Below are 111,859 nucleotides of genomic sequence, written 5' to 3'. Positions count from 1 at the left end.
GGAGTTCGTCGGTGCGGGCGTCGTAGGCGAAGTCCATCGGTCAGTGCTCCTTGAGGGTGCTCAGGCCGTACCGGGCGAGGATCGGGGCCATCTCGCCGGCCCGCTCGAAGCCCGCGCCGAGGGTGCGGCCCTGCTGGTAGCGGTAGTGGATGCCCTCGGCGACGACGGCGAGCTTGAAGGAGGCGAAGGCGACGTACCAGTCCAGGTCGGCGGCCTGGCGGCCGGTCAACTCTGCGTAGTACGCGACTAGTTCGTCCGGCTTCGGGAAGCCGGGGGCGGTCGCGGCGGAGGGGATGATGCCGCCGCCGACGCCGGCGACCTCGGTGTACATCACCAGCAGGCCGACATCGGTGAGCGGGTCGCCGAGGGTGGACATCTCCCAGTCCAGCACGGCGGTGATCGCGTCGCCGTCGCCGACCAGCACGTTGTCCAGCCGGTAGTCGCCGTGCACCAGGGCGGGCGCCGGGGAGATCGGCCGCCGCTCGGCGAGCAGGGCGTGCAACCGCTCCACGTCGGGCAGTTCGCGGCTGCGGGAGTTCGCCAACTGGGTGGACCAGCGCCTCAGTTGGCGCTCCAGGTAGCCGTCGGGGCGGCCGAAGTCCACGAGGCCGACGTCGGCCGGGTCGATCCGGTGCAGGGCGGCGAGGGTGTCGACCAGCCGTCGGCCGAGGGCGTGGACCCGCTGCTCGCCGAGGGCGGCGAACGGGGCGAGGGCCCGGTGCGCGAGGCCGGGGACGAACTCCATCAGGTACCAGGGGGCGCCGAGCACCTCCGTGCCGGGATCGAGCAGCAGGGTGCGCGGGACGGGCACGTCGGTGTCGCGCAGGGCGGTCATGACGCGGTACTCGCGGCCCATGTCGTGCGCGGTGGCCAGGACGTGTCCGAGCGGCGGGCGGCGCAGCACCCAGCGGCCGGTGCCGTCGGTGAGGACGTAGGTGAGGTTGGAGCGGCCGCCCTCGATGAGGTCGACCCGCAGCGGGCCCTGGACGAGCCCGGGCAGCTCGCGGTCCAGGTGGGCGCGGAGGCGGGCCAGGTCCAGCCCGGGCGGCTCGGCGGGGGTCTCGGGCATCGGGCGGCTCCTCGGGACGGGGCGTCATTGACTAAGCGCTTGCTTAGCATTCAGCCGGACGCCACTCGCTGTCAATGCCGCCCCGCACGCCACGAGCCCTGGAAAGCGCCCTGGGGCCTCTGGGACCACGAGCGCCACGAACACATCCGCGTGCCCGGCTCCTCGGACCGGATCAGGCGCTTCTACACCGTCGCGGCCGCCGAGGCATTCCAGCGGCACCTGGCCTCCGCCGTCCCGTAACCCGGCGCCCCGCGCCGCAGCCGCTCCGCCCGACCGCCACAATGGCGCCATGAGGTTGATCCACTCCCTGGCCGGCGCCCTGCTGCTCCTGCTCATCGTCGGCAGCATCCTGCGCACGCTGGTCGTCCCGCGCGGGCTGTACTCGGCGCTGGTGCAGCGCCTCTGGCGGGTGCTGCGGACCGTGCTCCGGCTCTACGCGACACCGTTCCGCGGCTACTACGCGCAGGACCGGGCCCTGACCTGGCTGGCACCGCTGATCCTGCTCGGCATGCTCGGGGTGTGGCTCAGCGGCATGCTGCTCGCCTACACCCTGCTGCTGCACGGCACGTCCGAGCTCAGCTGGTCGGTGGCCATCCGGGAGGCCGGATCCAGCCTCTTCACCCTCGGCTACGCCAGCGGCGAGCGCCTGCAACTCTCGGCGATCGACTTCATGGCCGCCGCCAGCGGGCCGCTGGTGATCGCCCTCCAGATCGCCTACCTGCCCACCCTCTACGCCGCCTACCAGCGGCGGGAGACCGAGGTGACGCTCCTCCAGTCCCGGGCCGGCGAGCCCGCCTGGGGCCCGGAGCTGCTGGCCCGGCAGTCCCTCGTCGACACCGAGACCGCGCTCCCCCAGCTCTACCGGGACTGGGAACGGCTGGCCGCCGACATCGGCGAGAGCCACTCCAACTACCCGGTGCTGCTGTCCTTCCGCTCCCCGCAGCCGAACCGCAGCTGGGTGGTCGGCCTGATCGCGGTGCTCGACGCGGCCGCCCTCCACCTGGCGCTCTGCCCGCGCTCGGCCCCGCCCGAGGCCCGCCTGGTGCTGCGCGCGGGCTTCACCGCGCTGCGCGACATCGGCCGCTCCGTGCGGATCGACTTCGACCCGGACCCGGACCCGGACGTCCCGATCCGCCTGACCTACACCGAGTACATCGGCGCCGTCGCCATGATCACGTCCGCCGGTTTCCCCCGCGAGCGCCCGGTCGACGAGGCCTGGCAGCACTTCCACGGCTGGCGCGTCAACTACGAGGCGCTGGCCTACGAACTCGCCCGCCGCGGCGACGCCGTCCCCGCCCTGTGGACCGGGCCGCGCGACTTCCACGCCCCCGTCATCCCTCCGGCCCGCCCCACCGACCGCCGCCCGGGCCCGACCAACCCCACCCTGCCGTCGGTCTGACCTCCGTCGACGGGCGTCAGACCGCGACCGGTGCGCCCGTGGCCAGGGAGTGGTCGGCGCCGGCCAGGATTTCGACCACGCGCAGGCCGAACTCCGCGTCGCAGGGGTGCGGTTGGCCGGTGGCGGCCGAGGCCTGGAGGGCGTCCAGGGCGCGGTGCAGGGCGGCGGCCGGGCCCTCGCCGCGCTCGGGCAGGTGGGCGATGCCGTGCTCGCCGCGCAGTTCCAGGTCGGCGCCACCGGCGCCGACCGGCGCGGTCAGGCTCAGCGCCAGGGTGCTGGAGGCGCCGTCGGCGTGCCGCAGCACCAGGTGGACGGTGTCCAGCGGGCCGGCCACCGCCGTGACCTGCGTCGCGTCGCCGAGCACCGGCAGCAGCACCGACAGCGCGTGCGGGCCGACGTCCCACAGCGCGCCCTTCTCCTCGCGCCACGGCGAGGCCGCGTACGGGCTGGTGCTGCCGGGGGCGAACACCGAGCCGAGCCAGTCCGAGCGGCCGGTGAACCAGCCGCCCAGCGCCGCCTGCTGCTCGATCCACGGGATCTGCTCCCCGCCGAAGCGGACGGTGAAGAAGACCACGGAGGCGACCCCGTGGGCCCGGACGGCCTCGGCCACGGCCTGCGCGTCCGGCACGGTCAGCGCGACCGGCTTGTCCAGCAGCAGGTGGCAGCCCGCCTCGGCGGCCCGAACCGCGAGGCCCGCCTGCACGGTCGGCGGCAGCGCGATCGAGACCGCGTCCACCTCGGCGAGCAACTGGTCGAGGTCCGCGTAGCCGGGGACGCCGTACGCCCCGCCGAGGGCCGTGGCCGCCTCGGGCCGGCGGGCCCAGACGCCGGTGAACTCCAGCCCGGGGTGCTCGGCGAGGACGGGTGCGTGCACCCGCTCCGCCCAGGGGCCGGCGCCCAGCAGTCCGATCCGCACGATGTCTCCGTTCCTCCGTGGTACTTGAAAAGGTTCAGCCCTGTACGCGGGCCAGCGTGAAGCCGTCATAGCCCTTGCTGCCGACCGTCTGCACCGACGTGGCGGTGACCCTCGGCTCGGCGGCGATCAGATCGTGCAGGGCCCGGGTGCCGACCACGGCCGGGTCGGTGCTGTCCGCGTCGGCGACGGCGCCGCTGCGCACCACGTTGTCGACGATGATCAGCGAGCCCGGCCTGGTCAGCTGGAGCGCCCGCCGGAAGTACTCGGGGTTGCTGGGCTTGTCCGCGTCGATGAAGACCAGGTCGAAGGGCTCCACGCCCTGCTCCACCAGCGCGGCCAGCGAGTCGGCGGCCCGGCCGAGCCGCACCTCGGCGACCTTCTCCAGCCCTGCGCGCGCGATGTTTCCCCGGGCGACCTCGGCGTGCTTCGGGTCGATCTCCAGGGTGATCAGGGTGCCGTCCGCGGGCAGCGCCCGGGCGAGCCAGATCGCGCTGTACCCGCCGAGCGTGCCGACCTCCAGGATCCGCCGCGCGCCCTGGGTCAGCGCCAGCAGGTGCAGCAGCTTGCCCTGGTTGGGGGCGACGGCGATCTTCGGCAGCCCGGCCGCGTCGGCGGCGGCGGCCGCGGCGTCCAGCGCCGGGTCGTGCCCCACCAGCTGCTCGGAGAAGTACGCGTCCACGGCATCCCACGTCGACTGGGTCATCGGGCCCTCCAGTTGTGCATGATCGGCAGGTACCCGCCGATGCTACTCCGGGGGCCCGACAGCCCCGCCGTGCTCAGTGCAGACGCCTCGTCACTCCGCTTACTCCGCTCACTCCGCGACGGGCGCCTTGGCGGCGGTCGCCGCGGCGGCCGCCTCCTCCGCCTCGATCTTGGCGTGGGTCTTGGCGGCCCGGCGCTTCATGAACCAGGCCGAGGCGCCGCCGATCAGCACCGCCGCGGCCAGGCCCGCCCAGGAGAACCGGGACAGCCAGGGCTCGATGCTCTTGCCGACCTTGTAGACCAGCAGTGTCGTGCCGCCGGCCCAGACGATGCCGCCCAGCACGTTGGCGATCAGGAACTTCCAGTACGGCATCTTCAGCGCGCCGGCGAGCGGCCCGGCGAAGATGCGCAGCAGGGCGATGAAGCGGCCGAAGAAGACCGCCCACATCCCCCACTTCTGGAAGGAGCGCTCGGCGGTCGCCAGGTGGGACGGCCCGAAGTGCTTGGGGAACTTCCGTCCGAGCTTCTCGAACAGCGGCTTGCCGCCCTTGCGGCCGATCGAGTAGCCGATCGAGTCGCCGATGATCGCCCCGAGGATCGCGACCACCGCGATCCACTCCGGGCTCACCACACCCTTGACCGCCATCAGGGTGGCCGTGACCAGCGCGATCTCGCCGGGCAGTGGGATGCCCAGCGACTCCAGCCCGATGATCAGGCCGACCAGGGCGTACACCGCGGTCGGTGGGACGCTCTCGATCCAGGCGTCGATGTGCAAGGCCAGTACCTCCGTGGCAGGTCGGAGCCGGCGCGGCCCTCAGCGGTGCCGCACGCCGGTTCCGGCAGTTGTCCGATGGCGGCAACGCGGCCGCTTCCCCATAAGGGCAGCCTAACGTGCCGGGCGGCCTGTCCCCCCGGCCGATCACCCGTGGTTACGACGTGCGGTGGTGCCCCATGGTTCCCGCGTGACCAGCCGTTCTTCAAGATCCGGCAAAGCGAAGTGCGACCACGGACGGCCGCGCGTTCACCCGGCGCACGAGCGGCAGCAGGGCGCGGAGCAGGCCCCGCCCGCCCTCCGGGTACACCTCGCGCACGTCGGTCACCGCCGGGTGCGCGGTGGCCAGCTTGCCGCGCTCGTCCGCGTCCATGCCGAACGGCATCGGCGGGGCCTGGTAGTGCCGGGTCCGCAGCTTGCCCTGGACGGTCCGGGCGCTGAACCAGCGCGGCACCGCGTCCAGCACCATCGACCCGCCGGGGAACCGCTCGGCGCAGGCCGCGATCAGTGCCCGCACCTCCTCCGGCCGCAGGTACATCAGCAGGCCCTCGGCGCAGATCATCACCCCGTGGGCCGGATCCACCTCGTCCATCCAGCCCGGGTCGGTGACCGGGCAGGCGAGGATCCGGCGCCGCTCGTCCGGCGGCAGCAGCCGCTCCCGCAGCGCGGCCGTCTCCGGCAGGTCCACCGACAGCCAGTCCGCCCGGCCGTTGTCGACCCGCCACGCCTGGGTCTCCAGGCCGTCCCCGAGGCCGACCACGGTGCCGCGCGGGCAGCGGGTCAGGAAGTCCGCCACCTCACGGTCGAAGCAGGCCGCCCGCAGCGCCTGCAACTGGCTGACCAGCGCGCCCTCCCCGAAGCGCTCCGCGAACGGGAAGTCGATCCGATCGACCAGCTCGACCGCCTTCGGGTCCTCCAGCACCGTGTCCGGCCGACGTGCCTCCACCGCGCGGTGCCACAGCGTCCACAACGCCGTCTCCGGCACCTCCGCCAACTCCGGCCGCTCCCCGCCGTTCATCGCTCACTCCTTCGGATGTGCTCCGCGCTGGACCTGCTCCGCGCCGGACGTGTTCCGCGCTCGGCGTGCTCCACGCTCCGGCCCGAACCCGCCGATTCTGACACCCCGGACGCGGGGACGCTCGGGCCGCCGCGCCGCTCAGCCGATGCTGAACGCGCCGTCCGGCGGGGGCGGGGAGTCGGTGGCGTCGGCGTCCGTGACCGGGGCGGTGCGGCCGACCAGGGCGGCCAGGTCGGCGCCGTCGGTGAGGCGGGCCGGGAAGATGTCGCCGGCCAGCAGCCGGGTGAGCTCGGCGGCCGGGAGCGGCGCCGTCGAACCGGCGAGCAGGATGTTGCCGTACCGGCGGCCGCGCAGCACCGGGGCCTCGGCGACCAGGCAGGTGTACGGGAACACCGCGCCGACCGTCGCGGCCTGGGCCCGGGCGAAGGCCAGCGGCGGGCCGTCGGCCAGGTTGGCGGCGTAGCAGCCGCCGGGGCGCAGGGCGGCGGCGGCCAGCCGCAGGAACTCCACCGAGGTGAGGTGGGCGGGGGTGCGCGAGCCGTGGAAGACGTCCGCGATGACCAGGTCCCGGCTGCCGGGCGGGGTCTCGGCGAGGGCGGCGCGGGCGTCGCCGACGGTCGCGGTGATGTCCGCGCCGGGCCCCTGCCAGGGCAGGTGCTCGGCGACCAGGTCGAGCAGCGGCCCGTCCACCTCGACCACCCGCTGGCGCGAGCCGGGGCGGGTGGCGGCGAGGTAGCGGGGCAGGGTGAGCGCGCCGCCGCCGAGGTGCAGCACGTCCAGCGGCTGCCCGGCGGGGGCGAGGGCGTCGGCGAGGTGGCCGAGCCGCCGGGTGTACTCGAACTCCAGGTGGGTCGGGTCGGCGAGGTCGACGTAGGACTGCGGGGTGCCGTCCAGGGTGAGCAGCCAGCCGCCGTCCCGGTCGAGGTCCGGCATGAGCTTGGCGAAGCCGAGGTCGGTGTGGCGCCCGACCGGCACCGGCTCGTCTGTCACCGGCTCGTCCGTCACCGGCTCGTCCGTCACGCGCTCTCCCCCACGGCCTGGGCGTCCACCGGCCGGACGTCCGCCAGTCGGACGTCGAGGTAGGCGGCGAGCCAGCGGTCCAGTTCGGCGAAGGCCTCGGTGCGGGCGGCCTCGCCCGAGAGCACCAGGTCGTGCATGCCGCCCTCGATCCGGACGATGGTGACGTGCCGGCCCAGTCGCGGGCCCTGGCCGGCGATGTCGTCGGCGCGCAGCACGGCGTCCGCGTGGTGCAGGGCGTTGTGCCACTTGGTGGTCGCGATCGACTTGGTCGACGCCATCAGCAGCACCGGCACGTCGATCCCGAGCCCGTGCCGCAGCTGCCGGTGGCCCTGGTGGATGGCGGCCAGCCAGCCCGCGTACAGCGGGAAGCCCTCGGCGGGCTTGAGGGCGAGGTCGAAGTCCCACTCACCCCGGTGGTCCTTGTGCAGGCTGTGCGTGTAGTGCGGGTTGAGCGTCGACGGCAGCACGCGGGTGGGCGCCAGTCGGCCGATCGCGGTGACGGCCGGGCCGCCGACGGTCCGCACGGCGGGCGCGGCCGGCATCGACAGGAACGGGCTGTTCAGGAACAGCCCCTCCACCAGGCCGCGCCCCGAGCGCCGCCCCGCCCACAGCGCGCCGATCAGCCCGCCGGTGGAGTGCCCGTTCAGCAGCAGCCTCCGGTGCCCATCCACCTCGCGGATGATCCGCACCGCCTCGTCGATCTCCTCGTCGTACTCGGCGAGGTCGCGCACGAAGTTCGGCGACTGGTGCGGGCGCAGGGAGCGGCCGTACTTGCGCAGGTCCAGGGCGTAGAAGGAGAACCCGAGCGCGGCGAAGTGGTCGGCGAGGTTGGTCTGGAAGAAGTAGTCGTTGTACCCGTGGATGTACAGCACGGCCCGCTCCGCCCCCGGCACCAGACGGCGCACCAGCGTCGCGCAGACCTCCCCCTCGGCGTCCGGCCGCAGCGTCAGCTCGGCCGTCTCGTAGGGGGCACCCAGGATGTCTTCCCGAAACTCCATCTGCGCCGCACCCGTCCTCATCCTCGACCTGCCGTCCGTCGCAGGTGCTCTTGATCCAGGACCCCGACAATACCGGCCGGTAGCCCGGGGCTGCCTGTCGGGCGGCGCTCTGCGGGGCACCGGTGTGACCCGGCCGTCCGCGCCTCCTGATCGCTCCCCGTGCGCCTGCTGTGCGCCGGTGGTCATGTGGAACGCTACCCGGACAGATCCAACTCCGGTTGTCACGCAGGCGAGTTGAGGAGAACACATGCCGCAGGCCGGCCACACCGATCCGTCGCTGTACCGTTCGGCCGCCGAGGCGATCGCCGCGCCACCGGAGACGCTGGCGTACGTCGCCGGGTTCGACCGGGCCGGGGAGCGGCCGGACGCACTGCTCACCGTGGACACCGATCCGGCCTCGGCGAGCTACGGGAAGGTCCTCAACTTCGCCGAACTTCCGACACTGGGCGACGAGTTGCACCACTTCGGCTGGAACGCCTGCTCCAGCGCACTGGCGCACGCCTGCCACGAGAACCCCGAGCGGCGCTACCTCCTCCTCCCGGGCCTGCGCTCCTCGCGGCTGCACGTGATGGACACCCGGCCCGACCCCGTCCGGCCGCGCCTCGTCAAGACCGTCGAGGCGGCGGAACTCGCCGCCAAGGCCGGCTACTCGCGCCCGCACACCCTGCACTGCGGACCGGACGGGGTGTTCCTGTCCTGCCTGGGCAGCGGGGACGGGAACGACGGGCCCGGCGGGGTGGCGCTGCTGGACCACACCACCTTCGAGGTGCTGCGCGCCTGGGAGACGGAGCGCGGGCCGCAGCACTTCGCGTACGACGTCTGGTGGCACCTGGGGACGAACGTGGGGGTGACCAGCGAGTGGGGCACGCCCTGGATGGTGGAGGGCGGGGTCGTCCCGGAGCTGCTGCTGGGCCGCAAGTACGGGCACGCGCTGCACTTCTGGGAGCTGGACTCGGGGCGGCACCTGCAACGGGTCGACCTCGGCGACCAGTACCAGATGGTGCTGGAGCTGCGCCCGGCGCACGATCCGCAGGCGGAGTGGGGCTTCGCCGGGGTGGTGACCAACGTCGAGGACCTGTCCGCCTCGGTCTGGCTCTGGTACCGGGAGGGCCCGGCGTTCACTGCGCGCAAGGTGATCGAGATCCCCGCCGAGCCCGCCAAGACGGAGGACCTGCCGCCCGCGCTGCAACCGTTCGGCGCGGTGCCGCCGCTGATCACGGACATCAACCTGTCGGTGGACGACCGCTGGCTGTACGTGTCCGCGTGGGGCACCGGCGAGCTGTTCCAGTACGACGTGTCGGATCCGTTCCACCCCAGACTCGCCGACTCGGTGCGGCTGGGCGGGGTCGTCGCCCGCACCCCGCACCCGGCCGCGCCGGGACGCCCACTGAGCGGCGCCCCGCAGATGGTCGAGATCAGCCGGGACGGGCGCCGACTCTACCTCACCAACTCCCTCTACGGCGCCTGGGACGACCAGTTCTACCCGGACGGCATCGAGCCGTGGATCGTCAAGCTGGACGCCGACACCGAGGCGGGCGGGTTGAGCGTCGACGAGCGCTTCTTCCCGCACGGCGCCGACTTCCGGGGCCTACGGGTGCACCAGACCCACCTCGCGGGCGGCGACGCCTCCTCGGACTCCTACTGCTACCGGTAGGACGTCCAGCGGCCCGTACGGCCTACCGGTAGGACGTACCACTACCGGTAGGCCGTACGGCTAGCGGGCGAGCGCCTGGTCGTAGCGGACCTGGGCCAGGGGCAGCCCGGCGGCGAGCAGTTCGGAGCGGACGGAGGCGACCATGCCGGCCGGGCCGCTGACGCAGGCGAGGTGCTCGCGCCAGTCCCCGGCGCCCGCGACGGCGTCGGCGAGCCGGCCTGCGGTGACCGGGGTGAGCGCCAGCCAGGGCTTGTGCAGGCCGAGTTCGGAGAGCGCGGACCAGTCGTAGAGGTCGCCGCGGTCCCGGGCGCCGACGAACAGGTGGACGCGGCGGCCGCGCGGGCGCCGGGCGGCCTGCTGCTCGACGATGGCCTTCATCGGGGCCAGGCCGGTGCCGCCGGCGACCAGCAGCAGGTCGCGGGTGTCGTCCTCGGGCAGCAGGCCGCCGCGCGGCGGGCCGAGGCGCAGCCGGTCGCCGACGGCGGTGCGTTCGACGAGGGCCGCGCTGACCCCGTCCGGCCCGGTGCGCCGGACGTGGAACTCCAACTCGTTGTCGGTGCGCGGCGCGCAGCCCATCGAGTACTGCCGCCAGGTGTGCGGGAGCGTCGGGTGCTCGACCGTGCCGTACTGTCCGGCCCGGTACGGGTAGGGCTCGCCGGTGCGCACGCGCAGGACGGCGAGGTCGGGGCGGCGGCGCTCGTGGCCGGTCACCACGGCGTGCCAGTACGGGGGTTCGGTGAGCGCGGAGTCGGCGCCGGCCGTCATCGCCGCGACGGCGAAGCGCAGCATCCGGACCCAGGCCGCTTCCATCTCCTCGGTCCACCGGGCGGCCGCCCGGTGCCGGATCGCCGCGCACAGGGCCTCCTCGAAGGCCTCGTAGTGGACCGGCCGGACGCCCAGTTTGCGGTGGTCGCGCCCGAGTTGGCGCAGGGTCGAGGCCAGTTCGGCCGGGTGGTGGAGGTGGTCCACCAGGTGGCGGAGGATCCGCTCCAGGTGGGCCTGCTGGAACTCCATCGAGGCGGGGAAGAGCGGACGCAGGTAGGGGCGGCGGCGGAACATCACCGCGTAGAGGTGATCGATCAGTTCGGAGAGCGGTTCGAGCAGGCCGAGGTCGCGCCGGATCAGCCGTTGGTCGGCGGCGCCGTCGTAGCCACCTGGCCCGCCGGTGCCACCGGTGCCGCCGTACGCGCCGGCGCCGACGCCGGCCGGATCGGGCCCGAACGGCGAGGTCGGGGTGAGGAGTTGGCGGCGTAGCCGCATCGCGTGGTGGCGGGCGATCAGCCGGTCGTACTCGGCGGTGGTGCCGCTGGTGGTGGTGTCCATGACCCGTCCAGTCAATCGCCGCCCGGTTACCGGCGAGAAGGGCCGATGGCCCCGATCGGACCCGGGACCATCGACCCCTTGACGGGAAGACCCGGCGGGAGGGCCCGGCGGGGAGGCCTCGCGGGAGGGCCCGACGGGGAGGCCCGACGGGAAGGCCGGGCAGGGAGGCCCCGCGTCGCTACCGGGCGGGATCGGCCGGGGTCGCCTCGGCGGGCTCGGGGTGGAACTCGGTGGCCGCCCAACTGGCCAGCAGGCGCAGGGATTCGGCGGAGCTGGAGCCGGGCTCGGCGTGGTAGGTGACGAGCACCTGGTCGACGTCCCCGGCCGGGCGCAGCGTCTCGTACTGGAGGTTGAGCCGGCCGACCACCGGGTGGTGCAGCCGCTTGGTGCCGTGGCCCTTGTCCTGGATGCTGTGGGTGGCCCAGAGGCGGCGGAAGTCGGCGCTCTTGAGGGAGAGTTCGCCGATCAGCGAGGCGAGCCTGGGGTCGTCCGGATCCCGTCCGGCGTCCAGCCGCAGCATGCCGACGACGTCGGTGGCCTTGCCGTCCCAGTCCTCGTAGAGCTCGCGGGAGGCCGGTTCGAGGAAGAGCTGCCAGGCCATGTTGCGCTGCTCGGGCGGCATCGCGGCGAAGTCGCCGAGCAGGGCGGTGCCGAGCCGGTTCCAGCCGATGATGTCCAGGCGCCTGCCGAGGACGTACGCGGGCACGCAGTCCATCGCGTCCAGGAGCTGCTGGAGCGCGGGCCGGACCCGCTGCGGGCGGGCGGCGGCCCGGCCGGGGCGACGGCGGGCGGGCCTGGTGAGCCGGCCGAGGTGCTCGCGCTCGGCGGGGCTGAGCCGCAGCACGCGGGCGATGGCGTCCAGGACGGCGGCGGAGACGCTCTCGCCGTGGCCCTGTTCGAGCCGGGTGTAGTAGGCGGTGCTGACTCCGGCGAGCAGGGCCAGCTCCTCGCGGCGCAGGCCGGGCACCCGCCGCCGGGTGGTGCTGTCCGGCAGGCCCACGTCCTCGGGCCGCAGCCGGGCGCGGCGGGATCGGAGGAACTCGCTGAGTTCGGTGCGCTGGTCCATGTCTGCAGTATGCGGGGGATCCGGGCGGCGGGGGCGGGGGGAAGGGTGATACCGCCGTGCGTACGTTCCGTGGTCGTACGTCCGGGGTCCCTAGGCGTGGCGTACGTACGAAAGGCTCTGGTCTGGCTGGTCGCGCCGCACCGACGCAGGCTGGAAGCATGACGAACTCGACGAACGCAACGACGACGAGCACCACCGAGGGCACCACCCGCACGGTCGCCGCCTACGCCGCGGCGCGGCCCGACTCCCCGCTGGAGAAGACCACCGTCACCCGCAGGGCGGTGGGCGAGCACGACATCGTGATCGACATCAAGTTCTGCGGCATCTGCCACTCCGACATCCACCAGGTCGGCGAGGACTGGGGCACCGGCATCTTCCCGATGGTCCCGGGCCACGAGATCGCGGGCGTGGTCACCGAGGTCGGCCCGGGCGTCACCCGCTGGCAGGCCGGCGACCGGGTCGGAGTCGGCTGCATCGTCGACTCCTGCCGGGAGTGCGACAACTGCCGGGCCGGCCTCCAGCAGTACTGCACCGGCCAGGGCGGCACCGTCTTCACCTACAACAGCGTCGGCCACGACGGCCTGCCGACCTACGGCGGCTACTCCTCGAAGCTGGTCGTCGACGAGGCGTACGCGCTGCGCATCCCCGACAACCTGCCGCTGGACGCCGCCGCGCCGCTGCTGTGCGCCGGCATCACGCTGTACTCGCCGCTCGCGCACTGGGGCGCCGGGCCGGGCAGGAAGGTCGCGATCGTGGGCCTCGGCGGGCTCGGCCACATGGGCGTGAAGCTCGCCCACGCCATGGGCGCGGAGGTCACCGTGCTCAGCCAGTCGCTGCGCAAGCGCGAGGACGGGCTGAAGCTCGGCGCCGACCACTACCGGGCCACCTCCGACCCGGCCACCTTCACCGAGCTCGCGGGCACCTTCGACCTGATCGTCAACACGGTCTCCGCCGACCTCGACCTGAGCGCCTACCTCGGCCTGCTGCGCACCGACGGCACCATGGTGCAGGTCGGCGCGCCGGAGAAGCCGGTCACGGTGAACGCGCACGCGCTGCTCTCCGGCCGCCGTTCGCTGGCCGGTTCGATGATCGGCGGGCTGCCGGCCACCCAGGAGATGCTGGACTTCTGCGGCGAGCACGGCATCACCGCGGAGATCGAGCTGATCCGCGCCGAGCAGGTCAACGAGGCCTACCAGCGGGTGCTGGCCGGCGACGTCCGGTTCCGCTTCGTGATCGACGCCGCGACGATCTGACCGTCACGGCCCGACCCCGCACTCCCCCGTGCCCCGACGCCCCGCCCCCTGGTGCTCTCCCATCACCAGGGGGCGGGCGCCGTCGGGGCGCCTCGGGCTAGACCCCGGCCGGGTCGGCCCCGGCCCCGGCCGTGCCCGCTCGGGACGACCGGCGTTCCTGGCGCCGGTCCTCCCGCCGCTGCCGCCCCCGGCGCAGCGGCTGATCGGGCAGCCAGCCGAAGGTGAGGCAGGCGCCCACCAGTCCGAGCAGCATCCCGATCACGAAGCCGCCCAGGTTGGAGGTGAGCCAGCTCGCCAGCGCGGCGAGCACGGCGAGGACGGAGTAGAACAGCCGCTGGGCCGGGTTGAACAGGATCAGCAGGCCGCACAGCACCATCACCGCCGGCACCAGGTAGCCCGCCAGCCCCTGCATCCCGATGTGCAGGACGACGGGCAGCGGGGCACGCAGGGTGAACAGGATCTCGGCGCCGCCGAACAGCACCAGCAGCCCGCCCCAGAACGGCCGCTGGCCCCGCCAGTCGCGTTTGACCGGTCGGGTGGTGGCGGGAGCGGGGGCGGGAGCCGTCCCCACGGCCCCCTCCGCGACGCCCTCGCCGGAACCGGCCGGCTCCGGTACGGACTCCGTCATGGTCAGCAGCCCTGGGAGCTGAAGCTCAGCCGCAGGTTGGGCAGTTTGAACCCGACGGCGGTGCTCGCGTAGTTGTGCTGCTTGAGGTGCGTCAGCACGACGGTGTCGGCCTGCTGCCCGAAGACGCCCGGGTTGCCCTTGCCCGCGTTGCCGGCCTTGGTGTAGGTGCTGGCGTCGCCGCCGATCTCGATGTTGGTGAACTCCGCGTCACCGGACAGCATGTCGGAGTCGGTGGTGAGGTCGGTGGCGGAGACGGGGGTGCCGGCGTCGCCGGCGTGGATCACCAGGTTGACGCCACCGAGGTCCACGCTCTGGCACAGGTTGGTGATCTCGGCCTTCTTGATCGCCGAGACCGCGACCAGCACCTGACCGCCGGTGGAGCCCTGGTTGGGGCTGTCGGGGATCATCGAGTCCAGGCTGCCGAACTGGGCGAAGCCCTTGCCGTCGAGCTTGTCCGCGGTGATCGTGAACGGCATGCCGCTGATGGAGAACTGGGCGGCGAGTACGCCCTGGGCGGTGAGGGCCATCAGGACGGCGCCCGCCGCGACGGCCGGAACGGCCATCCAGGCGCTGCGCTTGAGCCGTACCCGCCCTCTCCTGGTGCCGGTCGGCGTCTCCGGGGTCTCGGCCGCGGCGGCGGCGTCCTCGGACATGGCCATGTGTGCTCCCTGTTGGGTGGGTGGGATGTGCAGGCACTGGCACGGTGCCCTGGCGCGGACAGCGTTCCACGGCCCGACCGGGCCGCCCGCCCCTCGGCAGCGGGGCGGGCACGGTCAGGCCGCGCTTTGAGTAACTGGGAAGCTACTGCCCGGTAGTGGCCGGGTCAATACGGGTGCACGAAGGATCTTCACCGATCGGCAACCCGAGCCGGACGGCCGCCTGCGCCGGGCCGAGGAAGGGCGCGAGACAGAACATGCTCAACACCGGCAGGAGTTCCGGAAGTTGAACCGTCCGACCGGAGTCGATCCGCCGGTAGAGCGCGCTGTAGACCCCGCCCACCACGGCATCCACCAGCTCCACAACCCGCACACCGCCCAGCGGTTGGGGCACCTCGGCGAAGAACGCCCGGAACCGGGTGAGGAGTTGGTCCCGCTCGCGGCGGCCGGCCGGTCCGACCGCCTCGATCTCGATCACCGCCATGGTCGCGAAGGCCGGTGTCCCCGCCAACAGATGGAGCATCGCGCCGAGCGCCTGCCGGATCCCGGCGCACCAGTCGGACTCCGCCGCGAAGGCCGCCGCCATCCGTCGGAGAACCACCCCGGTGCCGTGCCGGTGCGCGGCCAGGAAGGCGTCCTCCTTGCCGCTGAACAGCTCGTAGAAGACCGGCCTGGTCACCCCGGCCGCGCGGCAGATGTCGCTGACCGTGGCGTGCTGGTAGCCGCGCGCGGCCACCGTCTGGACCAGCCCGTCGAGCAGCCGCTCGCGCTGGGTCGCGGCCACCACGCCCGGGGGCAGCCGGCTCGGGCCGCGCTTGATGGACCGGGCTGGGTCACGACCGGCCCGCGCGCCCGGCAGCAGGATCACGTCGGCACTTCGGAGGTGTTTCCGTTCCATCACCAACTCCTGTTACCTGTATTGACATTGACGCAACATCGGGTTTACAACACTGACAGGTTTCCAACCGGTGGGCGACCCTGTCACCACCGGACGACCTCCAGGGGCTCCGGCGGCCCCGGGCGAGCAGCCCGGGCCACGGGACCACGAGCGGACGCAGGCCCGCGGCGGTGGCAGCCGCCGACGTGCACTCCTGCACTCGCAGCGCACGTCCGCACCTTCACACCGCTGTGCCGTACGAGCGGGCCCGTGGCGCCGGGCCCGCCGCACCACGGCCCCGCGAAGCCCCCGGCACGCCATGCCCACGCACCTCCCCCGCCGTGCACGCCACCACACCCGCACCGCGGGCCACCCCCACCCGTCTCCGCACGGAGAGAGGTCACCCTCATGCGCTTTCGCCGCACGCTCGGTACCGCGGCCCTCGCCGCCCTCGCCTTCACCTGCGCCGCCGTCGCACCCGCCCAGGCCGACGGCTCCGCGGTGCTGACCACCGGCAGCAGCAGCGGCCCGGACGTCGCCGTCGGCGACGTCCTCACCGCCAGTCTGGTCTCGGGCACCACCGCCACCTTCTACAGCAGCGCCAGCGGAACGAGCGGCATCAGCTGTGCCAACTCGGCCTTCTCCGCCACCGTGACGGCCAACCCGGCCGCCCCCGGCAGCGCGGTCGAGCAGCTCAACACCCAGACCTTCGGCTCCTGCTCCTCCAACGTCCTCGGCGTCACCGGCGTCAAGAGCATCACCGTCAACAACCTGCCGTTCACCAACACCGTCGGCGACGGCCCCGGCAACCCGGTCGCCCTCACCCCCGGCGCGGCCGGCGCGATGAAGACCACGGTCGTGCTCAGCACCATCCTCGGCAGCGTCAACTGCGTCTACCAGACCACCACCGGCATCTCCGGCACCACCTCGAACACCGGCAACACCATCGGCTTCACCTCCCAGCCGTTCAACCTGGTCTCCGGCTCGGGCCTGTGCTTCTCGACCGGCTACTTCAGCGCCACCTACGGCCCGGTCACCGACACCTCGGTGGCGGGCAGCCCGCTCATCTTCGTCAACTGACGACCCGAGGGGCCTTCGTCGACTGACGTCCGGTCAGACGTCGTCAACTGACGGCCGACCGGCGGGAACAGACGAGCGGCGTACGGCGACCGCGGTCGCCGTACGCCGCTCCGGCGCGCCCGCACGCCCGCCAGGTGATCCAGAAGCACGCCCCGCCGCCGGCCCGGCTCAGCCCTCGCCACCCGCCGAATCCCCCGAGACGGCGAAGTGACCGGCCGGTAGGGTGCTGCCGCACGGACACGGCCGACAGGAACGGGGCGGGCAGATGAGCGGCAGCGGCGACGGCACGGGGTTCTTCGCATCGGTGGCGGACACCGCCGACCAGCTGGCCGCCACCGGCTACCTGGCCTCCACCGCCGTGGCCACCACCGTCTTCCTCGCCGACCGGCTCGGCAAGCCGCTGCTGGTCGAGGGCCCGGCCGGGGTCGGCAAGACCGAACTCGCCAAGGCGGTGGCCGCGATCGGCCGGGCCCGGCTGGTCCGGCTCCAGTGCTACGAGGGCATCGACGAGGCCCGCGCGCTCTACGAGTGGAACCACGCCAAGCAACTGCTGCGGATCACCGCCGGCCGCGACGAGGGCTGGGACCAGGCCCGCACCGACATCTTCGGCGAGGAGTTCCTGCTCACCCGCCCGCTGCTCACCGCCATCCGCGGCGACGAGCCCACCGTGCTGCTGATCGACGAGATGGACAAGGCCGACGTCGAGGTGGAGGCGCTGCTGCTGGAGGTGCTCAGCGACTTCCAGGTCACCGTGCCCGAACTCGGCACCATCGCCGCGAGCCGCCGCCCCTTCGTGCTGCTCACCTCCAACGCCACCCGTGAACTGTCCGAGGCACTGCGTCGACGCTGCCTCTTCCTCCACCTCGACTACCCGGACGCCGAGTTGGAGCGGCAGATCGTCCGGCGCAAGGTGCCCGGCCTGGACGACACGCTGGCCGCCTCGCTGGTCCGGGTGGTCGGCGCGCTGCGCGCGATGGACCTGCGCAAGGCGCCGTCCGTCGCCGAGACCATCGACTGGGCCCGCACCCTGCTGGCCCTCGGCGCGGACACCCTCGACGAGGCGGTCGTCCAGGACACCCTCGGGGTGATCCTCAAGCACCAGGACGACATCCGGAAGGCCGCGCAGAAGCTCACCCCCGCATGACCACCGCCCCGCCCCCGGCCGACACCGCCGCCCGGCTCACCGGCCTGGTCCGCGCGCTGCGCGGGCACGGCCTGCGGATCGGCCCCGCCGAGACGGTCGACGCGGCCGCCGTCCTCGACGTCCTCGGATTCGCCGACCGCGAGCAGATGCGGGCCGGCCTGGCCGCCGCGCTGCTGCGCTCGGACACCCAACGGGCCCTCTTCGACGCCACGTTCGACCTGTTCTTCCCGCTCGGCGTCGGCACCCCCGAGGCCGTCCGCGCCGACCCGCCCGCACTCCCGGACGACCCCCGGCCACCGCGCCCCGGCCGCCCCGACCCGCTGCGCGACGACCTGCGCGAGCGCCTCGCCGCCGCCCTGGCCGCCGACGACCGGGCCGCCCAGGCCCGGCTGGCCGGCGAGGTGGTGGAGGCCTTCGGCCGGTACGGCGCCGGTGCCACGCCGGCCTCGGACGGCTGGTCGGCCCACCAGGCGCTCGGCCGGCTCGCCCCCGAGACCCTGCTCGCCCGGATCCTCGCCGCCCTGCGCGAGCGGGCCGCCGCCCCGGACCTGTCCGACCGCGTCCTCGCCGACGAGATCCGCCGCCGCATCCAGGACTTCCGCGCCCTGGTCGCCACCGAGGCCCGCCGCCGGGTCGCCGAACTGCGCGGCGCCGAGCGGATCGCCGAACGCGCCGTCGCACCCACCGCCGACCGGATCGACTTCCTCGCCGCCGGCCGCGACCAGCTCGCCGAACTGCGCCGCACCGTCCACCCGTTGGCCCGCAAGCTGGCCACCCGGCTGGCCGCCCGGCGCCGCCGCGCCGCACGCGGACGGATCGACCTGCGCCGCACCCTGCGTCGCTCGCTGTCCACCGGCGGGGTGCCGCTGCGCCCTGCCTACCGGCTGCGCCGCCCGGCCCGGCCGGAACTCGTGCTGCTGTGCGACGTCTCCGGCTCGGTGGCCGGATTCGCCGACTTCACCATGCTGCTGGTGCGGGCGATGAGCGAACAGTTCAGCAAGGTGCGGGTGTTCGCCTTCGTGAGAGCCTGTTTTCATTCATCCGGGCGGCATCTGCCCAGGTCAGGAATCGAACAGGGATGATCTCAGGTGCCGTCGGCGACCCGGAGCGGGGTGGGGAGGAGGAACAACCGGCCTGTGGTGGCGGACTGGAAGTCGAGGACGCTGGTGAACGGGCCGGTGATCAGCGGCAGAGTGCGGTGCGCGCGGACCGTACGGCTCCACTCGCGGGTGGTGGCGATATCGCCGTCGAACCAAGTCAGGCGGCCACCGGGCCGGCGGATGGTCAGCCAGGGGGGCGGTCCGGGTACTGGTTGAAGTCTGTGATCGTGTGACCTGGGCCCTGGGCCCTGGGCCCTGGACATCGAAGCTCGGCGAGGACGCGAAGTCGGCAGCAGCCGGCCCCAGCGGCGGCCCATCGACGGAGGGCTGGCGCTGGGGCCGATGGCCTGAGCACCCTAACCCGATTGCTCACCGGTCCAGGGGAGGCCAAGGCAGAACATGCCAGGGCGGGGCCGGGTCAGCTGTTGCCACCGCTGTTGCCACCGCCGTTGTTGCCACCGCCATTGTTGCCACCGCCATTGTTGCCACCGCCACCACCAGTGGGGGGAGGCGAGAGCAGGCTGAGCAGGTTGCCCAGAACGCTGGGGGCGTAGACGTACGTGTTGCCGCAGTTGTTGGAGAATCCTGCGTCGTCGCCGACGACGCAGGCGATTCCGGAGTTTCCGCCGTGCCCGTGATCGCCGCCTGAGCTGGCGACAGCCCAACCCGCGTTCGTGAGCACGAGACCGGTGACAGCGGCCGCGACGACCGCCATTTTCTTGATCACAATTTCTCCTCAGTGTGAGACTTTGTGTCATAGTCCCGGGGAATACGCTTGCTATCGCTCAGTGCGGACGCCTCTTTGCGCGTTTTGCGATGATTTCACTCCTTAAGCCCAAAAAATCAACTGGCCTTGACCATCAGGAAAGTGAGGCGACGAATCACATCACCCGCCGGGTGTTTGCTTCAGCGCGGCGAATCCTCTGACAGGCCGCCCGGGACCGTGGGAGAGTGAGGCGCCGGCCGGTGACTCGGGTTCTTCCCGGCCGCGTTCCCGACGGGGAACTTGAGAATGATCAGTGCCCGATCGGGGCGCGGGGATTGGGCTGGCCGGCCCTGCGGGACTGTCTTTGCGTGATGCGCCTGGTCATGAGGGTGATCGCGGCCCAAGTGATCAACGACTCGGAGTGCTGGATCAGCCGTTCGTAGTCCCTGGCGTGCTGGCGGGCGTGCATGATCCAGGCGATCGACCGCTCCACCACCCAACGGCGCTTGATCACGACGAAGCCCTTCACGCCCTTCGGCCGGCCGACGGTCTTGAGGGTCAGGTTCAGGTACTTCTTCGCCCAGCCGCCCAGCTTCGGGCCCGCGTAGCCGGAGTCGGCCCAGACGATCGTGATCTCCGGATGCATCAGCCGCAGCCGGAACAGCACTTCCTTCGCCGCGTCGCGGTCGGTCATGTCGGCCGGGGTGACCATGACGAACAGCGGCAGGCCGTGGGTGTCCACGACCAGGTGGCGCTTGCGGCCGTTATCTTGAGCCAGCACTTCCGTGTTCTTCATGTGTGTGAAGTCGCTGAGTACCTGTTTCTGAGGGTGTGCGAAGCGTTCGGCTGGGCCGGGAATCGAACGGGTGGTGTCTCGGGCGTGGGTCCGCGCGCTCGCGCTGCTGACCGGGGAGGCTGGGCCGGGTGAGCGTCGAGAGCGAGTTCCCGGTGAGCGCCGAGCAGGTCTATGCGGCCCTGGTCGCGCTGGGGGACGAGCCCGTACTCGATCCTGAACTGTGGCCGCAGGGTCCGGAGGAGGGAAACCGCCGGCGGCTGCTCGGCGTGCTGCTGGCCAGGGTCGAACTGGAGGTCACCGCCGCGACGAGGCTGGGGGTCGACCAGGACCAGGCCGAGGTGCTGCTCGGGTGGATGGACCAGACCGGCCCCGGCTCTGCGGTGTCGACCAACGCGCTGATCAACCGGTTGCAGCGCACTGGCGTGCAGCTCATGGGCCTTGACCAGGACGAGACGCCCCCGGGCCGGATGGCGTCGGCGATGGCGATCGCCGTCGCGGTGGACGCGCTCGGCGCCCACCTCCACTTCGAGGCCGGCGACGTGGACAGGGTCCGCCGGGGTCTCGGCCGGACGGAGGCGGCCCTCATCGAGATCCTGCGGAGCATCCACGACCTGCGGGCGGAGATCGGCGACGCGGAAGAGGAACCCGACTGAACCGAGACGGTCAGGTGCCGGCCGCGGGCCGGACCGGCGTGGTGAGGAGCAGAAGGCGGCCGGCCGCGGCGACGGGCCGGAAATCGAAGACGCTGGTGAACGGGCCGGAGATCAGCAGCAGCGCGCCGTGGACGTGGACGCGGTTTCGCCACTCCCGGGTGGCGGCGATCTCGCCGTCGAACCAGGTCAGGCCGCACGGGCGACGAACGGTCAGCCGGTAGCCGTCCAGGACGGTGGACCAGGCGCACTGCTGACCGGTGGTGAGGGCGGGGACGTCGTCGTGCGGGGCCCAGCCGTCTTCGGCGAGCAGGGGACGACCGGGGGCTGCGGGGACCACCAGGGCCGGACGGCGGTCGGGCATCAGCTCGGGCCAGGGCCGGCCTAAGCCGGTGCTGCTGATGATCTCCATGCGTGGCCCTTCCCCCAAGTCCGCCCGTTCACCCTGCTCGTCGGATGGATCACATCATCGGGCAGGAAGCGGCCCCGGTGTCGGCGAACCGGCTGACCGGCGCCGGGAGGTCGTGGGAGAGTAGGGGTCGGCCGGTTCTTCCGGCGGCTCCGGGTGGCGATCGGTTGGCCGACTCCGAGAACGATCAATCCCGCTGGGCCTCGCGGGACGCCGGCTGGCCCGAGCGCCTGGACTGCCGCTTGGTGATGCGCCTGGTCATCAGGGTGATCGCGGCCCAGGTGATCAGCGACTCGGAGTGCTGGACGAGGCGTTCGTAGTCGCGGGCGTGCCGGCGGGCGTGCATCACCCAGGCGTGCGAGCGTTCGACCACCCAACGGCGCGGCAGGACCACGAACCCCTTCGCGTCCTTGGGCCGGCTCACCGTCTTGATGGTGAGGTTCAGGTACTTCTTCGCCCAGCCGACCAGCTGCCCGGCGTAGGCGGAGTCGGCCCAGACGATCGTGATCTCCGGGTGCATCAGCCGCAGCCGGAACAGCACCTCCTTCGCGGCGTCGCGGTCGGTCATGTCGGCGGGGGTGACCATCACGAACAGCGGCAGGCCCTTCGTGTCCACCACCAGGTGCCGCTTCCTGCCGTTGATCTAATGGGCGGCAGGTGGCACGACTGGAGCCCGCTCGTCGCCGGCCGCCGGCGTCAGCACAACGTCCTCCGTTGATCCGGGCCCGTGAGCCCTCAAAGAAGACTGACGTGTGCTGACGCTCGCCGCTGACGACGAGCACCATCCCCTTGATGACCGATGATGATCATGGTTCAAGCCTCCTGCGGGGACCACCTCTTACGTGATCGGGAGCCACCAGCTCCGTTCGAGACTGAGGGCCCCGCAGGTCGCTGGGGTCATGAACGGCTAATCGGATGTCGGGCCAATGAGCCCTTCCATTAGAGAGACGCATGCCCTGCACGGCTTTGATCAGCTAAAACGCAGGAAGCAGATGAGAGAACTGGAGCAAGAGAGAGTGTTCTGCGGCATCGACTGGGCCAGCGGCCACCACGACATAGCCATCGTGGACGAATCGGGCGCGCTGAAGGCCCGGGCCCGCATCGACGACAGCGTCGAAGGCATGACCGAGCTTCTCCAGGTGCTCGCCGAACACGGCGACACGGCGGAGAACCCGATCCCGGTGGCCATCGAGACCTCGCACGGCCTCCTGGTCGCCGCGCTGCGGGCGACAGGCCGCCCCGTGTACGCGATCAACCCCATGGCCGCGGCACGCTACCGCGAGCGCCGGACCGTCGCGCGCAAGAAGTCGGACCACCTGGACGCCTTGGTGTTGGCGAACATTCTCCGCACCGACGCCGACGCCCACCGGCAGCTGCCCGCGGACAGCGAGCTCGTCCAGGCCGTCGCCGTGCTCGCCCGTGCCCAGCAGAACGCGGTCTGGGACCGCACCCAGGCCGGCAACAAGCTGACGTCGCACCTGCGCGAGTACTTCCCCGGCTTCTTGGCGGCCGTGGGCCACCGACGCGAAGGGATCTTCCACCCGATCGCCCGCGTCCTCCTCGCCGCGGCACCGACCCCGGCGAAGGCATCCAAGCTCACCCGCGCCCAGCTGCGGGCCCTGCTGAAGAAGGCTGGCCGCAAGAACACGATCGACGCCGAGGCCGAGCGTCTCCACGCCGCACTCCGATCGCCGCAGATGCGCCAACTCCCTTTGGTTGAACAGGCTATGGGCCGGCAGGCCCTCGCGCTCCTGCGTCAATTGGATGCCGCCTGCACCAGCGCCGAGGACCTTGCCGAAGCCGCCACCGAGGCCTTCGAGGAGCACCCCGACGCGGAGATCATCACCAGCTTCCCCGGCCTCGGTCCCCTCAGCGGCGCCCGCGTCCTGGCCGAGATCGGCGACGACCGCTCCCGCTTCGCCGACGCCAGGGGCATGAAGGCCTACGCGGGTGCGGCCCCGATCACCAGGGCCTCCGGCAGGAGCACGGTGGTCATGGCCCGCAGGGTCAAGAACCAGCGGCTGGCCGGGGTCGGCTACATGTGGGCCTTCTCGGCGATGGCCCACTCAACCGGCGCCAGGGCCCACTACGACCGCCGCCGCGAAGCCGGCGACCGGCACACCGCCGCCCAACGCAACCTCTTCAGCCGCATGATCGGCTGCCTCCACCATTGCCTCACCCGGCGCACGCACTTCAGCGAGGACATCGCCTTCCCCACGCCACGAGAAGTCCACCTGTCCCTGGCGGCTTGACGATTTTCCGCATCGGATGTCTTCTTCGCCGCGTCGTAGCCCCGGCTGTCCTTGCCGACCGTCTCGGCGGCCTTCACCGACTGCGAGTCGATGATCGTGGCGACCGCGCCCGGCGCCCGGCCCATGTCCCGGCGGACCCGGGCGCGGAGCTGGTCACGGATCTGGCCGATTACCCCGGCCGCCGCCCAGCGCGCCATGAAGCCGAAAACCGTGCGCCAGGGCGGGAAGTCCTTCGGCAGCGCGCGCCACTTGCAGCCCGTGTCCACGACGTACCGAATCGCGTCCACGATCTCCCGACGCGGGTGCTTCTCCGGCCGCCCGCCGGCCTTCGTCTCGCAGGCCGGAACCGGCAGAAGCGCCTCGATCAGCGCCCACTCGTCGTCGAAGGTGTCCGACGGGTAGCAGCGACGCCGGGCCAACCTCGTTCCCTCCCCTCAAGACGAAGGCCCTGGTCCGGCATCGCTGTAGTCCGCGATCATTTCGAGCGTGGACTCCACCGAGCTGATCTGGGTGTTCAGGTGCTTCACCCACCGGCCCTTGGGCTGGAGGGCGAAGTGCGGGGCGACAACACCGGTGATGAACCGGCGGAACTCGGTGAGCTTCTCGCGGATCACCGCGGCCTCGTATGCCTGCAACTCGACCGGGTCGGAGCAGAACCGGTAGCCGTCCGCCCTCGTCCAGATCAGCGGCGGCCAGCCCCGTTCGGCGATGGTGTCGCGCAGGCAGGCCAGCCCCGCCCGGGCCTGACCCGCGCTGAGCGAGGAGGCCCGGCCGAGCTGGTCGAAGGTCAGCCCGGCGGGACGGGCCTCGAAGAGGACCTTGCGAACGGTGTCGGCGTGCCGCTCGGCCGCCGCCGACCTACGCCGGGAGGCGCGGGGCATCGCCTACTCACCCTGGAGCAGGCGGGCCAGCTCGCCGTCCATGTCGACCTTCCCGGTGTCGACCGCCGTCTCAATCCAGTCCAGCGTCGCCCTCACGCGCGCGCAGTTCTCCCGGATCACCGACTGCTCGTCGTCGCCGAGCTGCCGGTCGCGCAGGCCCGGGACGACCCGCCCGGCCGCGGCGACGAACGCGTGGCAGGCCGTCACCAGGTCCAGGAACTCCACCGACCGGTCGATCTTGCGGATCACCGGCGCGATCGGGCTGTTCTCCTCGAAGTGCTCGCGGGCCTGCCGCCCCCGCTCGACCTGGGCGTGGTTGACCTGGTGGCGGGCGGTGTCGTCGGCCATCGCCCGGGCCGCGACGTCCGGGCGCCGCAGCAGCCCGGTGGTCACCTCCGCCGCGACGTGGTCCTCGCGGGTCAGCTCCTCGACCACCCTCACCTTCTCCGCCGGGGCGACCCGGGCGACCACCGCCGGCCGGTGCAGGAACTTGGGGGCGACCGCCGCGGCGACCTCGTCGTCGCGGGTCAGCTCCTCCACCACCCGGACCTTGTCCTCCGGCTTGACCTGCGCGACCACGCCCGGACGCCGCAGCAGGTCGCCGGTCACCACCGCGGCGACCTCCTCGTCCTGGGCGAGGGTGTGGATCGCGCTGACCTTCTCCTGCGGGGTCACCGGAACATCGACCTGCCGGCCAACCCTGCGCTTGGCGTCGTCCGCCGTCCACCTTCCCCGGGGCTGCGGTGGGTTGAGGATCGCCTCGAACCGCTCCCGCTCGTCCGCGATCCCCGCCAGGACCTCGTGGACCGTGAAGGAGACGCCGGCCTGCCGGCGGTCCTTGGGCCACCGCGAAGAGGTCCACCTCGCCCGCCTGACCTGCGAGTAGGTCAGGCCGACGTCGTCGGCCACCCGGGCCAGCGACTTCTTGACGGAGAACATCTCGTCGCTGTGCTCCTGGCCGCCGACCTCGCGCATCGGCTCGATCTCCAGCGCGTAGTCGCCGATCGTGAACTGCGCGCGGGTGGTCGTCTCGACCAGCTTCCGCAGCTCGGCGACGATCTCCTGGTATCGGTCGGCGCTGACGCAGCCGACCTTCTCCGCTATCTCCTGAGCCATGTGGAATCTCACCACCAACTCGCGGACCAGGCACGGCAGTTGGCCGTGACGGGACCGGTCCGCTTCCGTGCAGCAGAGTCCGGCCCGGAATGTGGTGATCACAACAACTAGCCTGCGGATGAACGAAGTTGAGCGAATCGTGACCGTTTCGGCGTTCGCTCAACGGTCACTGTGACCGTTCGCCGAACGGTTCGTTCCGAGACCGCCAGGCCCTCATCACGCACCGCCGCGAGCAGTACCGGGCGTTCGAACGCCGATCCACCCCGGCCACCCACCACGCGTCGCACTCCGGGCACTCCACCCGGCCGGCCCCGCTCAGCTCGGCCGCCACCCGTTTCCGCAGCCGCTGGTCCACCCGCCACTGCCTGGCACGACACGCCGTCGAGCAGAAACGCGTACCGGGCCGCGACTCCGGCCTCAGCCGTACGTCGCAGCCTCGCACCACCGCTCACCAACCGGCCCGCTGTCCTCGGACACCAGCCCAGGCTAGGGCTCCAGGCTACCCGGATCGGGGGTTCAGACACAGGTACTGAACCGCACCGCCGAGGTCACCGCCCTGCTGGCGCGCGGCGACGCCGACCCGGCCCGGCTCGCCGCCCGGATCCTCACCGAGGCCAAGGTGATGGGCCACCACGGCAACAGCGACTACGGCTCCGCCCTGGGCGAGTTCGCCGAACGGCACCTGGACGCGGTCGGCCCGCGCACCAGCGTGCTGATCCTCGGCGACGCCCGCAACAACCACCGCGACCCGAACCTGGACGCGCTGCACCGGATCGCCGGCCGGGCCCGACGGGTCCACTGGCTCAACCCCGAGCAGCCCGCCCTCTGGCGGACCGGCGACTCCGCCACAGCCGCCTACGCGGGCGTCGTGGAGATGCACTCCTGCCGCAACGCCCGCCGCCTCGGCGAACTGATCGCCCGCCTGCTGCCGGTGTAGGGAGCTTCCGAGTCCGCCGCCGTGGCGGCCTAAGCCTGGGCCTGGGCCTGGGCCCGAGCTTCCTCGGCCGCCACCTGGGCGGCCCTGGCTGCCAGCGGGTTGATGTCGGCCCGGCGCGCCCACTGCATGGCCGTCAGCCGCTGGACCACCACGATCGCCGCGACGGCCGCGACCAGGCGCAGCGCCGAGCCGGCGGTCTCCACCCGGATGGTCTCGCGCAGGTCCTCCAGGCTGTCGAGCACCGTCAGGTTCACGTGCTTCATCATCGAGCTGGCGATCCGGTTGACGACCAGCGCGCCGATCCAGGTGGACCACCACAGGACCAGGACCTTCTCCGACACCGCGCGGCGCCGTCCCTCCGCGTCCAGCGGAGCGCTCGCCCGCCAGCAGTCCACCATCAGCTGCCAGGGGAACCAGAGCAGGACGAACGGGGTGACCCAGGCCCCGATGGTCCAGCCGCGTCCGCGCCGGTGCCCGTGCGGCAGCAGCAGGTCGGCGTTCTGGCGGATGCGGTAGAACCAGATGATGAACACCACGGCGGTGACCAGCGCCAACGGAAGGAAGACCCCGTTCAGCCCTTTCACCAGGGAGTCCACGGCATCGAAGTCGTCGAGGTCAGCCGACCCGTCCGCCAACTGGCCCAACAGGGCATCGGACCAGAGGCCGGCCACGACCGCCCCCGCCGCCAGCATCGCGTTCACCCCCAGCAGGACGTAGACCGCGATGGCAAGGCTGTTCGCCGGTCGGAGCGCCGCCGCCCAGCCCGGCGCCGCCTCCGCGCAGCCGAAGCAGCGTCGGCTCTCGGTCCCCGCGGGACGCGCCCCACACGCCACACACACCATCAGATCGTCAACTCCTGGAATCGCCGCGTGCTCGGACTCGCACGCCGGTGCCGCCAACGCCCCGACCGGGGCGGGCGCGCCGACTCTAGGGGATCACCGACGTCCGCTGCCAGCGAGATTTCGCAGCTCAGCGGCGGTATTGCCAGATAAACGACAGATCGCGCGGGAATCGAGCCCCGGGGAGCCGACTCCGGCTCACCGCCCCGACCCGGCGCACCCGTCCCGCTCGATCCGGGTGTGCGGTCGACGGACCTCGGGCGCAGGACTGGTGAAGGGGTGCGAGCGTCCCGGGGAGGTCGAACGCGGCGTCAGGCCGAGGGTACGGGCAGCAGCCGGTAGGCGTCCCCGTGCGTGAGCACGCGACCGGCGGTGGGCGGCGCGAAGTGGGTGCCGAGCAGGAGGGTGTCCGTGTCGGCGAGGGAGCCGAGGAGCTTGCGGCGCGAGGCCTCGGACTGCCGCGGGTCGATGTCGACGCAGGCGCCGATGGCGGGGTGGGCGAGCTGGACCGGGTGGTGGACGCAGTCACCGGTGATCAGCGCCGTCTCGCCCCGGCTGGTCAGTTCGACTGCGACGTGGCCGGGGGTGTGGCCGGGGGTGGGGATCAGGCGCAGGCCCGGGGCGATCTCGACGCCCTCGGCCGGGACGTCGACGAGGTCCAGCATCCCGGCCCGCTCGACCGGGATCACGGAGTCGAGGAACATCTGCCTCCGCGCCTCCTCCAGGTCGTACCCGGCCCAGAACTCCCGCTCGGCGCGGGAGGTGACGTAGCGGGCGTGGGGGAAGGTGGGGACCCACTCGCCGTTCACCTCCCGGGTGTTCCAGCCGACGTGGTCGGCGTGCAGGTGGGTGAGGATCACCAGGTCGACGGAGTCCGGAGCGAAGCCGGCGGCGGTGAGGCGCTCCAGGTAGTCGGTCCGCAGGTGGTGCCAGGCCGGGTTGGCCCGCTCCTTGCCGTTGCCTATGCCGGTGTCGACGAGGACGCGCAGCCCGCCCACGGCGAACGCGAAGCTGTGGCTGTCCAGGTGCAGGACACCCTCGTGGTCGGCGAAGTGGGGGTGCAGCCAGTCGTGGCCGGTCACCACCTCGGGGGTGGCCTCGGGCAGCAGCCACGGCCCGGTCGCGGGCGGCAGGAGGGTCTCGTCGATGCGGTGGACGGTGACGCCTCCCACCGTCCAGGCGGGGATGGGGGCGGGGGCTTCGGACGTGGCGCCGGACATGGGGCTCCTCCCGTAAACGCAATCGGTTTGCGTTAAGCCATCGTAGGACCTACAGTCTGACTAACGCAAACAGTTAGCTTTTGGTGCGGGTGCCATCTCGCTCCAGCCCCGATCAGGAGAGAACGCCCATGTCCTCCGCCGAACCGCCCACCACCGAACACCCCTCCGCCGAACCTCCCGCCGAACCGCCCACCGGTCCGTCCGCCACCGAACGGCCCGCCACCGACCTCACGCCACCCGAGGCCGCCCGCTGGGCCGCCCGGGCCGGGCTCCCCCTGCCCGCCGACCGCCACGACCCGGTCGCGGCTACCGCCAACCAGCTGCTCTCCGTCGTCGCGGTCCTGCGGGAGCTGGACTTCGGGGACACCCCGCCCGCGAGCGCCTACCGCGCGGAAAGCGCCCACTACACGGACGAGGAGACGCACGATGCAGCCGTATGAGCTCTCCCTCGCCGCCGCCGCGGAGGAGATCCGGGCCCGGCGACTGTCCCCCGTCGAACTGGTGGACTCGGTCCTCGACCGCATCGAGCTGGTCGAACCGCACCTCGGCGCCTACGTCGCGGTCACCGCGGAGCGGGCGCGCCGGGCGGCCCGCGAGGCCGAGCAGGAAGCGGCGCGCGGCCTGCACCGGGGGCCGCTGCACGGCGTGCCGATGGGGCTCAAGGACCTGATCGACGTCGCCGGGCTGGCCACCACGGCCAGCTCCCGGGTCCGCGCCGACCACCGCGCGCAGGCCGACAGCACGGTCGCCGCCCGCCTGGCCGCGGCCGGCGCGATCCTGGTCGGCAAGACGCACACCCACGAGTTCGCCTACGGCCTGACCACCCCGCAGACCGGCAACGCCTGGGACCGCGGCCGGGTCGCCGGCGGCTCCAGCGGCGGATCCGCCGTCGCCGTCGCCGCGGGCGCCGCGACCTTCGCGCTGGGCACCGACACCGGCGGCTCGATCCGGGTGCCCGCCGCGCTCAACGGGGTCGTCGGCCTCAAGCCGACCTACGGCCTCGTCCCCCGCCACGGCGTCGCGTCCCTGTCCTGGTCGCTGGACCACGTCGGCCCGATCGCCCGGACCGTCGAGGACACGGCCCTCGTCCTGGACGCCCTCGCCGGGCACGACCCGCGCGACCCCGCCTCGCTGGCCACCCCCGCCGTCGGCCATCGGCCGGGCGCGGACACGGACCTGACGGGGCTGCGCGTCGGCGTGCCGCGCAGCTACTACTTCGACCGCGTCGACGTGGAGGTGGAGGCCGCCGTCCGGCGCGCCATCGAGCACCTGGAGGCACTCGGCGCACGGCTCGTCGACGTCGACATCCCGATGACCCGCTACCTCCAGGCGACTCTGTGGGGGCTGGTGGCGCCGGAGGCCACCGCCTATCACGAGCGCTCCCTGCGGGCGGTGCCCGAGCTGTACCAGGCGGACGTCCGCGCCCTCCTGGAGGCCGGCGAGCTGATGACCGCCGGGGACTACCTGCGCGCCCAGCGCTCCCGGACGCTCATGCGGCAGGAGTGGGCCCGGATGCTGGAGGAGGTCGACGTGATCGCCGCCCCGACCGTCCCGGTCACCGCGGTACGGACCGACCAGGAGGCCGTCACCTGGCCCGACGGCACGGTCGAGAGCGTCCCCGACGCCTATGTGCGCCTGTCCGCCCCCGCGAACATCACCGGGGTGCCCGCCCTGTCCGTCCCGGTCGGCCGGGACGCGGCGGGCCTGCCGATCGGCATGCAGTTGCTCGGCCGGCCGCTCGGAGAGCGCACGCTGCTGCGGGTCGGCCACGCCTTCGAGCGGACGCAGCCCGCCCGGGCGCTCGCGCCGGCGGTCTGAGAACAGCAGGCGGGCCGGGCCGGACGGCGCCGGCCCGCCGTCCGGCTCCGAGGCGGGCCCCCGGCACCCCGGCACCCCGGCACCCCGGCACCCCGTAAACGCAAGGATTATGCTTTAAGGTGTTTATCGTGAGTCGCAAACAGATGGTGCGCCCCGGCGGGCGCAGCGCCCGGGTCCAGGCATCGGTGCACACCGCTGTGCGTGAACTCCTCGCCGAGGTGGGCCGCGACGCGCTGACGGTGCCGCTGGTCGCGCAGCGCGCGGGCGTCACCCCGTCGACGGTCTACCGCCGCTGGGGTGATCTCCAGGAGCTGCTGTCCGACGTCGCGGTGGAGCGCCTGCGGCCCGACACGGCGCCGGAGGACCTGGGCGACCTGCGGTCCGACCTGACGGCCTGGGCCGAACAGTTCCTCGACGAGATGGCCTCCCCCTCGGGCCGCGCCTACATCCGCGACGCCCTGCTCGGCGACCCGGACGGCGGCAACGCCGGCCAGTGCTCGGACTACGCGGCCGAACAGGTCGGCGCCGTGCTGAGCCGGGCGGGCGGCCGCGGGGAGGACACGCCCGGCGTCGAGGCGGTCATGGACGGCGTCGTCGCCCCCCTGATGTACCGCATCCTCTTCCGCCCGGCCGGCCTCGACCCCGCGTACGCGCGCCGGCTCGTGGCCGAACTCCTCGACCCGTACGGGGCCGGTCCTTCGGGCGGATGATCGTTCACCGGGCGAGGACGGGCAGCTCACGTTATCGACGGGCAGCTCAAGTTATAAGCTTCTGCGGGACGTTCACGAGCCCGGCCGCTGGCCGGGACCTCGCCTGGGAGGAAGCGTCGTGGGGAAGAAGATCCCGGTGCGGACCGGATGCCAGAACTGCTCGCGGTGCACCGGCTCGATCGGCGGCAACGCGGCCCGCAAGACGGTGCGGGGCACCGGGGTGGCGCTCGGCGCGGTGGTCACCGTCGGCCTGAGCCTCCTCTTCATCCGGAGGTGCCGCGCCTGCGACCACCCCATGGGCAGCCACCACCACCACTGATCGCGCCGCCGGACCTCCGCAACCCGGCTCCGACCCGGCATCCGGGCCGGAGCCGGGCGGGCGTCAGGCGTCCAGGTGCTTGAGGAAGTCGAGCAGCGCCTCGTTGACCTCCGCCGGGCGCTCCTGCTGCGTCCAGTGCCCGGTGTCCGGCAGCCGGACGTGGCGGTGCAGCTTGGGCACCCGGCTCAGCAGGTGGGCCAGCACCTCCGGTGGGACGAGCGCGTTCACCATGTCCTGTTCGCCGGCCACGTACAGCGCCGGCACGTCGATCGTCACGCCGTCGAAGGCGGCCATCAGTTCGGCGTTGCGGTCGATGTTCCGGTACCAGTTGAGCCCGCCCGTGAAGGCGTGCTCGCCGTGCAGGGCGTAGTCGGCCGCGAGGGCGTCGATGTCCGCCTCGGTGAGCCAGGCCGGCAGCTGCGCCGGCTCCGGGATGGTGTCCAGCAGGACCTTGCCCTCGGGGACGACCCATGGCTGCGGCTTCCCCCCACCGCGCGGGCCACCGCCCAGGATGCGGCGGAAGCTGGACTTCACGTCGGCCGCCAGTTCGGCGTCGGCGCGGCCCGGCTCCTGGAAGTAGTTCTGGTAGAAGCCCTCGCCGAAGTTCTCCCGGGACTCCCGCAGCGGCCGCGGCCCGCTGGGCAGCGGCGGCACGCTCAGCCCGGCGACCCCGCGCACCAGGTCCGGCCGCAGCGCGGCGGTGGCCCAGGCGACCGGCGCGCCCCAGTCGTGCCCGACCACGACGGCCCGCTCCTCGCCGAGCGCGCGGATCAGCGCCGTGACGTCGCCGACCAGGTGCAGCAGGGAGTACGCGTCCACCCGCTCGGGCTGCTCGCTGCGGGCGTAGCCGCGCTGGTCGGGGGCGACGACCCGGTAGCCGGCCGCGGCGAGCGGGGCGAACTGGTGGCGCCAGGAGTACCAGCTCTCCGGGAAGCCGTGCAGCAGCAGGACCAGCGGGCCCTCGCCCTGTTCCGCGACGTGCAGACGGACACCGTTCACCTCGACGTGGCTGTGCTTGATCGCGTCGTTCAAGTCCCGCTCCCGGTCCGGTGGAAGGGCCGGGGCATCCGTTTCGCCCCGGCCCTTCCCGGCGCAACACCGCCGGGGCGCGGGGCATTCCCGCCGCCCCGGGGAGAACGGCCGAGGCCGCCCCGGAACTCCGGGACGGCCTCGGCGTGGTGATGGAAAGTCAGTTCACCGTGTAGCTGTAGGGGATCGCCGCGAGCACCGAACCGGTGGTGCCCAGGGTGTTGTTGGCGGTCGCCACCGAGCTGGGGGCGGACACCAGGTACAGCACACCGTGGACGGTGCTGCCCTTCGCACCGGTCGGGGTCACGGTGACCTGGAGCGAGCCGCTGGCGCCCGGCTGGACGGTCACCGGGTTGGCGGCCGGGGCCGAGGCGTTGACCGCCAGGGCGTACGGGTCACCGGTGCTGGAGGTCAGCGCCGGGTCGAACGCCTGGGTGTGCGCGGTCGCGGTGATGGTGGCGGTGCCGGCCGGGGCACCGGCGGTGCCGAACGGGCCAACCTGCTGCAGGAAGGTGCCCCACACACCGGGGAGGACCGGCTGCGACGCGCTGCCGTTGTCGGTCACGACCGAGATGGTCGAACCGTCCTGGGCCTTCTTCAGGTCGCCGAAGAGGTCCGGCGAGCCGGTGGTGCCGGACAGCTCCAGGTGGGCCGGCGTCGAGGAGGCCGCCACCGCCTTCAGCTGGTCGGTGCCCGGCGGGACGAGGAAGGACGGCACCGCGGAGGTGAGGCTCAGCGGCAGGGTGACCGTCGCGGAGGCGCCCTGCGGCACCAGCGGGATGTCGGTGCGGCGGTCCAGGCGGCCGTCGGCCGAGATCTTCTGGGTGGCGACGGTGTTGTTGGTGTAGTTCACCTGGACGGTGACCGGCTTGCCGGCCGCCAGCTTGGCGTGCGGGTCGTTCGGCAGGCCGGCGGCGGTGGCGACGTTCTGGTTGAACGCGACGGTGCCGGCGAAGTCCTGGGCGAGCTCCTGGCCGCTGACCGGGCCGAGCACGTTCAGGACGAACCGCCAGCGGCCGGCGGCCGGGTTGACGGTGGTGGCCGAGACGCCGGCGGTGGTGCCGGTCAGGTTGCCCTGCGCGTCGAGCAGGCCGTTGCCCTCGATGTCGATCGGGGTGCCGTTCGGGCTGATCAGCGCGCCCTGCATGAGCAGCTTCGGATCCTTGGCGACGGTGACGCCGACCCGCAGGTCCTTCTGGCCCTTCGGGACGTCGAAGGCGTACGCGAAGCTCTGCGTCGGCGAGGCGTTGCGGCCGTTGCCACCGGTGATGGTGCCGGTGAAGGTGCCCTTGCCCTGGTTGACCGGGACGAGGCTGCGCAGCACGACCGGAACGCTGGTGGCGGTGCCGTTGGAGCTGGCGACGGTGATCGCCTGGCTGGAGTCGCCGCTGGTGCCCGGGGTGGTGAGCTGAACCTTGAGGGTCTTGGTCTCACCCGGCTTCAGGTCCGCGACGCTCGGGCTGACGGCGCCGGCCGGCACCGCGCGCTGGGTGGCGGTGCCCAGCTGGACCGGACCGTTGTAGCCGGCCTTGCCCGCCGGGGTGTACAGGACGGCGGTCCACTCGCCGGCCACCGGGTGCGGGACGTCCACCAGGCCGAAGTCGGCCGGGGTGGCGCCGCCCTGCGGACGGGTGTTGGTCTCGAAGCGGCCCGACGGGTCGAGCAGCGTCATGCGGACCACGGAGCCGTTGGTGACCGGGCTGGCCGCACCCTGCCAGGCGATCGACGCCGCGAGGCGGTCGGCGCCGGCCGGGACGGTGAACTTGACCTGCTTCTGCACCCAGGTGGCGCCGTTGGTGGCGTACTTGAAGGTGTCGGTGGAGGCCGTGTCCAGCTGGACGGTCTGCTGGTTGCTCGACTGCGGCACGAAGGTGCGGGTCGCGCCGCTGACCGTCTGCGGGGCGGAGCTGGTGTTGGTGACGGTCACGTCGGCGGTGTGGGTCGAGCCGGGGTTGCCGGCGATGTCGACCTGACCGGTGGTGACGACGACGGTCTTGCTGTCCGACGCGCCGGAGCCGGCGTGGTAGCCGCGGGCGGCCTCGACGGCGGCGCGGACGTTCAGCAGGCCGGCGCCCTGCTCCTCGGCCGGGACGCCGAGGTCCTGGGCGGTGCCGGTGATGAACTTCTTCACCAGCGCCGGGGCGGGCGACTGGCCGTTGTGGGTGTCGCGGTAGGCCTGGATGACCAGGGCCGCGGCGCCGGTGACGAACGGCGCGGCCTGGCTGGTGCCGCCGAACGACTGGATCGGCGAACCCTGGCCGCTGTAGCCGGTGCAGTCGGTGTACTTGCTGGTGTCGGGCGAGCAGAGCGCCCAGTCCGACTCGCCCGGCGCGACCAGGTCGACCGTGCGGCCGGCCTGGGTGAAGCCGCCCGAGGAGAGCGCGGAGATGCGGTTGTTGCTCCAGGTCTTGTTGGAGAACTGGGCGGCCGCGTAGCCGGTCTGCTGGTAGTTCTGGTTGTCCGTCGAGGCGCCGACCGCGATCACGTTCGGGTCGGTGGCCGGGGTGCCGATGGTGCCGCTGATGCCCGCGTCGCCGGTGGAGACGGAGACGGTGACACCGGCCTTGACGGCCTGGTCGTTGAAGAGCGAGATGGTGTCGTGCGCGCCGCTGTCCGGGGTGACGTTGCCGCCGAAGGACTCGTTCAGCACGTCGACCTTGGCGACCGAGACCGCGTAGTCGATGGACTGCAGGATCGACGAGTTCGACATGATCTCGCCGCCGGCCCGCAGGGCGACCAGCGAGGCGTCCGGGGCGAGGCCGCGGATGCGGATGTTGCAGCCGGCCGGCAGACCGCGGGAGGCGTTCACGAACTTCGAGACGTCGTAGACCTGGCGGCCCTGGGCGATGACCGCCGAGGCGTCGCCGAAGGCCTCCGCGCCACCGGTCGGCGCGTCCACGCCGTCGCCCGCGAAGTCCTGGTAGTCGACGACCGCGTGCGAGCCGTCGGCCCGGATGAAGTCCGGGTTGTTCGGGTCGAGGCCGTCCGCGATGTAGGCGACCTTGACGCCCTTGCCGGTGGCCAGGTCGGCCGCGCCGGGCTTGCCGTCGGCGCCGACGGCGTGCGTCGAGTAGAGGCCCTCCGGCTCCAGCAGCGGCTGGGACGGGTCGGACGGGCAGATCGTGTTGGTCGCGTTCTGCTCGGCGCCCTGGCCGTTGCTGCCCGAAACGGCCTGCGGGGCGGCGGCCTTGGCCGACTTGGCACCGGACTTGGTGTCCGCGGCGTCCTTCGCGGCCGCGGCCTTGCCGGCGGCCGGCGGCGTGACGGTGACCTGCTCGTCCGCGACGACCGAGGCGACGGCCGGGTCGGCCAGCAGCGCGGCACGCAGCGCGGGGCTCACCGTGGCCGAGAACGCGTTCCCGACCACGAAGCTCTTGATGTTGGTGCCGCCGTTGGCCTTGACCTTGTCCAGCAGCGGCGCCTGGGCGTTCGCGGCCTTCTGCTTACGGGCGCCGAGGTGGCCGTTGTCGGCCGGGGCGTCCGCTATCTGGTCCTTGAGAATCACGATCACCGGCACCGGGGTCCCGTCCGCGGACGCCACGGGGGCGTTCTGCGGGTCCGGGAGCGGAGCTGCGTTGGCGCTGGACCCGAAGGTCAGGACCATGGACGCGGCGGTGACCGTGACGGCAGCTGCTAGCTGGGATTTCCGCCAGCCGATCAATGGACATCCTTTCGTCTGATGAGACGTCAGGTTGCGCGGCCCAGCGTACGCGGATCCAGGTCGGACGCGTGGTTGCTCCGGACCGCGCGTCCCGACAGCGGTCGCATTCCAGCGCATCCGACACGACCACGACAAGGGGGGAAATCCCCATTAGAAAGTAAAAAAGACCATCAGAAAGTAAAATTCACGGCAGAAATCGGGCCATGTCCGCCCCTTTTCGCTGACCAGACCCGGTCGGAACTGTCCGATCCCGGTCGGAAAAAATCGGTGGCGAACTCTGGACAGTGGCGGACCACCGCCACCTGGGACACACCGTCAGCACCGCCACACACCCTTCCCCCCGGACCCACTCTGAAACCGGACATGACAGAACGGGCGCGCGGTCACACCGACGCCCGGTGGCCGGAACCCCCCGACCGGCGAGCGATCAGCACCCGATCAGCCGGCGGCCAATCGCTCCTGGGCGTCCGACAGATCCTCGGCGGTGGGCGCGTCGTCCTGGGTCAGCCGGTGGCGCCAGTACCCGGTGAAGTCGATCGACCGCTTCGGCACGCCGCGCTCCGCCACCAGGTGGCGGCGCAGCGCCCGCACCGCGCCCGCCTCCCCCGCGAGCCAGGCGAACGGCGCGCCGGCCGGCAGCGCGGCGGCCCGCACGGCCCCGGCCAGCACGACCCCGGGGGCCGCCCCGCCCCGGACCGACCAGTGCACGGCCAGCTCGGCACGGCTCTCCAGCGGCTGCCGCTCGGCCTCGTCCGCGACCTCGACGAACGCGAGGGCCCGCACCCCGGCGGGCAGCGCCTCGACCAGCGTCGCGATCGCCGGCAGCGCCGTCTCGTCCCCCGCCAGCAGCACCCAGTCGGCAGCGGCGGCGGCCTCGGCGAGCGGGACCGGCGGGGCGTACAGCGCCGAGGGGCCGACCATCCCGAGCCGCTGCCCCGGCTCCGCGCGCTCCGCCCAGGCGGCGGCCGGACCGGTGTCGCCGTGCAGCACGAAGTCGATCTCGACCAGGCGGGTGCCGGGCCGCCGGCGCCGGAGGGTGAAGCTGCGCAGCAGCGGGCGCCCCGCCTCGGGGATCGCCAGGTACGCCTGGTACCAGCTCATCGGGTCGTCGCTCTGCGCGGGCAGCTCGGGCACCGCCTGGCCGGGGCGGGGGAAGCACAGCTTCACCTGCTGGTCGGGCGCCGTGCCCACGGAGTCCGCCAGGGCCTCGGCCTCGAAGGTGACCCGGGCGGTGCGCGGCGTGATCCGGCGGACCTCGACGACCTCGGCGAAGGTGACGGGCAGTGTCATCGCAAAACCCCTTCGGTTGATAACCTTACGACATAAAGAGTTGTCGCGGCCGAGGATACTTTACGCCATAAGGAGTTGCTGCATGGTCGTCTACGCCGGACAGGGCGACGCCCACCGGTCCCTGTCCCTGCTCTGGGGCGCACCACCGCAACCGCGCACCGGGCGCAGCGGCCCCAAACCGGGCCTCAGCGTCGACGCGATCGTCTCCGCCGGCATCGCGGTCGCCGACGCGGACGGCATGGCCGCGCTCTCGATGCGCGCCGTCGGCGAACGGCTCGGCCGCACCGCCATGGCCCTCTACACCTACGTCCCGGGCAAGGCCGAACTCCTCGACCTGATGCACGACCGGGCACTCGGCGAACTGCGGCCGTCCGTCGCGGACTTGGACGGCTGGCGCCCCGCCGTCACCGCCTGGGCCGAGGAACTGTACGCCTGCTACCTGCGCCACCCCTGGATCCTCCAGGTATCGCAGGCCCGCCCGGTGCTCGGACCGGCCGAACTCGCCGCCATGGAAAGCCTGTTGCGTGCCCTGCGACCGGCCGCCCTCGCACCCCCGCGGCTGCACGGCGTCGTCGCGGCGCTCTGGCAGTTCGTCCGCGGCACGGCCGCCGTGGCCGCCGAATCGCGCGGCGCCGCCGCCGCGACCGGCATCGCCGACGAGGACTGGTGGACCGCCCGGTCCGCCCGACTCGCCGAACTGGCACCGGACTTCACCGAGCGCTTCCCTCTGCTGTCCGCCCTCCAGGGCGCCGCCGACGGCACGCCGCAGGACCGCGACCGGGCGGCCTTCCGCACCGGGCTCGCCGTCCTGCTCGACGGCGTGGCGGCCTCGGGGGCGGGGGCTGATCAGAGTGCCGGTCGGGGCGCGGATCAGGGCTCGGGTTGAGCCGCTGATCAGCCTCGGCGGGCAGCCGGGATCGCCAGCAGGATGCCGAGCACCAGCAGGGTGGCGTACCCGGCGGTCTCATGGCCGTCCGGGACCAGGAAACGGACGAAGCCGAACAGCCGGAAGCCCCCCAGCCAGTCCGCCGCCAGGCCGGACCCGCCGCCGAGGATCAGCACGAAACCGAGATAGCCGAGCAGCGTCTTCATGCCCCGAGCCTAGGCAGCTCCCGGCGCCCGGGAATCCGACTTTCGGCGCGACCCGGGGATGACCAAAGTCGTCCCGGCGCCTTCCGCCGGCCGTCCCGGAGCCGTCGGTCGCCGCCCGCCCGCCGCCCGGCCGTCCCGGTGCCGTACCGCCCGGGGTCCGGACCGCCGTACCCGCCCGGGATCCGGACGGAGCAGCAGGCGCGGCGGCCCGGCGGCGCCCCGGGTACGTTCGCCGTGTGCAGCAGATGCCACAGCATGTCAGCAGAGTGGCGGCGGCCGCCGCGGTGTCCGCCCTGATGCTCGCCGCCGGCGCCCCGACCGCCCCCGGGCAGGACGCCGCCGGTGCGATCGGCGGCGAACGGCTCGGCCGGTCCGCCGTCCAGGTCGCTCCGCTGGCCGGGGCGCCCGCGCTGCCGCCCACGTTGACCGGGCGGTCCTGGCTGGTCGCCGACGCCGGCACCGGCGAGGTCCTCGCGGCCCACAACGCCCACCTCCAGCTCCCCCCGGCCAGCACCCTGAAGATGCTCTTCGCGGACACCGTGCTGCCCAAGTTCGACCGCACGACGGAGCACAAGGTCACCACGGCCGAACTGGCCAACGTCGGCGCCGGCAGCAGCCTCGTCGGCGTCAAGGAGGACCTGCCGTACCGCGTCGAGGACCTCTGGCGGGGCGTCTTCCTCAGCTCCGGCAACGACGCCGTCCACGTCCTCGCGCACATGAACGGCGGCCTCCAGCAGACCGTCGCCGAGATGCAGTCCCGTGCCCAGGCCCTGCAAGCGCGCGACACCAAGGTGGTCTCCCCCGACGGCTACGACATGGACGGCCAGGTCTCCTCCGCCTACGACCTCACCCTGTTCGCCCGCGCCGGGCTGCGCAACGCCGACTTCCGCTCCTACTGCTCCACCCGCACCGCGCACTTCCCCGGCGGACTCGACAAGCTCACCGGGCAGCGCACCAGCTTCGACATCGCCAACACCGACCGGCTGCTCGGCAAGTACCAGGGCCTGATCGGCGTCAAGAACGGCTACACCACCAACGCGGGCGCCACCTTCACCGGCGCCGCCCAGCGCGGCGGCCGCACGCTGCTGGTGACGGTGATGCACCCGGACACCCAGACCCGGGTCTACGACGAGGCGGCCGAGCTGCTCGACTGGGGCTTCGCGGCGGCCGACAAGGTCCAGCCGGTCGGGCAACTGGTGGAGGACACCGCCGCCGCCCGCCCGGCCACCATCACCGGCCGGGCCGGCGCTGCCTCCTCCGCCGCCCCCGCCGCCATCGCCGGTCAGGCGCACCCGCAGGCCGTCCGGGGCAACGACCCCGGCCTCGCCCCGGCCGCCTGGACGGCCATCGCACTCGGCGCCGTCCTCGCCCTGTGGGCCGCCGGGCGCACCGCCGCCCGCCGCCGCGCCGCACTCGCCGCCGACCCGGCCGCGCTCCCCGACCCGGGCGCCACCGCCCTCGGCGGGCACGGCCACCGCGGGCTGGCCCGCCGGGCCCGGGCCCTGGTCAGGCACGCCCTAGACTTCCGGCCATGACCACGCCCGACCCCGTTTCCTCCGACCGGCTCGCCCGGATCGTCAGCCTCTCCTCCGGGAGCTACCTGCTCGTCACCACCTACAAGAAGGACGGCACCACCGTGCCGACCCCGGTGTGGGTGGTGCGCGACGGCGAGGCGCTCGGCGTCTGGACCGTCGCCGACTCCTGGAAGGTCAAGCGGATCCGCAACCGCGCGGACGTCCTGGTGGGCCCCTGCGACGTCAAGGGCCGGCCGACCGGCGAGCAGTACCCCGCCACCGCCGAGATCCTCAACCCCGAACGCACCGCCGCCTACCGCACCCTGCTGCGCCAGAAGTACGGCCTGCTCGGTGTGCTCACCCTGCTCGGCAGCCGCCTGCGCCGCGGCGAGCGCGGCACCGTCGGCATCCGGATCACCCTCACCTGACGCGCCACCCGGCTGGCGGGGCCCCCGGTCACTCGCCGGGCCGGCCCGGGGAAAGGCGTGACGAGGAAGGGCGTGGGAGAGGCCATGGAGGACAGGGACGCGGACGGGGCCCGGGGCGGGCTGCCGCTGCTGGTGGTGGACGCGGCCAACGTGGTCGGGTCGGTGCCCGACGGGTGGTGGCGGGATCGACGGGGCGCCGCCGAGCGGCTGCGGGACGCGCTGGTCGCCGTCGCCGGGCAGGGCCTGCCGGAGCGGCCCGGGCCGCTGGAGGTGGTGCTGGTCGTGGAGGGCGCGGCCCGAGGTGTGGACGGACTGCCCGAGGTACGGGTGGTCGCGGCGGCCGGCAGCGGTGACGACCGGATCGTCGAGCTGGTCCGGGCGGCCAGAGCCGAACAGCCGGACCGGGACTGCCTGGTCGTCACCGCCGACCGCGAACTGCGGGCCCGGGTCGGCGCGCTGGGCGCGGCGGTCACCGGGCCGCGCAGCGTGCGGCGTTAGGGCCGGTCCCGTTCAGTCCCGTTCAGTCCCGTTCAGTCCTGTCGCGCGCGGCAGGACCGAACGGGACCCGTTCCGGGACGCGCGGCGGGGTCAGTCCGCCTGGGTGGCGTACATGCCCCAGTGGATCGCCTGGTCGGAGGCGGTCACCGTGAACAGGAGGTCCCGGCCGGGCCGGGCGGGGATCTCCACCGAGCCGATGCCGGTCGCGCCGACCGGGCACTGGACCGTGAAGTCGGCCGGCGCCAGGCCGGCGACGTGGACCTGGACCGAGCCGCCGCCCTGGCAGCCCACCGTCACGGTGAAGGGCTGCGAGGGGTTGACGGAGGCCGTCACCGCGCCGCCGTCGCCGATCCAGTCCGGGATCCAGATCAGGCCCGTCTCCCCCGGGTGCGGCAGGATCTCCCCCGTCCCCATACCGCTCTGGACCGCAGCCGGGCCCGGCTGCGCCGAGGCCGTCCCGGCGACCGCCAGTACCGCCGCAAGGGCGGCCGCGCTGGCGGCCAGCATCCGCTTCCCCGTACGTGTCATCGCTACTCCCCGCTGCGTTGACCATCCGTCCGGCCGCACGAGCGCGCGCGGCCGGGCCGGGTGCCGACCCTCGGCACACGAAGGGATCTTATGACGATCAGATTTCGCCGAGGGCGGATTCGCCCGAACCCCGGCCCTCGAACCACGCCCCCGCGCGGCGGGCTGAAGCGACCCCGGGGCTGAACGCGTATGGGCGCCTCCCGGAACCCGACCACGGGCACCGGCATCTAGTTGACGGGTAGTAGCCGGGGCCCAGCGCATCGGGAGGCGCCGTCCCGGACGCTACCTGGTCACACCGGGTGCGTCATCCGAATTAATCCGGGCCCGAGGCCCGCCGTACGGGTCTCGCCGGGCCCGCGACGCCAGGGCGCTCCCACCGGTCCCCACCGGTTCGGACCGTACGGGAACCAACCGTGCCCGTCGTCCGACTGCTGGGGGGTGAGTGCGAAGTCGCCGGGTGTCCGGCCCTTGAGTGTGCTGGCGGGGTTCGCCCTGCTGCTGGTGGTGGTGTTCGTGGTGGCGTACGCGGTGGGACGGCAGGCGGGCCCGGTGTCCCCGGGGCTGACGCCCGGGGGCGGCGCGTCGCCCGGGGCACCCGGGATGGGCGGGCACGACATGGGCGGGATGCGATGAGCCCGGTCGCGGGGGCCGACGCCGGGGCCCTGGTGAGCACCGATCTGGCGGTCGGCGGGATGACCTGCGCGGCCTGCGTGGGCCGGGTGGAGAAGCGGCTGGCCCGGATCGACGGAGTGACGGCCGGGGTGAACCTGGCGACCGGTCGGGCCCGGGTGCTGCACCCGGCCGGGGTGCCGGTCGCAGAGCTGGTGGCGGCCGTCGAACGAGCGGGATACACCGCCGAGTTGGCGCCCGCCGGGGCGGGCGTCGGGCTGCCGGACGAGGAGCCGGCGGAGCGCTGGCGGCTGCTGGTGACGACGCTGCTGGCCGTCCCGGTGGTGGTGCTGTCGATGGTGCCGTCACTACAGTTCCCCGCCTGGCAGTGGGTCTGCTTCGCGCTGGCCGTCCCGGTGGTGACCTGGGGGTCGGTCGGGTTCCACCGCCGGGCCTGGCAGGGGCTGCGGCACGCGGCGGCCACCATGGACACCCTGGTCAGCCTGGGGGTGGTGGCGTCCTTCGGCTGGTCCGCGTACGCGCTGGTGTTCGGCGGCGCCGGGGAGGTCGGCATGCGGATGCCGTTCTCGCTGACCGCGGACGGCAGCGGCACGGCGCACGTCTACCTGGAGGCGGCGGTCGGGGTGCCGCTGTTCGTGCTGGCCGGGCGGCTGCTGGAGGGCCGGGTGCGGCGGCGCAGCGGTTCCGCGCTGCGGGCGCTGGCCGAACTGGGCGCGAAGCAGGTGTGCGTCCGGGACGGCGGGACCGGCGAGGAGCGCCTGGTACCGATCGAACTGCTGCTGCCCGGGCAGGAGTTCGTGGTGCGGCCGGGTGAACGGGTGGCCACCGACGGGGTGGTGGTCGAAGGCGGTTCGGCGCTCGACCTGAGCCTGCTGACCGGGGAGAGCGTGCCGGTGGAGGTCGGCCCCGGGGACGCGGTGGCCGGCGCGACCGTCAACGTCGGCGGCGCGCTGGTGGTTCGGGCGACGGCCGTCGGCGCCGACACCCAACTCGCTCGGATCACCGCGCTGGTGGCGGACGCCCAGGCCGGCAAGGCCCGGGCGCAGCGCCTCGCCGACGCGGTGGCCGGGGTGTTCGTGCCGTGCGTGCTGGCGGGCGCGGTGTGCGTGCTGGGCTTCTGGCTCGGCGCGGGCGCGGCCCCGCAGGCGGCGGTGACGGCGGCGGTCGCCGTGCTGGTGGTCGCCTGCCCGTGCGCCCTGGGCCTGGCCACCCCGACGGCGCTGCTGGCGGCGACCGGGCGGGGCGCGGAACTGGGCGTGCTGGTGCGCGGCCCGGAGGTACTGGAGAGCCTGCGCCGGGTCGACACCGTGGTGCTGGACAAGACCGGGACGCTGACCACCGGACGGATGGAACTGGCGGCGGTGACGGTCGCCCAGGACTTCGACTCGGGGCTCGGCGAAGGTCTCGGCGAAGGTCTCGACGAGGGTGCGGTGCTGCGGCTGGCCGGCGCGGTGGAACACCGCTCGGAGCACCCGATCGGGCGGGCCGTGGCGGCGGCCGCGCGGGAGCGCTGCGGTCCGCTCCCCGCGGTGGACGGCTTCGCGGCCGCCACCGGGGTCGGGGTGTCCGGGGTGGTCGAGGGCCGGAGCATACGGGTGGTCCGCCCGGACGGCACGGCGCAGCCGCTGCCCGCCGACCTCGCGGACGCGGTCACCGCCGCCTCGGACACCGGCCGCACGGCCGTGGTGGTCGAACTGGACGGGCGGGCCGCGGCCGTGCTCGCCGTCGGCGACACGCTGCGCTCGGGCAGCTGGCGGGCGCTCCACCGGCTGCGCGGGATGGGACTGGAGACCGTCCTGCTGACCGGCGACGGCCCGGGCGCGGCCCGGGCGGTGGCGCGCGAGCTGGGCATCGAACGGGTGCACGCCGCGGCCTCGCCGGAGGGCAAGGCCGCGGTGGTGGCCGAGCTGCGGGGCGCCGGGCGGACGGTCGCGGTGGTCGGCGACGGCGTCAACGACGCGGTGGCACTGGCCTCGGCGGACCTCGGGGTGGCGCTGGCCTCGGGCAGCGACGCCGCGATCGGCGCGGCCGGACTCACCCTGGTGCGCGGCGACATCGAGGCGGTGGTGGACGCCGTCCGGTTGGCCCGGCGCACCCTCGGCACGATCCGGGCCAATCTGCTGTGGGCCTTCGGCTACAACGTGGTGCTGATCCCGCTGGCGGCCGTCGGCCTGCTCAACCCGATGCTGGCGGCGGTGGCGATGTCGCTCAGCTCGCTGCTGGTGGTCGGCAACAGCCTGCGGCTGCGCACCTGGCAGCCCGGGCGCGGCGCCTCGGCGGCCCGGAAGGGGGCGCGGCGATGAGCACGGCGATGAGCGCGATCGGACGGCTGCGGGTGGTCGGCCCGCCGGTGGGCGCGGCGGCGCTGACGCTGGTGCTGCTGACCGGGTGGACGGCGGTCGGCGGGGCCGGGCGGCCCCGGCCGGTGGAGGCCGGCCCGGGCTGGCTGCTACTGCCGACGGCGGGCGCGGCCCCGGCCACGGCGGCGTTCTTCACGATCCGCAACCCGGGCGACGTACCGGACGAACTGACCTCCGCCAGCTGGGAGTTCGGCGGCAGGATCACGATCAAGCGGCACCTCCACCAGGGCGCCGCAGGCCGCTGGGAGCCGGTGGCCGCCCTCCCGATCCCGGGCCGCGGCGAGCTGGCGATGGCCCCGGAGGACGCCGACCTGATGATCGCCGACCCCCCACCCCTACGGGCCGGCCAGTGGGTGGACTTCACCCTCGGCTTCCGCCACAGCCCGGACCTTCATCTCAGGGCCCAAGTCCTCCCCCCGGGCACCCGCCCCCGCCCGACCGAACCCCCGGCGAACTGACACTCCCCGGCCGGATCACGCCCCGCCCCCCGTCGAGGCGTGATCCGGCCCGGCCGATGGCCTGTCGGGCGGAGGCAGAGAACACGAGATTGCGGTTCGAACAGGATCAGGCCCCTTTCCCGGCTCCCAGTCCTGGACCGGAACGGACCGGATTCATTTGCCGGCCTCCGGCCCGTACCACTGGAGGGCCTGTCCGGTGACGCTCGCGATGCACTCGAAGTCGCGGTCCCGGTGCAGAAGGGTCAGGCCTTGCAGTTCCGCTGTGGCCGCGACGACCAGGTCCACGGCTCCGGCGCTGCGGTGCTGACCTCGTTTGGTCAGCATGCCCTGGACGTACCAGGCGCGGTCGTAGGCGCGGTCATCGACCGGCACCCAGCCGAACAGCAGCCGCATGTCCTCGATCCCCTGAGCGCGGTCGGCCGCTGTCCGCGCGCTGTAGAAGAACTCAAGTTCGGTGATGGGGCAGCTTGCGACCAAGCCCGCCGCTGCGGCTTGGTCCCAGCCGTACTGCTCGGCGTCGCCGCGCATGAAGCGCGCGAGCGCGCTGGTGTCGATCAGGAATTGCGCCGCGTTCACCGACGGTAGTTCCTCTTGTCCTCGAAGATCTCCAGGTCGAAGGCCCCCGCATCCGCCGCGGCACGCAGCCGTGTGAGGGCGAGCGCTCGCCGCCTGTTCTCCAGCACCTCACGCAGAGCGGTGTTGACCGTCTCCCTCTTGGTGCTGGTGCCGAGAGCCTGAGCCACGTCGGCGAGCAGCTCGTCGTCCAGGTCGATCACGGTCCGGCTCATGTGATGCACCTCCTGATATCAACTCGCATCTGAAGTATATCTCGACATGTTCCAGGCGGAAGGGATGCGTGGACGGCGATGCCCAGCACTGCCGGAACGCCTGCGACGCCGCGCACGTTGGCGCCCCCCTGGGTTCCTCGGACGGGATACGCCGATGGCCCGGACCGCTGTGCGGTCCGGGCCATCGGCCGGCGGAGGAGGTGAGATTCGAACTCGTGAGGGGTTGCCTTGGCCCGCGTTCCGAGCGTGCGCCTCCGGGCCGTCGGTCAGGGGTGGGGGATGACGGCGACCGGGGACTGGGCGTGGTGCAGGGCGGCGTGGGCGACGCGGCCGAGGCGGGGGCCGAAGTCGAGGGAGCGGTGGCGGCGGCCGACGACCAGGAGGGCGGCACCGGCGGAGGCTTCGACCAGGCCGCGGGCGGAGCCGAGCCGGACGTCCTCGATCACCACGGTGTCCGGGTGCCGCTCGCGCTGGCCGGCCAGGGCGAGGGTGAGCAGCTTGGCCTCCAGCGCCTCCAGTTGGGCGATCTCGGTGGGCGGCACGGCCCCGCCGGCGTAGCCGAAGACCGGCGGGAGGTCCCAGCCGTGCACGGCCCGCAGCCGGGCGCCGCGCAGGGCGGCCTCCTGGAAGGCGAAGGCGAGCACCTCCTCCTCCGGGGCGTGCGCGTCGACGCCGACCAGCACCTCGGGCCCGTCATCGCCGGCCCCGTCGGGCGCGCCCGGCTCGCGCACCACGACCACCGGCACCGTGCTGCGGGCGGCCGCGGCCATGCCGACCGAGCCGAGCAGCAGCCCGGTGAAGCCGCCGAGGCCGCGCGAGCCGAGCACCAGGAGGGCGGCGTCCGCGGCAGCGGCGACCAGGCCGTCCACCGGCGCGTCCAGGACGGCGTCGGTGTGCACCACCAGGTCGGGGTGGCGCTCGCGGATCGCGTCGGCGGCCGAGGCCAGCACCCGCTGTGCGGCGGCCGGCAGGTCGTCGGGCTCGGCGAAGGTGGCCACACCGTCGGTCAGCCACGGCCAGGCGTGCACCAGACGCAGCGGGGCGCCCCGGAGCACCGCCTCGTCGGCGGCCCAGAGGGCGGCGGTGGTGCTCTCCGGCGAGCCGTCGACCCCGGCCAGGACGGATGGCGTCATGAGGGTTCCTCCACTGTGTCGGCGCTTGGTGGGGCGGCGCGGGGACGGTGTGCGCACTGACGGCCCGTCCGCTCCTCCCCCACCCTGGCGGTCCGCCAGGGCCTCGCGACAGAGGCCGCAGGCCCCTCGGTGACGGGACGAAAGGCCCGCCCGTGGGAGCGTACGGCGCACCCCGGCGTGCGGGGTGCCGACACCCGGGCACTACCGTGAATCCGGCAATCGCCCTGATCGGGCGGCACCTGGCGCCCTCCGGCGGCGGGTGGAGGACGGGCCGGGGCGAGTACGAGGAGGACAGCGGTGGGCGGAGCGGACGGCAGCGCGGCGGTCGGCGGCGCGCGGATGCCCCGGCTGCGCCTGGACGAGCTGCTGGAGGAGCTCCAGTGGCGGATCGACGCGGCGCGCGGCACCCAGAACCGGGTGCACAGCCTGCTGGAGGCGGTGCTCGCGGTCGGCCGGGAGCTGGACCTCGCCCAGGCTCTGCACCGGATCGTCGAGGCCGCCGCCGACCTGGTGGACGCCCGCTACGCCGCGCTCGGAGTGATCGGCCCGGACGGGCACTCGCTGTCGCAGTTCCTGACGGTGGGACTGTCCGAGGAGGAGATCGCCGAGATCGGCCCGCCGCCGTCCGGCCGGGGCATCCTCGGGGAGTTGATCCGCGACCCGCAGCCGCTGCGCTGCCCGGTGCTGTCCGAGCACCCCGCCTCGGCGGGCTTCCCGCCGAACCATCCGCCGATGCACACCTTCCTCGGGGTGCCGGTGCGGGTGCACGGCGAGGTGTTCGGGAACCTGTACCTCACCGACAAGCGCGGCGGGCTGGACTTCGACACCGACGACGAGGCGGTGATCTCCACCCTGGCGGTCGCGGCCGGGGTGGCGATCGACAACGCCCGGCTGTACGAGGAGGCGCAGCTGCGCCAGCGCTGGCTGCGGGCCAGCGCGGAGATCAGCCGCAGCCTGCTGTCGGGCGCGCCCCGGCTGGAGGTGGTGGAGCTGATCGCCCGCCGGGCCGGGGAGATCGCCGGCGCCGAGCTGGCCGACGTCTCGGTGGCGCTGGACGGTCCGCAGGAGCGGGCGGAGGAGCTGACGGTGGAGGTCGCGCTGGGCGGGGCGCCCGCTGCGCGGCTGGGGGTGACGGTGCCGGTGGACGGCACGCTGTCGGGCGCCGCGTACGCCTCCGGTTCACCGGTGACCAGCGACGACCTGGCCTGCGACGCCCGCTACCCGGCGGGCCCGGCGGGGCGCTTCGACGGGCTGGGCCCGGCGGTCGCGGTGCCGCTGGGCACCGGGGCGGGGTACGGGCGGGGCGTGCTGCTGCTGGCCCGCGCCGCCGGACGGCCGGCCTTCGGGCCGGACGAGACCGGGCCGCTGCTGGGCTTCGCGGACCAGGCGGCGCTAGCCCTGGAGCTGGCCGAGCGGCGGCGCGACGCCGAGCAGCTGACGCTGCTGGAGGACCGTGACCGGATCGCCCGGGACCTGCACGACCTGGCGATCCAGCGGCTGTTCGCGACCGGGATGACGTTGCAGAGTGCGGGCCGGCTGATCGACAGCCCGGCCGCCGCCGACCGGGTCGCCCGCGCGGTGGCGGACCTGGACGAGACCATCAAGATCATCCGGTCGACGATCTTCGGGCTGCGCGCCCACAGCGAGCCCGACCGGGGCCTGCGCGCCCGCGCCACCCGCGTCGCCGCCGAGGCGCAGGGGACGCTCGGCTTCGCGCCCCGGCTGAGCATGGAGGGCCTGCTGGACACCGACGTGCCGCAGGAACTGGCCGACCACGTGGTGGCCGTCCTCGGCGAGGCGCTCAGCAACGCCGCCCGGCACGCGCGGGCGGGCCGGGTGGAGGTGACGCTGCGGGCGCTCGCCGGGCGGGTGTCCCTGGTGGTGGCCGACGACGGGGTGGGCGTTCCCGAGGGCGGCCGGCGCAGCGGGCTGCGCAACCTCGCCGAGCGGGCCGAGCGGGTGGGCGGCGCCTTCACGGTCGGGCTCGCCGAGGGCGGCGGCACCCGGCTCTCCTGGGAGGCCCCGCTCAGCTCCTGACGTGCCGTCACCGGGCCTTCGCCCACGCCGCTCCGCCCCCTTGCGCACGCCGTCCCTACTCGAACGACCGAACGTCCTCGGGCGGGTTCACACGTCAAGCACGCCCCCTTCGAAGAACGCTCTCAACATCCATTGTCGCCACGCATGTTCGACGGTAGAGTCGCCGTTCGCCGAGCACGGATGAGCATTCGACGGCATCATTTGGGGCGGCCATGTCAATTAATCAGGACACCCTCCAGGTCGTTCCCGACCTGATCCACGCGTTCACGGAAATGGCACGCCGCAATCCCCGGCACCCCGCGATCGTCCAGCGGGGACGCACCCTCGACTACGGCCGGCTCGCAGAGCTGGCGAACACCCTGGCCAGGCGCCTGGGACCGGACCCCGGCACGGTCTCCGTGCCGGCCGTCCACACGGCCGAAACGGTGGTCGCACTTCTCGGCGTGCTGACCGCCGGGGGCGTGTACTGCCCGATCGATCCGGCATTCCCGGCGGCCCGTCGACACGCCATGGCGACGGCCGCGAACTGCCGCACGGCGATACTCGGCGACGCCGTCGCGGAGCACCAACTCGACGCTCGATTAGTAGAGTTACCCGCCCTCTCGGAATTCCCCGGAGAACCGCCCGGAACCCTTCCGGCGGACCGTGCCGCAAGCGGCCCGGAACATCCGGCCTACATTCTCTTCACGTCGGGTTCGACCGGGCAGCCGAAACCCGTCGCCACTCCCCGCCGGGCCGTCGCGGCCACGGCCCACGCACTGCGCGACCTCTTCCACCTCACCCCCCAGGACCGGGTGCTCCAGTTCGCCTCGCTCAACTGGGACACCTGCTTCGAGGAGATCCTCCCGGCACTCACCGCGGGCGCCACCCTCGTCCTCGACCCCGACGCGCACTGCGGGTCGTTCCCGCGCTTCCTGCGGATGGTCGAGCGCGAGCGGATCACCGTCCTGGACCTGCCGACCGCCTTCTGGCACGAACTCGTCCACCACCTGGTCGACGACCGGGCCGAACTGCCGCCCCGCGTCAAACTCCTGGTGATCGGCGGGGAGGCCGTCCAACCGGCCCGGCTGGACGACTGGGCCCGGCTGGACACCGGGCGGATCCGGCTGCTGAACACCTACGGCTGCACCGAGACCACCCAGATCACCCACGCCGTCGACCTGTCCGGACCGCTCGCCCGCGAACCGGCCCGGCCCGGCGCCGACCGCGCACCGGCCGCCCGCGCACCGATCGGCCACGCCCTGCCGCACGTCATCGAACGCCTCGGCGAGCAGGGCGAGTTGCTGATCGGCGGGCCCGGCCTCGCGCTCGGCTACCCCGGCCTGCCCGAGGCGACGGCGGCCCGGTTCACCACCGTCGACGGCGAGCGGTACTTCCGCACCGGCGACCGGGTGAGCCGCGGCCCGGACGGCCTGCTCACCCACCAGGGCCGCCTGGACGGCGAATTGAAGGTGCGCGGCGTCCGGGTGGACCCGGCGGAGGTCGAGGCGCACCTCACCGGCCACCCCGAGGTGAGCGCCGCCGCCGTCACCGGCGCCGCCCTGGCCGGCCGCACCGCGCTGCTCGCGTACGTCGTGGCGCGGCGGCACACCTCCCCGCCGGACCTGGCCGGCGAGTTGCTGTCCTACCTGCGGGCCCGGGTGCCCGGCCACCTCGTACCCGGGCGGATCACCGTCGTCCCCCGGCTCGTGCACACCCCCAGCGGCAAGGTCGACCGGGCCGGCTGCCACCTGCGCTACGGCGCCCACGACAGGTCGAAGGAGACCTCCGTTGAGCACTGACCTCACCACCCCCGCCACCCCGCAGGACCTGGTGGCCGTCTTCCGGCGCGTGCTGGAACGCGACGACGTGGCGCCCGACTCCGACTTCTTCGACCTCGGCGGCGACTCGCTGATCGCCACCCGGGTGCTGAGCGCCGTCGCGCGCGGCTACGCCGTCGAGCTCACCTTCGACGAGTTCCTGCTCGGGCCCACTCCCACCGCGCTCGCGCGCAGAATCACGGCCGCGAGATGAACGACCACCCGTTCAACGGCCAGCAGTTCAACGCGCATCAGCCAGGAGGAACCGCCGTCGTGGTCGGCGCCGGACTGGCCGGGCTCACCGCCGCCACCGGGCTGGCGGCCCACGGTTTCGACGTGACCGTCCTGGAGGCCCGGGACCGGGTCGGCGGGCGCACCCACGGCATCGAGGCCGCCCCCGGTGTCCTGGTCGACGCCGGAGCCGCCTACCTGGGCGACCGGCACACCGAACTACTCGCCATGATGGACGAGTTGGTGCTCAAGACCACCCCCACCACGATGTCCGGTGCCAGCCGGTTCGCGCTCGGCAGCGGCAACGACAACCACAACGGCAGCAGCGCCGACGCCACGACCCGCGACGGCCGGTTCCCGCCGCTCGACGGCGTCGCGCTCGGCGACCTGTTCGACCGGCTGTCCGAACTCACCGCCGCCGTACGGCCGGAGGCGCCCTGGCTCACCCCGGACGCCGAACGCCTGGACGCCCTGACCGCCGCCGAGTGGGCCGAGCAGCACCTCACCCACCCCGACGCCCGGCTGTTCTTCCCGTTGTTCCTGGGTGAGATGACGGCCGCCGACCCGGCCGACATCTCCGTCCTCCACCTCGCCTTCTACCTGCGCTCCGGCGGCGGCCTGCGCTACCTCAACGCCTTCGCCGGCGGCGCCCAGCAGGACCGGATCTCCGGCGGCGCCCACCAGGTGTGCGAGCGGCTGGCCGAGCGCCTGGGCCGCCGGGTACGGCTGGGCGAGCCGGTCCGGGCCGTCCACCAGGACGCCGACGCCGTCACCGTGCACACCGACCGCGGCGAACACCGCGCGGACGTCGCCGTCATGGCGCTGCCGCCGCTGCTCGCCGACGCGATCGACTACCGGCCCGGCCTGCCGGTGCGCCGGGCCGGCGAGCGCACCGCGCGCGGCTGCGCGGTCAAGGTCCACCTGGTCTACCCGGCGCCGCTGTGGCGCGACCACGGCCTGTCCGGCTGGTCGGTCAACGCCCGGGGGCCACTGCTCTCCACCGTGGACGACTCCCCCGCCGAGGCCGGCATCGGCGTCCTGACCGGCTTCGTCACCGGCGCCGAGGCGCACCGCTTCGCCGCCCTCACTCCGCGGCAGCAACGCGCCGCGGCCGTCGGGCAGGCCGCACAGCTCTTCCCGATGCTCCCCGAGCCGACCGCCTGCCACGTCACCGACTGGCTCAACGACCCGTACAGCCAGGGCTGTTACGCCGCCCTGCTGGGGCCCGGCGACTGGCCGCGGCTCGGCCCGGCGCTGACCGCGCCGCACCACCGGGTGCACTGGGCCGGCACCGAGACCAGCACCGCGTACTTCGGGCTGATGGAGGGCGCGATCCGCTCCGGCCACCGGGTCGTCGCCGACATCCTCGCCCGCACCTGAGACCCGCGCCGGACGTCCGGGTCCGACGCCCGCACCTGAGACCCGCGCCCGACGTCCGGGTCCGACGCCCACTCCGGACGCCCGCGCCCCGAACCCACGCCTGACGCCCCACCCCCGTCCTTCCCCGGCCCTTCCCCCTCCCCGGCGCCGATTCCACGAGAACCCGCGCCCGGCCCCCCTTCGGGAGACCCCCATGAGCGACCGCAGTTCCATCGCGCCCCTCGCCGCCAGACAGCGGCTGATGACCGAACCCGCCCTGGGCGCGGGCAACTTCCTCGACCACGCCCTCGCGGCCAACCCGCACCGCGCCGTCCCGTCCGTCTTCACCCACCGCACCGACCACCGCGGCGAGGTGGTGCTGCGCGGCCACAGCCTGCTCGATCTGGCCGCGCTGCGCGACCGCTACGCCGCCTGGTACCACGCCAACGGGGTGCGCCCCGGCGAGCCGGTGGGCGTCGTGGTCGGCGAGGGGCTGGAACCGCTACTGCACTTCCTCGCGCTGACCTCGCTGGGCGCCGTCCCCGCGCTGGTCAACGACGCGATGCGGCACGACGTGCTGGTCCGCTACCTGGACCACGTCGGCGTGGTCGGCGTGGTCGCCGACGACCCCACCCGGCTGGCCGCCGCCTACCGCGAGGACCCGGGCCGCCGCCCGCGCTTCCTCGCCCTGGCCGCCGAGGTGCAGGCCTTCGACGCCGACACCGTCGAGCTGCCCGCCGGCCACCCGTACCGGCACGCCCCGGACGACGTGGTGGCGCTGATCCACTCCTCCGGCACCACCGGCACCCCCAAGTCCACGATGCTGGCGCACCGCCAGTTCTGGGACGGCAAGCAGCCGCGGATGGAGCGCTTCCCCGCCGAGCCGTACGACCGGCTGATGTCGCTGATGCCGCACACCCACGCCGGCGGGCTCAGCTACTTCCTCACCGCGACGCTGCTCGGCCTGCCCACCGTGGTGATGTCCGACTGGCGGCGCGCCGTCGTCGAGCCGGTGATGGAGGCCTTCCAGCCGACCATGGTCGCCTCCTTCCCCCGGACCTTCGTCGAGCTGGCCACCGGCGAACTCCCGGTCCGCGGCGCGGCCCGGGTGCACTCCTGGTTCAACACCGGTGACAGCGCGCACCACGGGCACATCCGCCGCCTGGTGACGCTCGGCGAGCGGCCGGCCGGGCTGATCCGCCCCTGGCTGCTGCCGCAGGACCGGGCCGACCAACCCGCTCTTCCCGGTTCGCAGTTCGTCGACGGCCTGGGCTCCTCCGAGATGGGCATGGCGCTCTTCGGCCAGGTGACCACCCCGGAGAGCGCCCGCGACGACCGCTGCGTCGGCAGGCCGCTGGAGGTGGTCCTGAAGGCCGCCGTGCTCGACCAGGACGGCACCGAACTCCCGGACGGCACGGTCGGGTTGCTCGGCGTGGTCAGCCCCTCCCGGACCCCGGGCTACTGGCACGACCGGCGGCTGACCGAGAGCTTCGAGCTGGCCGGCTACTGGCTCACCGGCGACGTCGCCCGCCGCTCGCCGGACGGCCGGTTCTACCACCTCGACCGCACGGTGGACGTCATCGACACCGCCGACGGCCCGGTCTACAGCCTGCCGATCGAGGAGGTGCTGCTCGCCGACTGCGCCGACCTGGTGCAGGACTGCTCGGTGGTCGGCGTGCCCGGGGCGCCCGGTGAGGGACAACGCCCGGTCGCCGTCGTCCGGTTGCAGGCAGGGGCCGGAGGGGCCGCCGGGGCCGGCGCCGAGGAGGTACAGGACGCGGCGAACAAGGCGCTGGCCGCGGCCGGGCTGGCCGCACTCGCCGCCGTCCGGATCGCCCGCACACCTCAGGACTTCCCGCTCGGACCGACCGGCAAGGTGCTCAAGCGCGAGCTGCGCACCCGCTTCGCGGGCCTCTTCACCGACGTCCGAGCCGACCCCCAGGCAAGCCCTCGAACAGACCCCCTGGTCGACCCCTCCACCGCCCCCTCCACCGGCCAGTAGCCGGCCGTGGACCACCCCGTGATCCGCCAGCCGTACACGTACGCGCGGACGGCGCTGGTCGAGCCGGACTGGCGGCGGCTGCCGGGCTGGCGCCGCGTCACCGAGGCGCAGTGGCGCGACGCCCAGTGGCAGCGGGCCCACTCGGTGAAGACCGCCCGGCAGCTGCGGGCCGTCGTCGGCGACCGGCTCGCCGACCACTTCTACCGCGAACTCGCCGCCGACCAGGCCGGGTTCGCCACCATGCCGATGCTGCTGCCGCCGCAGCTGCTGAACACCATGGCCCCGGACGCCCCGGCCGACCCGCAGGCCTTCACCGAGGCGTTCCTGGCCGACCCGGTGCGCCGCTACATGCTGCCGGTGCGCACCGACCGGCACCCGCACTGGCCCAGCCATCCCCGGGCCGAGCGGGATTCGCTGCACGAGGCGGACATGTGGGCCGTCGAGGGACTGACGCACCGTTACCCCACCAAGGTGCTGGCCGAGTTGACCGCCACCTGCCCGCAGTACTGCGGCCAGTGCACCCGGATGGACCTGGTCGGCACCTCGACGCCCCAGGTGGCCAAGACCCGGCTGCTGCTGCGCCCCGCCGACCGGCAGGAGCAGATGCTCGACTACCTCAAGCGCACCCCCGCCGTGCGCGACGTGGTGCTGTCCGGCGGCGACCTCGCCAACGTCCCCTGGCCCCGGCTGGAGTCCTTCCTGCTGAGGCTGCTGGACCTCGGCACCGTCCGGGACATCCGGCTGGCCAGCAAGGCCGTGGTCGGCCTGCCCCAGCACTGGCTGCAACCGCAGTTGCTGGACGGCCTGGCCCGGGTCGCCGAACTGGCCGCCCGCCGCGCGGTCAACCTGGCCGTGCACACCCACGCCAACCACGTGCGCTCGATCACCCCGCTGGTCGCCGAGGCGGCCCGGGCCCTGCTGGACGCGGGCGTGCGGGACGTCCGCAACCAGGGCGTGCTGATGCGGGGCGTCAACGACACCGCCGAGGACCTGCTCGACCTCTGCTTCGCCCTCCAGGGCGAGGCGAACATCCTGCCGTACTACTTCTACCTCTGCGACGTGATCCCGGGCGCCGAGCACTGGCGGACGCCGCTGCACCAGGCGCAGCGCCTCCAGGAGGCGATCATGGGCTACCTGCCCGGCTACGCGACCCCGCGCCTGGTCTGCGACGTCCCGCACGTCGGCAAGCGCTGGGTGCACCAGGCGGTGGCCTACGACCGCGAGCTCGGCATCTCGTACTGGACCAAGAACTACCGCACCGGCCTGGAGATCGGCGGCGGCCAGGACGCCCCGCTCGACCGGCGCCACCCCTACTACGACCCGGTGGACACCCTCCCGGAGACCGGCCGCCGCTGGTGGTCCGAGCCGTCCACCGCACGAGGAGCGCGATGAGCACCCCCGGCCCGAGCCCCGCCCCGAGCCCCGCCCCTCCCCGGGACGGCGAACTGCGCCGCCTGTGCTGGATCTTCCCCGACCGCGAGTCCTCCCGGATGGCCGCGATGTGGCACGGCTTCTTCTGGGACCTCTACGCCGAGAGCGCCGCCGACCTCGGCCTGCGCTGGACCAGGCACGCGCCGGAGGCCGTCACGGTGGACGCCACCGGGCCCGGCCGCCCCCGGGTCTACGTGGACGACGAGCCGGTCACCCCCGAGGACACCCTGTTCATCACCGCGCTCTACTCGCTGCCGTACCAGTCGATGGACGTCTTCAACCAGTACGCGCTGTACGCGGTGCTCGAACAGGCCGGGTTCTACCTGCCGTTCCCGCCGCAGGTCTCGCTGATCGGCAACGACAAGCTGGCCACCCTGCTGTTCCTGGGCGGCTCCCCGGTGCCGACCATCCCGACGGTGCGGATCGGCACCGGCCGGGACATCAGCAAGCACGGCTACGAGGTGGGCCTGCGGAACATGACCTACCCCGCGATCGTCAAACCCGCCGGCTGGTGCGGCGGCGGCGGGATCAACCTGGCCCGCGGCCCCGAGGACGTCCGGGGCCTGGCCAGCCTCGCCCAGGGCGGCGACACCACGCTGGTGGTCCAGCCCTACCTGGGCGACGGCACGATCGACTACCGGGTGTACGTCGTCGACGGCGAGCCGTACGCGGTGATGAAGCGGACCCCGGAGCCCGGCTCCCCGGTCGCCAACGCCAGCCGGGGCGGAGCCATGGAGTTCCCGCCGGTGCCGCCCGAACTCGCCGCCGCCACGGCCTGGTTCGCCGAGCGGCTGCCGATCCCGTTCTTCTGCGTCGACTTCCTGTACGACGGCGAGCGGTACTGGTTCTCCGAACTGGAACCGGACGGCGTGATCGCCCCCGACCTCACCGACCCGGACCGCACCCTCCAACGGGACGTCACCCGCGCCCGCTTCGCCGCCTACCGCGACGGCCACGCCAGGTGGCTCGCGGACGGCGCCCGCCCGCTCACCCTCGACCCCGCCCGAAGCCCCGCCCCCACACCCACACCCACACCCACACCCACCTCCAACCGCGACCTCGACCTCGCCCCCCGGACGGACTCCCGATGACCGCCTCCTTCTCCCTGCCCCCCGAGGCCGCCGAGCCCCGCCTGCACGTGGCCCGGCGCACCCTGGAGCGGCTGCGCAGCGTCCCCGACCTGGCCCCGCGCTACGCCAGCCACGTCAACGTCCACACCCTCGACCGGCTCGCCACGCTCCCGCCCCTGGCGAAGGACGACCTCAACACCGCCCTCGCGCACCTGGAGCCCGCCGCCGACCAGGCCGCCACCTGGCTGTTCCAGAGCGGCGGCAGCACCGGCGCCCCCCAGGTCGGCTACGCCCCCACCGGCTTCTACATGGCCGGCGTGCACGCCCACTGGCAGCCGCTCGACCGGACGGACGTCTTCGTCAACGCCTGGGGTGCCGGCCGGATGTGGGGCGCGCACTTCCTCGCCGCCGCGCTCGCCGACCTCTCCGGCTGCCGGATCATCGCGCTCGGCTCGGTCGCCGCCGAGGAGTACGGCGACTGGCTGGCCTTCCTGGCCGCGCGCCGGGTGACGGCCATCGGCGGGACGCCCAGCGTGCTGCGGCTCTGGTTCGCGCACGCCCGCGCCGCCGGCATCCGACTCCCCTCCCTGCGCAAGGTGTTGTGGCTCGGTGAGGCCTGGCAGCCCCAACTCGACGAGGACCTCGCCGTGGTGGCGCCCGAGGCGCGGCGCTGGGGCATGTTCGGCAGCACCGAGACCTGGGTGGTGGCCACCAACACACCCGACTGCCCGGCCGACACCTTCCACCCGCTGCCCGACCAGCTGGTCCACGCCGACGCCGGCGGCCTGCTCGACTTCACCACCCTCAACCCCGAGATGCTCAACCCCGTGCTGCGCTACCGCACCGGCGACGCGGGCGAGTTGACCGACTGCCCGTGCGGGCGCCCGGGCCCGGCGATGCGGGTGCTGGGCCGACGCGACAACGTCGTCCAGGTCCGCGGCCTCGGACTGGACGTGGCCGAACTGATCGCCCGGGCCGAGCGCGAACCGGGCGTGGCCCGGGCCCAGGTGGTGCTGACCGAACAGCGCGGCCGGGCCACCGGGGTGGAGGTCCTGCTGCTCACCGGCGGGACGGGCGCCACGCCCGACGCCGAGCGGCTGCGCAAGGAGCTGTTCAGCGCCACCTTCACGCTCAGCACCGCCTTCCAGCACGACCCGGAGTCCTTCCGGGTACGGCCGGTCGAGGAGCTGATCAGCAACGGCCGCACCGGCAAGACCGCCGGGCTGGTCCTGCGGGAGGGTGCGTGAAGTCCGACCGGACGGGCGAGGGCGTGACGTCCGACCCGGTGGGAGGCGGGACGGCGCCCGCGCGGCCGGCGCCGCTGGGCCGGGGCTTCGACCTGTTCTGGGCCGGGCAGACCGTCAGCCTGGTCGGCGACAAGGTCACCGTGTTCGTCGTCCCGACCCTGATGATCTTCGTTCTGCACGCCTCCGCCCTCCAGGTCGGCGTGGTGGCGATGGCCCAGTACCTCGGCATCCCGCTGCTCGGGCCGGTCGCCGGGGTGCTGGTCGACCGCTGGGACAAGCGCCGCACCATGCTCGGCTGCGACCTGGTCCGGCTGGCGGCGGTGGCGGCGATCCCGCTCGCGTACTGGCTCGACGTGCTGTCCACCCCGCTGCTGTTCGGCTGCGTGGCGGTGATCAGCGGCGCGACGATCTTCTTCAATGTCGGCTACCTGGTCGCCGTCCCCGCCGTGGTGCCCGAGGACGGCATGGTCCGCGCGTACTCCCGGCTGGAGGGCAGCGGCTCGGTCGCCGAGGTCGCCGGCCCCTCCATCGCCGCCGCCCTGTACAGCGCGCTCGGGGTGGCCGCCCTGCTGGTGGACGCGGCCAGCTACCTGGTCTCGGCCGTCTGCTTCCGGTACATGAGCCCGTGGGGCGAGCGGACGGTCGAACCCGGCTCGATCCGGGACCGGCTGACCCTCGGCTTCCGGCTCAACTGGGCGGACCCGGTGCTGCGCCGGGTGGTGCTGGCGGCCGTCACGCTCAACTGCGGCGGGCCGGTCTTCGTCACCGTCCTGCCCGTCCTCGCCTACCGGGGCCTGGGCGTGACGGTCGGCGCCTTCGGCGCGGCCATGTCGGTGGCCGCGCTCGGAGCGCTGATCGGCGCCCTGGTCGCCCCGCGGCTCAGCCGGCGGTTCGGCCTGGGGCGGACGATGGCCTGGTCGCTGCTGCTGCACTGCCTGGCCGGCCTCGGCCTGCTCGCCGCGCCCGCACTGCCGCCCGGGCCGGTGATCGCGGTGACCATGGGCTGCTACGGGTTCTTCATGTCCTGCATCAACGTGTGCAGCGCGCCCACCCGGCAGGCCCGGATGACCGCCCGCAACCAGGGCGTCATGCACGCCGCCTTCCGAACCGTCACCTGGGGCGTGATCCCGCTCGCCGCGCTGGTCGGCGGCCTGGCCGTCACCCTGCTCACCGGCCCGCTGGGCATCCTGGACGCGGCCCGGGCGGTGATGGCGGGCGGCACCCTGCTGGCCGCCTGTTCCTTCCTCCCCGCCCTCGGCCTCCAGCCGCTGCTGGACGCCGCCGGGCGCGAGGCCGCCGCCCCCGGGGAGCTCGCGGAGAGCGCGTCATGAGCGGCGGGAGCGCTGGGAGCGCTGGGAGCGCCGGGAGCGCCGGGAGCGGCGCGAAGGCCGGGAGCGCCGACGGGAAGGTCCTGCTGATCACCGGGACGTCCTCCGGCATCGGCCTGGCCACCGCCGTCGCGGCGGCCCGGGCCGGGTACCGCACGGTGGCCACCCTGCGCGAACCCGGCCGCGCCGGGGAGCTCCGGCGGGCCGCCGAGGCCGCCGGCGTCACCGTGGACGTCCGCCGCCTCGACGTCACCGACCCCGGCTCGATCGCCGCCTGCCTGGACGGCGTGGCCCGGACGTACGGGCGGCTGGACGCCGTGGTCAACAACGCGGGCGTCTCCAACTCCGACCCGACCCTGGAGATGTCCACCGACGCGGCGCTGCGGGCCAACCTGGAGGTCAACTTCTTCGGGGTGGCCGCGGTCAGCCGGGCCGCGCTGCCGCTGCTGCGGGCCGCCGCAGGCCGCCTGGTCGCCGTCGGCAGCGTGCACGGCGTGGTCGGTCAGCCGTTCAACGAGGCCTACTGCGCCGCCAAGTTCGCCGTCGAGGGGTTCCTGGAGGCGCTCGCCCCGGTCGCGGCGGCGCACGGCGTCCAGGTCTCGGTGGTCGTCCCCGGCTACGTCCCGGACACCCGGTTCGGGGTCTTTCCGGACATCGACCGCGGCACCGTCCAGGCCGCCTCCGGCCCGTACGCGCCCACCTTCGCCGGCTACCTGGACTGGATCGGCGGCCAGGGCTGGGAGTCGGCCGGCCAGCCCGCCCGGGAGGTCGCCGAGGTCGTCGTGCGGACCCTGCTCTCCGACCGGCCGCCCTTCCGGGTGCCCGCCAACCAGTGGGCCGCCGACTACCTGGCCGCCAAACTCGCCGACCCGGACGGCTCCACCGTCCAGTCCCTCGCCCGGACCTGGCTCGGGCAGCCCGAAGCACGCCTCCAAGCGCGAGTCGAAGCACCCCCCGCAGCACCCGCCGAAGCACCCCCCGCCGCACCCTCCTCCTGAGCAAGGGACCCGACCACCATGCCCGCCAAGCCCCTGGCCGAGCTGATCGCCTTCGCCCGCGCCAACTCGCCGTTCTACGCCGAGCTGTACCGCGACCTGCCCCCCGCCGCCGAGCGCCTCGACCAGCTCCCCGTCATCGACCAGGCCGCCTTCTGGGCCGCCAACACCTGGCCCGACAACCGCGTCCTGACCGGCCCGCTCAGCGACGCCGGCATCTACAAGACCGGCGGCACCACCGGCGTCCCCAAGTTCTCGCCCTGGACCCGCACCGAGCACGCCGACTCGGTCACCGCCTTCGGCGCCGGACTCGTCCGGGCCGGCCTGCGGCCCGGGCACCGGGTCGCCAACCTCTTCACGGCCGGCGAACTCTACGGCGGCTTCCTCTACATCGAGGGCGCCCTGCACCACGCCCCCGTGGACAACGTCCGCCTGGGCGTCGGCGGCGCCGCCCCCGACCCGTACATCGCCGACCTCATCACCGGCTTCGGCGTCCACGTGCTGGCCGGCGAGCCGATGAAGCTCAGCGCCGTCGCCGAGTGCCTGGTCCAGCGCGGGGAGACGGCCGACGGGGTCGAACTGCTGCTGTTCGGCGGCGACCTGCTCTTCGCCGACCTGCGGCCGATCCTCGCCCGGGCCTTCCCCCACGCCGCCGTCGCCTCCGTCGGCTACGCCTCCAACGACGCCGGGCTGGTCGGCTCGCCCGTCCCCGGCGACGACGTCCGGGTGCACGAGGCCTTCGCGCACCGCACGGTGGTGGAGCTCGTCGACGACGTCACCGGCAAGACGATCACCACGCCCAGGACTCCCGGCCGGGTCGTCGTCACCAACCTGTTCCGCACCCTGATGCCGATCCTGCGCTACCCGACCGGTGACCGCGCCGAGTGGACCGACGCCCGCTGCCGCCGCTTCCGCCTGCTCGGCCGCTCCACCGAGGGCGCCCGGGTCGGCACCGTCGCCATGCCCACCGAGGAGATCCGGGCCGTCCTGCTCGCCGCCGACCCGGAGCGCCACATCACCGGCATGCAGCTCGTGCAGCGCCGCTGGGCCGGGCGCGACGGCCTGATCCTGCGCCTCGGCTACACCGGGCAGCGGCCGGCCCCCGAGCTCGCCGACCGGCTCGTCGAGGCCGTGTACACGGCCCGGCCGCTCTACCCCGACGAGGTCGCGCTGGGCAGCATCCACGACCTCGCGGTCGAGTGGGTGCCGCGCTCCGAACTGGTCACCAACCCGCGCACCGGCAAGCTCCAGCAGGTACTGGACGAGCGTCCGCGGTCCTGACCGGGAGGTGACGACGGGGGCCGGGCAGCGGTGAGGGGCCGGGCGCTCAGTCGGTCTGCGGCCGGCCCCCGATCACCACGCTCTGCCCGCGGAACTCGGCGATGGCCTTCCCGTCCGCCCGCCGGACCGTCACGTCGTAGACCCCGCCGCGCCCGGCCCGCGACCGCTCCACCGCCTCCGCCACCAGTTCGTCCCCGACCGCCGCCGGGGCCAGGAAGACGACCTGCGCCGCCTGCGCGACCGTCACCGGGCCGTGGCTGTTGCAGGCGAACGCGAACGCGGCGTCGGCGAGCAGGAACAGGAAGCCGCCGTGCGCCGTCCCGTGGCCGTTCACCATCGTCGCGGCCACCGTCATCCGCGTCACCGCTCGACCGGCGGACACCTCGTCCAGCGCGATGCCCAGCAGCCGACAGGTCTCGTCCCGCGCGTAGAGGGCGGCGGTCCCGGGGTCGAGCATGGCGTCCTGTTCCCTCCGTCGACGGCGTCCCGAGCCAGCCTAGGGCACGGCGCCCGCCCGCCGTCCGGGGGAACTCGGCCACGCCGCCCCGCCGTTCGGCCCGCCCCGCCGCCCGCCGACCCTAAGGTCTGTCCGGCAAGATCCGCCGGACAGGCCCTGGCCTGCTCAGGTTCCCCGAGCGCAAGGACGGCTGATGGCCCAGAAGTCACCCGCGACCGCCACCCCACCGGGCCCCGCCGAGATCCCGTCGGCGCAGCCGCCCAGCGGATCCGTGACGGCCCTGCGGATCGGGGCCGCCGTGGCCGGCGCGCTGCCCTCCGTGGTGCTGCGGCTGGCCGAGGTGCACCTGGCGCCCGTGCCGGGCATGGTGGTCTTCGGCCTCGGCGTCCTGGCGGCGGCGCTCCTGCTGATGTGGGCCGCGGAGACCGCCCGGGCCGACATCTCCGGCCCGCTCGCCCTGGCCCTGCTGGCGTTCATCGCCGTCCTGCCCGAGTACGCCGTCGACCTCTACTTCGCGTACGCGGCCGGCACCCGGCCCGAGTACGCCGCCTACGCGGCCGCCAACATGACCGGCGCCAACCGGCTGCTGGTCGGCGTCGGCTGGCCACTGGTCGCCCTCGCCTCCTACTTCGCCGCCCGGCGCCGCGGCGCCGCCCCCGGGATCACCCTGCGGGAGCACCGCCGGATCGACACCGCCTTCCTCGGCGCCGCCGCCCTGGTGGCCTTCGTGATGCCGCTGACCCGGCAGATCTCCTGGGTGCTCGCGGTCGTCCTGATCGCCTGGTACGGCTACTACCTCTTCCGGGTCAGCCGCTGTAGCGAGGACGACGAGGAGGAACTCATCGGCGTTCCGGCCCGGTTGGCCGCCCTCCCCCGGCAGCGCCGCCGGGCGACCACCGTCCTGGTGTTCGCGGTCGCGGCCGGGGTGATCTTCGCCTGCGCCGAGCCCTTCGCCACCTCGCTGGTCGACGCCGGCGCCTCGCTCGGCATCGACCGCTTCCTGCTGGTGCAGTGGCTGGCCCCGCTCGCCTCCGAGGCGCCCGAGCTGATCGTCGCGGTCGTCTTCGCCTGGCGGCTGCGCGGGGACGACGGCCTCGGCGCGCTGCTCTCCAGCAAGGTCAACCAGTGGACCCTGCTGATCGGCTGCCTCCCGCTCGCCTACCTGGCCGGCGGCGGCGCGGCCTCCCTCCCGCTGGTCGAACGCCAGGTGGACGAGGTACTGCTGACCGCCGCGCAGACCGTCCTGGCCGTGGTGCTCCTGCTCGACCTTCGGTTCCTGCCCTGGAAGGCCGGGCTGCTGTTCGCCCTGTTCGCCGTCCAGTTCGCCCTCCCCGGCGAGTCCGCCCGGGTCGCCCTCAGCTGGGTCTACCTCGCCCTGGCCGTCCCGCTCCTCGCCGTACGCCTCCGCCAACTCCCGCCGACCGTCCGCGCCTTGGCGGGCCGCATCGAGGGCGATCCGCACTAGTCGGTGCGCGGGGGCAGGCGGCGGCCGACGACGAGTTCCGGGCGGATGCGGATCCGGACGGCCCCGGGGGCGCGGCCAGCGGCGGGGCCGACCTGGGCGCGGCCGAGGACGGTCACGTACCAGCCGGAGCCGTCCACGCCGTCCACCTCGTCGGCCTCGAAGGCGATCACGGCGTCGTCCACGGCCCGGGCGAGTTCGGAGCCGGCCGGGGCCGAGAGCAGCACTCCGCCGCCGTCCGACAGGTCGAGCCGGAAGGACACCGGCAGCACCGCCGGGAGGGCGCGGATGGTGTAGACCACCCGGCCGACCGCGGCCCTGGCCAGCAGTTCCAGCGCCCGCTCCCGGTCCAGTTCGAGCAGGTCGTGATCACCGTTCATGCTCTCGATGCTCGCCCCGGCGGTGGCGGCGCCGCGAGGGCCGATGGTCCCGCCGGGGGTCCCGGGCCCGGACGTCGCGTCAGCCCCGCAGGGAGCGCAGGTGCGCCGGCTGCGCGGCGGCGGCCGCCTGGCGCAGCTCGGTGGAGATCAGCGCGGCCTGCACCCGCCGCTCCACACCCAGCTTGGCGAGCAGCCGCGACACGTGGTTCTTCACCGTCTTCTCGGCGAGGTAGAGCCGTTCGCCGATCTGCCGGTTGGTCAGGCCCTCCCCGATCAGCGCCAGCACCTCCTGCTCGCGCACGGTCAGCGCGGGCCCGGTGGTGACGGGCTGCGCGGGCTCGGCGTCGCTGCGCAGGCGGTTGAGCAGCCGGGTGGCGGCGCCCGGGTCCAGCATCGAGCGGCCGGAGGCGACGGTCCGCACCGCGGCCACCAGGTCGGTGCCGCTGATCTGCTTGAGCACGTACCCGGCGGCACCCGCCATCACGGCGTCCAGCAGCGCCTCCTCGTCATCGAAGGAGGTCAGCATCAGGCAGGCCAGGCCGGGCATCCGGGAGCGCAGTTCACGGCAGACCGACACCCCGTCGCCGTCGCCCAGCCGGACGTCCAGCACCGCCACGTCGGGCCGCAGCGCGGGCACCCGGACGAGCGCCTGCTCGGCGGTGGCGGCCTCGCCGACCACCTCCAGATCGGGCTCGCCGTCCAGCAGGTCGTGCACCCCGCGGCGCACCACCTCGTGGTCGTCCAGCAGGAACACCCGCACCGGCGCCGGTGCCCCGGCGCCCGCCGTCTTGGTCGCCATCACGCGGCTCCACCTTCGTCACCCCCGCACACTCCCGGCAGGGCCCAGGGCATCATCGCCCACCGACCGCCGCAGGACCCAGGGCCCAACGACCCCATTCGGGCGAGCACACGGGCGGCGCGGCCCCCGGAGGAGCCGCGCCGCCCGTACCGGAGGGGCCGTCAGCGCCGCCGCGCGCTGCCGAGGCCCGCCAGCAGGAAGGCCAGCGCCACCCCGGCCCCGCTGACCGCCGCGAGCACCACCCGGGAGCCGACGGCGCCCTCGTCCGACAGCAGGATCGCCACCGCCCCCAGCGAGGCGACGGCGGCGCCGACGACCAGCCACCCCGCGAGGGTGACGGCGGCGGGGCGGCCGGAGCGCGGCGCCGGCCGGGCGCCCGGGGCCGCCCAGCGGGCGGCGGCCTCGTGCTGCTCCCCGCGCCGGTCCCACCGGGCGCGGACCCGCAGCGCCACGCCGCCGACCAGCCCGGCGAGGGCGATCTGCGCGGCGGGCCGCCAGTCGGGCACGGCGAGCAGCAGCCCGCCGGCCATGGCGAGGGCGGCCCACCACAGGACGCAGGCCGCCGCGGCCGTGCGGGTGGAGCGGGGCCGGTCGGCGCCGGCCTGGAGGTCGGCGATGGCGGGCAGGTACCAGACGCAGCCGCTCGCGGTGAGCGCGGCGGTGCCGATGGCGAGGACGGTGTGGGTCATGGGGCCGGCCTTCCAGGTCGCGAGGGGAGGGAGCCGTCCCCGCCCGTGACGGGGGCGCGGGCGGAGACGGCGGTCGGAGGGTTCGGAGCGGGTGGCCGGGGCGCGCCCGGCCTCGGGTCAGCTGTCCACGGCGGACCGCGCCCGCTCCGCCCTGGTCTGTGGCAGGTCGTACTTGGCCGGGCTCACGTCGCCCAGGTGGGTGGCGGGCTTGCCGGTGTTCTCCAGGACGTCCAGGGCCGCGATGTCGGGGTGGTGGAGGTCGAAGGCCGGGGATTCGGAGCGGATCCTCGGCAGCCGGACGAAGTTGTGCCGGGGCGGCGGGCAGGAGGTGGCCCACTCCAGCGAGCGGCCGTAGCCCCACGGGTCGTCGGCTTCGACCTTCTCGCCGTACTTGGCCGTCTTCCAGATGTTGTAGAGGAACGGCAGGATCGACAGTCCGAGCAGGAAGGAGAAGATGGTGGACAGGGTGTTGAGCGTGGTGAAGCCGTCCGAGGCCAGGTAGTCGGCGTAGCGGCGGGGCATGCCCTCGGCGCCGAGCCAGTGCTGGACCAGGAAGGTGCCGTGGAAGCCGACGGTGAGCGTCCAGAAGGTGATCCGGCCGAGCCGTTCGTCGAGCTTCTTGCCGGTCATCTTGGGCCACCAGAAGTGGAAGCCGGCGAACATCGCGTAGACCACGGTGCCGAACAGCGTGTAGTGGAAGTGGGCGACGACGAAGTACGAGTCGGAGACGTGGAAGTCGATCGGCGGGGCGGCGAGCAGCACGCCGGTGAGGCCGCCGAAGAGGAAGGTGACCAGGAAGCCGACCGTCCACAGCATCGGTGTCTCGAAGCTGAGCGAGCCCTTCCACATGGTGCCGACCCAGTTGAAGAACTTGACCCCGGTCGGGACGGCGATGAGGAAGGTCATGAAGGAGAAGAACGGCAGCAGCACCTGCCCGGTGACGTACATGTGGTGCGCCCACACCGTCACCGACAGGCCGGCGATGGCGACGGTGGCGGCGATCAGCCCCGCGTAGCCGAACATCGGCTTGCGGCTGAAGACCGGGATGATCTCGGAGATGATCCCGAAGAACGGCAGCGCCAGGATGTACACCTCGGGGTGGCCGAAGAACCAGAACAGGTGTTGCCAGAGCATCGCCCCGCCGTTGGCCGGGTCGAAGACGTGCGAGCCGAACTTGCGGTCGCATTCGAGGGCGAGCAGGGCGGCGGCGAGGACGGGGAAGACCAGCAGCACCAGCACCGAGGTGAGCAGCACGTTCCAGCAGAAGATGGACATCCGGAACATGGTCAGCCCGGGTGCGCGCATGCAGATGATCGTGGTGATGAAGTTGACGGCGCCGAGGATGCTGCCGAAGCCGGAGAGCGTCACGCCCATGATCCACATGTCGGCGCCGACGCTGGGCGAGTGGACGGCGTCGGACAGCGGCGCGTAGAGGAACCAGCCGAAGTCGGCGGCGCCCTGCGGGGTCGCGAAGCCGGCGGCGGCGATCAGCGAGCCGAACATGAACAGCCAGAAGGACAGCATGTTCAGGCGCGGGAAGGCGACGTCCGGGGCGCCGATCTGCAGCGGCATGATCCAGTTGGCGAAGCCGGTGAACAGCGGCATCGCGAAGAGCAGCAGCATCACCGAGCCGTGCATGGTGAAGGCCTGGTTGAACTGTTCGTTGGAGAGGATCTGCGTTCCGGGCCGGGCGAGTTCGGCGCGCATGACCAGCGCCAGGACACCGCCGATCAGGAAGAACCCGAACGCCGACACCAGGTACATGGAGCCGATCGTCTTGTGGTCGGTGGTGGTCAGCAGTCTGACCACGGCCGAACCGGGCCGTTTCGGCCGAACCGACGGCTGCGGTACGGAGGTTGGCGGTGGCGTGGGGTCGCCCTGTGCCGGGGTGGCGCTCAAGGACGCACTCCTTAGGAACGTCGTGCGAATGGCTGGCGATCCATGATCCGAACGCACCGCCCCCGCCCCCTAGGGCCGTTCGGCCCGCGCCCCCGGGGCCGCACGGCCCGCGTTCCGGCACCCGGACCGGGACCTCCGGTGGCCGTCGGTCCCTCCCCGGCCCCTCGGGCGGCGCTCACCGCGCCGACGAGCACCGCTGGAGGAACGCCGGAACCGCCCCGGCGCCCGCGCCCCGGACCTCGCCCGCCCGTCCCCGTCCGCCCCGGGGCCCGCACCCCCGGCCCCGGCCCTCCGCCGCACCCCGCCGGCCTCTCCCACCCCACCCCACCGGCCACGACACCGCGCCCGCCGGCCGCCACCGCCCCCGGCCGCCCCCTCCCCCGGATGCCCCCTCCCCCAGGTGCCCGAAGTGTGAGGGTCGCGTGACCGAAACAGGCCGATTCCGTGCCCTACAGATCGGATCGGCCGTCAAGTAGCCTGCGCCCACGCCCGCACCGCACCGGTCACGCACCCCCGCTCGGACACGCCCTGGCCCCCACCCACGCCCCGGAGGTACGCCGATGCCCCTGGCCCAGCCCGCCGCCCCCACCCGGCCGCGCTTCTCCGTCCTCGGCCCGCTGACCGGCGAAGCGGACGGCCGCCCGCTCGCCCTCGGTCCGCTGAAGCAGCGGCTGGTGCTGGCCGTCCTGCTGAGCCGCGCCAACACGGCCGTCCCGGTCGACCTGCTCACCGACGCGGTCTGGCCCGAGGAGCCGCCGCGCACCGCCCGCAAGAACCTCCAGGTCTACATCTGCACCCTGCGCACCCTGCTCGGCCGCGACCCCGGGCCCGAACGGCTGGTCCACACCGCCGGCGGCTACCTGCTGCGGGTCGCCGAACCCGAGCTCGACGTCCTGCAGTTCCGCGCCCTCGCCCGGGCCGGCCGGGCCGCCGCCGACAGCGGCGCGCTCGCCCCCGCCGCCCGGCTGCTGCGCCAGGCCCTCGACCTGTGGCAGGGCCCGCCGCTCGCCGACCTGCGCTGCTCGCCCGCCGTCCAGGCCGAGGCCGATCGGCTGGAGGCCCGCTGCCTGGGCGTCCACGAGGACTGGGCGGAGACCGAGTTGGAGCTCGGCAACGCCACCGCCGTCGCCGAGGAACTCGCCGACCCGGCCGAGCGCCACCCGCTGCGCGAACGCCTCCAGGCCGCCCGGATGAACGCCCTGCACCTGTCCGGCCGGCAGGCCGAGGCGCTCGCCGTCTACGACACCCACCGCCAGCTGCTCGCCCGCGAGTTGGGCCTCGAACCCAGCCCCGCCCTGACCGCCCGCTACCGGCAGCTGCTCGCCCACGGCCCGGCCCGCCCCGCCACCGCCCGGCCGGCGCAGCACCCCGGCCCGAGCGGCGCACTGCTGCCCGCCGACACCACCGACTTCACCGGCCGAAGCCACGAACTGCGGGATCTGATCGACGCGTTGGCGGAGGGCGGCGAGCGCGTCGCGGTCCTCTCCGGCCCGGCCGGCGTCGGCAAGACCGCCCTCGCCGTGCACGCCGGACACCTGCTCGCCGACCGCTTCCCCGACGGCCGGCTGCTGCTCCGGCTGCGCACCGAGGACGGCACCCCACGCCCGCTCGCCGACATCCTCGCCGAACTCGCCGCCCTCACCGGCCGATCCGGCCCGAGACCGGCCGACCCGGCCCAGGCCGCCGCCCTCTGGCGCGCCTCCCTGGCCGGACGCCGGATGCTGCTGATCCTCGACGACGCCCCCGGCGAGGCCGTAGTCCGCGAACTGCTGCCGGGCTTCGGCCCGAGCGCCACCCTCGTCACCTCGCGCAGCCAGCTCGCCGGACTGGCCTCGGTGCACCGGGTCACCGTGCCGCCCTTCGCCCCCGCCGAGGCGCTCGACCTGCTCGGCCGGATCGTCGGCACCGGCCGGACCGGCACCGACCGCGCGGCCGCCGCCCGGATCGTCGAGGCCTGCGGGCTGCTGCCGCTCGCCGTCCGGGTCGCCGGCACCCGGCTCGCCGTCCTGCGCCACCTGCCGCTCGCCGAGTACGCGGCCCGCCTCGCCGATCCGGCCGGCGCCCTGGACGAACTCGTCGCCGGGGACGTCACCGTCCGCGCCCGCCTCGACTCCGGCTGGCGCGACCTCACCGACCAGGGCCGCCTCGCCCTCGGCCGGCTCGCCGCCCTCCCGCTCTCCCTGCTGTTCACCCTCCCCGAGGCCGCCGCCGCCCTCGGCCGCCCCGAACGCCTCGCCCTGCGCACCCTGGAGGCCCTCACCGACACCGGCGCCGTCACCTCCCCCACCGGCGAGGTCACCGCCCACGCCGCCCTCTACGCTCTCCCCCGCCTCACCCACCTGCACGCCCGCGAGCACGCCACTGCTTTGGCCGACAACCTCAGCTGAGCCCGCCGCGCCGGCCGGCACCCCTCGGGCCGAGCGTCAGCACGTCCAGCAACTCCCCGCCCTCCGAGCCCTGTTCGACGGCCCGCAGGGCCAGCAGGACGCCCGCCGCCCCGGTGTGCAGGTCCGCCGAGAACCGCCGCAGCCGCATCCCGGGGACGAGCAGGCCCTCCGGCCGCGCGACCAGGTGCCACTGGAGCTTGCGGACCTGCTCGCGGACGGCGTCCCGGACCGCCGCCCCGCCCAGCCGGTCCAGCGCCAGCAGCAGCCCGGCGCGGCCCCGGAACAGCCCGGGCTCGCGCACGAATCCGGGTGCGCACACCCTCCGCACGTCGGCGAGGAACTCCCCGAACCCGCCGAACTCCCCGAACCCGCTGCCGCCGAGCGCCTGGTACTCCTGGGCGACGAGCGCGATCCCGCTGCTGCCACGGTCGAGGTAGGCGAGCCGCCGCCCCCGGTCGAGGACCTGGACCGACCCGTCGGGCACCCGCACGCACTGCGCCACGGCCCGCCCCAGCGCCTCGCGCCCGGAGGCCAGCAGCCAGTCCTCACCGGTCCGCTGGTACAGCCGCAGCTGGACGAGGGCGATCCCGGCCAGGCCGTACAGCAGTCCGGCCGCCGTCGGCGCGCCGAGCCCCGGGACGGTCTGCCCGCGCAGCACCGCGTCGAGCGCCCGCGCGTCGGCGAGGGCGTCCGCGAGTTCGCGCCAACTGCCGAGGGCGTCGGCGAGCCGCAGCCGGGCGAGCGCGGCGCCGGCCCGGCCGCCGTGGAGGGCGACGGTGGGCGCGGGCCGGGCCTGCCGGGCCTGGGCGGCCAGTTCGGCGGCCTCGTCGCCGCGGCCGACCCGGGCGAGCACGGCCGCCACGCCGAGCGGCCCGTCGAAGAGCCCTCCGGCGCCCGGTCTCGGGCCGCGCCGCCGCATCGCCGCGATCAGCCAGTCCGCGTACTCGTCGGGGCAGGGCGCCCCGGCGCGGTGCAGCGCGTACAGCACGCCGGCGGCGCCGTGGGCGACGCCGGTGCCGCCGTCGGCGAATCCGGCCGGGTCGCCGGGGAAGAGCCGGTCCGGCCGGTCGGGGGTGGCCCCGGCGTGGATGCCGGCGACGAGTTCGTTCCTGGCGGCGTCGAGGGTGGGCCCGGCGAGGAGTTCACGGACCCGCCGTTCGCCGACCGGTTCCACCCGCGCCACCGGTGCCACGGCGCCCGGCCGCACCGGCCCCTCCTCCGGCCCGAGGCCGAACCAGTGCCGTGCCCGCCGTTCCAGCGCGGGCAGTTTGCCGGGATCGCGTTCGGCCAGCTCCATCACGGGCATCAGCAGCATCAGCCAGGTGGCCCAGAGCATGTGGCGGTCGGCGTCGGCCCCGTCGAGCCCGGGCGGGGGCTGCAGCGCGCCCGCGCCGGCGAGCGGGACACGGCGGCCGGTGAGTTCCTCCGCGTACTCGAAGTCGACGAGCACCACCGAACCGTCCGGACGGACGATCACATTGGCCGGGTGCAGGTCGCCGAACCGGACGCCCCGCTCGTGCAGGGCACCGAGCGCCTTCTCCAGTCCGGCCACGACCCCGGCTACCCAGTGCGCGTACTCGGCGCGCTGTCCGGCGGTGCAGTTCTGGTGCACCAGCGGGTAACGGCGGATCGCCTCGGCGAACAGCTGGACGCCCTCGATGTGCTCCTGGACCAGGAAGGTGTGCTCCCAGACCGTCCGGACCTCGTGCAGCCGGGGCACGCAGTCCAGGCCGGCGAGCCGTTCCAGCGCCCACTGCTCGCGCCGCAGCCGGGTGACGGCGTCGTCCCCGGCGGCGTCCAGCCCGGCGTGCGGGCGGGCCTCGCGCAGCACCACCCGCTCCCCGGTGGTCCGGTGCTCGGCGAGGTAGATCCCGCCGGCGTTGGAGAACTGCAGCACCTCGACGATCCGGTACGGCAGGTCGCCGCCGGCCGCCTCCCGGGCGGCCAGGTGCGGGCGCAGTTCCTCGGGCGGTTCGACCCAGGCCGGCAGCTGGAACACCGGGTCGCGCCGGTCGGGGACCAGCTCGCCGGACGGGTCGCGCAGCGCGGGCACGGGCCGCCCGTCCTCGTCCTGGCACCACAGCTCGACGAACGCGCCGTAGCGCACGTACACGGGGGCCGTCCCGATCCGCAGGTCGGTGAGCACGTACGGCCCCCGGCGGCCCGCCAGCACCTCGGCCAACTCCGCCGCCACGGCCAGGAACTCCGCCTCCGACCCCGGGTAGACGGTGACGAACTTGCCGCTGCTGCCGCGCCCCATGTACTTGCCGTTCGCGACCCGCAGCGCCTCGTCGCTGCGCAGGAACTTGAACGTCGTGCGGCGCGCCATGCAGACCCGCGCGACGGCCCGCAGAGTCGCCTCGGCCTCCTCCGGCACGGTCGAGACGTGGATCTTCCAGCCCTGCTCCGGCAGCCGGGCGCCGTCCGGCCGCAGCGCCGTCCACAGCCCGCGCCGCTCGCGCCGCCACCCGGCGGGCGGTGCGCCGAGCCCCAGCTGGTACCGGCCGGCCCGGTCGCGGAGCCGGCCGGGGGTGTCGTAGTACGTCGGATCGGCGAGGCAGTACAGCTGGGTCTCCTGGGCGCCGGCCATGGCGCGCCTCCTCTTCCGGGTCGTCTTCCGGGCTCTTCCGGGCTCTTCCGGGCTCTTCCGGGCTCTTCCGGGGAACTCTTTTCCAAGCTCTTCCGGGTCGCTCGTCTCCCGGGCCGCCGAACGGTTCAGCCTGCGGGTGCGGGTAGCGGTGCGGGGGCCGGGGCAGGCGCCGGACCGCGCCGGACCGGCGGCGCCCAGGTGACGACGGCCGCGCAGAGCGAGATGGCGAGCGCCAGCAGGGCGAAGGTCCGGGTGCCGCCGAGAGCGCCGAGCAGCGCGCCGCCCACCAGCGGGCCGAACGGCTGGACCAGGGTGGACAGGAAACCGGCGGCGCTCTGCACCCGGCCGATCCGGTCGGGCGGCGCGGCGAGCAGCATGCCGGAGACGAAGCCGATGCTGGCGACCGTGGACAGGCACATGCACACCGCGCACAGCAGCCCGATCAGCAGCGGGATCCGGGTGAGCACCAGCACCCCGGCGGTGGCCGCGGCCGCCCAGCAGCTGAGCGCCACCAGCCTGCCGTCGCGCACCCCGGGGCGCGCCTCAGGGCGTGTCTGACAATTCCCGTCGGGCGCGTGAATTGTCAGACGCGCCCTGGCCTCCAGCCTCGGGGCGAGCAGCGCGCCGGCCAGGGCGCCGGCCGCGGTGCAGGAGACCACGGTGCCGCCGCCGATCCCGGAGTGGCCGCCGTCGGAGGCCACGGCCAGGGTGGTGAACATCAGCGCGCTGAACGCGAAGTTCATCCCGAGCCCGAAGATCAGCAGCAGGGTGCGCAGGTAGGGCTGGCGCCAGATGAAGCTGAGCCCGGCGGTCAGTTCGCCGCGGCTGAACGCCGCGCCGCTCCTGGCGGCGGGCACCGAGCGGGTCCGCATCAGCGCGACGCAGACGGTGGAGAGCAGCAGCCCGACGCCCTCCGCGAGGAACGGCAGCACCGGGTGCCAGGCGAACAGCGCGCCGCCGGCGATCGGCCCGACCAGCCGGGCGGCGGCGCCGCGCGCCTGCATCCGGGACGAGGCCGCGCGGACCTGCTCGCGCGGCACCACCGCGCGCAGCAGGCCGCCGGCGGCGGGCCCGTAGGCGCTGGTGATGAGCGCCCCGGCGGCGGCCACCAGCAGCACCAGCGGCAGCGGGGTGTGGCCGCGCAGGACGGCGATCACCAGCGCGGTGACGGCGAGCAGGCTGCCGACGTCGCACACCCGCATCAGCCGGCGCCGCTCGATCCGGTCGGCGATGACGCCGCCGGGCAGCATGGTGAGCAGCAGCGCGCCGATCGAGACGGTGCCGATGGCGCCCGCCTGGGCGGCCGATCCGGTCTCCCGCAGGACGAGCAACGGCAGGGCGATCGAGGCGAGTTGGGAGCCGAGCGAGGCCATCAGGCCGCCGACCCAGAGCAGCCGGAAGTCCCGGTTGCGGGAGAGCGAGGTGGGCTCCATGGCCGTCCTCCGGGGTGGGGGGTGGAATCGGGCCGGGGCGGTCCCGCACCGGCGGGACCGCCCCGGAAGCCAATCGCTGCCCGGCGGCCGGGGGCGGTGGTGCGCCCGCCCCCGCGCCGGACACCGCTGACCTGCCGCCGGTCAGGCGGAGGTCTCGGCGGAGCTGACGTAGCTGATCAGGCTGAAGCAGCTGCCGTCGGAGGCCTCCTGAAGGACCTTCATCGCCTGGAGGTCCAGGACGTTGGCGGCGTGCGCCTCGACCTCGGGGGCCTCCTCGCTGTCCTCGCCGACGATCGGGTCGATGTTCTCGGCCATGGCTGAACTCCCTTCACTGGGTTGATCGGTGGGGGTTCGACGGGTGGTGGCCCGCCGTGGTGAAGACGGTAGGCAGGCGGGGCTTCGCACGGCCTGCGAACCGGTACGGCACCGGTATGGCCGCAGGTCGGGGCGCCGGCGGCGGCGCCTCCCGGCCCGCCGAGCCCGCCCGGCGGCGCTGCGCACCCGCTCCGGGCTGCGGCCATACCGCCGGCAAGGCGGCCGCGAACCGGGCCCGAAGCCGGGCCGGGGAGCCTGGCCCGGCACGCCCGCACGCCCGGCTCCGACCACGCCCACCCCGGCTCCATGCGCACCCCGACCCCGCGCACTCTCCAGCCTCATGCACTCCCCGACCCCACGCACTCCCCCGACTCCACGCACACCCCGATGCACTCCCCGCACCGCGAAGGACTAGCGAAGGACTGCCACCATGCCCTGCCCGCTCTGCGCCCAACTCGCCAGCACGAACGACCAGTTCTGCCCCGCCTGCGGCACCCCCCGGGCCGCCGCCCTCGACCTGGCCGCCGAGGAGCGCAAGCTGGTGACGGCGGTCTTCTGCGACCTGGTCGACTCCACCGCCCTGTCCGGCACGCTCGACCCGGAGACGCTGCGCGAGGTGATCCTGCGCTACTTCGAACGGATGCACCGTCAGATCGAGGCGCACGGCGGCACCTTGGAGAAGTTCATCGGGGACGCGGTGATGGCGGTGTTCGGCGTCCCGGTGATCCGCGAGGACGACGCCCACCGGGCGCTGGCCGCCGCGCTCGCCATGCTGGAGGACCTGGAGGACCTCAACACCGAGCTGGACGCCACCCTCGGGGTCCGCCTGGACGTCCGGATCGGTGTCAACACCGGCCAGGTGGTGGCGGGTTCGGACGCCTCCGCGCGCCAGGCCCTGATCTCCGGCGAGACCGTGAACATCGCCGCCCGGCTCCAGACCCAGGCCGCCCCCGGCCAGGTGCTGATCGGCCCGCAGACCCTGCGCGCGGCGGGGCCGGCCGCCCAGGTGCACGAGGTCGGCCCGCTGCGGCTCAAGGGCAAGGCCGAGCCCGTCACCGCGTACCGCCTGGTCGGGCTGGACGAGGACGACCCCGAGCTGCTGCGCCGCTTCGACGTCCCGCTGGTCGGGCGGGAGCGCGAACTCGCCCAGCTGGACGCCGCACTGGCCCGGGTGGCCGGCGGTCAGGGCGCCGAACTGCTGCTGGTCGTCGGCGAGGCCGGGATCGGCAAGACCCGGCTGGTGCGCGAGTGGCAGGAGCGGACGGGCCGGCACACCGCGCGCTGCGGCACCGGCCGCTGCCGCAGCTACGGCGAGCAGGGCGTCCTGACCCCGCTCGCGGAGGCCGTCGGGGCCCTGCTCGGCGGCCCGGGGACGCCCGCGCCCGCCGAGGCGCTGGACCGGCTGGCGCAGGCCACCGCGCCCGGGGTGAGCGCCGAACAGTCCCTGGACCGGCTGGCCGCGATCCTGCGCGGGCGGACCGTCGAGCGCCCGGCCGTGCTGGTCCTGGACGACTGCCAGTGGGCCGGCCCGGTGCTGCTGGACGCCGTCGAGCGGCTGGTCGCCGCCCTCGGCCAGGCCCCGGTGCTGCTGCTGTGCCTGGCCCGGCCGGAGCTGCCGGCCTCCCGCCCGGAGCTGCCGGCGCTGCCGGTCGGCGGCCTGTCCTGGGACGAATCGGCGCTGCTGGCCGCTCAGTTGACGGAGCTGAGTGCCCACCAGGACGCGGTGCCGACCCGGCTGCTGGAGCGCGCCGAGGGCAACCCGCTGCACCTGGAGGAGCTGCTGGCCGCCCTCACCGAGGCGGACGGCCCCGCGCTCGCCGACGAACTCCCGCCCACCGGCCGGGCGCTGCTCAGCGCGCGGATCGACGACCTGGAGCGCGACGAGCGCACCACCCTGGACCTGGCCGCCGTGCTCGGCCGTGCCTTCTCCGCCGCCGAACTCGCCCAGCTCGCCCACGGCGGCGCCGACCACGACGCCTTCGCCGACCCGGAGGACGACGTCTTCACCGGCCCGTTCGACGGCCTCCCCGGCCTGCCCGCGGGCGACGACACCCCGCCTCGGCTGCACGCCGCGCTGGCCCGGCTGACCGAGCGCCGCCTGGTCGAACCGGCCGGCACCAGCTTCCGGTTCAGCAGCGGCCTGGTCCAGGAGTCGGTCTACCAGTCGATGTCCAAGCGGGCCCGCGCCGAGCGCCACGAACGCGCCGCCGACCTGCCGGCCGTCCGCGCCGCCGGGGACGCCGCCGTCGGCGGCCACCTGGAGCGCGCCCACCGCTACCGGCTCGAACTCGGCCTGCTGGACGCCCGGACGGACGCCCTGCGCACCCGCGCGGCCGCCGCCCTCGGCGTGGCCGGCGCCCAGGCGCTCGCCCACGCCGACCTGCCCGCCGCCACCGACCTGCTGGAGCGCGCCGTCCGGCTGCACTACCCGAACGAGCGCACCGCCGGCCCGGCGCTGCGCCGCCTCGGCGAGGCCCGGCTGGCGCTCGGCCGGGCCGACGAGGCCCTGCCCGTCCTGGCGCAGGTCCGCGACTCGGCCGCCGATCCGCTGGACGCCGCGCACGCCCGGCTCGCGCTGGCCGCGCGCGGTCTGCCGCCCGGCCCGGAGCAACCTGCCGCCACCGCCCGCGCCGTCCTCCCGCTCTTCATCGACCTGCGGGACGACCTCGGCCAGGCCCGGGCCGGGCTGCGCCTGGCCGAGGAGCACCTGCTGGCGGGCCGGCACACCGAGGCGGAACGGCTGCTGGACGACGCCCTCGACCACGCCGCCCGCACCGACGCCGAGCTGGACCGGGCCGCCGTGCTGGCCGCGCTGGCCGCCTCGCTGCTGGCGGGCCCCGAGCCCGTCCCGAACGCCGTCTTCCGGCTGCGGGCCCTGCTGGCCGGGCACGGCGCCGGCCACCGGACGGTGCGGGTCGCGCTCAACGGCCCGCTGGCCGTCCTGCTCGCCCTGCGCGACCGGCCCGACGAGGCCGAACTGCTGCTGGCCGAGGCCAACGGCCTGGCGGGCGAGCTGTCGCTGGCCGACGCGATGATCTCGCTGCCGGCCCTGACCGCCCAGGCCGCGGCGGCCACCGGCCAGACCGCGCAGGCGCTGGACCTGCTCGCCGACGCCGCCGAGGTCGCCCGCCGGCTGGGCAACTCCGCCCCGCTGCCCCGGCTCGCCCTCACCACCGCCCGCGCCCTGCTGGACACCGACCGCCCGGGCCCGGCCGCCCGCCACCTGGACGGCGTCGACGCCACGGCCGCGCTGCCGCCGGTGCTGGCGATCGAGCTGGACGCGCTGCGCGGCCGGCTCGCCGCCTCCCGGGGCGAGGCCGACCCGGCGCTGGAGCTGACCGCGGCCGCCGCACAGGCCGCCGAGGCCACCGAGTCGCTGCTGCTCCAGGCGCTCACCGCGCTGGACCGCGCCCACGCGCTGCTGCTGCTCGACCGGCGGGCCGAGGCCGCCGTGGCGGCCGCCACCGCCCGGGACCGGTTCGCCGCCAAGGGCCACCTGCCGGGCGTGCGCCGGGCCGAGCGGCTGGGGGGCGCCCGGTGAGCGGCCCGGCCGGCCTCACCTGGAGCCTGCGCGGCCGGACCGCCGCGGACCTGCCGGTGCTCGCCGACACCACCGCCCACGGCACCACCGCCCACGGCAGCGCCGGCCCCGACGGCGCCCTCGACGGCGGGGGCACCGGCGGCGGGGGCACCGGCAAGGGCGTGCGGGTGTGCGTCGTGGACTCCGGCATCGAGCCGGACCACCCGCTGGTCGGCCCGCTGAACGGCTCCTGGGTGGTCGTCAAGGACCCGACGACCCGGGAGCTGGTGGTCCGCCCCGACCGCACCGGCGACACCTGCGGCCACGGCACCGCCTGCGCGGGCATCATCCGCCGTACCGCCCCGGACTGCGAGCTGTACAGCGTCCGGGTGCTCGGCGAACGCTTCACCGGCACCGGCGACATGCTGATCACCGGGCTGCGCTGGGCCGTCGAGCAGGGCTTCGACGTCGTCAACCTCAGCCTCTCCACCACCCGGACCCGCTTCCTGGAGGAGCTGCACGCGATCGCCGACGACGCCTTCTTCGCCCGCACCGCGATCGTCGCCTCCGCCCACAACACCCCGGTGGAGAGCTACCCCTGGCGGTTCTCCTCGGTCATCTCGGTCGGCAGCCACCAGGAGGACGACCCGGCCCTGCACCTGTACAACCCGGCGCCGCCGGTCGAGTTCTTCGCCCCCGGCCAGAACGTCCGGGTCCCCTGGCTCGGCGGCTCCACCATCCGCACCACCGGCAACAGCTTCGCCACCCCGTACGTCGCCGGGCTGTGCGCCCGCATCCTGTCCGGCCACCCGAGGCTGACGACCTTCCAGCTGAAGAGCGCGCTCTACCTCACCGCAGCCAACGTCCAGGTCGGCCCCGGTGCCGGTCCTCACCGTCCCCCAGGCGGGAGTTCGACGACCGAGCCCACCCCGTCCACCCCCATCACGGAGGCGCCCGATGACCCTCAGCACTGATCCCGCCGTCGACCCGCTGGCCCGCGAGCTGCTGCAGTCCGTGGTGGACGTGGCCCGCGCGATCTTCGGCGCCGAGGCCGGCTCGGTCTGCCTGCTCGACGAGGCGGCCGGGGAGCTGGTGTTCCAGGCCGTCTCGGGGCGCGGCGAGGAGTCCCTGGTGGGCCGCCGCTTCCCGGCGGGCAGCGGCATCGCGGGCTGGGTCGCCGCCTCGGGCGAGCCGATGGTGGTCGACGACCTGGGTGCGAACCGCACTTTCGACCGGGCCTTCGCCGAGTCCACCGCGTACGTCCCGAACGCGCTGATGGCGGCGCCGCTGACGCACGGCAGCCGGGTGCTGGGCGTCCTGGAGGTACTGGACCCGGCCCCGCAGGCCCGGTCCAGCCTGCCCGAGCTGGACCTGCTCGCCCTGTTCGCCCGCCAGGCCGCCGCCGCCCTACGGGTCATCGCCGAGCGTTCCCCGGCCCCGGCGGCGGTGCCCGACCGCGCCGCCGCCCTCGACCTGCTGGCCGACCTGGAGGAGCTGCTGCGCCGTCAGCCCTGACGCGGCGCCAACCTCGCGATCGATCCGCGCTCCAGCGCCGCGTACACCGCGCCGTCCGGGCCGACGGCGATGCCGTGCGGCTCGGCGGCCGGGCCGGGCAGCTGGTAGCCGTCGAGCAGCCCGTCCGGGCCGAGCACCCCGATCCGGCCGGCGCCCCACTCGGTGAACCAGAGCCGGCCGTCCGGGCCGCAGGTGATCGCGTGCGGCCGGGCCGCCCGGTCGGCCAGCGGGTACTCGGTGACCTCGCCGTCCACGGTGATCCGGCCGACCAGCCCGCCGCCGATGCCGACGTACCAGAGCGCGCCGTCCGCCCCGGCGGTGATCCCGACCGGGGCGGTGCCCCCGGTCGGCAGCGGGTGGACGGCCACCTCGCCCCCGACGGTGATCCGGGCGACGGCGTCCGCCTGGTTGAGCGTGCACCAGAGCGCGCCGTCCGGGCCGGCCGTGATGAACGACGGGAAGGCCCCGGCCCGCGGCAGCGGGTACTCCGTCACCTCGCCCTCGACGGTGATCCGCCCGATCCGGTCGGCGTTCAGCTCGGTGAACCAGAGCGCCCCGTCGGGCCCCGCCGCGATCCCGTACGGCCCGGCGCCCGCCGTCGGGACGGCGAAGGAGCACGCCTTCCCGTCGGTGTCGATCCGCCCGATCCGGTGGTCGCGCATCCGGGTGAACCAGAGCGCGCCGTCCGGGCCGACGGTGAGCACCGCGGGCCCGCACTCCGGCGCCCCGAGGCCGTACCGCTCGACCGTGCCGTCCGCCGCCAGCCGTCCGATCTCCCCGGCGTGCACCAGCGTGAACCACACGCCCCCGTCCGGCCCCACGGCGACCCCGTACGGTCCGGCCCCCTCCTCGGCGACCTCGATCAGCTCCGCGATCCGTGCCATGCGAACCCCCGTCCTCACTATTGCGACTTCCGTCGCATTAGTGATCCTCGCACGCCCTCCCCTCCCCCGGCAACCGGGTTACACCTCGTTCCCCGCGCGGCGGGCGGCCCGCGGGGCGGGGACGCCGCGCAGGACGGAGACGATGCCCACGCCGGCGGCGCACACCGGGACGGCGAGCAGGGCCCCGAGGATGCCGGCGATCCCGGAGCCGGCCACCACCGCGACCATGATGGTGGCCGGGTGCAGCTCCACCGTCCGGCTCTGGATGAGGGGTTGGAGGACGTTGCCCTCGAACAGCTGGACCGCCATCACCACGCCGAGCGCCCACAGCGCCGTCCCGATCCCGCCGTCGGCGAGCGCGACCAGCACGGACACCGCCCCGGACAGGAAGGCCCCGACGAACGGGATGTAGGCGCCCATGAACACCAGCGCGCCCAGCCCCGGCGCGCCGGGCACGCCGAGCGCCACCAGGCCGATGGTGATGAAGGTCGCGTCGATCAGCGCGATCAGCGAGGTGCCGCGCATGAAGCCGGCCATCGCGTCGAAGGCCCGCTCGGCGCAGGCGATCACGGTCTCGGCGCTGCGCTCGGGCAGGTAGGAGCGGATCGTGTCGCCGGTGCGGTGGCCGTCGCGGAGGAAGAAGAACACCAGGGCGAGCGCCAGCACGCCGCCGGCGATCAGCTGGGTGGCCAGGCCCAGCCCGGACAGCACGCCGTTGGTGACGGTCGAGACCAGCGAGTTGGTCTCCCCCTTGGCGTTGTCCAGCGCGTGCCGGATCTTCTCCCCGGTCGGGCCGAGCCACGCGGCGAGCTGGTTGCCCGCCTGCTGGAGGGACTCGGCGATCTGCGGGGCGCTGTGCACCAGCGCGTTGACCAGCAGCGCGATCACCCCGCAGACGGCCGCGACCAGCAGCACGCAGGTGAGCCCGGCGGCCAGCCCCCGACTCACGCCCCGCCGGACCATCCACGGCACCGCCGGGTAGAGCAGCGAGGCCCCCAGCAGCGCCAGCACCACCGGCACGGTCGCGGCCCGCAGCTCGACCAGCGCGAAGACCAGCAGCGAGGCGAGGGCGAGCAGCAGGATCACCGCCGCCGACCAGGCGGCCGCCTGCCGGACCACCGGCGGCAGCATCAGGTACGGCCTGCGGGGGTCCGGCGCGGCCCCGCCCACGAACCGGGGTTCCACCGCCGGGCCCTCCCCGGCCGGGTGCTCCTCGGGCACGGCCACCTCCGCCTGGCTCGTCGACGAGTCCGAATCGCCCCGTCCCGGCGGACGGTGCGTCAGCGTGCCCGTGCCGCCGGGCTGCCCGGCGAACCCGCCACGCCGCCGTCCGGCCGATCAAGGGTGGAGCCGATTCAATCCGCCCCCGTCCGTCGCGTACAGAGCAGCCGGTGGAGCTCACCTCATCGGACGAAGCGCCCTGGCGGACACGTTCGAGTGCCGGACCTCAGTTCGCCTCGAAGCGGCCGCCCCGTCCACCCGGAGCGGCCGCCCCCGTCCAGCCGGTCGGCACGCTCAGCGGCGGCCGTCCAGGACGGCGCGCAGCACGCCGATCCGGTTGCTGGTGATGGAGGCGACCCCGGTGTCGCGCAGCCGGCGCATGGTGCGGCGCAGGTCGGCGGTCCAGGTGGAGACGGCGAGCCCGGCGTCCGCGGCGGCGGCGGTGAACTCGGGGGTGACCAGGCCGAACGGCGGGTTGAGGTAGCGCGGGCGCAGGTCGTCGAGCAGGGCGCGGACGGGCAGCCGGGGCTCCTTCCAGGTGAGGGCGATCTCGGCGCCGGGCGCCAGCGCGCGGACGGCGAGCATGGCGGTGGCGGGGCCGCAGAAGGAGACCAGCCCTTCGGCGTCGAGGTCGCTGACGACGGACCAGGTGGCGGCGACGGGGCCGGGGTCGTCGAGGTCGATGAGCAGCCGGGGGCCTCCGGCGGCAGCGACGACCTTGATCGTCTCGGCGAGGGTCGGGACGGCGAGCGGCCCTCGGCGCAGTTCGTCGAGCTGCGCGGTGGTGACCCGGCCGATCGACCGCGGGTCGCCCCAGAGGCGCTCCAGGGTGCGGTCGTGCAGCAGGACGGGCACCCGGTCGCGGGTGAGCTGGACGTCCACCTCGACGGCGTCGGCGCCGGCGGCGAGCGCTGACTCGACGGAGGGCAGGGTGTTCTCGCGGTGGCGGTACGGGTCGCCGCGGTGCGCGACGGCGAGCACCCGGCGGCGGTCGGTGGCCGGTTCCCCGACCGCGCGGACGGCGCTCTGGGTGGTCGGCAGATGCGGGTGGGACATCCCGGGCGGGGCCTCTCGTTCGGAACCGGTTCGGGCGGGGCTCGACGCGCCGTCGGCGCGCGGCACCCGGTGGAGCGTGCCGTGGGGCGTGCCGTGCGGGTCAGGCCGGACCTAACGCCGCTCGATCATCACATTGGTGGACTTGATGACCGCGGTGGCGGGGGCGCCGGGGACGAGGTTCAGCTCCTCCGCCGACTCCCGGCTGATCAGCGACACCACCCGGAAGGGCCCTGCCTGGACCTCCACCTGGGCCGCGACGTCGCCGAGCACCACGTGGGTGACGATCCCGGGGAAGCGGTTGCGGGCCGAGGACGGACGGCCCTCGGCCTCGGCGTTCTCCGGGCGGGCCAGCTCACGGGCGAAGGCGGCGAGGTCGACGCCGGGGATGATCCGGTGGCCGTGCTCGTCCCGCTCGGCCGCGACCCGCCCCGCGTCCACCCAGCGCCGCATGGTGTCGGCACTGACCCCGAGCAGCGCCGCGGCTTCGCCGATGCGGTACGGGTTGACCGGCGCCTCGGACTGGCCCATGTGCGACTCCTGACACTGACTCGGGGACTGCCCCGGGGACTGGCTCGGGGAACGTGGGACGGGAACGGGGACGCCGCACGCGCGGCGGGCCGTCGCCGTCATCCTGCCGTACCGGCGGCCGGGGCCGCCAAGCGAGGCGGGTCAGGACTCGCCGAAGAGGTCGCGGCGCACCGCGTCCCCGGCGGTGAGGACGGCCCCGGCCAGCACCGCGCCGCCGCCCGCCGTGCCGGGCCGGACCTCGGTGCGCAGCGGGGACAGCTCGGCCAGCCGCCGTTCGACCCGGCCGGCCAGTTCGGCGCCGCCGGCCCGGCCGAGCTCGCCGCCGAGCACCACGCAGCCCGGGTCGAGGACGACGCAGATGCTGGCGGCGCCGACCGCGATCCGCGCGGCCAGCTCGTCCAGGAACGGCCCGCCGGGCCCGTCCGGGCCGAGTGCGTCCAGCGCGGCGCGGACGGCCGCCTCGGCGGCGGGGGCGTCCCCGGCCGCGCCGGCGGGCAGTCCGTGGGCGCGGGCGAGCTCGCAGACGGCGGCGCTGCCGGCCAGGCTGTGGAAGCCGCCGTCGCAGCCGGTGGCGCTGGGCAGGCCGCCGGTGCCGGGGACGGGCAGGAAGCCGATCTCGCCGGTGCCGCCGGAGAAGCCCCGGCGCAGCCGGCCGTCCAGGACGACGGCGGCGCCGACGCCGTGGCCGAGCCAGAGCAGCACGAAGGTGTCGCGGTCGCGGGCGGCGCCGATCCGGTACTCGGCCCGGCCGGCCAGGTTGACCTCGTTCTCCAGGATCACCTCGGTGCCGGGCAGTCCGCGCAGCTCGGCGAGCAGTTCGGCGTGCCAGGCGGGGAGCTTCCCGGTGCTGTTGAGGCGCCCGGTGGCGGGGTCGACCAGTCCGGGGGCGCCGACGGCGACGGTGTGCAGCCGGTCGACGCCGACGCCGCGCGCAGTGTCCAGCAGGGTGCGCACCAGGTGCCCGGCGGTGTCGGGCGTCCCGTCGCCGTGGACCGGGATCTCGGCGCTGGCGAGGGTGCGCCCGGTGAGGTCGGCGACGACCAGGCTGACGCCGCCGGAGCGCACGTCGAAGGCGGCGAGGTGGGCGCGGGAGGCGACCAGTGCGTAGAGCCGGGCGTTGGGGCCGCGCCGCTGTTCGCCCCGTTCGCCGACGACGGCGACCAGGCCGGTGCGCTGGAGGCGGTCGAGCAGGTCGGCGACGGTCGGCCGGGAGAGGCCGGTGAGGTCGCGCAGCTCGGTCGCGGTCAGGGGGCCCTGTTCGAGGAGCAGGTTGAGGGCCAGCCGGTCGTTGATCGCCCGGGCGGTGCTCGGCGTGGCCGTGCGCGCGGTGGTCATGGCGGCTCATCCTTCCAGAGTGTTTCTATCAGGGTCCCTTCCTGATAATTTTATCGAACCATCCGCCGGACGGCCGTCGCCGCCGCGCGGACCGAACGGCCTGCACGTAGACCACCCTCAGGCACGTCAGAACCACCGCCGGGCACGTCAGACCACCCACCAGCACGTCAACCACCCACACAGGGCACCGTCGCGCCGCCCCACCTGCGCGACCCGGGAGGGAACGCCGGATGAGCACGACCGCACACTCACTGGAGCCGCTGGCCTCCCCACGCCGGGCCAGGGCCGGCATCGCCCTGGTCTTCGGCGTGCACGGCGCCGTCAGCGGCAGTTTCGTCACCCGCATCCCGTGGATCCAGGACCGCCTCGACCTCTCCCCCGGCCAGCTCGGCCTGGCCCTGGTGATGCCCGCCATCGGCTCCTCCCTCGCGATGCCGCTGGCCGGCCGGTTCGTCCACCGCTACGGCGGGCGGGCGGCGGTCCGCGGACTGATCTCGCTCTGGTGCCTGGCCCTCGCCCTGCCCGCGCTCGCCCCCTCGCTGCCGGTGCTGTGCGTGGCGCTGCTCGCGTACGGCGCCTCGGCCGGGATGGCGGACGTCGCGATGAACGCGCAGGGCGTGGAGATCGAACAGCGGCTCGGCCGCTCGATCATGTCCGGACTGCACGGGATGTGGAGCGCGGGCGGGCTGCTGGCCTCCGGCTTCGGCATCCTGGCCGCCCACCTCGACCTCGACGCCCGGCTCCAGCTGGCCGTCACCGCGCTCGTGCTGCTCGTCCTCGCGCAGCCCGTCTGCCGGAACCTGCCCGACCTGCGGGCGCCGGAGGGGGCGGAGGAGCCGCCGCGGTTCGCACTGCCGCCGCGCAGTTCGCTGGTGATCGGACTGGTCGGCTTCTGCGCCGTCTTCGCCGAAGGCGCCTCGATGGACTGGAGCGGCGTCTACCTGCGGGACGTCACCGGCGCCTCTGCCACCGTCGCGGCCGCCTCCTACACCGCCTTCTCGCTCACCATGGCCGTCAGCCGCCTGTGCGGGGACGCGGTGGTCCGCCGGCTCGGCGCCGTGCGCACCACCCGTCTCGGCGGCGCCGTCGCCACCGTCGGCGGCCTGCTGGTGGTGGCCGCCGACAGTCCGGCGCTCGCCATCCCGGGCTTCGCCCTGATCGGCATCGGCATCGCGGTCACCGTCCCGCTGGCCTTCGCGGCGGCCGGGCGGATCGGCAGCAACCCCAGCCAGGCCATCGCGGGCGTCGCCACCGTCACCTACACCTCCGGCCTGGTCGCGCCCGCGATCATCGGCGCCCTCGCCCAGGCGACCTCGCTGACCGTCTCCTTCGGCCTGGTCACCGCGCTCGCCTTCGCGCTGCTGCTGAGCGCCGGGGCGCTGCGCCGGGCCGAACGGAATTCCCCCGGATCCGGCGCCGAAAATGTGACCGCAACGTCACCGGAAAGCACTTCGAAAAAAGATCTCTCTGCGATATGATCTAGAAAATTCCGGGGAATTCCTCGCTAATATCGCCGACCGCCGGGCGCATTCCGCGCCCGGCGGTTTCGCGATCCGTGAGGTGGACCCCGTGTGCTACGACCCCGACGCCGCCCCGCCCGCCGTCACCCCCGCGCTCTGGCCCCTGGCCGAGGCTGCGGCGCTCACCCTGACCTCGGCGGACGGCACCGAGTTCGCCGCCTTCCTGGCCCGCCCCGAGGTGGCCACCGGCGTCGGCGTCCTCGTCCTGCCGGACAACAAGGGCCTTTCCGGCTTCTACCGGCAGACCGCCGCCCGGCTCGCCGAACAGGGCCACCCCGCGCTCGTCGTCGACTATTACGGCCGCACCGCCGGAGCCGATCCGGAAAGCCGCCCGAAGGAATTCGGCGACCTGCCCGGCCTGCTCCGCCACCTGCTCGCCCTCACCCCCGAAGGCCTGGACGCCGACCTCGCCGCCGGCCTCGCCCGGCTGCGCGCAAGCGGGCCGGCCGAGGTGGTCGCGCTCGGCTTCTGCTTCGGCGGCCGGCAGGCCTTCCGCGCCGCCGCGCCCCGGTTCGGGCTGGCCGGCGCGGTCGGCTTCTACGGATACCCCGACGCGATCAACGGCTCCCCGGGGCCCACTCAGCTCGCGGCCGACCTCAGCGCGCCGATCCTCGCCTTCTGGGGCGGCGCGGACGAGCACATCCCGCCCACCGCCGTCGACGCCTTCGACGCGGCCCTGACCGCCGCCGGCAACCCGCACGAGTTCGTCACCTACCCGGGCGCGCCGCACAACTTCTTCGAGCTCTCCGCCGTCGAATATTCGGACGCGGCCCGGGACTCCTGGCGACGTCTGCTGGGATTCCTCGCCGACCGCTCCGCATCCGCGACCCCCCGGAGGACGCTCTGATGTCCCGCCTGTCCCACCCGTCCCGCATTTCCCGGCTGGCCCGCCTGTCCCGTCGTGCGCGGCTCGCCGCCGCCACGGCCGCCCTCGCCGCCGCCGCGGTGGCGCTCACCGCCCCGCCGGCCCCCGCGGCCACCCCCACGACCACCCCTGCGGCCACCCCCGCCGCCGACTTCGGGCCCGCCGAGATCCGCACCGGCATGTACGCGGGCCCGGACGACCTGTGCCTGGAGGTCGCCGACTGGCGCACCGACGACGGCGCCCCGGTCCGGATCTGGACCTGTACCGGCGGCGCCAACCAGCAGTGGACCCAGAGCGCCCGCGGCTGGGTGAACCTGAACAGCGGCAAGTGCCTGGACATCCCGGCCTTCAGCACCACCTGGGGCACCCAGGCCGACCAGTGGACCTGTGACGGCGGCGCCAACCAGAGCTGGAGCGACCCCCCGGCCAGCCACCCCGGCACGCCCCGCCGGATCGTGAACGGCTACAGCGGCCTCGTCCTGGACGTCTCGGGCGACGCGCTGACCGACGGCACCCCGGTGATCCAGTGGGAGTTCCACAGCGGCGACAACCAGTTCTGGCACTACAACCCGGAAAAGCCCCCGTACAGCTGACCGCGACCGCCCTCGACGGGCGCGACCGGGCACCGGTTAGGCTCGGCCGGTGCCCGCACCCGTCTCGCCCCTGCCCGCACCCGCAACGCCCCCGCCCGCCGTCGAGCTGCCGCCGTCCGGCCCCGTGCCGCGTTCGCCGTGGTGGCGGTTCGCGCTGCTGGTGGTGCTGCTCGGCGCCGCGGCCGGGTCGCTGCTGCTGTGGAGCCCGACGGCGCTGCTGAACGGCGGCCTCGCCGACCGGATGCCCGGGTACTGGTTCGCGCCGCTGTTCGCCACCGTGTACGCGGTCGGCACGCTCGCCTTCGTCCCCCGGCCGGCACTGAACGCCGCCGCCGGGCTGCTGCTGGGCATCCAGCAGGGCGTGCTGCTGTCGGTGCTCGGCACCACGCTGGGCGCGGCCATGGCCTTCGGGCTCGGCCGGGGCCTCGGGCGCGAGGCGCTGCGGCCGTACCTGCGCGGGCGGGTGCTCGGCACGCTGGACCGGCGCTTCACCGAGCAGGGCTTCCGCAGCGTGCTGGTGCTGCGGCTGCTGCCGGGCATGCCGTTCCAGGCGGCCAACTACGGCGCGGCCTTCTCCGGGGTCCGCTTCGCGCCCTTCCTGTTCGCCACCGCGATCGGCGTGGTGCCGACCACCGCGGTGTACGTGACGGCGGCGGCCAGCGCGGGCGAGCCGGGCTCGGCGGCCTTCCTGGTGTCGGCCGGGGTGATCGCGCTGCTCGTGCTGGGCAGCGTGGTCGGGCTGTGGCGGGCCGCGACCGCCCGGCGCCGCGCACCGGCCGCCTGACCGCTGAGCGCCTGACTGTCTGACCCCCTGCCCCCCTGACCCCCTGACCGGCCGAGATTCCGAGGCACTCGGGGGGCGCTCGACAATTCGCTCGCGCCCGCCCGCCGTCGGACGTCAGGATGGCCCGCATGACCGAACCCTCCCCGCGGGTCGACCCGCCGATGGCGGCCGACGAGACCGCCATGCTCACCGCCTGGCTCGACTACCACCGCAGCACCCTCGCGCTCAAGTGCGAGGGCCTGACCGACGACCAGCTGCGGCTGCGCTCCGCCCCGCCGTCCACCCTCTCGCTGCTCGGCCTCGTCCGGCACATGGCCGAGGTGGAGCAGTACTGGTTCCAGAGCATCCTGCGCGGCGACGAGTACACCGAGAACCACTACTGGACCGAGGCCGACGAGGACGGCGACTTCAACGGCGTGGACACCGCCGACGTCGCGGCGGACTTCGCCACCTGGCGCGCCGAGGTCGAGACCGCCCGCCGCGCGAGCGCCGGCCTGTCGCTGGACACCGTCGGCAAGCGGCTGCGCCGCGGCGAGGAGGTGACGCTGCGCTGGATCCTGGTCCACATGGTCGAGGAGTACGCGCGGCACAACGGCCACGCCGATCTTCTGCGCGAACTGGTGGACGGCACTACCGGCGAGTGAAATCGTTTCCGCATTGTTGACAGAAGGTCAATTGCTCGGTGACCACGACCGATATGGTCTACGCGCGCAACCGTACGGCTCACCGCCGCGTCGCTGATGTTGCCCGGGTTCGCCCGGGTTTCCGTCGCGGCGCGACTCGTACGGGGGCCGCGAGCGGGCACGGGACCGGTGAACAGTGCGATACTCGGACAGTTCCGACGAGTGGATGACGTGTCAAAAAGGACACGCGACCCCGGGGGACCAGGACGGGACGAGGCAGGGAGGCGCGGCATGGGAGCACTTCGCGACGAGCACCACAACGGGTGGCTGATGCCCTCGGGAAACTACCCGGCCGCGGTGTACGAGGACGAGTGGGTCGATCAGGAGACGATGCCGGCCGCCCCCGCGCCCGCGAAGATCGTCTCCTTGCGGCCGACCGGTTTCGAGGCGGCCCGCACGGTGGGCGAGCACATCCGGGCGAGCATCCCGGTGGTCATGGACCTCACCGAGATGAACGAAGCCGAGGCCAAGCGGATGGTGGACTTCGCCTCCGGGCTGATCTTCGGCACCCAGGGCGGCATCGAGCGGATCGCCCGCCGGGTGTTCCTGCTCACCCCGGCCGACGTCGAGGTCATGGTGATCGACCGCCCGCTCGACGAGACCGGGTTCTACAACCAGAGCTGATCCGGGCGGCGCACGGCCCGACCGGGCTGAACCGACCGAGTTGAACCGGCCGCACGACAGCGGCACCCCGACCGGGGACGGCACCCGCCGTTCCCGGTTTTTGCTGTCCCGGCTGTGACGATCAACGCCTCATTCGAGACCCCCACCATAATTTTGAGACATCCATGTCTCACATGACCTACACTCGATTCATGGCCACCGATCGCGACACCGTCCTGGAAGCCGCCGTCGGCGTGCTCTCCCGCCGCCCGACCGCCCACCTGGACGAGATCGCGCGCGCCGCCGGGATCAGCCGCGCCACCCTGCACCGGCTCTTCCCCGGGCGCGAGGCCCTGATCCGCGAGGTCGGCCTGCTCGGCCTGCGCCGGTTCGCCGCCGCCCTGGACACCGCCGCCGTCGAGGACGGCGACGCCGAGGCCGCGCTGCGCCGCCTGGTCGACGCCGCCGTCCCGGACGCCACGCTCTGCGCCTTCCTGGCCGGCGAGAACCAGCTCTACGACGACGACAGCGTCAACGACCTCTGGGAACTCCAGATCGTTCGACTGCACGCGCTCTTCCTGCGCGGCCAGCAGCAGGGCACGTTCCGCATCGAGCTGAGCGCCGCCTGGCTGAGCGAGGCCTTCTTCGACCTGGTGGCCGGCGTCGGCTGGGCCATCCAGGACGGCCGCCTCGCCCCGCGCGACGCCGCCTTCTCGCTCGCCGAGCTGTTCCTCGGCGGCGCGCTGCGCCGACCGGACGCCGCCACTCCCCCGCCCACAGCACCTTCGGCCCGCACACCGGAAACCGATATCCCATGAGCAAGCGAAGCGAACGAATCATCAGCGGGTGCGCATTGCGCGAAGCGCCTGCCGAGCGAAGCGAGGCGGGCGCATGAGCAGTACCGTTTCTGCCAGCCCCCGTCAGCGCTGGACCGGCCTCGCCGTCCTCGTCCTGGCCGTCACCGTGGTCGCCCTCGACGCGACCGTCCTCTCCCTCGCCATCCCCTCCATCAGCGAGACGCTGGAGCCCAGCGGCACCCAGCTGCTCTGGATCGGCGACTCCTACTCGTTCGTCCTGGCCGGCCTGCTGGTCAGCATGGGCTCGCTCAGCGACCGGATCGGCCGCAAGAAGCTGCTGCTGATCGGCGCGGCCGCCTTCGGCGCGGCCTCGCTGCTCGCCGCCTACGCGCCCAGCGCCGGCTGGCTGATCCTGGCCCGCGCGCTGCTCGGCGTCGCCGGCGCGACGATCATGCCCTCGACCCTGTCGCTGATCCGCGGCCTCTTCCCGGACGACCGGGAGCGGGCCACCGCGATCGGCATCTGGGGCGCGGCCGCCACCGCCGGCGCCGCGCTCGGGCCGGTGGTCGGCGGGGTGCTGCTGGAGCACTTCTGGTGGGGTTCGGTGTTCCTGCTGAACATCCCGATCCTGCTCCTGCTGCTGGTGCTCGGCGCCTGGCTGCTGCCGGAGTCCAAGGACCCGAACCCGGGCCGCTGGGACGTGCTGAGCGTCGCCCTGTCGATGGCCGGGGTGATCGGCACGGTCTACGCGATCAAGGAGGCCGCCGCGCACGGCGTGGCGCGCTGGGACGTCCCGGTCGCCTTCGTGCTGGGCGTCACCGCGCTGACCGTCTTCGTCCGCCGCCAGCTGCGGCTGGAGACCCCGCTGCTGGACGTGCGGCTGTTCCGCGACCGGCGGTTCACCGCCGCCGTGCTGGCCTCGCTGATCGCCCTGATCGGCCTGTCCGGGGTGGTCTTCGTGACCTCGCAGTACCTCCAGCTGGTCCGCGGCTACGAGCCGCTGCGGGCCGGCCTGGCCGAGCTGCCGGCCTTCGTCGGCGCCGTCGTCGGCGGTCTGCTGACGGCCCGGCTGGTGCGGCGCACCGGCGCCCGGGCGGCGCTGACCGGCTGCCTGCTCGCCATGGGCCTCGGCGTGGGCGTGCTCGGCTGGCTCCAGCAGGACACCACCTACCTGTTGCTGGCCACCTCCTTCCTGCTGGTCGGGACGGCGGAGGGCGTGGTCTACACGCTCGGCGCCGACCTGGTGCTGAGCGCCTCACCCGCCGACAAGGCCGGCGCGGCCTCGGCGGTCTCGGAGACCGCGTACGAGCTGGGCACCGCACTCGGCATCGCGCTGGTCGGCTCGGTGGTCGGCTCGATCTACGCCGGCGGGCTCGTCGTCCCGGCCGGGACGGACCCGGCGGCCGCGGCGCGGGCCGGCGAGTCGCTGGGCGCGGCTGTCGAGACGGCGCACGGACTGCCGCAGGGCGTCGCGGAGCCGCTGCTGGCGAGCGCCCGGGAGTCCTTCACGCACGGCATGAACAGTGCCGGCCTGCTGGCCGCCGTCCTGCTGATCGGCGCGGCCGCGATGGCCTGGCGGCTGCTGCGGGGCCTGGACGCCCCGACCAGCGCGGCCACCCCGGTCACTGCGGTCGAGGCGCCCGCTCCGGAGAAGCCGGAGAAGCCGGAGAAGGTCGACGCGTAAGCACGCCCGACTCCCCTGCCACCGGCGGGAACGGCCACGGCCGTTCCCGCCGGTGGCGTATCGCGGGCCGGGCGGCTGGAACCGGGGCGGCCAGGCCCAGAAACATGCGATGTTCAAATGTCTGATGTTTGTATAGGCTGCCTCCATGAACCGCATCAGTACACCGCGCAGGACGGCAAGCCTGTCCGCGCAGCTCGTGGACAGCCTCCGCTCGCACATCGAGGCGGGCGGCTGGCCGGTGGGGACGCGGATCCCGCCGGAGCAGGTCCTCGTCGAGGAGCTCGGGGTCGGACGCAGCACGCTGCGCGAGGCGATCGGCGCGCTCGTGCACCTCGGCCTGCTGGAACCCCGGGCCGGGGACGGCACCTACGTCCGCGCGTCGAGCGAGCTCCAGTCGGTCATGGTGCGGCGGGCGAGTTCCGCCCGGCGGGACAACGTCCTCGAACTGCGCACCGTCCTCGAGGAGTACGCCTCGGGGGCCGCCGCCCTGCGGCGCAGCGAGGACCAGCTGCACCAGCTCAGGGAGCTGCTGACCGACGCCGACGCGGCCTGCGCCGGCGAGGACAGGTCCGCGGCCATGAGTGTCGACGCGCTGTTCCACCGGGCCGTCGTCCGGGCGAGCGGGAACGACCTCCTGATCGAGGTCTACGACTACCTCGGCACGGCCCTCACCTCCGCCCTGGGAGGCCTGCCCTGGGACGCCACCGCCGCCGAGGAGCACGCCGACCTGCACCGGCGACTCGTCGACGCGATCGAGGCCCAGGACGAGAACGGCGCCCGCACCGCGGCGGCGGCGATCGTCCGGCTCACCCACGACCACGGGGTCCAGGCACCAGCCGCGACGGAGGAGCGATGAGTCCGTAGCTGTCCTCGGCACCGCCATGGCGGGCGCCGGATACGGTGCGGGGCAGGACCGCCACGTACGGAGTCCCCGCACGCCGACGAGCGCTCAACTCACTTCCACCGAACGGGCCTTCGGCGAAAAATGAAGACCGCCAACCCCTTGCACAGGCCTTCGAGGCCGTAGAGGAGAACACCGATGTCCGTCTTACCGCCCCCGGCCGACGACCTCGACGCACGCACCGCCCAGCGCACCGCCCACCTGTACGCGACGGATCCGCAGTTCCGTGCCGCCGCACCCCTGGACGCCGTCAGCGAGGCGATCCGGCGGCCGGGCCTACCGCTCGCCGACCTCGTGGCCACGGTGATGGAAGGGTACGCGGACCGCCCCGCCCTGGGCGAGCGCGCCACCGAGCCGGTGACCGACCCGGACACCGGCCGCACCACCCTGCGCCTCCTGGACCGGTTCGACACCGTCACCTACGGCGAACTGTGGGAACGCGTCGGCGCGGTGGCCTCCGAGTGGCGCCACCACCCCGACCACGCCGTGGGCCCGGGCGACTTCGTCGCCGTCCTCGGCTCCACCAGCCCCGAGTACGCCGTGCTGGATCTGGCCTGCGTCCGCTCCGGCGCGGTGAGCGTCCCCCTCCAGGCCGGCGCCTCGGCGGAACACCTGGCCCCCGTCGTCGCGCAGACCGGACCACGCCTGATGGCGGTGGACGTGGCGCACCTGGACGTCGCGCTCCAGATCGCGGCGGACGCCCCGTCACTGGGCAGGATCGTCGTGCTCGGCCACCGCCCGGAGGTCACCGACCACCAGGAGGCGCTGGACGCCGCGCGCGGACGGCTGGCGACCCAGGGCCGGGGCGTCACCCTGGACACGCTGGCCTCGGTCATCGAGCGGGGCAGGAGCCTGCCACCGCTCCCCCGGGTCCCCGAGGGCTCGACGGCCGACACGCTCAGCGCGCTGATCTACACCTCGGGGAGCACTGGCACCCCCAAGGGCGCCGTGTACACCGAGCGTCTCGTCAAGAACTTCTGGATCGACTTCGTGCCCGGCCAGGGGACGCAGCCGTCCATCGTGCTCAACTACCTGCCCCTGAGCCACATGATGGGACGGGGCGTGCTGTTCGGCACGCTCGCCAAGGGGGGCACCGCCCACTTCGTGGCGTCGAGCGACCTGTCGACCCTCTTCGTGGACCTCTCCCTGGTCCGGCCCACCGAGTTCATCCTGGTGCCCCGCATCTGCGACATGCTCTTCCAGCGCTACCGGAGCGAGTCGGCCCGCCGGAACGAGCCGGACGAGGTCGGGGGCGACACCGCCGGGCAGGCGGACCGCGCGAAGGAGGAGCTGCGGGAGAAGACCCTGGGCGGCCGCCTCCTGTGGGCCACCTACGGCTCGGCCCCGATGAGCGCGGAGCTGGCGGCGTTCCTGGAGAGCTGCCTGCAGATCAGGGTGTTCAACGGCTACGGGTCGACGGAAGCCGGGCTGGTCTCGCTCGACGGCCGGGTGCTGCGCCCGCCGGTGACCGACCACCGGCTGGCGGACGTGCCCGAGCTGGGGTACTTCCGCACCGATTCCCCGCACCCCAGGGGCGAACTCCTGGTCAAGTCGGAACGCCTCGTTCCCGGCTACTTCCAGCAGCCGGACGCCACCGCCCAGGTCTTCGACGAGGACGGCTTCTACCGCACGGGCGACATCGTGGCCCTCACCGGCCCCGACGAGTTCGTCTACGTCGACCGCCGCTCCAACGTCCTCAAACTGTCGCAGGGCGAGTTCGTGGCCACCTCCCGGCTGGAAGCCCTCTTCACCGACAGTCCGCTCGTCCGGCAGGTCTTCGTGTACGGCAACAGCGCTCGCGCCTACCTGCTCGCGGTCATCGTGCCCACCCAGGAGGCGCTCGACCTCGCCGCCGAGGACGGTCCGCGTCTCAGGTCGCTCCTGCGCGAGTCCCTACACCGCCTCGCCACCGAGGCGGGCCTCAACTCGTACGAGATCCCACGGGACTTCCTCATCGAGACCGAGCCGTTCAGCCAGCAGAACGGGTTGCTCTCCGGCGTGCGCAAGCTGCTGCGCCCCGCGCTGGCGAAGCGCTACGGCGAGCGCCTCGAAGCCCTGTACGCCGAGCTGACCGAGCGCGAGAGCGACGAACTCCGGGCACTGCGCCAGGTCGGCCCGTCCCGGCCCGTACCGGAGACCGTGTGCCAGGCCGCCCGCGCGCTGCTCGGACACCGGCAGGACGACGTCCACCCCGGGACGCGTTTCCTCGAACTCGGCGGCGACAGCCTCTCCGCGCTGTCGTTCTCCCAACTGCTCAAGGAGGTCTACCGCGTCGACGTCCCCGTCGACGTCGTCATCAACCCGGTCAACACGCTCCAGCGGGTGGCCGACCACATCGAGAACGCCCTCGCGTCGGGCGACCGGCGCCCGACCGCCGACCAGGTCCACGGACCGGGCGCGACGCGGCTCGTGGCGGGCGACCTGACACTGGACGCGTTCCTCGACACGGGGACCCCGACGCGGACCGGCAGGCCGAGGGGCCCGCTGCCCGAGGCGCGGACCGTCCTGCTGACCGGCGCCAACGGCTACCTGGGCCGCTTCCTGTGCCTCGAATGGCTGGAGCGCGTCGCGCAGCGCGGCGGCACACTGGTCTGCGTGGTCCGCGGCGCCACCGACGAGTCGGCCCGGGCGCGGCTCGACGCGGCCTTCGACAGCGGCGACCCGGAGCTCCTCCGGCGCTACCACGGCCTGGCCGCCGAGCACCTGGAGGTGGTCGCCGGCGACGTCGGGGAGCGCGACCTCGGACTCGACCGGGAGACCTGGCAGCGGCTGGCCGACACCGTGGACCTGATCGTCCACCCGGCGGCACTCGTCAACCACGTCCTGCCCTACGACCAGTTGTTCGGCCCCAACGTGCTGGGCACGGCCGAACTGATCAGGCTCGCGGTCACCTCCAGGGCCAAACAGTTCACCTACCTGTCGACGGTCGCCGTCGTCTTCGATTCCGAGGCCGCGGCCGACGAGGACGCGGACATCCGCACGGCCTGCGGGACGCGCGACCTCGGCAGCGGCTACGCGAACGGCTACGCGGCCAGCAAGTGGGCGGGCGAGGTGCTGCTGCGCGAGGCGCACGACACGTTCGGCCTCCCGGTCGCCGTGTTCCGCTCGAACCTGATCCTCGCCCACCCGCGCTACCGGGGGCAGCTGAACGTCCCGGACGTGTTCACCCGCCTCCTGCTGAGCCTGCTGGCGACCGGCATCGCCCCCGGCAGCTTCTACGCCCGGGGCACCGGTGACGTCGACGGGCACTACGACGCGCTGCCCGTGGACTTCACCGCGCAGGCCGTCGCCGCGCTGGGCGACGACACCCGGGAGGGGTACCGGACCTTCAACATCGTGAACCCGCACGAGGACGGAATCTCCCTCGACACCTTCGTCGACTGGCTGGCGGCGGCCGGACACCCCCTGACGCGCATCGACGACTACGACGAGTGGCTCGACCGCTTCGAGAGCGCCATACGCGCTCTGCCCGACCGCCAGCGGCAGCACTCGCTGCTCCCCCTGCTGCACGCCTTCTCCACGCCGTCGGAGCCGCTGCCCGGATCCGCCCTGCCGGCGGACCGGTTCCGCGAGGCGGTCCGGGCCGCCGCCCTCAACGAGGAGAACGACATCCCGCACCTGTCGCAGGACCTGATCACCAAGTACGTGGCGGACCTCCGGGCGCAGCACCTGCTGTAGCCGGTCCGCCCTCCTCCTCCGCACCCACCTCCGCACCCGCTGGCGGGAACGGCCACGGCCGTTCCCGCCGGTGGCGTACCGCGCGCCGGGCGGCCGGAACATCGTGGCCGGTGGCTTCGCCGTGCTGGTGTCCGCCCCGCGCTGTCCGTCGTGGCGTGCCCCCTGCTCGGGCTGGGCGGCGGCGCCTGCCTCGTCCTCGCGCTGACCTTCCAGAGCGAACGCGCCGGCAGCTCCGGCGAAGCCGCCGCGTCGGCCGGCATGGCGCAGTCCATCGGCTACCTCGTGGCGGCGGCCGGGCCCCTCCTCCTCGGGATCCTGCACGACACCACGGGCAGCTGGACGCTTCCGCTCACGGTCCTGGCCGTCCTCGGCATCGCCATGGCGGCTGCCGGATACGGCGCGGGGCAGAACCGTCACGTGCACCTACCTCGGCCGCGCTGACGTCACCGTCACCGTCACCGCACGCAGCCTCGTCCGTCACGCCTCTCGCACGTTCACCGCTCTCGCGCGTTCACCGCCCGAGGAGTTCAGCGAAGCGGTCCAGCGCACGGTCGGTGCGCCGGCGGTCGCCGGTGGTCGTGAGGTCGAACAGCAGACCCCGGATGACGGCCATGACCAACGTGGGCGTGACGGTGTCGTCAGGGCCGGTGGAGACGTCCCGGAAGGTGGCGCCGAGAGTGTCGAACCAGTCCGTGATCGCCTCGGCCTGGTCGGGGTAGTTCTCGGGGTGGACCAGGCCGTCGGCGTGCACCTCGAAGAACAGCCGGACGAACGGCGCGCGTTCGTCCGCGCTCATCCACACCCAGATGCCCCGCAGCCGCTCCTGCACGGAGCCCTTCATCGGCGCGGGGTGCCCGGCCAGACGTACCGCGCCCCGGCGACGGGCCTCGGCGAGGACCGCCGCGACCAACTCCTGCTTGCTGCCGAAGTCGTAGAGCAGCATCCGTGGACTGGTGTCGAGGGCTGCGGCCAGTGGTCGCAGGCTCAGTCCGGCCAGGCCGTGCGCCAGCACGTAGTCGGTCGCCCGAGCCAGCGTGCGCTCGCGACGGGCGGGGTCGGCGGGTCGCCCCACGGTGGATCTCCCTTCGGCGCATCGGAGTTGAAACGGCATTGGCGAGTATATGGTACGACTGTTTCAATAACGAGGGGAGACCACATGCACACCTTCGACCGAGCACTCGTCCTGGGCCCCGGAAGTCACGTCGGCACGGCCTGGACAGCCGGACTGGCCTACGGATTGCGCCGCAACGGCGTGGATCTGGGCGAGGCCGACCTGATCGTCGGCACGTCAGCCGGCTCGATCGTCGGAACGCTGCTCGCCACCGGGCAGGACCCGGGGCGGCTCGCTTCCTCCGCTCGCCAGGCCGCTCACCGGGTCAAGCCTGACCCTGAGCGGATGGGCGCGGTGTTCGCCGTACTCGGCGACCGCAGCCTGGAACCCGGAGAGGCGAGGCGTCGCGTCGGCCGCCTCGCACTCGACGGCACCGACCCCCGAGCCGAGGAGGCGCTGATCGCGGGGCGCGCCGCCCTGATCGGTGCGGACGCGTGGCCGGAGCGACGACTGCTGATCACCGCCGTCTGCGCCACCACCGGTGAGCCCGTGGTGTGGGACCGCGACAGCGGCGTGCCGCTGGTGCACGCGGTGGCGGCGAGCAGCGCCTTCCCCGGAGCCGCACCGCCCGTCGCCATCGACGGCCGGCGGTACATGGACGGTGCGCTGCGTGCGGGCCCCAACGCCGACCTCGCCGCTGGAGCCCGCACGCTGGTCGTGGTCGAGCCGATGGCCCACCTGTTCCCCCGGGAACCGCTCAACCAGCAGCTGGCGGCAGTGGGGGCGGACGCCGTGGTGACCATCGGCCCCGATCCGGCCTCGGTGCGCGCTTTCGGCTCGGACACGGGCGACCTGGCGGCCTGGGAACCGGCCTACCAGGCGGGCCTCCGCCAGGCCGGCGACGTCGAGGCGCAACTCCGCACCATGTGGAGGGCGGAAGTCGACGCGGGCTGAGCGCCGATCAGGTCGGCGCGATCACCAGCATCTGCCTGCCTGACTTCCGGGGTAGCCCTATGACACCTGACAGTTCATCATCGGGCCCGAAGGGAATTCCAGTCATGACCGACCGCGTAGACCTGTCCGGCGCTTCCTGGATCACATCCTCGTACTCCAACAACGGTGGCAACTGCGTGGAGGTCGCCACCGACGTCCCCAACCTCGCTCCCGTCCGCGACTCCAAGGACCCCGAGGGTCCTGCCCTCGTCTTCCCCGCCGACACCTGGTCATCGTTCATCGCCACGATCCGGACCGGCGAGTTCGGCGAGGTCTGACGCGCACCTTGTCCGATCCCCACTGCCCACGGCGGGCAGTGGGGCTCGCGCGTCAGGTTGACGCGTAGGCACGGGATAGGCCAGCGTTCGTAGTCGATGACTATCCCGCGCGCTCGACTGTCACTCCATCTCGGCGCCCCCGGTGGGCTGTTCCCGCAGTTGGTCGACCTCCCGGCGATAGAGAGACCGGGCCGCCCACGTTCCGTACTCCTGGGTGGGCGACGCCTGCTCAACCACGTGATGCGCCCGAGCCTTGAGCACGGCACCCCACAGCACCACATGGTGCCGAGCGCTGCGCCCACACTCCTTCGGTTCACCGGGCAGGCAGAGCGGAAGTGGATCGCCGACCTTGTTCGCGGCGTGTCGGACGTACCGGGCGATGTCGAGCCATTCGGCCTCGGTGCGGGCTGGCCAGCCGTTTGGGGCGTCGCCGGGCCACGGCGTCCAGTCGTCGCCGTAGTGGTCGCCGTGGTTGTCCAACGTCCGCTCCCTGGTTGCAGTACGGGGGTACTGATGCTGATCGGCGACGGGGGACCCGGGCGGGTCACAGTGCCGTACCGAGGGCACACAGGGCGAGCACGGGCCGCACATGGGAAGGAACTGTGGCGGGGTGCAGCTCTGTGTGAGGTGACCCCGGCGATGTGGACACACCTGACAATGGATCTTGTAGATCCAGGAAGGTGAAGATCCGCGTGGCAAGGCCATCGAAGTACAACCCGGAGTTCGGAGCCGACGCGGTCGCGCTGTGGCGGGGCCCTCGGGGAATCCGAGGGCCCCGCCGCACTCGCACCACCTCAGCGGGCGATCAGCTCGCGAACCGCGTCGCTCACTTCGGGGAGCTCACTGGGGAGTGCCCACTGGTGGGCGTCGTGCTCGGTGAGGACGACCGGTTCGGTCTTCTCCACGGTGACGGCGAAGTTGAACTGGCGGGTCGTGCCGCCGCGGCTGTTCTGGTAGTCGAAGTGCCCGATGTAGCCGGTGACCTCCTTGATGGTCAGCCCGGTCTCCTCGGCGGTCTCGCGGTACAGGGCGTCGAGGATGGACTCTTCCTCCTCCAACTCGACCGTCCCGGAGGGGATCTCCCACAGGCCGCCCATGTAGTCGTCGGGGTTGCGCCGCACGAGCAGGACCCGGCCGTCGTGGTTGATCACGGCGGCGGCGACGAAGCCGCTGATTCCGGCGGCTTCGGCATCGGTCGCCAGGCCGGCCACGAACTCGGGGGAGGTGACAGTCACTGCAGCTCCTTGTGATGGTCGCTGATCTTGACGGCCGCGCGGACGTACTGCTCGGCCACTTCCAGATCCTGCTCACGATGCCAGACCGGGAGCTTGATCATGTGGGCGTGGGCGTGCTCCGCGACCGGGAAGTCCCCTGCCTTGTACCGGCGGTGGGAGTGCGGGTGCCCGGGGAACAGTGGTCCGGGCTGCTGGTACAGCGGGAGCTGGTTCATGGGGCAGGTGGAGCCGGGGCGGTCGAACTCGGTGGCGCCCTCGGCGATCAGCGCCTGGTGGAAGCGCTCGATCGGCAGGCCGTCGAGTTCATCCGGCTTGTAGGTGAGCGTCAACCCGTACCAGGACGGGATCACCCCGTCGGGCATCTCGGTGACTTCCAGGCCGGGTGTCCGGGCGAGCTGGCCGGTGAGGTAGCGGGCGATCTCCGCCCGGCCGACGACGTAGCCGTCGAGGCGGGCGAGCTGGTCATGGGCGATGGCGGCGGCAAGGGGGTGGATGCGGAGCTTGAGGCCGGCCCCGGTGACCGCGTACCGCGCGAGCGGATGGCCTTCCGGGATCTCGGTCTTGGCCCGCTTGTTGTAGTGCGCGAGCGTGATGACCCGGTGGTAGGTGTCGTCGTCGTCCGTGAGGACGAACCCGCCCTCGCCGCCGGACAGCGGCTTGGGGCCGTTGAGGGAGAAGGCCGAGGCGAGGCCGAACGTGCCGACCTTCTGCCCGGCGATGCTCGCGCCGTGGGCGTGGGAGCCGTCCTCCAGTACCGCCAGGTCGTGGGCGTTCGCCACGGCCACCAGGTCGGTCATGTCGGCGGGCTTGCCCCACAGGTGGGTGACCATGATCGCGCGGGTTCGGGGGGTGATCAGCTCCTCGATCCGGTTCGGGTCAATGTCGCCGTCCGGCCGGGTTTCGCACAGCACGGGCACCGCGCGGAGGTGGAAGAGCGGGGAGGCGGTGGCGTGGAAGGTCCAGGCCGGAACGATGACCTCGTCGCCGGGCTTGATCCGGGCGGCCCAGTAGGTGGCGTGCAGGGCGGCGGTGCCAGAGCTGGTGGTGACCGCGTGCCGGACGCCGAAGTACTCCTGCAGGCCGCCCTCCAGCTCGGCGACGATGCCGGACCGGCCGGGGATGGAGATCGACTCCTCAAGCTGGGCGGCGACCTTGGCGCGGGTGGTGTCGTCGATCGGCGGCCAACTGAAGTGCGGTCCCGTGGCGGTGACTTCGGGCTTGCCGCCGAGCAGGGCGAGGGTGCTGGTCACAGCATCTCCTTCGGGTCGATGTAGCGCCCTGCTGCCTTGGACTGGTAGCAGGAGGCGATGAACGCGGCGTGCGCGAGGTGCTGGTCGGGGCCGGAGGTGTTCGGCCGTTCGCCGTCCAGGACCCGGCAGAAGTAGTCGATCTGCGCGGCCGATGCCGAGGCGGGAGCGTGGGGGCGGGTCAGCTCCTCCACCACGGCGCCGTGCAGGTCGAGCCGCTGGACCTGGCCCTTGGTCAGCAGCACCGAGCCGCGGGTGCCGACCACGTGCAGGCGCTCGGTCTTCGGAGCCACCCACCGGGACAGCAGCACCGAGCCGTACAGGTCGGTGTCGTAGCCGAGCTGGATGACGGCGGTGTCCTCCGCGTCGTATCCGCCGCCGGGGACGGCGGTGGTGGAGAACTCGGCGATGACCCGGCTGGGCAAGCCGAAGTACCACAGCAGCAGGTCGATGAGGTGGTAGCCCATGTCGATGATGCAGCCGCCCCCGGCCTGCCGGATGTCCCCGCGCCACCCGGCGCCGGGGTCGTCGGTGTGGAAGGTGTACTGGCCGTCGATCAGGAAGGGGATGCCGATCTGGTCCAGCATCCCGGCGACGCTCGCGTGGATCGGGTTAAAGCGCCGCTGGAGGGTGACCATCAGCTCGACCTGGCCGGCCTGGCAGACCTGGGCGAGATCCCGGGCCTCCCACACGCTGGTGGCGAACGGCTTCTCCTTGAGGACGTGGACGCCCCGGGCGGCGCACTCGTGGACGACCTCGCGTCCGGCGTGGTGCGGGACGGCGACAACCACGAAGTCCGGGGCCACCGCGTCCAGCAGCTCACCGGTGCGGGTGAATCCCGGGACCTGGAGCTGTTCCTGCCGCTGCCGCAGGGTGTCGGGGTTGCTGTCGCAGATGGCGACGAGCTCGGCCCTGCTGGAGGCGAGCAGGCCGGGCAGGTGGTCTTCGAGCGCCTGGTGGCCGAGGCCGATGACCGCAGCGCGTCGTTTCATGCGCGGACTCCTTCCGCTTCGTGAAGGAACTTCTTCGGTGCACGACGAGTAGAGCCCAACTCACGGTCACCAACCAGGCGTTGTCTGTTGTCCCGGGGTAGTCCAGCCCGTACGCGCAGTAGGCTCACGGTCACCGTCGATGATGGGATTGGCCCCGTGGACGACCAGATCCGGCACCCCCTCGCGTACGCCCGCGCGCTTCGCGGCTGGTCCCAGACCGACCTCGCGGCCCGCATCCACCACGCCGCCAGGAACAGGCCCGAGGGTCTTCGCTCCGGCACCGACAAGGCCGCCGTCAGCAAGTGGGAGAACTGGCGCAAGACGCCCAGCATCGAATCCCAGCTCCTGATCGCCGAGGCCTTCGACATCCCGATCAGCGACCTGGGAGCCTTCGAGTGGCCTCACTGGCTGCCAGGCCAGGAACAGCCGGTGCCACTCGGATCGGCGTTCACCGTCCACGCACTTCGAGACGCACAGAGAGCCACAATGGACCATCGCCGCCGCACCTTCATGACCTTCAGCGCGCTCGCGCTGGCCGGACTCTCAGCCCAATGGGCCACCCTCGAACCCGACCGGCTCACCACCGCTCTGAACGGCAAGCACGTCGACGGCGAACTGGTCGACTGGATGGAGGACACCAGCGCCAAGCTGACCGCCCTGCCCACCGAACAGCGCCAGCACACCGCCAAGCTGATGGACGCCCAACTGGAGACGGTCACCGACCTGCTGGAACAGGGCCGGTACACCGAACCCATCGGCCAGCGCCTCCACCTGCTGGCCGCCTCCCTGGCCAGCACCTGCGGCTGGCACCGCTTCGACCAGGGCCAGCACTTCGCGGCGGGCAAGCTCTGGAACGCGGCCCTCACCAACGCGCACGCCGCCCGCGACCGCGACCTCGGGGCCGGCGTCCTCTCCGACTTCGCCTACCAGTCGATCTGGCTCACCCAGCCGGGCGCCGCCGTCGAACCGCTCAGCCAGGCCCTCATCCACACCCGGCACCCCACCGCACAGTCCCTGCTCTACCTCCGCCGGGCCCGCGCGCATGCCGCCCTCGGAGCCGCCGCCGACTGCCACCGCGACCTGGCCGCCGCCGAGAACGCCCTGCTGACCGACAGCCCCGACCAGGCCCCCGCATGGTGCCGGTGGATGAGCACGGCGGACCTGGCTGTCGACTCCGGCCAGTGCATGCTCGACCTCGGCCGTACCGACGAAGCGCACGCCCGCATCGACGAGGGCATGAGCCTGCTGCCGCGCTCCCGCGACAAGACGCGCGGGATCTTCCTGACCTACGAGGCCCGCAGCCTGCTGCAGGCCCGCGAGGTCGAACATGCCCTTGCCGTTACGAATCAGTCCCTCGACCTCGCGACCAGGATCGGCGCCGACCGGTGCGTCACCCTGGTGCGCGAGCTCGCGCCGGCGTTCAAGCCCTACCGCCAGGTCGATGGCGTTGCCGACCTCATGGACCGCCTCAAACCGAGCTAGCGTTGCGGGTTCAATGCCGACACCTTCGAACCCGACACGCGACTTGCCTAATGAATGCACGGTTCGTTGCAGAACCCGGTCACCTCCAGCCACGCGAAGTCGAGCGGTGCGGGTGCGACTGCGCTGTTCAACGTGCGCCTCCAGAGAACAGGGAAGGTAAGGAATCGACGGTGATCGAGGGACGGCCGCTCCCCGCCGGCGAGGTGGCCGGCGGGGAGCGGTGTGGCTCGGCGAGGGTCTGGCGCCAACGTGCCCTCGGAGCCGGCCGGCAGGGGAGGTAGGCCTGCCGGTGCCCGTCCGTGATTGCCTGTCACGGACGGGCGTTGGACCCCGCCGCCGCGCGGGATGAGCACTCGCGGCGCGGTGGCGGGAGCTTGTCGGTCCGGTTCGCGGTTCGGCCGACAGCGGCGCGGCAGCCGTTGACCACAGCGGTAAAACCGCCGGCCGCCAGCGAGCTGACGTGCAGCCCGGCGAGCAGCATCTCCCCCGAGGTCACGCCGGCTCCGGAAACATCGGCCGACGCTGCGGGCTGCTCCCTGTACCCGGCGCGATCTCCCTGGGGTCGCACCGTCGCAGCTGATCGGGCCTGGTCGTCCACTCGCACCCCCCGCCGAGCGGCCTCAGGAAGGCCGCCCCGCAGAGGATCTCCATGAAGACCCCCTCCTTCGGCTTGCCGTCGTCGTCTCGGTGCTTCAGGTCCCGCACCACCTCGTTGCGGACGAAGTCGGGCAGCGCGGATTTCGGGTTTTCGGGCATGGGGTCTCCGTAGCGCTTCGCTCTTGGCGTGTCACTTGGTGTAGCCATGGTGGCGCGACAGCCTCTACGATCGGAAGGGTTCTCCACTTGACGAAATCCCCTGTGGGATAAGGAATGCAACGGAGGTCTGATCATGCGCGAGACCGAGCTGGACCCGTCCGCATCACCCCTCAAGGCCTTCGGCGCACAACTCCGCAGGCTGCGCAAGGCGGCGGGGCTCACACAGACCGACCTCGGGGCGATGACGAACTTGAGTGACAGTCAGATCTCCAACCTCGAACGAGGGACACGCAGTCCCACACTCGACTGGGTCGTACAAGCCGACCGGGCCCTTGGTGCCGGTGGAACACTAGAACTGACGTACTGGAGTCTCAGCGGCTCATCGTTGCTGGAAGGGTTTCCCGAGTACGCCCAGCAAGAAGCGAAGGCCCTGAGCATCAACCACTTCGAACTGGGCATCGTGCCTGGCCTGGCGCAGACAATGGAGTACGCCGCAGCCTTCGCCTCGGCCGCCGTGCGGCGCGGCAGCGTCACCGAGGAGCAGGCTGCGGATCGGCTCGACTTCCTTGCCACGCGCCAGAAGCTACTTGACCGGCAGCCTGCGCCCCGGCTCCACTTCGTCCTGGACGAGGGCGCCCTTCTACGACCGGTGGGCGGGCGCAAGGTCATGGCTCGGCAGCTTGCGCACCTTGAAGACCTCGCCACTCGTCCGAACATCACGATCCAAGTGGCGCCGCTTTCTCTTGCAGAAGAGCTGCCGTTCACCATGATGGTCACGCTGCTGACCCTGGCGGATCGAAAACTCCTGGCATACTCGGAGTGCCAGTTGCGCGGCTTCCTCTCGCGGGACGCCGAGACTGCTCAAGCCTGGGAGCGGGACTGCCACCAGCTCCAGGTTGAAGCGCTCTCGAAGGCTGCGTCACTGGAGCTGATCCGAAAGTGCAAGGCGTGAGAGGAACGTCATGATCACTCCTGTAGACCTATCCGACGCCGCGTGGGTCAAGGCCAGTTACAGCAACAATGGCGGGTCTTGCGTTGAGGTGGCCCCCGGCTTCCCGGGTGTACTGCCCGTCCGTGACTCCAAGGACCCCGAGGGTCCTGCCCTCGTCTTCCCCGCCGAGGCCTGGTCGTCGTTCGTCGCCGCCGTCCAAGCCGGCGAGTTCGGCGAGGTCTGACGCGCACAACTCTCGCGAGCCCCACCACCCTCAGCGGGTGGTGGGGTTCGCGCGTTCTTGGCGGTGACAGTGTTTCAACTGCGTTCACCGAATGCTCTTGCGCGGTCTTGTGCACCGTGCGGGCGGCGACGTTGGATGTACACCATCCGCTGACCGTCGCGTTCACGTCATACCCTCACGGAGCCCCAATGCCGCTGTCGTCCCTCCGCAAGGCCGCCGCCGCCTGCGCTGCCGCCGCCGTGCTCGGCGCGCTCGCCACCGCCCCCGCCACGGCCGCCACCGGCGCCACGACCGAGAGCGCCCCGGTCACCGCGCCCGCGCTGGACGTCCTCACGTACAACACGTTCCTGATGAGCACGACCCTCTACCCCAACTGGGGCCAGGAGCACCGGGCGCAGGCGATCGCCTCGGCGGACTTCTTCCAGGGCCACGACGTGGTCGTCCTGGAGGAGGCCTTCGACAACGCGGCCTCCGACGCCCTGACCGCCAAGGCCTCGGCCGCCTACCCGTACCACACCCCGGTCGTCGGCCGCTCCACCAGCGGCTGGGACGCGACCTCCGGCAGCTACAGCTCCACCACCCCCGAGGACGGCGGCGTGACGCTGCTCAGCAAGTGGCCGATCCTGCGCAAGGAGCAGTACGTCTACAAGGACGCCTGCGGCTCGGACTACTTCTCGAACAAGGGCTTCGTCTACGCCGTCCTGAACGTGAACGGCCAGCGCACCCACGTGGTCGGCACCCACCTGCAGTCCACCGACTCGGGCTGCTCCAACGGCCAGCCGGCCGCCATCCGGGCCAAGCAGCTCACGGCCATGCGCGGCTTCCTGGACGCCAAGCAGATCCCGGCGAACGAGCCGATCCTGCTCGCCGGTGACCTCAACATCGACTCGCACGGCTCCGAGTACCAGGCCCTGCTGGACAACGCCAACCTGGCGCCGGCCTCCGCCCGCACGGGCTGGCCGTACTCCTTCGACACCGCCGACAACTCCATCGCCGCCTACCGCTACCCGGGCGAGCCCAAGGAGGACCTGGACTACGTGCTCTACCGGGCCGACCACGCCCGCCCGCAGCAGTACACCAACCAGGTCCTGCGCACGCACAGCGCGCCGTGGACGGTGAGCAGTTGGGGCAAGAGCTACACCTACACCGACCTCTCCGACCACTACCCGCTCGCCGCGCACTGACCGGGGAAGCGCACTGACCAGGGACTGACCCGCGGGGAACTAAGCAGCCCCGAAGGGCAGTTCCAGCTCGGCCCAGACCACCTTGCCGTCCCTGGTCAGCCGGCTGCCCCAGCGCTGGGCCAGCTCGCTGACCAGGAACATGCCGCGCCCGCCCTCGTCCTGCTCGGCGAAGGGGCGCAGCTGCGGGGCCGCCCCGCCGGCGTCGGAGACCTCCAGGGTGAGCACCCGGTCGCGGAACAGCCGCAGCCGCCGCGGGGCGTCGGCGTGCAGCAGGGCGTTCGTGACCAGCTCGCTGACCAGCAGTTCGGCGTAGTCGGAGAGGGCGGTCAGGCCCCAGGCGTCCAGGGTGGCGCGGGTGAAGCGGCGGGCCTTGCCGGGCAGCCGGCCGCCGCCGGTGAGCGGGAGGGTGGCGATCCGGTCGGCGGGCAGTGGCAGCACCCGCGCCATGATCATCGCGATGTCGTCCTCGGTGCCGTCGGTGACCAGTGCGCCGAGGACGGCGTCGCAGTTCTCCTCCAGGGTCCGGCCGGGCCCGGCGAGGGTGTCGGCCAGCAGGTCGATGCCGTCGTCGAGGTCCTGGCCGCGCCGCTCGACCAGGCCGTCGGTGTAGAGGGTGACCATGCCGCCCTCGGGCAGGGTGAACTCGATCGACTCGAAGGCCACCCCGCCGACGCCCAGCGGCACGCCGGGCGGCACCTCGACCCTGCTGGCGGTGCCGTCGGGGGCGACCCAGATCGGCGGCAGGTGGCCGGCCGAGGCGACCTGGACGGTGCGCTCCAGCGGGTCGTATACCGCGCAGATGCAGGTGGCGAACTGGCCCTCGCCGATGCCCGAGGCGGTCTCGTCCAGGCGTGTGAGGACCTGCTCGGGCGGCATGTCGAGGGTGGCGAGCGTGCGGGCGACGGTGCGCAGCTGGCCCATGGTGGCGGCGGCCCGGATGCCGTGGCCCATCACGTCGCCGACCACCAGGGCGACCCGGCCGCAGGACAGCGGCACGACGTCGAACCAGTCGCCGCCGACCTCGCTGACCACGCTGCTGGGCAGGTAGCGGTAGGCGATCTCCAGGCCCAGGGTGCGGTGGATCTCCTGTGGCAGCAGGCTGCGCTGGAGGGTGAGCGCCGTCTCCCGCTCGCGCCGGTAGAGCCGGGCGTTGTCGATGGCCAGCGCGGTGCGGGCGACCAGTTCCTCGGCGAGCGCCACGTCGGCGTCGCTGAACGGCTCGGAGTTGCGCATCCGAATGAACTCGGAGCCGCCGAGCACCATGCCCCGGGCGGTGAGCGGCACCATCAGGTACGAGTGGATGCCCGCCGCGATGCCGGGCTCGACCCGGTCCTCGCTGGCGACCAGGCCGCGCAGCACCTCGGCGTCCACGTGGGCGCGCAGCAGGGGGCGTCCGCTGCGCAGGCACTGGGTGTAGCTGCGGTCGGGGGCGTACTCGGAGGTCTCGCCGACGGTGTCCACGGCGTGCGCGAGGCCCGACTCGTAGGACTCGCCGACGGCGACGGCACGCAGGGTGACCGTCCGGTCGGAGGGGATGGGGGTGGGTTCGGCGCCGCGCAGCACCGGTTCCAGCAGGTCGACGGTGGCGAAGTCGGCGAACCGGGGGACGACGGCCTCGATCAGCTCCTCCGCGGTGCGCTGGAGGTCGAGGGTGGTGCCGATCCGGGCCGTCGCCTCCGCGATGGTGGCGAGCCGCTCCTGGGCGCGGGCGGCGCGGGCCTCGGCCTGGAAGCGCTCGGTGACGTCGATGATCGAGGAACAGACGCCGAAGACCCGGCCGGTGGAGTCCTCCAGCCGGAAGTAGGAGGCGGACCAGGCGCGGTCGCGCTTGGGGTCCCCGGGCACCCGGCCGTGGGAGCGGGCGTCCACCACGGGCTTGCCGCTCCTGAGCACCTGCCTCATGGTCTGCTCGATCTCGACGCTGTTGATGCCCGGCAGCACCGCGGGTATCCGGCGGCCGAGGTGGGCGGCGACGGGGACGCCGTTCATCCGGGCGAGCGCCTCGTTGAGCCGGACGTAGCGCAGCTCGGTGTCGTACACGGCCATGCCGATCGGTGAGCGGTCGAAGACGCCGTCGAGGACGGCGAGGTCGGCCTCGACCGCCTGGAGGGCGCGGATGTCGGAGGCGGTGGCGAGCAGCAGCAGGGTGCCGGCCGGGCCGGCGATCGGGTAGGTGCGGAACTCCAGGTCGACCTTGTGGCCGTCGCGGTGGCGGACGGGGAAGACGCCGGACCAGCCGGTGGAGCCGCCCATGATGTGGGAGAACAGGGACAGCACCTCGGGGCGGTCGGTGCCGTCGGTGAGCAGCTGGGCGGCGTAGCTGCCGACGGCCTCCTCGGCGGAGTAGCCGAGCAGCGCCTCGGCGTCCTCGCTCCAGTGCAGGATCAGGCCGTCGCCCTGGAGCAGGGCCGTCGCGAGCGGGACGAGTCGGTGGCCTTCGGGGCGTACGGGGGTGCCGCCCGGTGCGGGGCCGGCGGCGGAGGTCACGTCCCACTCGTTTCCGTGCATGATCAGGCAGCACCCCGGTTCGGCTCGTGCCCGGCCGGGGGCCTCACGGTCCGTGTCGGCCGGGATTCTTCTCCAGACTGCACGGACATCGGCCGCCCGGCGACCCCTTGGTCAGGGGTCGTCCGGTCGCTCCGGTAGTACGGGAGTCATGGGCGTACCGGCCGCAGCGTACTCTCCAGAACGCCGGTCCACTGCCGGATCACCCCGGATCGTCGGACGCTGTCGTCGGTGAGCAGGTTGGCCAGGCCCAGCCCGCGGGCGAGGTCGAGGGTGGCCTGCACGGACTCGCGCACGCCGGGGCGGGTCTCGTCGGCGTCCAGGAACTCGACGGCGGCCCGGTGGGCCTCCCGGCCGACGTGCCCCTCCAGGGCGATGATCCGCTCGCGCAGCGGCTCCTCGGTGGCGGCGGCCGTCCACAGGTGCAGGGCGGCGCGGAACAGGGGACCGGTGTAGAGGCGCACGATCATGTCGACGACGGCCCGGGTGCGGTCGGGGCCGGCGGCCGGCAGCTCGTCCGTGTGGGCGCGGACGGCGGCCAGCCGCTCGGCGGTGACGTGTTCGACGGCCGCGGTGAACAGGTCCTCGCGGGTCGGGAAGTGGTGCTGGGCGGCACCCCGGGACACTCCGGCGCGCTCGGCGACCACCGTGACGGTGGAGCCGTGCCAGCCGAGCTCGGCCAGGCAGTTCACGGCCGCCGCGAGCAGCCGGGCCCGGGTGGCGCGGCTGCGGTCCTGCTGGGGGGTGCGGACGGCGGGGTGGCTGGTCATGGCTGGCGGCGGTTCCTGTTCCGGTGGGGGCTCGGCGGGCCGGTCGTGCCCGACGGGCCCGTCGCGGTCGGCGGGCCCGCCGTGCTCGGCGGGTCGATCCTCACAGACGGGCGCCGGTCTTCGGCCGCCGGGGGCCCGGCCGTTCAGCGGGAGGCCTCGGGGGCGGTGGGCGCGGCGGCTGCGGTCGCGGACGCCGCACGGCGCTCGGCCTCGCGGGCCCGCAGCTCGCGGCGGAGGATCTTGCCGGCCGCGGACTTGGGGACGGCCTCGACGAACTCCACCGCGCGGACCTTCTTGTACGGGGCCACCAGCCCGGCCACGAAGCCGGTGACGTCCTCCGCGCTCAGGCCGCTGCCCGGAGCACGGACCACGAAGGCCTTGGGGCACTCGGTGCCGTCGGCGTCCGGGACGCCGATCACGGCGGCGTCGACGATCTGCGGGTGGCCGAGCAGCACGGCCTCCAACTCGGCCGGGGCCACCTGGTGGCCCTTGTACTTGATCAGCTCCTTCACCCGGTCGACGATGTACAGGTACCCCCGGTCGTCGACGAAGCCGACGTCGCCGGTGTGCAGCCAGCCCTCGGAGTCGACCACCGCGGCGGTGTCGGAGGGCCGGCCGAAGTACCCCTTCATCACCTGCGGGCCCCGGATCAGCAGCTCGCCCGGCTCGCCGGGCCCGAGGTCCTCGCCGGCCCCGTCCAGGGCGGCGACCCGCAGCTCGGTGGAGGGAATCAGCCGCCCCACCGAGCCGGGCGAGGGGTCGCGCTCCAGCGGGGAGACCACATGGGTGACCGGGGACAGCTCGGTCATGCCGTAGCCCTGGAGCAGGTGCGGCAGGCCCAGGCGGCGGGCGCAGGCGGCGGCGAGCTCCGGATCCAGCGGAGCGGCCGCGCACAGCAGGTACTCGACGGAGGAGAGGTCGAAGCGGTCCACGACCGGGTGCCTGGCCAGGGCGAGCGCGATCGGCGGGGCGACCACCAGCGCCTGCACCCGCTGCTCCTCGATGGTGCGGCAGAACTGCTCCAGGTCGAAGCGGGGCAGCACCACCACGGTGGCGCCGCAGCGCAGCGGCTGGTTGAGCAGCGCGGTCAGGCCGTAGATGTGGAAGAAGGGCAGCACGGCTAGCACCCGCTCGCCCACGGCGGGCCGGTAGAGGGCGTCGCACTGGGCGAGGTTGGTGGCGATCGAGCGGTGGGTGAGCATCACCCCCTTGGGCAGTCCGGTGGTGCCGCTGGAGTAGGGCAGTACGGCGACGTCCCGGCCCGGGTCGATGGCGATCCCGGGGGCGGGGCCGGTGGTGGTCAGCAGGTCGGCGAGCGAGCGGTGGCCCTCCGCGCCGTCCAGGACGAGGATCTCGGCCAGTGGGCCGCCCTGCTCGGCGAGCAGGGCGGCGGCCTTGCTGGCGGTCGGCAGGAGCGGGGAGACGGTCACCAGCCAGCGGGCGCCGCTGTCGCCGAGCTGCCCGGCCAGGTCGGCGGGCGTGGCCATCGAGGACACCGTGGTCACGGTGGCGCCGGCCCGGGTGGCACCGTAGAAGGCCGTCGGGTAGCCAAGCGTGTTGGGGCTGAACAGGGCCACCACGTCGCCCTGGCGCACCCCGGCCGCGGCCAGTCCGGCGGCCACCCGCTCGACGCCGGCGGCGAGCCGCGCGTAGCTCACGCGCTCCCCGGTGACGCCGTCGATCAGGGCCGGCCGGTCACCGTACGCCGCCGCGCCGCCGAGCACCGCCTCATGGATCGGCAGGTCCACCGTCGGCACGTCCGGGAATTCGCTGCGGAACACCAAAGTAAGCCTCCAGAAAGGTAGTTGACGCATCGGCTGGCGCGGCGAAAGGTCGACCGAGGGTACGAACAGGAGCATACGGACCATGACGTCCGCCACTGCAAAGTTCGCCGAGATGTCCCTCTGGTGACCCACCGGGGGCACGCCGGGCGGGTGCGTCCGGTGGGTGCGTCCGGTGGGTCCGGTAGGTGCTTCCGGTGCGCCCTGGAAGGAGGCGGACTAGGCCGTGTCCTGCCGATCACTTGAGTCGTTGATACGACTATGGGGAGTAGGGGTGATCTGACTGACGGCCAGTGGGAGCGGCTTCGGCCGCTC

At 73.6% G+C, this 111,859-nt stretch carries 99 protein-coding genes and 6 pseudogenes (1 of these 105 cut by a window edge); 53 read left to right on the top strand and 52 right to left on the bottom strand.

Going from position 1 to position 111,859, the window contains the following annotated elements; genetic code table 11:
• Positions 1–37: the beginning of an acyl-CoA dehydrogenase family protein gene (locus AB0O82_RS18355; RefSeq protein ID WP_363584811.1), read on the bottom strand. It extends 1,175 nt beyond the left edge of the window; only the first 37 of its 1,212 coding nucleotides appear in the window; the start codon lies at positions 35–37; its stop codon lies beyond the left edge, outside the window.
• Positions 38–40: 3 nt separating this feature from the next.
• On the bottom strand, positions 41–1,069 hold the full coding sequence (locus AB0O82_RS18350; protein WP_363584809.1) for a phosphotransferase family protein: 1,029 nt from the start codon (positions 1,067–1,069) through the stop codon (positions 41–43).
• Between the two features lie 289 nt (positions 1,070–1,358).
• Here AB0O82_RS18350 and AB0O82_RS18345 point away from each other — a divergent pair, with 289 nt between their 5' ends.
• Positions 1,359–2,468: a hypothetical protein gene (locus AB0O82_RS18345; protein ID WP_363584807.1), complete on the top strand. Its 1,110-nt coding sequence runs from the start codon at positions 1,359–1,361 to the stop codon at positions 2,466–2,468.
• 16 nt (positions 2,469–2,484) lie between these two features.
• Here AB0O82_RS18345 and AB0O82_RS18340 read toward each other — a convergent pair whose 3' ends face one another.
• The 6 genes from AB0O82_RS18340 to AB0O82_RS18315 all read right to left on the bottom strand — a co-directional run bounded on the left by AB0O82_RS18340 (position 2,485) and on the right by AB0O82_RS18315 (position 7,894).
• Positions 2,485–3,384: a Gfo/Idh/MocA family oxidoreductase gene (locus AB0O82_RS18340; RefSeq protein WP_363584805.1), complete on the bottom strand. Its 900-nt coding sequence runs from the start codon at positions 3,382–3,384 to the stop codon at positions 2,485–2,487.
• Positions 3,385–3,418: 34 nt separating this feature from the next.
• Positions 3,419–4,087 carry an O-methyltransferase gene (locus AB0O82_RS18335; protein ID WP_363584803.1) on the bottom strand — a complete coding sequence of 223 codons (669 nt, stop codon included), beginning with the start codon at positions 4,085–4,087 and terminating at the stop codon, positions 3,419–3,421.
• Between the two features lie 108 nt (positions 4,088–4,195).
• Complete coding sequence (locus AB0O82_RS18330) at positions 4,196–4,861, bottom strand: DedA family protein (protein ID WP_363584801.1); 666 nt, start codon at positions 4,859–4,861, stop codon at positions 4,196–4,198.
• A 202-nt stretch (positions 4,862–5,063) separates the two neighbouring features.
• Entirely contained in the window at positions 5,064–5,876 is an 813-nt protein-coding gene (locus tag AB0O82_RS18325) for a class I SAM-dependent methyltransferase (protein ID WP_363584799.1), read from the bottom strand.
• A gap of 138 nt (positions 5,877–6,014) precedes the next feature.
• Positions 6,015–6,809, bottom strand: coding sequence for a fused MFS/spermidine synthase (locus AB0O82_RS18320; protein ID WP_363584866.1), 795 nt, complete (start codon positions 6,807–6,809; stop codon positions 6,015–6,017).
• 83 nt (positions 6,810–6,892) lie between these two features.
• Entirely contained in the window at positions 6,893–7,894 is a 1,002-nt protein-coding gene (locus AB0O82_RS18315) for an alpha/beta hydrolase (protein ID WP_363584797.1), read from the bottom strand.
• A gap of 247 nt (positions 7,895–8,141) precedes the next feature.
• Between AB0O82_RS18315 and AB0O82_RS18310 the strand changes: the two genes are divergently transcribed.
• Positions 8,142–9,548: a selenium-binding protein SBP56-related protein gene (locus tag AB0O82_RS18310; protein WP_363584795.1), complete on the top strand. Its 1,407-nt coding sequence runs from the start codon at positions 8,142–8,144 to the stop codon at positions 9,546–9,548.
• 60 nt (positions 9,549–9,608) lie between these two features.
• Here AB0O82_RS18310 and AB0O82_RS18305 read toward each other — a convergent pair whose 3' ends face one another.
• Both AB0O82_RS18305 and AB0O82_RS18300 read right to left on the bottom strand, forming a co-directional pair.
• A complete protein-coding gene (locus tag AB0O82_RS18305; RefSeq protein ID WP_363584793.1) occupies positions 9,609–10,871 on the bottom strand; it encodes a globin domain-containing protein in 1,263 nt (420 codons plus the stop codon).
• 178 nt (positions 10,872–11,049) lie between these two features.
• Positions 11,050–11,937, bottom strand: a complete 888-nt coding sequence (locus AB0O82_RS18300) for a helix-turn-helix transcriptional regulator (protein WP_363584791.1) — start codon at positions 11,935–11,937, stop codon at positions 11,050–11,052.
• Positions 11,938–12,095: 158 nt separating this feature from the next.
• Between AB0O82_RS18300 and AB0O82_RS18295 the strand changes: the two genes are divergently transcribed.
• Complete coding sequence (locus AB0O82_RS18295; RefSeq protein ID WP_363584789.1) at positions 12,096–13,190, top strand: NAD(P)-dependent alcohol dehydrogenase; 1,095 nt, start codon at positions 12,096–12,098, stop codon at positions 13,188–13,190.
• 97 nt (positions 13,191–13,287) lie between these two features.
• Here AB0O82_RS18295 and AB0O82_RS18290 read toward each other — a convergent pair whose 3' ends face one another.
• The 3 genes from AB0O82_RS18290 to AB0O82_RS18280 form a co-directional block, all read right to left on the bottom strand.
• Complete coding sequence (locus AB0O82_RS18290; RefSeq protein WP_244293257.1) at positions 13,288–13,818, bottom strand: DUF6114 domain-containing protein; 531 nt, start codon at positions 13,816–13,818, stop codon at positions 13,288–13,290.
• A gap of 2 nt (positions 13,819–13,820) precedes the next feature.
• Positions 13,821–14,477, bottom strand: coding sequence for a DUF6230 family protein (locus tag AB0O82_RS18285; protein WP_363584787.1), 657 nt, complete (start codon positions 14,475–14,477; stop codon positions 13,821–13,823).
• A gap of 142 nt (positions 14,478–14,619) precedes the next feature.
• Positions 14,620–15,372 carry a TetR/AcrR family transcriptional regulator gene (locus AB0O82_RS18280; RefSeq protein ID WP_363584785.1) on the bottom strand — a complete coding sequence of 251 codons (753 nt, stop codon included), beginning with the start codon at positions 15,370–15,372 and terminating at the stop codon, positions 14,620–14,622.
• A 387-nt stretch (positions 15,373–15,759) separates the two neighbouring features.
• On the opposite strand from AB0O82_RS18280, the gene AB0O82_RS18275 reads away from it, so the two are divergent.
• The 3 genes and pseudogenes from AB0O82_RS18275 to AB0O82_RS18265 all read left to right on the top strand — a co-directional run.
• Positions 15,760–16,431: a Tat pathway signal sequence domain protein gene (locus AB0O82_RS18275; RefSeq protein WP_363584783.1), complete on the top strand. Its 672-nt coding sequence runs from the start codon at positions 15,760–15,762 to the stop codon at positions 16,429–16,431.
• 265 nt (positions 16,432–16,696) lie between these two features.
• Entirely contained in the window at positions 16,697–17,575 is an 879-nt protein-coding gene (locus AB0O82_RS18270) for a MoxR family ATPase (RefSeq protein ID WP_363584781.1), read from the top strand.
• Positions 17,572–18,597 (top strand): annotated as a pseudogene (locus AB0O82_RS18265) (VWA domain-containing protein); the annotation flags it as partial. The gene AB0O82_RS18270 and the pseudogene AB0O82_RS18265, both read left to right, overlap by 4 nt.
• Positions 18,598–19,093: 496 nt before the next feature.
• Here the strand turns inward: AB0O82_RS18265 and AB0O82_RS18260 are convergent.
• A complete protein-coding gene (locus AB0O82_RS18260) occupies positions 19,094–19,402 on the bottom strand; it encodes a hypothetical protein (protein ID WP_363584779.1) in 309 nt (102 codons plus the stop codon).
• 346 nt (positions 19,403–19,748) lie between these two features.
• Positions 19,749–20,147 (bottom strand): annotated as a pseudogene (locus AB0O82_RS18255) (transposase); the annotation flags it as partial.
• A 158-nt stretch (positions 20,148–20,305) separates the two neighbouring features.
• On the opposite strand from AB0O82_RS18255, the gene AB0O82_RS18250 reads away from it, so the two are divergent.
• The gene (locus AB0O82_RS18250; protein WP_363584777.1) at positions 20,306–20,830 is read left to right on the top strand and encodes a hypothetical protein; all 525 of its coding nucleotides are present in this window, start codon (positions 20,306–20,308) and stop codon (positions 20,828–20,830) included.
• Positions 20,831–20,840: 10 nt separating this feature from the next.
• Here AB0O82_RS18250 and AB0O82_RS18245 read toward each other — a convergent pair whose 3' ends face one another.
• The gene (locus AB0O82_RS18245; RefSeq protein WP_363584775.1) at positions 20,841–21,239 is read right to left on the bottom strand and encodes a hypothetical protein; all 399 of its coding nucleotides are present in this window, start codon (positions 21,237–21,239) and stop codon (positions 20,841–20,843) included.
• Between the two features lie 238 nt (positions 21,240–21,477).
• A pseudogene (locus tag AB0O82_RS18240) lies at positions 21,478–21,879 on the bottom strand (transposase); the annotation flags it as partial.
• A gap of 349 nt (positions 21,880–22,228) precedes the next feature.
• Here AB0O82_RS18240 and AB0O82_RS18235 point away from each other — a divergent pair.
• A complete protein-coding gene (locus tag AB0O82_RS18235; protein ID WP_363584773.1) occupies positions 22,229–23,488 on the top strand; it encodes an IS110 family transposase in 1,260 nt (419 codons plus the stop codon).
• 14 nt (positions 23,489–23,502) lie between these two features.
• On the opposite strand, the pseudogene AB0O82_RS18230 reads toward AB0O82_RS18235, so the two are convergent.
• From AB0O82_RS18230 to AB0O82_RS18220, 3 genes and pseudogenes are all read right to left on the bottom strand, one after another.
• A pseudogene (locus AB0O82_RS18230) lies at positions 23,503–23,907 on the bottom strand (transposase); the annotation flags it as partial.
• Between the two features lie 15 nt (positions 23,908–23,922).
• The gene (locus AB0O82_RS18225) at positions 23,923–24,369 is read right to left on the bottom strand and encodes a RacP protein (protein ID WP_363584771.1); all 447 of its coding nucleotides are present in this window, start codon (positions 24,367–24,369) and stop codon (positions 23,923–23,925) included.
• A gap of 3 nt (positions 24,370–24,372) precedes the next feature.
• Positions 24,373–25,485 (bottom strand): DUF6192 family protein, encoded by a 1,113-nt coding sequence (locus AB0O82_RS18220; RefSeq protein ID WP_363584769.1) that lies wholly within the window; start codon positions 25,483–25,485, stop codon positions 24,373–24,375.
• Positions 25,486–26,017: 532 nt separating this feature from the next.
• Between AB0O82_RS18220 and AB0O82_RS18215 the strand changes: the two are divergent.
• Positions 26,018–26,422 (top strand): annotated as a pseudogene (locus AB0O82_RS18215) (VWA domain-containing protein); the annotation flags it as partial.
• 29 nt (positions 26,423–26,451) lie between these two features.
• Here the strand turns inward: AB0O82_RS18215 and AB0O82_RS18210 are convergent.
• Together AB0O82_RS18210 and AB0O82_RS18205 are read right to left on the bottom strand one after the other, a co-directional pair.
• Positions 26,452–27,264, bottom strand: a complete 813-nt coding sequence (locus tag AB0O82_RS18210) for a DUF4328 domain-containing protein (RefSeq protein WP_363584767.1) — start codon at positions 27,262–27,264, stop codon at positions 26,452–26,454.
• A 308-nt stretch (positions 27,265–27,572) separates the two neighbouring features.
• Positions 27,573–28,481 carry an MBL fold metallo-hydrolase gene (locus AB0O82_RS18205; protein WP_363584765.1) on the bottom strand — a complete coding sequence of 303 codons (909 nt, stop codon included), beginning with the start codon at positions 28,479–28,481 and terminating at the stop codon, positions 27,573–27,575.
• A gap of 218 nt (positions 28,482–28,699) precedes the next feature.
• Between AB0O82_RS18205 and AB0O82_RS18200 the strand changes: the two are divergent.
• The 4 genes and pseudogenes from AB0O82_RS18200 to AB0O82_RS18185 form a co-directional block, all read left to right on the top strand.
• Positions 28,700–28,921, top strand: a pseudogene (locus tag AB0O82_RS18200) (hypothetical protein); the annotation flags it as partial.
• Complete coding sequence (locus tag AB0O82_RS18195; RefSeq protein ID WP_363584763.1) at positions 28,908–30,299, top strand: amidase; 1,392 nt, start codon at positions 28,908–28,910, stop codon at positions 30,297–30,299. The pseudogene AB0O82_RS18200 and the gene AB0O82_RS18195, both read left to right, overlap by 14 nt.
• Positions 30,300–30,442: 143 nt before the next feature.
• A complete protein-coding gene (locus AB0O82_RS18190) occupies positions 30,443–31,009 on the top strand; it encodes a TetR/AcrR family transcriptional regulator (protein WP_363584864.1) in 567 nt (188 codons plus the stop codon).
• 118 nt (positions 31,010–31,127) lie between these two features.
• Positions 31,128–31,328 (top strand): hypothetical protein, encoded by a 201-nt coding sequence (locus tag AB0O82_RS18185; RefSeq protein ID WP_063346158.1) that lies wholly within the window; start codon positions 31,128–31,130, stop codon positions 31,326–31,328.
• A gap of 63 nt (positions 31,329–31,391) precedes the next feature.
• On the opposite strand, the gene AB0O82_RS18180 is transcribed toward AB0O82_RS18185, so the two are convergent.
• The 3 genes from AB0O82_RS18180 to AB0O82_RS18170 form a co-directional block, all read right to left on the bottom strand.
• Complete coding sequence (locus tag AB0O82_RS18180) at positions 31,392–32,360, bottom strand: alpha/beta hydrolase (RefSeq protein ID WP_363584761.1); 969 nt, start codon at positions 32,358–32,360, stop codon at positions 31,392–31,394.
• Positions 32,361–32,517: 157 nt separating this feature from the next.
• Positions 32,518–35,961: a S8 family serine peptidase gene (locus tag AB0O82_RS18175; RefSeq protein ID WP_363584759.1), complete on the bottom strand. Its 3,444-nt coding sequence runs from the start codon at positions 35,959–35,961 to the stop codon at positions 32,518–32,520.
• Between the two features lie 495 nt (positions 35,962–36,456).
• Positions 36,457–37,308, bottom strand: coding sequence for a siderophore-interacting protein (locus AB0O82_RS18170; protein ID WP_363584757.1), 852 nt, complete (start codon positions 37,306–37,308; stop codon positions 36,457–36,459).
• Positions 37,309–37,390: 82 nt separating this feature from the next.
• Here AB0O82_RS18170 and AB0O82_RS18165 point away from each other — a divergent pair, with 82 nt between their 5' ends.
• Complete coding sequence (locus AB0O82_RS18165; protein WP_363584755.1) at positions 37,391–38,194, top strand: TetR/AcrR family transcriptional regulator C-terminal domain-containing protein; 804 nt, start codon at positions 37,391–37,393, stop codon at positions 38,192–38,194.
• Positions 38,195–38,202: 8 nt separating this feature from the next.
• Here the strand turns inward: AB0O82_RS18165 and AB0O82_RS18160 are convergent, their stop codons facing one another.
• Positions 38,203–38,400, bottom strand: coding sequence for a hypothetical protein (locus AB0O82_RS18160; protein WP_363373336.1), 198 nt, complete (start codon positions 38,398–38,400; stop codon positions 38,203–38,205).
• Positions 38,401–38,696: 296 nt separating this feature from the next.
• Here AB0O82_RS18160 and AB0O82_RS18155 point away from each other — a divergent pair, with 296 nt between their 5' ends.
• The 3 genes from AB0O82_RS18155 to AB0O82_RS18145 all read left to right on the top strand — a co-directional run bounded on the left by AB0O82_RS18155 (position 38,697) and on the right by AB0O82_RS18145 (position 40,840).
• Complete coding sequence (locus AB0O82_RS18155; protein ID WP_363584862.1) at positions 38,697–39,935, top strand: D-alanyl-D-alanine carboxypeptidase; 1,239 nt, start codon at positions 38,697–38,699, stop codon at positions 39,933–39,935.
• Positions 39,932–40,342, top strand: a complete 411-nt coding sequence (locus tag AB0O82_RS18150) for a PPOX class F420-dependent oxidoreductase (protein ID WP_363584753.1) — start codon at positions 39,932–39,934, stop codon at positions 40,340–40,342. Before AB0O82_RS18155 ends, AB0O82_RS18150 begins: the two co-directional genes overlap by 4 nt.
• An 84-nt stretch (positions 40,343–40,426) precedes the next feature.
• The gene (locus AB0O82_RS18145; protein ID WP_363584751.1) at positions 40,427–40,840 is read left to right on the top strand and encodes an NTP pyrophosphohydrolase; all 414 of its coding nucleotides are present in this window, start codon (positions 40,427–40,429) and stop codon (positions 40,838–40,840) included.
• A gap of 90 nt (positions 40,841–40,930) precedes the next feature.
• Here AB0O82_RS18145 and AB0O82_RS18140 read toward each other — a convergent pair whose 3' ends face one another.
• Entirely contained in the window at positions 40,931–41,368 is a 438-nt protein-coding gene (locus AB0O82_RS18140; protein WP_363584749.1) for a hypothetical protein, read from the bottom strand.
• Positions 41,369–41,836: 468 nt separating this feature from the next.
• Here AB0O82_RS18140 and AB0O82_RS18135 point away from each other — a divergent pair, with 468 nt between their 5' ends.
• Genes AB0O82_RS18135 through AB0O82_RS18125 form a run of 3 tightly spaced genes read left to right on the top strand, consistent with a single transcriptional unit; the run spans position 41,837 to position 44,816 of the window.
• Positions 41,837–42,001, top strand: coding sequence for a hypothetical protein (locus AB0O82_RS18135; RefSeq protein WP_350879799.1), 165 nt, complete (start codon positions 41,837–41,839; stop codon positions 41,999–42,001).
• A complete protein-coding gene (locus AB0O82_RS18130) occupies positions 41,998–44,301 on the top strand; it encodes a heavy metal translocating P-type ATPase (protein WP_363584747.1) in 2,304 nt (767 codons plus the stop codon). Before AB0O82_RS18135 ends, AB0O82_RS18130 begins: the two co-directional genes overlap by 4 nt.
• Positions 44,298–44,816 (top strand): copper chaperone PCu(A)C, encoded by a 519-nt coding sequence (locus AB0O82_RS18125; protein WP_363584745.1) that lies wholly within the window; start codon positions 44,298–44,300, stop codon positions 44,814–44,816. Before AB0O82_RS18130 ends, AB0O82_RS18125 begins: the two co-directional genes overlap by 4 nt.
• A 153-nt stretch (positions 44,817–44,969) precedes the next feature.
• Here AB0O82_RS18125 and AB0O82_RS18120 read toward each other — a convergent pair whose 3' ends face one another.
• The 3 genes from AB0O82_RS18120 to AB0O82_RS18110 form a co-directional block, all read right to left on the bottom strand.
• Positions 44,970–45,392, bottom strand: a complete 423-nt coding sequence (locus AB0O82_RS18120; protein ID WP_363584743.1) for a PIN domain nuclease — start codon at positions 45,390–45,392, stop codon at positions 44,970–44,972.
• On the bottom strand, positions 45,389–45,604 hold the full coding sequence (locus AB0O82_RS18115; RefSeq protein ID WP_363584741.1) for a type II toxin-antitoxin system VapB family antitoxin: 216 nt from the start codon (positions 45,602–45,604) through the stop codon (positions 45,389–45,391). Before AB0O82_RS18115 ends, AB0O82_RS18120 begins: the two co-directional genes overlap by 4 nt.
• A 266-nt stretch (positions 45,605–45,870) precedes the next feature.
• Positions 45,871–46,737 (bottom strand): universal stress protein, encoded by an 867-nt coding sequence (locus tag AB0O82_RS18110; RefSeq protein WP_363584739.1) that lies wholly within the window; start codon positions 46,735–46,737, stop codon positions 45,871–45,873.
• A 339-nt stretch (positions 46,738–47,076) separates the two neighbouring features.
• On the opposite strand from AB0O82_RS18110, the gene AB0O82_RS18105 reads away from it, so the two are divergent.
• The 11 genes from AB0O82_RS18105 (at position 47,077) to AB0O82_RS18055 (ending at position 61,517) form a co-directional block, all read left to right on the top strand.
• Positions 47,077–48,774: a GAF domain-containing protein gene (locus tag AB0O82_RS18105; RefSeq protein ID WP_363584860.1), complete on the top strand. Its 1,698-nt coding sequence runs from the start codon at positions 47,077–47,079 to the stop codon at positions 48,772–48,774.
• A gap of 212 nt (positions 48,775–48,986) precedes the next feature.
• Positions 48,987–50,555 carry an AMP-binding protein gene (locus tag AB0O82_RS18100; protein ID WP_363584737.1) on the top strand — a complete coding sequence of 523 codons (1,569 nt, stop codon included), beginning with the start codon at positions 48,987–48,989 and terminating at the stop codon, positions 50,553–50,555.
• A complete protein-coding gene (locus tag AB0O82_RS18095) occupies positions 50,545–50,787 on the top strand; it encodes an acyl carrier protein (protein WP_363584735.1) in 243 nt (80 codons plus the stop codon). The genes AB0O82_RS18100 and AB0O82_RS18095 overlap by 11 nt, the downstream gene beginning before the upstream one ends.
• Positions 50,784–52,184 (top strand): FAD-dependent oxidoreductase, encoded by a 1,401-nt coding sequence (locus AB0O82_RS18090; protein WP_363584733.1) that lies wholly within the window; start codon positions 50,784–50,786, stop codon positions 52,182–52,184. Before AB0O82_RS18095 ends, AB0O82_RS18090 begins: the two co-directional genes overlap by 4 nt.
• A 193-nt stretch (positions 52,185–52,377) precedes the next feature.
• On the top strand, positions 52,378–54,165 hold the full coding sequence (locus tag AB0O82_RS18085) for a class I adenylate-forming enzyme family protein (protein ID WP_363584731.1): 1,788 nt from the start codon (positions 52,378–52,380) through the stop codon (positions 54,163–54,165).
• A gap of 6 nt (positions 54,166–54,171) precedes the next feature.
• Positions 54,172–55,557, top strand: coding sequence for a lysine 2,3-aminomutase (locus AB0O82_RS18080; protein WP_363584729.1), 1,386 nt, complete (start codon positions 54,172–54,174; stop codon positions 55,555–55,557).
• Positions 55,554–56,687, top strand: coding sequence for a hypothetical protein (locus tag AB0O82_RS18075; protein ID WP_363584727.1), 1,134 nt, complete (start codon positions 55,554–55,556; stop codon positions 56,685–56,687). Before AB0O82_RS18080 ends, AB0O82_RS18075 begins: the two co-directional genes overlap by 4 nt.
• On the top strand, positions 56,684–57,913 hold the full coding sequence (locus AB0O82_RS18070; protein WP_363584725.1) for an AMP-binding protein: 1,230 nt from the start codon (positions 56,684–56,686) through the stop codon (positions 57,911–57,913). Before AB0O82_RS18075 ends, AB0O82_RS18070 begins: the two co-directional genes overlap by 4 nt.
• Positions 57,910–59,244, top strand: coding sequence for an MFS transporter (locus tag AB0O82_RS18065; protein WP_363584723.1), 1,335 nt, complete (start codon positions 57,910–57,912; stop codon positions 59,242–59,244). Before AB0O82_RS18070 ends, AB0O82_RS18065 begins: the two co-directional genes overlap by 4 nt.
• Positions 59,241–60,239, top strand: a complete 999-nt coding sequence (locus AB0O82_RS18060; protein WP_363584721.1) for an SDR family NAD(P)-dependent oxidoreductase — start codon at positions 59,241–59,243, stop codon at positions 60,237–60,239. The genes AB0O82_RS18065 and AB0O82_RS18060 overlap by 4 nt, the downstream gene beginning before the upstream one ends.
• A gap of 18 nt (positions 60,240–60,257) precedes the next feature.
• A complete protein-coding gene (locus AB0O82_RS18055; RefSeq protein WP_363584719.1) occupies positions 60,258–61,517 on the top strand; it encodes a phenylacetate--CoA ligase family protein in 1,260 nt (419 codons plus the stop codon).
• A 46-nt stretch (positions 61,518–61,563) separates the two neighbouring features.
• On the opposite strand, the gene paaI is transcribed toward AB0O82_RS18055, so the two are convergent.
• Complete coding sequence (paaI, locus tag AB0O82_RS18050; protein WP_363584717.1) at positions 61,564–61,974, bottom strand: hydroxyphenylacetyl-CoA thioesterase PaaI; 411 nt, start codon at positions 61,972–61,974, stop codon at positions 61,564–61,566.
• 193 nt (positions 61,975–62,167) lie between these two features.
• On the opposite strand from paaI, the gene AB0O82_RS18045 reads away from it, so the two are divergent.
• Positions 62,168–63,439 (top strand): hypothetical protein, encoded by a 1,272-nt coding sequence (locus tag AB0O82_RS18045; protein ID WP_363584715.1) that lies wholly within the window; start codon positions 62,168–62,170, stop codon positions 63,437–63,439.
• On the opposite strand, the gene AB0O82_RS18040 is transcribed toward AB0O82_RS18045, so the two are convergent.
• From AB0O82_RS18040 to ctaD, 4 genes are all read right to left on the bottom strand, one after another.
• Positions 63,436–63,816, bottom strand: coding sequence for a pyridoxamine 5'-phosphate oxidase family protein (locus AB0O82_RS18040; RefSeq protein ID WP_363584713.1), 381 nt, complete (start codon positions 63,814–63,816; stop codon positions 63,436–63,438). The genes AB0O82_RS18045 and AB0O82_RS18040 overlap by 4 nt on opposite strands.
• 79 nt (positions 63,817–63,895) lie before the next feature.
• Positions 63,896–64,615 (bottom strand): response regulator transcription factor, encoded by a 720-nt coding sequence (locus AB0O82_RS18035; protein WP_363584711.1) that lies wholly within the window; start codon positions 64,613–64,615, stop codon positions 63,896–63,898.
• Between the two features lie 161 nt (positions 64,616–64,776).
• Entirely contained in the window at positions 64,777–65,304 is a 528-nt protein-coding gene (locus AB0O82_RS18030; protein WP_363584709.1) for a hypothetical protein, read from the bottom strand.
• Between the two features lie 117 nt (positions 65,305–65,421).
• Positions 65,422–67,113 carry a cytochrome c oxidase subunit I gene (ctaD, locus tag AB0O82_RS18025; protein ID WP_363584707.1) on the bottom strand — a complete coding sequence of 564 codons (1,692 nt, stop codon included), beginning with the start codon at positions 67,111–67,113 and terminating at the stop codon, positions 65,422–65,424.
• 650 nt (positions 67,114–67,763) lie between these two features.
• Here ctaD and AB0O82_RS18020 point away from each other — a divergent pair.
• On the top strand, positions 67,764–69,590 hold the full coding sequence (locus tag AB0O82_RS18020; RefSeq protein ID WP_363584705.1) for a BTAD domain-containing putative transcriptional regulator: 1,827 nt from the start codon (positions 67,764–67,766) through the stop codon (positions 69,588–69,590).
• Here AB0O82_RS18020 and lanKC read toward each other — a convergent pair.
• The 3 genes from lanKC to AB0O82_RS18005 all read right to left on the bottom strand — a co-directional run bounded on the left by lanKC (position 69,583) and on the right by AB0O82_RS18005 (position 73,928).
• Positions 69,583–72,180, bottom strand: coding sequence for a class III lanthionine synthetase LanKC (gene lanKC / locus AB0O82_RS18015; protein ID WP_363584703.1), 2,598 nt, complete (start codon positions 72,178–72,180; stop codon positions 69,583–69,585). The genes AB0O82_RS18020 and lanKC overlap by 8 nt on opposite strands.
• A gap of 125 nt (positions 72,181–72,305) precedes the next feature.
• Complete coding sequence (locus tag AB0O82_RS18010) at positions 72,306–73,613, bottom strand: MFS transporter (RefSeq protein ID WP_363584701.1); 1,308 nt, start codon at positions 73,611–73,613, stop codon at positions 72,306–72,308.
• 141 nt (positions 73,614–73,754) lie between these two features.
• The gene (locus AB0O82_RS18005; RefSeq protein WP_363584699.1) at positions 73,755–73,928 is read right to left on the bottom strand and encodes a hypothetical protein; all 174 of its coding nucleotides are present in this window, start codon (positions 73,926–73,928) and stop codon (positions 73,755–73,757) included.
• Between the two features lie 430 nt (positions 73,929–74,358).
• Between AB0O82_RS18005 and AB0O82_RS18000 the strand changes: the two genes are divergently transcribed.
• From AB0O82_RS18000 to AB0O82_RS17990, 3 genes are read left to right on the top strand one after another with little or no spacing between them, the layout of a single operon-like run.
• On the top strand, positions 74,359–77,469 hold the full coding sequence (locus AB0O82_RS18000; protein ID WP_363584697.1) for an adenylate/guanylate cyclase domain-containing protein: 3,111 nt from the start codon (positions 74,359–74,361) through the stop codon (positions 77,467–77,469).
• Positions 77,466–78,422 carry a S8 family serine peptidase gene (locus AB0O82_RS17995; protein ID WP_363584695.1) on the top strand — a complete coding sequence of 319 codons (957 nt, stop codon included), beginning with the start codon at positions 77,466–77,468 and terminating at the stop codon, positions 78,420–78,422. Before AB0O82_RS18000 ends, AB0O82_RS17995 begins: the two co-directional genes overlap by 4 nt.
• A complete protein-coding gene (locus AB0O82_RS17990; RefSeq protein ID WP_350879761.1) occupies positions 78,406–78,963 on the top strand; it encodes a GAF domain-containing protein in 558 nt (185 codons plus the stop codon). Before AB0O82_RS17995 ends, AB0O82_RS17990 begins: the two co-directional genes overlap by 17 nt.
• Here the strand turns inward: AB0O82_RS17990 and AB0O82_RS17985 are convergent.
• The 5 genes from AB0O82_RS17985 to AB0O82_RS17965 all read right to left on the bottom strand — a co-directional run bounded on the left by AB0O82_RS17985 (position 78,954) and on the right by AB0O82_RS17965 (position 83,987).
• Positions 78,954–79,847 (bottom strand): virginiamycin B lyase, encoded by an 894-nt coding sequence (locus AB0O82_RS17985; RefSeq protein WP_363584693.1) that lies wholly within the window; start codon positions 79,845–79,847, stop codon positions 78,954–78,956. The genes AB0O82_RS17990 and AB0O82_RS17985 overlap by 10 nt on opposite strands.
• A 78-nt stretch (positions 79,848–79,925) precedes the next feature.
• Positions 79,926–81,068, bottom strand: coding sequence for an AI-2E family transporter (locus AB0O82_RS17980; RefSeq protein ID WP_363584691.1), 1,143 nt, complete (start codon positions 81,066–81,068; stop codon positions 79,926–79,928).
• A 294-nt stretch (positions 81,069–81,362) separates the two neighbouring features.
• The gene (locus tag AB0O82_RS17975; protein ID WP_363584689.1) at positions 81,363–82,124 is read right to left on the bottom strand and encodes a glycerophosphodiester phosphodiesterase; all 762 of its coding nucleotides are present in this window, start codon (positions 82,122–82,124) and stop codon (positions 81,363–81,365) included.
• Positions 82,125–82,235: 111 nt separating this feature from the next.
• On the bottom strand, positions 82,236–82,652 hold the full coding sequence (locus AB0O82_RS17970; RefSeq protein WP_208869038.1) for a TOBE domain-containing protein: 417 nt from the start codon (positions 82,650–82,652) through the stop codon (positions 82,236–82,238).
• Between the two features lie 141 nt (positions 82,653–82,793).
• Positions 82,794–83,987 carry an ROK family transcriptional regulator gene (locus tag AB0O82_RS17965; RefSeq protein WP_363584687.1) on the bottom strand — a complete coding sequence of 398 codons (1,194 nt, stop codon included), beginning with the start codon at positions 83,985–83,987 and terminating at the stop codon, positions 82,794–82,796.
• Positions 83,988–84,217: 230 nt separating this feature from the next.
• Between AB0O82_RS17965 and AB0O82_RS17960 the strand changes: the two genes are divergently transcribed.
• The 11 genes from AB0O82_RS17960 to AB0O82_RS17910 all read left to right on the top strand — a co-directional run bounded on the left by AB0O82_RS17960 (position 84,218) and on the right by AB0O82_RS17910 (position 96,536).
• Positions 84,218–85,465 carry an MFS transporter gene (locus tag AB0O82_RS17960; RefSeq protein ID WP_363584685.1) on the top strand — a complete coding sequence of 416 codons (1,248 nt, stop codon included), beginning with the start codon at positions 84,218–84,220 and terminating at the stop codon, positions 85,463–85,465.
• Positions 85,466–85,556: 91 nt separating this feature from the next.
• The gene (locus AB0O82_RS17955; RefSeq protein WP_363584683.1) at positions 85,557–86,354 is read left to right on the top strand and encodes a dienelactone hydrolase family protein; all 798 of its coding nucleotides are present in this window, start codon (positions 85,557–85,559) and stop codon (positions 86,352–86,354) included.
• A complete protein-coding gene (locus AB0O82_RS17950; RefSeq protein ID WP_363584681.1) occupies positions 86,354–86,965 on the top strand; it encodes an RICIN domain-containing protein in 612 nt (203 codons plus the stop codon). The genes AB0O82_RS17955 and AB0O82_RS17950 overlap by 1 nt, the downstream gene beginning before the upstream one ends.
• 49 nt (positions 86,966–87,014) lie before the next feature.
• The gene (locus tag AB0O82_RS17945) at positions 87,015–87,749 is read left to right on the top strand and encodes a VTT domain-containing protein (protein WP_363584679.1); all 735 of its coding nucleotides are present in this window, start codon (positions 87,015–87,017) and stop codon (positions 87,747–87,749) included.
• Between the two features lie 128 nt (positions 87,750–87,877).
• Complete coding sequence (locus AB0O82_RS17940; RefSeq protein ID WP_363584677.1) at positions 87,878–88,393, top strand: DinB family protein; 516 nt, start codon at positions 87,878–87,880, stop codon at positions 88,391–88,393.
• A 270-nt stretch (positions 88,394–88,663) separates the two neighbouring features.
• Positions 88,664–89,056 (top strand): cell division protein SepF, encoded by a 393-nt coding sequence (locus AB0O82_RS17935; protein ID WP_363584675.1) that lies wholly within the window; start codon positions 88,664–88,666, stop codon positions 89,054–89,056.
• Positions 89,057–89,247: 191 nt separating this feature from the next.
• On the top strand, positions 89,248–89,853 hold the full coding sequence (locus tag AB0O82_RS17930; RefSeq protein ID WP_363584673.1) for a helix-turn-helix domain-containing protein: 606 nt from the start codon (positions 89,248–89,250) through the stop codon (positions 89,851–89,853).
• 73 nt (positions 89,854–89,926) lie between these two features.
• Positions 89,927–91,516 (top strand): MFS transporter, encoded by a 1,590-nt coding sequence (locus AB0O82_RS17925; protein ID WP_363584671.1) that lies wholly within the window; start codon positions 89,927–89,929, stop codon positions 91,514–91,516.
• A gap of 145 nt (positions 91,517–91,661) precedes the next feature.
• Complete coding sequence (locus AB0O82_RS17920) at positions 91,662–92,372, top strand: FCD domain-containing protein (RefSeq protein ID WP_363584669.1); 711 nt, start codon at positions 91,662–91,664, stop codon at positions 92,370–92,372.
• 183 nt (positions 92,373–92,555) lie between these two features.
• Entirely contained in the window at positions 92,556–96,095 is a 3,540-nt protein-coding gene (gene car / locus AB0O82_RS17915) for a carboxylic acid reductase (protein ID WP_363584667.1), read from the top strand.
• Positions 96,096–96,245: 150 nt separating this feature from the next.
• Complete coding sequence (locus AB0O82_RS17910) at positions 96,246–96,536, top strand: hypothetical protein (RefSeq protein WP_363584665.1); 291 nt, start codon at positions 96,246–96,248, stop codon at positions 96,534–96,536.
• Between the two features lie 70 nt (positions 96,537–96,606).
• Here the strand turns inward: AB0O82_RS17910 and AB0O82_RS17905 are convergent, their stop codons facing one another.
• Positions 96,607–97,167, bottom strand: a complete 561-nt coding sequence (locus AB0O82_RS17905) for a TetR/AcrR family transcriptional regulator (protein WP_363584663.1) — start codon at positions 97,165–97,167, stop codon at positions 96,607–96,609.
• Positions 97,168–97,251: 84 nt separating this feature from the next.
• Between AB0O82_RS17905 and AB0O82_RS17900 the strand changes: the two genes are divergently transcribed.
• Both AB0O82_RS17900 and AB0O82_RS17895 read left to right on the top strand, forming a co-directional pair.
• On the top strand, positions 97,252–98,100 hold the full coding sequence (locus AB0O82_RS17900) for a patatin-like phospholipase family protein (protein WP_363584661.1): 849 nt from the start codon (positions 97,252–97,254) through the stop codon (positions 98,098–98,100).
• Positions 98,101–98,204: 104 nt separating this feature from the next.
• On the top strand, positions 98,205–98,417 hold the full coding sequence (locus tag AB0O82_RS17895; protein ID WP_363584659.1) for a DUF397 domain-containing protein: 213 nt from the start codon (positions 98,205–98,207) through the stop codon (positions 98,415–98,417).
• Between the two features lie 120 nt (positions 98,418–98,537).
• Here AB0O82_RS17895 and AB0O82_RS17890 read toward each other — a convergent pair whose 3' ends face one another.
• The 4 genes from AB0O82_RS17890 to AB0O82_RS17875 all read right to left on the bottom strand — a co-directional run bounded on the left by AB0O82_RS17890 (position 98,538) and on the right by AB0O82_RS17875 (position 101,891).
• Complete coding sequence (locus AB0O82_RS17890) at positions 98,538–98,897, bottom strand: hypothetical protein (RefSeq protein WP_363584657.1); 360 nt, start codon at positions 98,895–98,897, stop codon at positions 98,538–98,540.
• 314 nt (positions 98,898–99,211) lie between these two features.
• Complete coding sequence (locus tag AB0O82_RS17885; protein ID WP_363584655.1) at positions 99,212–99,652, bottom strand: NUDIX domain-containing protein; 441 nt, start codon at positions 99,650–99,652, stop codon at positions 99,212–99,214.
• Positions 99,649–100,902, bottom strand: a complete 1,254-nt coding sequence (locus tag AB0O82_RS17880) for a DegT/DnrJ/EryC1/StrS family aminotransferase (protein ID WP_363584653.1) — start codon at positions 100,900–100,902, stop codon at positions 99,649–99,651. Before AB0O82_RS17880 ends, AB0O82_RS17885 begins: the two co-directional genes overlap by 4 nt.
• Positions 100,899–101,891, bottom strand: coding sequence for a Gfo/Idh/MocA family oxidoreductase (locus AB0O82_RS17875; RefSeq protein ID WP_363584651.1), 993 nt, complete (start codon positions 101,889–101,891; stop codon positions 100,899–100,901). Before AB0O82_RS17875 ends, AB0O82_RS17880 begins: the two co-directional genes overlap by 4 nt.
• Positions 101,892–102,047: 156 nt before the next feature.
• On the opposite strand from AB0O82_RS17875, the gene AB0O82_RS17870 reads away from it, so the two are divergent.
• A complete protein-coding gene (locus tag AB0O82_RS17870) occupies positions 102,048–103,373 on the top strand; it encodes a helix-turn-helix transcriptional regulator (RefSeq protein WP_363584649.1) in 1,326 nt (441 codons plus the stop codon).
• 492 nt (positions 103,374–103,865) lie between these two features.
• Here the strand turns inward: AB0O82_RS17870 and AB0O82_RS17865 are convergent, their stop codons facing one another.
• On the bottom strand, positions 103,866–104,129 hold the full coding sequence (locus AB0O82_RS17865; RefSeq protein ID WP_363584647.1) for a hypothetical protein: 264 nt from the start codon (positions 104,127–104,129) through the stop codon (positions 103,866–103,868).
• A 133-nt stretch (positions 104,130–104,262) separates the two neighbouring features.
• Between AB0O82_RS17865 and AB0O82_RS17860 the strand changes: the two genes are divergently transcribed.
• The 3 genes from AB0O82_RS17860 (at position 104,263) to sph (ending at position 106,488) form a co-directional block, all read left to right on the top strand.
• Positions 104,263–105,081, top strand: a complete 819-nt coding sequence (locus AB0O82_RS17860) for a helix-turn-helix transcriptional regulator (protein WP_363584645.1) — start codon at positions 104,263–104,265, stop codon at positions 105,079–105,081.
• 10 nt (positions 105,082–105,091) lie between these two features.
• The gene (locus AB0O82_RS17855) at positions 105,092–105,304 is read left to right on the top strand and encodes a DUF397 domain-containing protein (RefSeq protein WP_363584643.1); all 213 of its coding nucleotides are present in this window, start codon (positions 105,092–105,094) and stop codon (positions 105,302–105,304) included.
• A gap of 188 nt (positions 105,305–105,492) precedes the next feature.
• Entirely contained in the window at positions 105,493–106,488 is a 996-nt protein-coding gene (gene sph / locus AB0O82_RS17850; RefSeq protein ID WP_363584641.1) for a sphingomyelin phosphodiesterase, read from the top strand.
• A 39-nt stretch (positions 106,489–106,527) separates the two neighbouring features.
• Here the strand turns inward: sph and AB0O82_RS17845 are convergent, their stop codons facing one another.
• From AB0O82_RS17845 to AB0O82_RS17835, 3 genes are all read right to left on the bottom strand, one after another.
• Positions 106,528–108,996 (bottom strand): SpoIIE family protein phosphatase, encoded by a 2,469-nt coding sequence (locus AB0O82_RS17845; RefSeq protein WP_363584639.1) that lies wholly within the window; start codon positions 108,994–108,996, stop codon positions 106,528–106,530.
• 146 nt (positions 108,997–109,142) lie between these two features.
• The gene (locus AB0O82_RS17840; protein ID WP_363584637.1) at positions 109,143–109,763 is read right to left on the bottom strand and encodes a TetR/AcrR family transcriptional regulator; all 621 of its coding nucleotides are present in this window, start codon (positions 109,761–109,763) and stop codon (positions 109,143–109,145) included.
• Positions 109,764–109,906: 143 nt separating this feature from the next.
• Positions 109,907–111,547 (bottom strand): AMP-binding protein, encoded by a 1,641-nt coding sequence (locus AB0O82_RS17835; RefSeq protein ID WP_363584635.1) that lies wholly within the window; start codon positions 111,545–111,547, stop codon positions 109,907–109,909.
• Positions 111,548–111,859 lie beyond the last annotated feature (312 nt).

It is taken from the genome of Kitasatospora sp. NPDC088264, assembly GCF_040685715.1.
GTDB lineage: Bacteria > Actinomycetota > Actinomycetes > Streptomycetales > Streptomycetaceae > Kitasatospora.
This window is presented reverse-complemented; position numbering and strand designations above follow the sequence as displayed.

Bases quoted from the DNA above. Each gene is read 5' to 3' on its own strand.
- AB0O82_RS18350 (WP_363584809.1), bottom strand. From the start codon at position 1,069: ATGCCCGAGACCCCCGCCGAGCCGCCCGGGCTGGACCTGGCCCGCCTC.
- AB0O82_RS18345 (WP_363584807.1), top strand. From the start codon at position 1,359: ATGAGGTTGATCCACTCCCTGGCCGGCGCCCTGCTGCTCCTGCTCATC.
- AB0O82_RS18335 (WP_363584803.1), bottom strand. From the start codon at position 4,087: ATGACCCAGTCGACGTGGGATGCCGTGGACGCGTACTTCTCCGAGCAG.
- AB0O82_RS18325 (WP_363584799.1), bottom strand. From the start codon at position 5,876: ATGAACGGCGGGGAGCGGCCGGAGTTGGCGGAGGTGCCGGAGACGGCG.
- AB0O82_RS18320 (WP_363584866.1), bottom strand. From the start codon at position 6,809: ATGCCGGACCTCGACCGGGACGGCGGCTGGCTGCTCACCCTGGACGGC.
- AB0O82_RS18315 (WP_363584797.1), bottom strand. From the start codon at position 7,894: ATGGAGTTTCGGGAAGACATCCTGGGTGCCCCCTACGAGACGGCCGAG.
- AB0O82_RS18310 (WP_363584795.1), top strand. From the start codon at position 8,142: ATGCCGCAGGCCGGCCACACCGATCCGTCGCTGTACCGTTCGGCCGCC.
- AB0O82_RS18305 (WP_363584793.1), bottom strand. From the start codon at position 10,871: ATGGACACCACCACCAGCGGCACCACCGCCGAGTACGACCGGCTGATC.
- AB0O82_RS18300 (WP_363584791.1), bottom strand. From the start codon at position 11,937: ATGGACCAGCGCACCGAACTCAGCGAGTTCCTCCGATCCCGCCGCGCC.
- AB0O82_RS18295 (WP_363584789.1), top strand. From the start codon at position 12,096: ATGACGAACTCGACGAACGCAACGACGACGAGCACCACCGAGGGCACC.
- AB0O82_RS18290 (WP_244293257.1), bottom strand. From the start codon at position 13,818: ATGACGGAGTCCGTACCGGAGCCGGCCGGTTCCGGCGAGGGCGTCGCG.
- AB0O82_RS18285 (WP_363584787.1), bottom strand. From the start codon at position 14,477: ATGGCCATGTCCGAGGACGCCGCCGCCGCGGCCGAGACCCCGGAGACG.
- AB0O82_RS18280 (WP_363584785.1), bottom strand. From the start codon at position 15,372: ATGGAACGGAAACACCTCCGAAGTGCCGACGTGATCCTGCTGCCGGGC.
- AB0O82_RS18275 (WP_363584783.1), top strand. From the start codon at position 15,760: ATGCGCTTTCGCCGCACGCTCGGTACCGCGGCCCTCGCCGCCCTCGCC.
- AB0O82_RS18270 (WP_363584781.1), top strand. From the start codon at position 16,697: ATGAGCGGCAGCGGCGACGGCACGGGGTTCTTCGCATCGGTGGCGGAC.
- AB0O82_RS18245 (WP_363584775.1), bottom strand. From the start codon at position 21,239: ATGGAGATCATCAGCAGCACCGGCTTAGGCCGGCCCTGGCCCGAGCTG.
- AB0O82_RS18235 (WP_363584773.1), top strand. From the start codon at position 22,229: ATGAGAGAACTGGAGCAAGAGAGAGTGTTCTGCGGCATCGACTGGGCC.
- AB0O82_RS18225 (WP_363584771.1), bottom strand. From the start codon at position 24,369: ATGCCCCGCGCCTCCCGGCGTAGGTCGGCGGCGGCCGAGCGGCACGCC.
- AB0O82_RS18220 (WP_363584769.1), bottom strand. From the start codon at position 25,485: ATGGCTCAGGAGATAGCGGAGAAGGTCGGCTGCGTCAGCGCCGACCGA.
- AB0O82_RS18210 (WP_363584767.1), bottom strand. From the start codon at position 27,264: ATGGTGTGTGTGGCGTGTGGGGCGCGTCCCGCGGGGACCGAGAGCCGA.
- AB0O82_RS18205 (WP_363584765.1), bottom strand. From the start codon at position 28,481: ATGTCCGGCGCCACGTCCGAAGCCCCCGCCCCCATCCCCGCCTGGACG.
- AB0O82_RS18195 (WP_363584763.1), top strand. From the start codon at position 28,908: ATGCAGCCGTATGAGCTCTCCCTCGCCGCCGCCGCGGAGGAGATCCGG.
- AB0O82_RS18190 (WP_363584864.1), top strand. From the start codon at position 30,443: ATGGTGCGCCCCGGCGGGCGCAGCGCCCGGGTCCAGGCATCGGTGCAC.
- AB0O82_RS18175 (WP_363584759.1), bottom strand. From the start codon at position 35,961: ATGGTCCTGACCTTCGGGTCCAGCGCCAACGCAGCTCCGCTCCCGGAC.
- AB0O82_RS18170 (WP_363584757.1), bottom strand. From the start codon at position 37,308: ATGACACTGCCCGTCACCTTCGCCGAGGTCGTCGAGGTCCGCCGGATC.
- AB0O82_RS18165 (WP_363584755.1), top strand. From the start codon at position 37,391: ATGGTCGTCTACGCCGGACAGGGCGACGCCCACCGGTCCCTGTCCCTG.
- AB0O82_RS18160 (WP_363373336.1), bottom strand. From the start codon at position 38,400: ATGAAGACGCTGCTCGGCTATCTCGGTTTCGTGCTGATCCTCGGCGGC.
- AB0O82_RS18155 (WP_363584862.1), top strand. From the start codon at position 38,697: ATGCTCGCCGCCGGCGCCCCGACCGCCCCCGGGCAGGACGCCGCCGGT.
- AB0O82_RS18150 (WP_363584753.1), top strand. From the start codon at position 39,932: ATGACCACGCCCGACCCCGTTTCCTCCGACCGGCTCGCCCGGATCGTC.
- AB0O82_RS18145 (WP_363584751.1), top strand. From the start codon at position 40,427: ATGGAGGACAGGGACGCGGACGGGGCCCGGGGCGGGCTGCCGCTGCTG.
- AB0O82_RS18140 (WP_363584749.1), bottom strand. From the start codon at position 41,368: ATGACACGTACGGGGAAGCGGATGCTGGCCGCCAGCGCGGCCGCCCTT.
- AB0O82_RS18130 (WP_363584747.1), top strand. From the start codon at position 41,998: ATGAGCCCGGTCGCGGGGGCCGACGCCGGGGCCCTGGTGAGCACCGAT.
- AB0O82_RS18125 (WP_363584745.1), top strand. From the start codon at position 44,298: ATGAGCACGGCGATGAGCGCGATCGGACGGCTGCGGGTGGTCGGCCCG.
- AB0O82_RS18115 (WP_363584741.1), bottom strand. From the start codon at position 45,604: ATGAGCCGGACCGTGATCGACCTGGACGACGAGCTGCTCGCCGACGTG.
- AB0O82_RS18110 (WP_363584739.1), bottom strand. From the start codon at position 46,737: ATGACGCCATCCGTCCTGGCCGGGGTCGACGGCTCGCCGGAGAGCACC.
- AB0O82_RS18105 (WP_363584860.1), top strand. From the start codon at position 47,077: ATGCCCCGGCTGCGCCTGGACGAGCTGCTGGAGGAGCTCCAGTGGCGG.
- AB0O82_RS18100 (WP_363584737.1), top strand. From the start codon at position 48,987: ATGTCAATTAATCAGGACACCCTCCAGGTCGTTCCCGACCTGATCCAC.
- AB0O82_RS18090 (WP_363584733.1), top strand. From the start codon at position 50,784: ATGAACGACCACCCGTTCAACGGCCAGCAGTTCAACGCGCATCAGCCA.
- AB0O82_RS18085 (WP_363584731.1), top strand. From the start codon at position 52,378: ATGAGCGACCGCAGTTCCATCGCGCCCCTCGCCGCCAGACAGCGGCTG.
- AB0O82_RS18075 (WP_363584727.1), top strand. From the start codon at position 55,554: ATGAGCACCCCCGGCCCGAGCCCCGCCCCGAGCCCCGCCCCTCCCCGG.
- AB0O82_RS18070 (WP_363584725.1), top strand. From the start codon at position 56,684: ATGACCGCCTCCTTCTCCCTGCCCCCCGAGGCCGCCGAGCCCCGCCTG.
- AB0O82_RS18060 (WP_363584721.1), top strand. From the start codon at position 59,241: ATGAGCGGCGGGAGCGCTGGGAGCGCTGGGAGCGCCGGGAGCGCCGGG.
- AB0O82_RS18055 (WP_363584719.1), top strand. From the start codon at position 60,258: ATGCCCGCCAAGCCCCTGGCCGAGCTGATCGCCTTCGCCCGCGCCAAC.
- paaI (WP_363584717.1), bottom strand. From the start codon at position 61,974: ATGCTCGACCCCGGGACCGCCGCCCTCTACGCGCGGGACGAGACCTGT.
- AB0O82_RS18045 (WP_363584715.1), top strand. From the start codon at position 62,168: ATGGCCCAGAAGTCACCCGCGACCGCCACCCCACCGGGCCCCGCCGAG.
- AB0O82_RS18040 (WP_363584713.1), bottom strand. From the start codon at position 63,816: ATGAACGGTGATCACGACCTGCTCGAACTGGACCGGGAGCGGGCGCTG.
- AB0O82_RS18035 (WP_363584711.1), bottom strand. From the start codon at position 64,615: ATGGCGACCAAGACGGCGGGCGCCGGGGCACCGGCGCCGGTGCGGGTG.
- AB0O82_RS18030 (WP_363584709.1), bottom strand. From the start codon at position 65,304: ATGACCCACACCGTCCTCGCCATCGGCACCGCCGCGCTCACCGCGAGC.
- AB0O82_RS18020 (WP_363584705.1), top strand. From the start codon at position 67,764: ATGCCCCTGGCCCAGCCCGCCGCCCCCACCCGGCCGCGCTTCTCCGTC.
- lanKC (WP_363584703.1), bottom strand. From the start codon at position 72,180: ATGGCCGGCGCCCAGGAGACCCAGCTGTACTGCCTCGCCGATCCGACG.
- AB0O82_RS18010 (WP_363584701.1), bottom strand. From the start codon at position 73,613: ATGGAGCCCACCTCGCTCTCCCGCAACCGGGACTTCCGGCTGCTCTGG.
- AB0O82_RS18005 (WP_363584699.1), bottom strand. From the start codon at position 73,928: ATGGCCGAGAACATCGACCCGATCGTCGGCGAGGACAGCGAGGAGGCC.
- AB0O82_RS18000 (WP_363584697.1), top strand. From the start codon at position 74,359: ATGCCCTGCCCGCTCTGCGCCCAACTCGCCAGCACGAACGACCAGTTC.
- AB0O82_RS17990 (WP_350879761.1), top strand. From the start codon at position 78,406: ATGACCCTCAGCACTGATCCCGCCGTCGACCCGCTGGCCCGCGAGCTG.
- AB0O82_RS17985 (WP_363584693.1), bottom strand. From the start codon at position 79,847: ATGGCACGGATCGCGGAGCTGATCGAGGTCGCCGAGGAGGGGGCCGGA.
- AB0O82_RS17975 (WP_363584689.1), bottom strand. From the start codon at position 82,124: ATGTCCCACCCGCATCTGCCGACCACCCAGAGCGCCGTCCGCGCGGTC.
- AB0O82_RS17970 (WP_208869038.1), bottom strand. From the start codon at position 82,652: ATGGGCCAGTCCGAGGCGCCGGTCAACCCGTACCGCATCGGCGAAGCC.
- AB0O82_RS17965 (WP_363584687.1), bottom strand. From the start codon at position 83,987: ATGACCACCGCGCGCACGGCCACGCCGAGCACCGCCCGGGCGATCAAC.
- AB0O82_RS17960 (WP_363584685.1), top strand. From the start codon at position 84,218: ATGAGCACGACCGCACACTCACTGGAGCCGCTGGCCTCCCCACGCCGG.
- AB0O82_RS17950 (WP_363584681.1), top strand. From the start codon at position 86,354: ATGTCCCGCCTGTCCCACCCGTCCCGCATTTCCCGGCTGGCCCGCCTG.
- AB0O82_RS17940 (WP_363584677.1), top strand. From the start codon at position 87,878: ATGACCGAACCCTCCCCGCGGGTCGACCCGCCGATGGCGGCCGACGAG.
- AB0O82_RS17935 (WP_363584675.1), top strand. From the start codon at position 88,664: ATGGGAGCACTTCGCGACGAGCACCACAACGGGTGGCTGATGCCCTCG.
- AB0O82_RS17930 (WP_363584673.1), top strand. From the start codon at position 89,248: ATGGCCACCGATCGCGACACCGTCCTGGAAGCCGCCGTCGGCGTGCTC.
- AB0O82_RS17925 (WP_363584671.1), top strand. From the start codon at position 89,927: ATGAGCAGTACCGTTTCTGCCAGCCCCCGTCAGCGCTGGACCGGCCTC.
- AB0O82_RS17920 (WP_363584669.1), top strand. From the start codon at position 91,662: ATGAACCGCATCAGTACACCGCGCAGGACGGCAAGCCTGTCCGCGCAG.
- car (WP_363584667.1), top strand. From the start codon at position 92,556: ATGTCCGTCTTACCGCCCCCGGCCGACGACCTCGACGCACGCACCGCC.
- AB0O82_RS17900 (WP_363584661.1), top strand. From the start codon at position 97,252: ATGCACACCTTCGACCGAGCACTCGTCCTGGGCCCCGGAAGTCACGTC.
- AB0O82_RS17895 (WP_363584659.1), top strand. From the start codon at position 98,205: ATGACCGACCGCGTAGACCTGTCCGGCGCTTCCTGGATCACATCCTCG.
- AB0O82_RS17875 (WP_363584651.1), bottom strand. From the start codon at position 101,891: ATGAAACGACGCGCTGCGGTCATCGGCCTCGGCCACCAGGCGCTCGAA.
- AB0O82_RS17865 (WP_363584647.1), bottom strand. From the start codon at position 104,129: ATGCCCGAAAACCCGAAATCCGCGCTGCCCGACTTCGTCCGCAACGAG.
- AB0O82_RS17860 (WP_363584645.1), top strand. From the start codon at position 104,263: ATGCGCGAGACCGAGCTGGACCCGTCCGCATCACCCCTCAAGGCCTTC.
- AB0O82_RS17855 (WP_363584643.1), top strand. From the start codon at position 105,092: ATGATCACTCCTGTAGACCTATCCGACGCCGCGTGGGTCAAGGCCAGT.
- sph (WP_363584641.1), top strand. From the start codon at position 105,493: ATGCCGCTGTCGTCCCTCCGCAAGGCCGCCGCCGCCTGCGCTGCCGCC.
- AB0O82_RS17845 (WP_363584639.1), bottom strand. From the start codon at position 108,996: ATGCACGGAAACGAGTGGGACGTGACCTCCGCCGCCGGCCCCGCACCG.
- AB0O82_RS17840 (WP_363584637.1), bottom strand. From the start codon at position 109,763: ATGACCAGCCACCCCGCCGTCCGCACCCCCCAGCAGGACCGCAGCCGC.